Origin of the sequence: Paraburkholderia sp. BCC1885 (assembly GCF_900996235.1) — a bacterium.
Lineage (GTDB): Bacteria > Pseudomonadota > Gammaproteobacteria > Burkholderiales > Burkholderiaceae > Paraburkholderia.
The window spans coordinates 56,637-171,979 of record NZ_CAAJGM010000263.1; the positions used below are offsets into that span (position 1 = coordinate 56,637).

General features: G+C 62.7%; 77 protein-coding genes and 1 pseudogene (2 of these 78 cut by a window edge). 25 read left to right on the forward strand and 53 right to left on the reverse strand.

Annotated elements, in window-relative coordinates; genetic code table 11:
* The 5 genes from FQ755_RS33890 to FQ755_RS33910 all read right to left on the reverse strand — a co-directional run.
* Positions 1 to 527 carry the 5' portion of an ABC transporter permease gene (locus FQ755_RS33890; RefSeq protein WP_144161767.1) on the reverse strand. 292 nt of this gene lie to the left of the window's left edge, so only the first 527 of its 819 coding nucleotides appear in the window; its start codon is at positions 525 to 527; its stop codon lies beyond the left edge, outside the window.
* Positions 524 to 1,345 carry an ABC transporter ATP-binding protein gene (locus FQ755_RS33895; protein ID WP_144161770.1) on the reverse strand — a complete coding sequence of 274 codons (822 nt, stop codon included), beginning with the start codon at positions 1,343 to 1,345 and terminating at the stop codon, positions 524 to 526. Before FQ755_RS33895 ends, FQ755_RS33890 begins: the two co-directional genes overlap by 4 nt.
* 318 nt (positions 1,346 to 1,663) lie before the next feature.
* The gene (locus FQ755_RS33900) at positions 1,664 to 2,536 is read right to left on the reverse strand and encodes a LysR family transcriptional regulator (protein WP_144161773.1); all 873 of its coding nucleotides are present in this window, start codon (positions 2,534 to 2,536) and stop codon (positions 1,664 to 1,666) included.
* Positions 2,533 to 3,486 (reverse strand): SMP-30/gluconolactonase/LRE family protein, encoded by a 954-nt coding sequence (locus tag FQ755_RS33905; RefSeq protein ID WP_144161778.1) that lies wholly within the window; start codon positions 3,484 to 3,486, stop codon positions 2,533 to 2,535. The genes FQ755_RS33900 and FQ755_RS33905 overlap by 4 nt, the downstream gene beginning before the upstream one ends.
* A 117-nt stretch (positions 3,487 to 3,603) precedes the next feature.
* Positions 3,604 to 5,514: a glycoside hydrolase family 28 protein gene (locus FQ755_RS33910; protein WP_144162205.1), complete on the reverse strand. Its 1,911-nt coding sequence runs from the start codon at positions 5,512 to 5,514 to the stop codon at positions 3,604 to 3,606.
* Between the two features lie 653 nt (positions 5,515 to 6,167).
* Between FQ755_RS33910 and FQ755_RS33915 the strand changes: the two genes are divergently transcribed.
* Positions 6,168 to 6,992, forward strand: a complete 825-nt coding sequence (locus FQ755_RS33915) for an NAD-dependent epimerase/dehydratase family protein (protein WP_186308739.1) — start codon at positions 6,168 to 6,170, stop codon at positions 6,990 to 6,992.
* Between the two features lie 95 nt (positions 6,993 to 7,087).
* Here the strand turns inward: FQ755_RS33915 and FQ755_RS33920 are convergent, their stop codons facing one another.
* From FQ755_RS33920 to FQ755_RS34025, 23 genes are all read right to left on the reverse strand, one after another.
* Positions 7,088 to 7,270 carry a Tar ligand binding domain-containing protein gene (locus FQ755_RS33920; protein WP_144161784.1) on the reverse strand — a complete coding sequence of 61 codons (183 nt, stop codon included), beginning with the start codon at positions 7,268 to 7,270 and terminating at the stop codon, positions 7,088 to 7,090.
* Positions 7,271 to 7,306: 36 nt separating this feature from the next.
* The gene (locus FQ755_RS33925; RefSeq protein ID WP_144161787.1) at positions 7,307 to 8,659 is read right to left on the reverse strand and encodes a TRAP transporter large permease; all 1,353 of its coding nucleotides are present in this window, start codon (positions 8,657 to 8,659) and stop codon (positions 7,307 to 7,309) included.
* A 6-nt stretch (positions 8,660 to 8,665) separates the two neighbouring features.
* The gene (locus FQ755_RS33930; protein WP_144161789.1) at positions 8,666 to 9,145 is read right to left on the reverse strand and encodes a TRAP transporter small permease; all 480 of its coding nucleotides are present in this window, start codon (positions 9,143 to 9,145) and stop codon (positions 8,666 to 8,668) included.
* 158 nt (positions 9,146 to 9,303) lie between these two features.
* A complete protein-coding gene (locus FQ755_RS33935; protein WP_409937804.1) occupies positions 9,304 to 10,263 on the reverse strand; it encodes a TRAP transporter substrate-binding protein in 960 nt (319 codons plus the stop codon).
* Between the two features lie 452 nt (positions 10,264 to 10,715).
* Positions 10,716 to 11,924 (reverse strand): porin, encoded by a 1,209-nt coding sequence (locus FQ755_RS33940; protein WP_144161795.1) that lies wholly within the window; start codon positions 11,922 to 11,924, stop codon positions 10,716 to 10,718.
* Between the two features lie 273 nt (positions 11,925 to 12,197).
* Positions 12,198 to 13,952 (reverse strand): L-arabinonate dehydratase, encoded by a 1,755-nt coding sequence (araD, locus tag FQ755_RS33945; RefSeq protein WP_260859006.1) that lies wholly within the window; start codon positions 13,950 to 13,952, stop codon positions 12,198 to 12,200.
* Between the two features lie 19 nt (positions 13,953 to 13,971).
* On the reverse strand, positions 13,972 to 14,136 hold the full coding sequence (locus FQ755_RS37715) for a hypothetical protein (RefSeq protein ID WP_186308740.1): 165 nt from the start codon (positions 14,134 to 14,136) through the stop codon (positions 13,972 to 13,974).
* Between the two features lie 486 nt (positions 14,137 to 14,622).
* Positions 14,623 to 15,561 carry a dihydrodipicolinate synthase family protein gene (locus FQ755_RS33950; RefSeq protein WP_144161801.1) on the reverse strand — a complete coding sequence of 313 codons (939 nt, stop codon included), beginning with the start codon at positions 15,559 to 15,561 and terminating at the stop codon, positions 14,623 to 14,625.
* A gap of 211 nt (positions 15,562 to 15,772) precedes the next feature.
* Positions 15,773 to 16,462 carry a FadR/GntR family transcriptional regulator gene (locus tag FQ755_RS33955; protein ID WP_144161804.1) on the reverse strand — a complete coding sequence of 230 codons (690 nt, stop codon included), beginning with the start codon at positions 16,460 to 16,462 and terminating at the stop codon, positions 15,773 to 15,775.
* A gap of 135 nt (positions 16,463 to 16,597) precedes the next feature.
* Positions 16,598 to 18,250, reverse strand: coding sequence for a cyclic peptide export ABC transporter (locus FQ755_RS33960; RefSeq protein ID WP_144161807.1), 1,653 nt, complete (start codon positions 18,248 to 18,250; stop codon positions 16,598 to 16,600).
* 70 nt (positions 18,251 to 18,320) lie between these two features.
* Positions 18,321 to 26,375 carry a non-ribosomal peptide synthetase gene (locus tag FQ755_RS33965; RefSeq protein WP_144161810.1) on the reverse strand — a complete coding sequence of 2,685 codons (8,055 nt, stop codon included), beginning with the start codon at positions 26,373 to 26,375 and terminating at the stop codon, positions 18,321 to 18,323.
* Positions 26,376 to 26,383: 8 nt separating this feature from the next.
* On the reverse strand, positions 26,384 to 35,008 hold the full coding sequence (locus FQ755_RS33970; protein ID WP_144161813.1) for a non-ribosomal peptide synthetase: 8,625 nt from the start codon (positions 35,006 to 35,008) through the stop codon (positions 26,384 to 26,386).
* On the reverse strand, positions 35,001 to 35,840 hold the full coding sequence (locus FQ755_RS33975; protein WP_260859014.1) for a YqcI/YcgG family protein: 840 nt from the start codon (positions 35,838 to 35,840) through the stop codon (positions 35,001 to 35,003). Before FQ755_RS33975 ends, FQ755_RS33970 begins: the two co-directional genes overlap by 8 nt.
* A 226-nt stretch (positions 35,841 to 36,066) precedes the next feature.
* Complete coding sequence (locus FQ755_RS33980) at positions 36,067 to 37,497, reverse strand: peptide synthetase (protein ID WP_144161819.1); 1,431 nt, start codon at positions 37,495 to 37,497, stop codon at positions 36,067 to 36,069.
* Between the two features lie 267 nt (positions 37,498 to 37,764).
* On the reverse strand, positions 37,765 to 39,972 hold the full coding sequence (locus FQ755_RS33985) for a TonB-dependent siderophore receptor (RefSeq protein ID WP_260859007.1): 2,208 nt from the start codon (positions 39,970 to 39,972) through the stop codon (positions 37,765 to 37,767).
* Positions 39,973 to 40,303: 331 nt separating this feature from the next.
* Positions 40,304 to 42,328 carry a Fe(3+)-hydroxamate ABC transporter permease FhuB gene (gene fhuB, locus FQ755_RS33990; RefSeq protein WP_144161825.1) on the reverse strand — a complete coding sequence of 675 codons (2,025 nt, stop codon included), beginning with the start codon at positions 42,326 to 42,328 and terminating at the stop codon, positions 40,304 to 40,306.
* A complete protein-coding gene (locus tag FQ755_RS33995) occupies positions 42,321 to 43,343 on the reverse strand; it encodes an ABC transporter substrate-binding protein (RefSeq protein ID WP_144161828.1) in 1,023 nt (340 codons plus the stop codon). Before FQ755_RS33995 ends, fhuB begins: the two co-directional genes overlap by 8 nt.
* Positions 43,340 to 44,131 carry an ABC transporter ATP-binding protein gene (locus tag FQ755_RS34000; RefSeq protein WP_144161831.1) on the reverse strand — a complete coding sequence of 264 codons (792 nt, stop codon included), beginning with the start codon at positions 44,129 to 44,131 and terminating at the stop codon, positions 43,340 to 43,342. Before FQ755_RS34000 ends, FQ755_RS33995 begins: the two co-directional genes overlap by 4 nt.
* 38 nt (positions 44,132 to 44,169) lie before the next feature.
* Positions 44,170 to 49,761, reverse strand: coding sequence for a non-ribosomal peptide synthetase (locus tag FQ755_RS34005; protein WP_144161834.1), 5,592 nt, complete (start codon positions 49,759 to 49,761; stop codon positions 44,170 to 44,172).
* Between the two features lie 73 nt (positions 49,762 to 49,834).
* A complete protein-coding gene (locus FQ755_RS34010) occupies positions 49,835 to 61,024 on the reverse strand; it encodes a non-ribosomal peptide synthetase (protein WP_144161838.1) in 11,190 nt (3,729 codons plus the stop codon).
* A gap of 82 nt (positions 61,025 to 61,106) precedes the next feature.
* Positions 61,107 to 62,081, reverse strand: a complete 975-nt coding sequence (locus FQ755_RS34015) for a TauD/TfdA family dioxygenase (RefSeq protein ID WP_144161841.1) — start codon at positions 62,079 to 62,081, stop codon at positions 61,107 to 61,109.
* Positions 62,069 to 62,923 (reverse strand): thioesterase II family protein, encoded by an 855-nt coding sequence (locus FQ755_RS34020; RefSeq protein WP_144161844.1) that lies wholly within the window; start codon positions 62,921 to 62,923, stop codon positions 62,069 to 62,071. Before FQ755_RS34020 ends, FQ755_RS34015 begins: the two co-directional genes overlap by 13 nt.
* A 3-nt stretch (positions 62,924 to 62,926) precedes the next feature.
* Entirely contained in the window at positions 62,927 to 63,172 is a 246-nt protein-coding gene (locus FQ755_RS34025) for an MbtH family protein (RefSeq protein WP_144161847.1), read from the reverse strand.
* Between the two features lie 352 nt (positions 63,173 to 63,524).
* Between FQ755_RS34025 and FQ755_RS34030 the strand changes: the two genes are divergently transcribed.
* The 3 genes from FQ755_RS34030 to FQ755_RS34040 all read left to right on the forward strand — a co-directional run bounded on the left by FQ755_RS34030 (position 63,525) and on the right by FQ755_RS34040 (position 67,262).
* Positions 63,525 to 64,184, forward strand: coding sequence for a nitroreductase (locus tag FQ755_RS34030; RefSeq protein ID WP_144161850.1), 660 nt, complete (start codon positions 63,525 to 63,527; stop codon positions 64,182 to 64,184).
* Between the two features lie 60 nt (positions 64,185 to 64,244).
* On the forward strand, positions 64,245 to 64,724 hold the full coding sequence (locus FQ755_RS34035; protein WP_144161853.1) for a hypothetical protein: 480 nt from the start codon (positions 64,245 to 64,247) through the stop codon (positions 64,722 to 64,724).
* A 288-nt stretch (positions 64,725 to 65,012) separates the two neighbouring features.
* A complete protein-coding gene (locus tag FQ755_RS34040) occupies positions 65,013 to 67,262 on the forward strand; it encodes a TonB-dependent receptor (RefSeq protein WP_144161857.1) in 2,250 nt (749 codons plus the stop codon).
* A 93-nt stretch (positions 67,263 to 67,355) separates the two neighbouring features.
* On the opposite strand, the gene kdgD is transcribed toward FQ755_RS34040, so the two are convergent.
* The 5 genes from kdgD to FQ755_RS34065 all read right to left on the reverse strand — a co-directional run bounded on the left by kdgD (position 67,356) and on the right by FQ755_RS34065 (position 74,671).
* Positions 67,356 to 68,273 carry a 5-dehydro-4-deoxyglucarate dehydratase gene (gene kdgD / locus FQ755_RS34045; protein WP_144161861.1) on the reverse strand — a complete coding sequence of 306 codons (918 nt, stop codon included), beginning with the start codon at positions 68,271 to 68,273 and terminating at the stop codon, positions 67,356 to 67,358.
* A gap of 75 nt (positions 68,274 to 68,348) precedes the next feature.
* Entirely contained in the window at positions 68,349 to 69,698 is a 1,350-nt protein-coding gene (gene gudD / locus FQ755_RS34050) for a glucarate dehydratase (RefSeq protein ID WP_144161864.1), read from the reverse strand.
* A gap of 63 nt (positions 69,699 to 69,761) precedes the next feature.
* Positions 69,762 to 71,006, reverse strand: coding sequence for an MFS transporter (locus FQ755_RS34055; protein ID WP_260859015.1), 1,245 nt, complete (start codon positions 71,004 to 71,006; stop codon positions 69,762 to 69,764).
* A 513-nt stretch (positions 71,007 to 71,519) separates the two neighbouring features.
* Entirely contained in the window at positions 71,520 to 72,278 is a 759-nt protein-coding gene (locus FQ755_RS34060; RefSeq protein ID WP_186308741.1) for a FadR/GntR family transcriptional regulator, read from the reverse strand.
* A gap of 80 nt (positions 72,279 to 72,358) precedes the next feature.
* Positions 72,359 to 74,671: an NADP-dependent malic enzyme gene (locus FQ755_RS34065; protein WP_144161871.1), complete on the reverse strand. Its 2,313-nt coding sequence runs from the start codon at positions 74,669 to 74,671 to the stop codon at positions 72,359 to 72,361.
* 131 nt (positions 74,672 to 74,802) lie between these two features.
* Here FQ755_RS34065 and FQ755_RS34070 point away from each other — a divergent pair, with 131 nt between their 5' ends.
* Positions 74,803 to 75,771 (forward strand): LysR family transcriptional regulator, encoded by a 969-nt coding sequence (locus FQ755_RS34070; RefSeq protein ID WP_144161874.1) that lies wholly within the window; start codon positions 74,803 to 74,805, stop codon positions 75,769 to 75,771.
* A 48-nt stretch (positions 75,772 to 75,819) separates the two neighbouring features.
* A complete protein-coding gene (gene tet / locus FQ755_RS34075) occupies positions 75,820 to 77,022 on the forward strand; it encodes a Tet(A)/Tet(B)/Tet(C) family tetracycline efflux MFS transporter (protein WP_144161877.1) in 1,203 nt (400 codons plus the stop codon).
* Here the strand turns inward: tet and FQ755_RS34080 are convergent.
* Positions 76,973 to 77,806 carry a phytochelatin synthase family protein gene (locus tag FQ755_RS34080; RefSeq protein ID WP_260859009.1) on the reverse strand — a complete coding sequence of 278 codons (834 nt, stop codon included), beginning with the start codon at positions 77,804 to 77,806 and terminating at the stop codon, positions 76,973 to 76,975. The two genes, tet and FQ755_RS34080, sit on opposite strands and share 50 nt — an antisense overlap.
* A 289-nt stretch (positions 77,807 to 78,095) precedes the next feature.
* Here FQ755_RS34080 and FQ755_RS34085 point away from each other — a divergent pair, with 289 nt between their 5' ends.
* The 3 genes from FQ755_RS34085 to FQ755_RS34095 all read left to right on the forward strand — a co-directional run bounded on the left by FQ755_RS34085 (position 78,096) and on the right by FQ755_RS34095 (position 80,762).
* Entirely contained in the window at positions 78,096 to 78,797 is a 702-nt protein-coding gene (locus FQ755_RS34085) for a hypothetical protein (protein ID WP_144161880.1), read from the forward strand.
* A 48-nt stretch (positions 78,798 to 78,845) separates the two neighbouring features.
* Positions 78,846 to 79,334 carry an HrpB1 family type III secretion system apparatus protein gene (locus FQ755_RS34090; protein ID WP_144161883.1) on the forward strand — a complete coding sequence of 163 codons (489 nt, stop codon included), beginning with the start codon at positions 78,846 to 78,848 and terminating at the stop codon, positions 79,332 to 79,334.
* A gap of 261 nt (positions 79,335 to 79,595) precedes the next feature.
* Positions 79,596 to 80,762 carry a porin gene (locus tag FQ755_RS34095; protein WP_144161886.1) on the forward strand — a complete coding sequence of 389 codons (1,167 nt, stop codon included), beginning with the start codon at positions 79,596 to 79,598 and terminating at the stop codon, positions 80,760 to 80,762.
* A gap of 72 nt (positions 80,763 to 80,834) precedes the next feature.
* Here FQ755_RS34095 and mmsB read toward each other — a convergent pair whose 3' ends face one another.
* The 3 genes from mmsB to FQ755_RS34110 form a co-directional block, all read right to left on the reverse strand.
* Entirely contained in the window at positions 80,835 to 81,725 is an 891-nt protein-coding gene (mmsB, locus tag FQ755_RS34100) for a 3-hydroxyisobutyrate dehydrogenase (protein ID WP_144161889.1), read from the reverse strand.
* A gap of 66 nt (positions 81,726 to 81,791) precedes the next feature.
* Positions 81,792 to 83,318, reverse strand: coding sequence for a CoA-acylating methylmalonate-semialdehyde dehydrogenase (locus FQ755_RS34105; RefSeq protein WP_144161892.1), 1,527 nt, complete (start codon positions 83,316 to 83,318; stop codon positions 81,792 to 81,794).
* A 64-nt stretch (positions 83,319 to 83,382) separates the two neighbouring features.
* Positions 83,383 to 84,699, reverse strand: a complete 1,317-nt coding sequence (locus FQ755_RS34110; RefSeq protein ID WP_144161895.1) for an MFS transporter — start codon at positions 84,697 to 84,699, stop codon at positions 83,383 to 83,385.
* Positions 84,700 to 84,839: 140 nt separating this feature from the next.
* Here FQ755_RS34110 and FQ755_RS34115 point away from each other — a divergent pair, with 140 nt between their 5' ends.
* Positions 84,840 to 85,814 carry a LysR family transcriptional regulator gene (locus FQ755_RS34115; protein ID WP_144161898.1) on the forward strand — a complete coding sequence of 325 codons (975 nt, stop codon included), beginning with the start codon at positions 84,840 to 84,842 and terminating at the stop codon, positions 85,812 to 85,814.
* Between the two features lie 157 nt (positions 85,815 to 85,971).
* Here FQ755_RS34115 and FQ755_RS34120 read toward each other — a convergent pair whose 3' ends face one another.
* Positions 85,972 to 87,225: a serine hydrolase domain-containing protein gene (locus FQ755_RS34120; RefSeq protein ID WP_144161901.1), complete on the reverse strand. Its 1,254-nt coding sequence runs from the start codon at positions 87,223 to 87,225 to the stop codon at positions 85,972 to 85,974.
* Between the two features lie 177 nt (positions 87,226 to 87,402).
* Between FQ755_RS34120 and FQ755_RS34125 the strand changes: the two genes are divergently transcribed.
* Complete coding sequence (locus FQ755_RS34125) at positions 87,403 to 87,867, forward strand: hypothetical protein (protein ID WP_144161904.1); 465 nt, start codon at positions 87,403 to 87,405, stop codon at positions 87,865 to 87,867.
* Between the two features lie 105 nt (positions 87,868 to 87,972).
* On the opposite strand, the gene FQ755_RS34130 is transcribed toward FQ755_RS34125, so the two are convergent.
* From FQ755_RS34130 to FQ755_RS34140, 3 genes are all read right to left on the reverse strand, one after another.
* Positions 87,973 to 89,589, reverse strand: a complete 1,617-nt coding sequence (locus FQ755_RS34130) for a class I SAM-dependent methyltransferase (RefSeq protein WP_144161907.1) — start codon at positions 89,587 to 89,589, stop codon at positions 87,973 to 87,975.
* Between the two features lie 159 nt (positions 89,590 to 89,748).
* On the reverse strand, positions 89,749 to 90,222 hold the full coding sequence (locus FQ755_RS34135; RefSeq protein WP_144161913.1) for an OsmC family protein: 474 nt from the start codon (positions 90,220 to 90,222) through the stop codon (positions 89,749 to 89,751).
* A 16-nt stretch (positions 90,223 to 90,238) separates the two neighbouring features.
* Positions 90,239 to 91,048 (reverse strand): AraC family transcriptional regulator, encoded by an 810-nt coding sequence (locus FQ755_RS34140; RefSeq protein WP_144161916.1) that lies wholly within the window; start codon positions 91,046 to 91,048, stop codon positions 90,239 to 90,241.
* A 226-nt stretch (positions 91,049 to 91,274) separates the two neighbouring features.
* On the opposite strand from FQ755_RS34140, the gene FQ755_RS34145 reads away from it, so the two are divergent.
* The gene (locus tag FQ755_RS34145; RefSeq protein ID WP_144161919.1) at positions 91,275 to 91,871 is read left to right on the forward strand and encodes a LysE family translocator; all 597 of its coding nucleotides are present in this window, start codon (positions 91,275 to 91,277) and stop codon (positions 91,869 to 91,871) included.
* A 57-nt stretch (positions 91,872 to 91,928) separates the two neighbouring features.
* Here the strand turns inward: FQ755_RS34145 and FQ755_RS34150 are convergent.
* Positions 91,929 to 92,743: pseudogene (locus FQ755_RS34150) on the reverse strand (AraC family transcriptional regulator).
* A gap of 471 nt (positions 92,744 to 93,214) precedes the next feature.
* Between FQ755_RS34150 and FQ755_RS34155 the strand changes: the two are divergent.
* Both FQ755_RS34155 and FQ755_RS34160 read left to right on the forward strand, forming a co-directional pair.
* Entirely contained in the window at positions 93,215 to 93,454 is a 240-nt protein-coding gene (locus tag FQ755_RS34155; protein WP_144161921.1) for a hypothetical protein, read from the forward strand.
* Positions 93,455 to 93,495: 41 nt separating this feature from the next.
* Positions 93,496 to 93,759: an H-NS histone family protein gene (locus FQ755_RS34160; protein WP_144161924.1), complete on the forward strand. Its 264-nt coding sequence runs from the start codon at positions 93,496 to 93,498 to the stop codon at positions 93,757 to 93,759.
* Between the two features lie 79 nt (positions 93,760 to 93,838).
* On the opposite strand, the gene FQ755_RS34165 is transcribed toward FQ755_RS34160, so the two are convergent.
* Positions 93,839 to 94,141 carry an ArsR/SmtB family transcription factor gene (locus FQ755_RS34165; protein WP_144161926.1) on the reverse strand — a complete coding sequence of 101 codons (303 nt, stop codon included), beginning with the start codon at positions 94,139 to 94,141 and terminating at the stop codon, positions 93,839 to 93,841.
* Between the two features lie 85 nt (positions 94,142 to 94,226).
* Between FQ755_RS34165 and FQ755_RS34170 the strand changes: the two genes are divergently transcribed.
* Positions 94,227 to 95,324, forward strand: coding sequence for an NADH:flavin oxidoreductase/NADH oxidase (locus tag FQ755_RS34170; RefSeq protein ID WP_144161929.1), 1,098 nt, complete (start codon positions 94,227 to 94,229; stop codon positions 95,322 to 95,324).
* A 150-nt stretch (positions 95,325 to 95,474) separates the two neighbouring features.
* Here the strand turns inward: FQ755_RS34170 and FQ755_RS34175 are convergent, their stop codons facing one another.
* The 4 genes from FQ755_RS34175 to FQ755_RS34190 form a co-directional block, all read right to left on the reverse strand.
* Positions 95,475 to 96,023: a glutathione peroxidase gene (locus FQ755_RS34175; protein WP_144161932.1), complete on the reverse strand. Its 549-nt coding sequence runs from the start codon at positions 96,021 to 96,023 to the stop codon at positions 95,475 to 95,477.
* A gap of 160 nt (positions 96,024 to 96,183) precedes the next feature.
* Positions 96,184 to 97,644: an efflux transporter outer membrane subunit gene (locus FQ755_RS34180; RefSeq protein ID WP_144161934.1), complete on the reverse strand. Its 1,461-nt coding sequence runs from the start codon at positions 97,642 to 97,644 to the stop codon at positions 96,184 to 96,186.
* A gap of 7 nt (positions 97,645 to 97,651) precedes the next feature.
* Entirely contained in the window at positions 97,652 to 99,232 is a 1,581-nt protein-coding gene (locus tag FQ755_RS34185) for an MDR family MFS transporter (RefSeq protein WP_144162214.1), read from the reverse strand.
* A 43-nt stretch (positions 99,233 to 99,275) separates the two neighbouring features.
* Complete coding sequence (locus FQ755_RS34190) at positions 99,276 to 100,400, reverse strand: HlyD family secretion protein (protein ID WP_144161937.1); 1,125 nt, start codon at positions 100,398 to 100,400, stop codon at positions 99,276 to 99,278.
* A 105-nt stretch (positions 100,401 to 100,505) separates the two neighbouring features.
* On the opposite strand from FQ755_RS34190, the gene FQ755_RS34195 reads away from it, so the two are divergent.
* The 8 genes from FQ755_RS34195 (at position 100,506) to FQ755_RS34230 (ending at position 106,884) form a co-directional block, all read left to right on the forward strand.
* Positions 100,506 to 101,279, forward strand: a complete 774-nt coding sequence (locus FQ755_RS34195; protein ID WP_144161940.1) for a CerR family C-terminal domain-containing protein — start codon at positions 100,506 to 100,508, stop codon at positions 101,277 to 101,279.
* A 426-nt stretch (positions 101,280 to 101,705) separates the two neighbouring features.
* Positions 101,706 to 102,017: a DUF2282 domain-containing protein gene (locus FQ755_RS34200; protein WP_144161943.1), complete on the forward strand. Its 312-nt coding sequence runs from the start codon at positions 101,706 to 101,708 to the stop codon at positions 102,015 to 102,017.
* 32 nt (positions 102,018 to 102,049) lie between these two features.
* Positions 102,050 to 102,997: a DUF692 domain-containing protein gene (locus FQ755_RS34205; RefSeq protein WP_144161945.1), complete on the forward strand. Its 948-nt coding sequence runs from the start codon at positions 102,050 to 102,052 to the stop codon at positions 102,995 to 102,997.
* Positions 102,987 to 103,766, forward strand: a complete 780-nt coding sequence (locus FQ755_RS34210) for a DUF2063 domain-containing protein (RefSeq protein WP_144161948.1) — start codon at positions 102,987 to 102,989, stop codon at positions 103,764 to 103,766. The genes FQ755_RS34205 and FQ755_RS34210 overlap by 11 nt, the downstream gene beginning before the upstream one ends.
* Before the next feature lie 5 nt (positions 103,767 to 103,771).
* Positions 103,772 to 104,275, forward strand: a complete 504-nt coding sequence (locus tag FQ755_RS34215; protein ID WP_144161951.1) for a DoxX family protein — start codon at positions 103,772 to 103,774, stop codon at positions 104,273 to 104,275.
* 141 nt (positions 104,276 to 104,416) lie between these two features.
* A complete protein-coding gene (locus FQ755_RS34220) occupies positions 104,417 to 104,992 on the forward strand; it encodes a sigma-70 family RNA polymerase sigma factor (protein WP_144161954.1) in 576 nt (191 codons plus the stop codon).
* A gap of 128 nt (positions 104,993 to 105,120) precedes the next feature.
* On the forward strand, positions 105,121 to 106,275 hold the full coding sequence (locus FQ755_RS34225; RefSeq protein ID WP_144161957.1) for a Gfo/Idh/MocA family protein: 1,155 nt from the start codon (positions 105,121 to 105,123) through the stop codon (positions 106,273 to 106,275).
* A 48-nt stretch (positions 106,276 to 106,323) separates the two neighbouring features.
* The gene (locus FQ755_RS34230) at positions 106,324 to 106,884 is read left to right on the forward strand and encodes a flavin reductase family protein (RefSeq protein WP_144161960.1); all 561 of its coding nucleotides are present in this window, start codon (positions 106,324 to 106,326) and stop codon (positions 106,882 to 106,884) included.
* 410 nt (positions 106,885 to 107,294) lie between these two features.
* On the opposite strand, the gene FQ755_RS34235 is transcribed toward FQ755_RS34230, so the two are convergent.
* The gene (locus FQ755_RS34235) at positions 107,295 to 107,573 is read right to left on the reverse strand and encodes a GlsB/YeaQ/YmgE family stress response membrane protein (protein ID WP_144161963.1); all 279 of its coding nucleotides are present in this window, start codon (positions 107,571 to 107,573) and stop codon (positions 107,295 to 107,297) included.
* 191 nt (positions 107,574 to 107,764) lie between these two features.
* Here FQ755_RS34235 and FQ755_RS34240 point away from each other — a divergent pair, with 191 nt between their 5' ends.
* The gene (locus FQ755_RS34240) at positions 107,765 to 108,553 is read left to right on the forward strand and encodes a phytanoyl-CoA dioxygenase family protein (protein ID WP_222105822.1); all 789 of its coding nucleotides are present in this window, start codon (positions 107,765 to 107,767) and stop codon (positions 108,551 to 108,553) included.
* Between the two features lie 204 nt (positions 108,554 to 108,757).
* Here the strand turns inward: FQ755_RS34240 and FQ755_RS34250 are convergent, their stop codons facing one another.
* Positions 108,758 to 109,693 (reverse strand): hypothetical protein, encoded by a 936-nt coding sequence (locus FQ755_RS34250; protein ID WP_222105823.1) that lies wholly within the window; start codon positions 109,691 to 109,693, stop codon positions 108,758 to 108,760.
* A gap of 203 nt (positions 109,694 to 109,896) precedes the next feature.
* Here FQ755_RS34250 and FQ755_RS34255 point away from each other — a divergent pair, with 203 nt between their 5' ends.
* A complete protein-coding gene (locus FQ755_RS34255) occupies positions 109,897 to 110,484 on the forward strand; it encodes an IMPACT family protein (RefSeq protein ID WP_144161972.1) in 588 nt (195 codons plus the stop codon).
* 59 nt (positions 110,485 to 110,543) lie between these two features.
* Here FQ755_RS34255 and FQ755_RS34260 read toward each other — a convergent pair whose 3' ends face one another.
* The 4 genes from FQ755_RS34260 to aldA all read right to left on the reverse strand — a co-directional run.
* Positions 110,544 to 112,208, reverse strand: a complete 1,665-nt coding sequence (locus FQ755_RS34260) for a GMC family oxidoreductase (protein WP_144161975.1) — start codon at positions 112,206 to 112,208, stop codon at positions 110,544 to 110,546.
* 55 nt (positions 112,209 to 112,263) lie between these two features.
* The gene (locus tag FQ755_RS34265) at positions 112,264 to 113,481 is read right to left on the reverse strand and encodes a mandelate racemase/muconate lactonizing enzyme family protein (RefSeq protein ID WP_144161978.1); all 1,218 of its coding nucleotides are present in this window, start codon (positions 113,479 to 113,481) and stop codon (positions 112,264 to 112,266) included.
* On the reverse strand, positions 113,482 to 114,804 hold the full coding sequence (locus FQ755_RS34270) for an MFS transporter (RefSeq protein ID WP_144161981.1): 1,323 nt from the start codon (positions 114,802 to 114,804) through the stop codon (positions 113,482 to 113,484).
* 177 nt (positions 114,805 to 114,981) lie between these two features.
* Positions 114,982 to 115,343 carry the final stretch of an aldehyde dehydrogenase gene (aldA, locus tag FQ755_RS34275; protein WP_144161984.1) on the reverse strand. 1,063 nt of this gene lie beyond the right edge of the window, so 362 of the gene's 1,425 nt are visible here — the last part of the coding sequence; its start codon lies beyond the right edge, outside the window; the stop codon is at positions 114,982 to 114,984.

The following is a 115,343-nucleotide window of genomic DNA, read 5'->3' on the forward strand; positions in this document are numbered from 1 at the left end:
GAACGAAACAAATTCAGCAGGTCGACGTCGACCTCGCGCGCCGCCGCGCAGGAGGAAATCATCGCTACCGCAAACGTCGAGATGCCGGCCAGCCAGACCTTCGACGTCATGTCCGAGCCGAACCAGATCACGATCAACGGACCCAGCGCGATCTTCGGAATACTGTTCAGGATCACCGCGAAACCTTCGGTGACGCCGGCGATGCGCGGCACGAACCACAGCAGCAGCCCGAGGGCAATGCCGAGGCCACTGCCGATCACGAGCCCTAATACCGTTTCGGTCAGCGTCGTGAGGGTATCCGGCACCAGGGTCCCTTGCGTGAGCCCAATGTCGAAAGCCTTGTAGATACCAAGCGGCGAACCGAACAGCTGGCCGTTGATCCATGCATGCGCCGCCGCGACCTGCCAGAGCACGACGAGAGCAGCCATGATCAGCGTAACCACCCCGCTGGTGGCCGCCCGGCCCTTCAACCGTTTGGAGCGCGGCCGGCGGCGCGCGGTATTGGCCGGCATTGCGACGTCGCTCATATCGACGCTCCTGCATGATGAATGGTATTGCTGCGCAGGCCACCCCAGATGCGCTTGTGCAAGGTGCGAAATTCCGGCGCCTCGCGTGCCGAGACAGCCGTGCGCGGCCCCTGGGTCGAAAGCCGAACGTCGACGGAATCTTCGATGCGCGCGGGCCGTCCGCCCAACAGGATCACGCGATCGCTCATGGCAATCGCTTCCTCGATGTCGTGCGTCACCAGCACGACACTCGTCCCCGTACTTTGCCGCAGCGACATCACGTCGTCTTCGAGTGCGAGGCGTGTTTCATAGTCGAGAGCGGAGAAAGGTTCGTCGAGCAGCACCAGGGTGGGATCGACCAGCAAGGTACGCGTCAAGGCCACGCGCTGCCGCATCCCGCCTGACAGGGCCTGCGGATAGGCGTCGAGGACCGGGCCAAGGCCGTAGCGCGCCAGCATGTCGCGAGCGCGAGCGGTATCGGCCGGCGTGACCTTTCGGTACAGTTCGATGCCGAGCAAGGCGTTTTGCAGTACTGAACGCCACGGCATCAGCAAATCCTTCTGCAGCATGTAAGCGATGCGCCCCTTGCTGCCATCCGGACGCGCGCCGACTTCGATGCGCCCCGCCTGCGCGGTGAGCAAACCCGAAATGAGATTGAACAGCGTGCTCTTTCCTGCCCCGCTGCGGCCGACGATGGAAACGATCTCGCTCGCCCCAACGCTGAAATTGAGGCTCGAAAACAAGGCGGTTTGCACGCCGTCGTCGGTTTCGAAACCATGATTGAGTCCCGCTACGATCAGGCGTGCGCCTGCCTCGGGCTGACTCGAGGGTGCGGCCATTGCAGTGTCCACTGGCATCATCCTGTCCGTGTGTACGTTGACGTGTTCACAACCGGCGCGGCAGGTTTTGCGGACGAACGCTCCCCCTACGGGCTCGCCATCAGGGAGCCAGCAAGGTAATAGAAATGTCGCTTAACGAGCCGTGCCGGAATCGGTTGTGCACAATGCACAATGAGCGAAAAAAAAATGCTTCACAACTCGAAATTAAAAAAATTCGCGCCGGCAAGAGGGGATAACGCGTAGATAGCGATACTGGGGCACGCGCGGCGGCATTGGCCCCTTTCTGGTGCGCGGCGCACCTGAAGCAGCTAACCGCAGCTAACTTTGTGCGCCGGTCACGCGGCCAAGGCATTCGGCAAATTGGGCCGCCGCTGCCGGCTGGTTGAGGTTACTACGCTCGACAAGCCCGACCTCGCGCACGAACGTGTCTTCGCCAAGCGGCACCACGCTCACCGTCTTCGGCATATGCAGCGCCGCTGCCTGCGGCACGATCGCCACGCCGACACCCTGCGCCACCAGCCCAACGATGCCCTGCAGTTCATCGAGTTCGACGACGTCATTGACCGTCACGCGAATCCTGCGCAGAAAACGCTCCACCAGCCTGCCGCCGAATGAATTGCGATCGTAGCGAATGAACGGCTCCGTTTTGAGCAGCGAGCGCCACGGCTGATCCGCCAGTTTGCGCGGCGCCAGCAAAACGAACGGCTCGGAGATCAGCGTGCGCCACTTCAATTCGGCAGGCAACGCGAAAGGCGGCTTGATGATCACCGCAACATCCACCTCGCCCGAATCCACCTGCGCCAGCAAGTTAAGCGACACGCCCGGGATGACGCGAATGCGCCAGCCAGGCGAATCCTCGCGAAAGCGCTGAATTGCACTCACCAGAAACGAGCCTTGCGCCGATGCAATCGCGCCCACGCGCAACAGCCCCGATTGCTCCGCCGCGCCGCCGCGTTCAGCCAGCCGCGCATAGACCGCGAGCAATTCCTCCGCGACTTCGATGGTCCGCTTGCCGGCCGCATTGAGCGTCGCCGAGCGGCCGGTTCGATCGAACAACGCGAACCCAAGATCCTCCTCCAGACGCTGGATCTGCGCGCTCACCGCCGACTGCGTCAAGCCGATGCGCGAGCCGGCGCCCGCAAACGTGCCATAGCGGACCACGGCGAGAAAGGTCTTGAGTTCACGCATCATGGCAAAAGCGCCCCGCCGTAAGGCGTTTCTGCATATCCCGTCACGCCAGGCCGCACGGCGAACACATGCCCATCGCTTTCATTCGCGCCGGCATCCGGACGGATGGTGGTGATGAACAGCGTGTCGAGTTCGCGCCCGCCGAAGGCGCACATGGAGGGCTTCATGGCCGGCAATTCGATTTGCCGGTCCAGCTTGCCCTGCGGGGTGAAGCGCAGCACCCGGCCGGCATCGTTGGCGCAGATCCAGTAGCAACCGTCGGCATCCATCGCGGCACCATCGGGACGGCCCACGTAGTGATGCAGATCGGCGAAGATGCGCCGGTTGCGCGGCTCGCCGGTTTCGCCATCGTAGTCGAAGGTCCAGACGAGGCGCTGCGAGGTATGCGAATCGGAGAGGTACATGGTGGCGCCATCCGGCGACCATGCCAGGCCGTTCTGCACGATCAACCCGTCGATCACCGGGGCGGATAACGTTCCCGCCGTATCGAAGCGGAACAGTTCACCGGCGGCCCGCGCGGTGGGGTTGTCCTGCACCATCGTGCCGGCCCAGAAACGGCCCTGACGATCGCAGCGGCCGTCGTTAAAGCGCATGTCCGGCAGCGGGAATGAAGGCGCGGCCAGCTTGCGTATTTGCGCCGGCAGCGGCTGCGCGCTTGCGGCTTCGCTTATAGCCTCGCCTGCTGCGGACAGCGTCACGGCAAACAGACCCGTTTCGAGGCCGGCCAGCAAGCCGCCATCGTGACCGAAGGCGAGACATGCCACGCGCTGCGGCAATATCCATTCCGCTCTCACGCCGGACTCCAGATGCAGGCGGATGATTTTCCGCGCCACGATGTCGACCCAGTAGAAAGCCCCTTCCTGCGCGTGCCAGACCGGGCTTTCGCCCACCGTCGCCGGCGTCGCGCCCGCTGCCGCCACGCGCTCGGCGCGCGTCGCTCCATCCCTGCCCATCTGTTGCTCCTTCATAAAGTGCGGGACGGGACCGGCAAATCCGCGCAGAACAAAACACTGAGCGGTGGACCGGTCTCGTCCCTATGATGCCAAGCTGGTGTGCCAGCTACAAAGACGCTAGCGCTTATCGATCACCGTCGTGTTGTACGTCGTGCTGCCAATGATGACATTTTTCAGCGTAATGCCGTCGACGTTGTAGGCGTAAATCGGCCCTGGCGTGGTCGCGCTTGCGGTGCCGTTGTTGACCGGCGTGCCGAGGTTGCAGTTCGAGATCGTCACGCCGCTGATGGGCGGAATCGCCGGCACCGGTGCGGGGCCGTTGTAGTCGAAGCCCACCGGACCCTGCGCGACGATCGCCTGGAAGCACGAAGCCGTGACGCCGTTGAGCGCGACGTTGCTCACCTGCATGTTCGAAATATTCACGTTCTGCACGATCGGCGGGCTTTCGCGTACCGCGTCGCCTGCCGGATCATAGTCGCAATCGAAGGTGATCAGGCCGCCTTGCGACGCCGAGGGATTGCCCGCCGTGGCCGTCGCCACGCCCAACGGCACCGTGCTGTTGATCGGACTGCCTGCCAGCAGCGAACTGCCGTACCCAGCGCCACTAAGCGTCACGCCGTTAGGCAGCGTGACCGTATCCACATAGAAGTTCTTCACGAAGCCGCCGCGATTCATATTCGTCTTGATGCGGATGGCGATGTTGAGCGGATTGGTGGCCCAGTTCTGGTTCAGCATTTGCAGATTGCGCGCGTACACGTTCTGCACGCCGCCGCTCATTTCGCTGCCGAGCGTGATGCCGCCGTGGCCGCTGTTCATCGTGCAGTTCTGCACGACGATATTCTGCGAGGGACCGTATTCGATATCGAGCGCCTTGCCCGATTTGATTGCAATGCAGTCGTCGCCGGTATTGAACGTGACCGTGTCGCACAGCACGTTGCTGCAGGCATCGGGGTCGAAGCCGTCGTTGTTCGGCCCGATGCTGTCCGCGAATACGCCGCGAATCACGAGGTTCGTGCAATCGGTAGGATGGTGCTGCCAGAACGGCGTGTTTTGCGTGTGATAGTTCTCCATCAGCACATTGGTGCAGCCAATGAACTCCACCATGCAAGGGCGCAGATAATGTCCAAGACCAAAGATGCGCTGCACCACCGGCACGCCGGCTTCGGACAATGCCGGCAGGTAGTTCTGATCTTGCTGCCAGGGCGTCGTCGGACTGGTCAGAAGTGCGTAGAGTGCGTCGGAGATAGTGGGTGCGACGGTCCTTAGATCAACGTTGTTCGGATTGCTAAACGCCTGTGACGGCGTGCTCGAACCCGCACACCCGTATTCTCCCTTCGATCCCTTGTAGGTCCACCAGCAGGTGCTCGTGTTGCCGCTGCCGGCGAAGGGCGTCATCGCCTGGCCGTTCAGGACCGAAGTCGTGTCTTCGCCGGTAATCGCGATCTTCGTCTGATTGCGGGCGTAGACGGGCGCGCCGAAATTCAGGCAATCGTTTGCCTGCCAGCGGCTATAAAACAGGTTGCCGTTCGCGCCGCAATTGACCGGACCGTCCTTTGCATAGTCCGCGGGATTCGGGCTGAAGTAGATCGTGCAGTTGCTGCTCAGATGGAAATTGACGTTGCTCAGCAGCACGATGGGGCCGGCGCAATACCAGTTGCCCGACGGCACCACGACCCGTCCGCCGCTCGCCGCGTTGCAGGCCTGAATCGCGGCGAGAAAGGCCGGCCGCGAGTCGAACGCACCGGCGGCGTTGGTCAGGTTCGCGCCCGGGCTGGTGGGCGAAGTCGTGCCGGTGAACGGATTGGTGGCGGCCACTACCGAACAGGGCTGCGCGCCGTAGCTGGTCACGACGAAGTCCACGCTCCGGAACATCGACTGCGTGATGCCCTGCAGCGAACTGATGATCTGCGTGGCGGCGCCTGCCGTCCCCCAGATCGGATCGAAAGTCGCCGGACTATCCACCGTACCGCCGCAGCCCGGCAGCGTGCCGAGCAGTGTCGCCCCCGCCGAGGCGCCCGCCATTACCATGAATGCGCGGCGGCCGGGAGAACCCGGCGCGCCGTCATGATCCACGATGCCCAGCACATTACGTCCATCAACGTCTCTATTGCGCGTTGCCACGATGTCGCCTCCTGATGTTTTTCTGTTTTGCAGACCAGTTTTTAACCGTTGCGCTGAGCGGGCGGACGCTGGCAGTTAGAACCGCTTCGGACGCGGCCACCCGCTATTCAGACGGCTTTAGCCATGCCGCAAGGTCGAAAGCATTGTTGTTATACAACACAATAGATGTCAAGCCGAGAGATACGACAGTGCAGACGTTGCGCTGACCTCGAAATGGCAAAACGATGCAGACAGCGAAGCCGCATAGAACTAATTTTGGCGGCACTTTTCAGGCCAAACCCAGTATATGAGACACGAAAAAATCTCCGGACTAGACGAGCCTAAGCTAGGGAAACTCCTGACTCCCCGACCATTTGCTTGACAACTTTTCCGCAAGTCGACATGATTGACCGACACAATCGACGAAGCTGCGTCCGCCGTCGCGGCAGGCGCACAGCAAGCCGCATTCGCGCGCGCCAAACCGCCATCCATACAGGCGGATGACGCGCGACTCCTCCGAAGCACCGGGCGCCCCAATCGGCGGCCCTCGCTTTACTAACCTCTCGTTAAGGATCAGATCCGTGAAGAAAATTGCATTGAGCGGCGCAGGCGGCCAGCTTGGCCGCGTGTTACGCAAAGCCTTGCTCGAGCGCGGCGCCAACCTGCGCTCCGCTGCGGGCTCGCGCGCACTGGAGCCGATTGTCGAAGGCGAAGACGTCATGCATGGCGATCTGCGCGACCCGGCCGTGGTGGACCGCCTGCTGGAAGGCGTGGACGTGCTGATTCACATGGCGGGGACCAGCGTCGAGCGTCCGTTGCCCGAGATCATCGAGAACAATCTGCGCGGGCTCGTCGAAGTGTATGAAGGCGCGCGCCGTCACGGTGTAGGCCGCGTCATCTTTGCGAGTTCCAACCATGCGATTGGCATGCACCCCGTCGAAGAGAAACTCGCGCTCGACTGCGATTTTCGTCCCGACGGTTTTTACGGTCTGAGCAAGGTGTGGGGCGAAGCGCTGGGCCGTCTCTACTGGGACAAGCACGGCATCGAGACCGTGTCCATCCGTATTGGCAGCTGCATCGAAAAGCCGACCGAATTCCGCCATCTCAGCACCTGGCTCGGTTTCGAAGACCTGCTGCAATTGATCGACCTGTCGATCAACGTGCCGGATCTCGGCTATCAGGTGGTGTGGGGCGTATCGAACAACACGCGCAGCTATTGGGACAATTCGGGGACCAACTCTGGCGCCACGCGTCTCGGTTATCAGCCGCGTCAGAACGCCGAAGATTACGCCGCGGAGATTCTGGCGAAAGCCAATCCGCTCGATGCCACCGCCCAGCGGTATCAGGGCGGCAGCTTCGCCAGCTTCGACTTCACACCGCCAGAGCGTAGGAATCCGAAGCGTTGACGCATGGTGGGGAACCAGGCTCGTCATTCAACTCGGAGGACATGGGCTTGCCGGCATGAAACAGAATTCGAAGCTGCCTGGCGCCAGGAGCGCCTTCAGCAATTTCCGGAGCTTGCGTTGAGCGACGCCAGCGCGGCCGAACCGCGCTGAGCGTCCTGAAAGCCGTCAATCGACCGTTTCAGCGCGCCATAGCCCACAGCGATGACCGTCACAAGAAACGCAACAAATAGGCAAACGATCAGCGTCAGGCCAATACAAATCTTGACGTGACTGAGCATGCTGTCCCCACGAAGACTTCGGCGCGATCTTGCCGATCAGTAAACCGGATGGCCGTTGATCAGGCTAGGCAACCAGGTGGAAAACATCGGCACGTAGGTGACGATATTAATCGCGCTGAAAATGGCCAGGTAGTACGGCCAGGCGATTTTCGTGGTCTCGCCGATCGACACTTCGCCGATCGCGCAACCGATGAACTGCACCGAACCGATCGGCGGATGCACCAGACCCAGCGAACAGTTCAGCAGAATCATGATGCCGAACTGCACCGGGCCCACGCCGTAGTGCATCGCCATGGGCAGGAACAGCGGTGTCGTGATCAGGATGTGCGCCGCCATGTCGACGAAGGTGCCGAGAAACACCTGGAGGATGTTGATGTACAGCAGCATCAGCCAGGGAATGGTGGTCGCATGTTCAAGCAGATGCTGAATCGCGTCCGGAATCTCCAGGTAGGCCATCTGGAAACGCAGCATGTTCGACACGCCGATCAGCAGCAGCACTACCCCGGTGGTGCGCGTCGCACGCGCGAGCGCCATGGAGAGCTTCTTCAGCGTCATCGTGCGATACACGACGAAGGTCAGCACCAGCGAATACGCCACCGCGATGGCCGCCGCTTCGGTCGCCGTGGCGATCCCCTTGGCCACACAGGTCAGAATGATCAGGATAACCAACAGACCCGGCACGGCGCCTATGAAGGTGCGCGCCACCGTCAGCCAGCCCGGAAACTTCGGCAGCGTGGTGGAACCGTCGGCGCGGCGCGGGAATTTGTAGCGCACCGCTTGCCAGTAAGCGGCCAGCAACACGAAGCCCATCACCCACAGCACCGGAATCAGGCCCGAAAACAGCAGGTCGCCAATCGACACGCCGCTTACCGATTGTCCGGCCACGATCCCCGTAATGCCCTGCGCGGCGAGCGCGTAGATGATCATGTTGGTGGACGTGGGCATCAAGGCGCCCGCCAGCGAGGCGTGCGTCGTGACGTTGACCGCGTAGGCCGCGCTATAGCCTTCGCGCTTCATCAACGGAATGACCACGCCGCCCATTGCCGAGGTATCGGCAGTCGGCGAACCGGACACGCCGCCGAACAGCGTACAGGCGACGACATTGGCCATGCCGAGGCCACCGCGAAAATGCCCCACGGTGGCCTGCGCAAAACGCAGGATGCGGTCGGCGATCCCGCCATGCAGCATCAATTCGCCCGACAGAATAAAGAACGGCACCGCGAGAAACGAGAAGGCATTGATGCCCGACACCATCGACTGGATGGCCGTGGCCGCCGGCAGTCCTTCATGCAGATACGTCAGGATGCACGACAACCCCAGCGCAAAAGAAACCGGAACCCCAAGGACGAGGAAGACCAGAAAACTGATAGTTAGAATCGCAAGTTCCATGATTGCTTACGCCCGCTTCCGCGCGAAGAGGTCCATGAGATGTTCGATTGAAAAGAGAATGGTGCAGACGCTGGCAATGAACGGAATCGCGTAACGGACCGCTTCCGGCAGGCCCAGAATCGGGATCTGGTCGTCGATCGTCGTGGCCGCCATATTGCCCGCGCCGAAGCAGACCGCGATCGAGAACGCGATCACGCAAAGCTGCTGAAACACCGCCATCGCAATCTGACCTTTGAGCGGCAATTTCTTGACGAGCGAATCGAGCCCGATATGGCCACCGTCGCGCACTTTCAGCGCGGCGCCGAAGAACGCGATCACAAGGACCATCAACAAGCCGACCGGTTCGACGTAATCGGGCGCGTCGTTAAAGACGTAGCGCATCACCACGCTGTACATCACCAGCACCACCAGCACAGCGAGGCAGATGGACGCCACCACTGTCGCCACGCGGGCAAGAACCCTGATCGGGCATTTCACGAAGTTCATCTAACTCTTCCTCGTACAGAACGGCAAATCCGTGACTCCCGCACGCACCTGCCGCCAAGGCTCGCTGACCCGCCAGCACGCCCGGCACAAACGACGAACGCCGGAAACCTTGCGATTGCTCTGCAAGGATTTCCGGCCAGACTGGCGCTGCGAATGGCTTACTGGATGGCCTGGATCTCGGTGACGATCTGCTTCATTTCCGGCGTCTTCTCATACTTGGCCCATACCGGCTGCATGGCCTTCACGAAAGCCGCGCGGTCGATCTGCGCCGCGGGCGTGATCGTCACGCCGGCCTTGGTCACCGTCTGCACGCCGTCGGCTTCCTTGGCGGTCCACAGTTTGACGTAGTAAGGCACCGAATCGGCCGCGGCCTTGCGAATGGCCGTCTGTTCCTGTGGCGTCAACGTGTCCCAGATCTTCTTGGAGAACACCAGCACTTCCGGCGTCATGGAGTGTTCGGTTTCGGAGAATTGCGTCGCCACTTCGTAATGCTTGGTTTCGACATACGACGGCATGTTGTTCTCGGCGGCGTCGACCAGACCCGTCTTCAGGCCCGTATAGACTTCGGCGAAAGGCATCGGCGTCGGCGTGCCGCCCATCGCCTTGATTTCGTCGACCATCAGATCGGACGGCTGCACGCGCACCTTCAGGCCCTTCATGTCGGCGGGCGAGTGAATCGCCTTCTTGGCGTAGATCGAACGCGCGCCGCTCTCGTAGAACGTCAGCGCAATCATGCCCTTGGCCGCGAAGGCATTGAGGATCTTCTGACCTTCCGGGCCGTACATGACCTTGCGGAACTGGTCGACGTCGCGGAACAGGAACGGCAGCGAGGGGATCATCGATTCCGGCACGATGTCGTTAAACGCTGCGGCGTTGGCGCGCACCATGTCGATTGCGCCGATCCGCACCTGGTCGATCGTGTCGTTTTCCGAACCCAGCGCGCTGTTGCTGAAGACCTTCACGGTATCCGCGCCGTTGGTTTCCTTCGACAGCTCGTCGCCCATGTACTTCAGCGCCAGAACGGTCGGGAAGGTGTCGCTATGCACGTCCGCGACGCGGAAGGTGTGCGCCTGCGCTGCGCCTGCACTGAACGCGAGGACCGAGGCGGCAACCATCATCGAGATACCGGACAGGGCGATATTTTTTTTCATCTGTGATCTCCTCAAAAGAAATTCATCAAGCGACTGTGCGTGCGGCGTTTCGAACCTGCCCGGAACTCTGACGCTGGATCGGCCAACCCCTGCGCGATTTACAACTTATCACAAGCCGATATGTTGTAAGACAAGATGAGATTGTATAAAGAACTACCCCGGTTGCGGCCTAGGACATACCCGTAGGATGGACTCGCAGCAAGGCTCCGCGAAAACGGATTTTCAACGCTGCATGGCGAGTTTTGACGTGAACTGCAACGGGATTGACGGGCAAGGCGGGCATGCCTTATCGAGCTCGAAATCGCCCCGACGATGTCTTACACATCGGGACGAAAGCCAAGGAAGGCGAAGGAAGCCGACGTAAAGGGGCTGAGAGTAGCGACGCGACCGAGCGACGCCACTCTCCACTGCTAACGTATTTAGAACTGATGGTTGATGCCGATCGTCGCGCCGAACTGGCTGCGGCTCGAAGCAGCCGACTGCTCCGCGATCGCGGCCGTTGCGGTCACCACCTTGCCGCCGTTGATGGTCTGGCCGTTGGCGCGCTGATACGCTTCCAGCAGATAGATACGGGTGCGCTTCGACAGGTTATACAGCTCGGTCAGGTTGATCTGCTGATAGCTTGCCGCATCCTGCACGCCGTTTGCCTGGGTGGCGCGCGTGTAGCTGTAGCCTGCCGCAAAGTCCCACGACACCACCGGGCGGTAATGCAGCACGGCGCCGCCCGTGTTGAAGATCGCGTTGGTCGAGAAGCCGGAATTCGGGCCGGCGATGTATTCCACGTTCGAATACGACGCCGACACATCCCATTGCGAGTTGAACTGATAGCCGCCCGTGACGGCAAAACGCTGCTGGGCCGCGGCATTCTGATAGCCGTTCGTGATGCTCGATTCGCCCTGTTCGCCCGTGCCCGAATACGCCGTCGAACTGGAACTCCACGCGCCGCCGCCTTCCGTTGCATTGTTAAAGCGCGCGAAGCCGACGCCGATGCCTGCCGCGCCCGCCAGATACTGCGCGCCCACGCTCCACGAGGCGCCGGCATTGGTGCTGCCGGCCACGCCGCCGAGGGCGTACATGCCGCTCAGTTTCAGGCCGCCCAGCGACGGCGACGTGTACATCAGCGAGTTGTTGACGCGGTAGTCCGTATCGAGTGCGTCGAGGTCGCCCGGGTGAGCGCCGTATGCGCCGGTCAGCCACGGCGTCGGGCCGTACTGCGCGAGCATGTTGTAGTACGGCGTGTACTGGCGGCCCGCCGTGAACGAACCGTAGGTATCGTTGGCGAGGCCGACCCACGAAGCGCGGCTGAACATCAGGCCGGACTTGCTTTCCGCACCGGTGTCGATGTTAAAACCTTCTTCGAGCTGGAAGATCGCCCGGGTGCCGCCACCCAGATCTTCGACGCCTTTAAGGCCGAAGCGCTCGCCGCCCCACACGCCTTCGATCATCTTGAACGCCGATTGGCCGCCCTTGGTGGCGCCGGTCGTCGGCGCCTGGCTGCTCAAATAGCTGGGGCCGGTGTCCACCACGCCGTATAGCGTGACGCTGCTTTGCGCGAAGGCGCCGCCCGTAGCGAGCATGGCCGCCACGCCGGCGACGGCCAGCCCGGCTTCTTTATAACTTTTCTTCATCAGATCATCCTTTGTTGTCATTGGAGTTATGGCGGCGCGTTATGCCGCACGAAATTGCCTGGCCGCCATCGGGCATCCAGTAATCGCTCTCGTCGTCGCATATCTGCCGGCCCGCTCTCCGGTTCGATACGCAGTCCTTATCGTATGCATCGCCGCCTGGTCTCCTGCGCGCGGCCTGACTACTCAAATCGTTACGGCTGTTACCGTTGCCTTTGCCTTTTTCAGCTATGTAGCTGTCCGAAGCACCCGGCTCCGAAAAGCCACACGGCTCGATCAGTGAATTTCCGGCTCGCCGACGCTACCGGTGCTCGCCGCTCCGCCCGCCCCATCGCGCTGCAGGAAGTCGAAGTCACAACCCTTGTTGGCCTGCATCACGTGCACCTGATGCATCGCGCCATAGCCGCGCGTGAAGCGCGGCACCGGTTCCACCCACGCCGCCTTGCGCCGCGCCAGTTCCTCGTCCGATACCAGCACGTTCAGCTTGCGCTGCGGCACGTCCAGTTCGATCAGGTCGCCGTCCTGCACCAGCGCGAACGGTCCGCCAATGAAGGACTCCGGCGCCACGTGCAGCACGCACGCGCCGTAGCTCGTGCCGCTCATGCGCGCGTCCGAGATCCGCAGCATGTCGCGCACGCCCTTTTGCAGCAGCTTCTTCGGGATCGGCAACTGGCCCCACTCCGGCATCCCCGGCGCGCCCACCGGGCCCGCATGCTGCAGCACGATCACGCAGGTCTCGTCGATCTCCAGCGCGTCGTCGTCGATGCGCGCGGCCATGTCGTTGTAGTCCTTGAACACCACTGCGCGGCCGGTATGCACATGCAGCTTCGGGTCCGCCGCGCCCGGCTTGATGACCGCACCGTCCGGCGCGATGTTGCCGCGCAGGACCGCGAGGCCGTTGTTCGGCAGCAGCGGCGTGGCGCGGCGGCGGATCACGTCGTCGTTGAAGATCTTCGCGCCTTCGAGGTTCTCGCCCAGCGTGCGGCCGTTCACCGTCTTCTGCGAACCGTCGATCAGGTCACCCAGTTCCGCCAGCATCGCCTGCAGGCCGCCGGCGTAGTAAAAGTCCTCCATCAGGTACGAACCGGTCGGGCGGATGTTCGCCAGCACCGGCGTGTGACGCGAGATGTCGTCGTAGCGGTTCAGCGTCAGGTCGATACCGGCACGCCGCGCCAGCGCGATCATGTGCACGATCGCGTTGGTCGAACCCGACAGGGCCAGGCAGGTGGTCACCGCGTTATCAATGGAACCCGCCGTGATGATGTCCGACGGCTTCAGGTCTTCCCACACCATCTCCACGATGCGCATGCCGGTTTTCGCCGACATCTGCGCGTGGCGCGAATCCGGCGCCGGAATCGACGCAAAGCCCGGCAGCGTGAAGCCCAGCGCCTCGGCCGCGCTCGTCATGGTGGACGCCGTGCCCATCGTCATGCAGTGGCCCGGCGAGCGCGCGATGCCGCCTTCCACGCCCTGCCAGTCCTGCTCGGTGATCTTGCCCGCGCGCAGGTCCGCCCAGTATTTCCACGTGTCCGAGCCGGAACCGAGCGTCACGCCGTTCCAGTTGCCGTTGAGCATCGGGCCGGCCGGCAGGAAGATGGTCGGCAGGTCCATCGAGATGGCGCCCATCAGCAGCGCCGGGGTGGTCTTGTCGCAGCCGCCCATCAGCACCACGCCGTCTGCCGGATACGAGCGCAGCGTCTCTTCCGCTTCCATCGCGAGGAAGTTGCGGTACAGCATCGTGGTGGGCTTCTGGAACGGCTCCGAGAGCGTCTGCACCGGCAGTTCGATCGGGAAACCGCCCGCCTGCCAGATGCCGCGCTTCACTTCCTCCACGCGCTGCTTGAAGTGCGTGTGGCACGGATTCATCTCGCTCCACGTGTTCAGGATCGCGATCACCGGCTTGCCGGCATATTCCTCGCGGCTGTAGCCCATCTGCGACGTGCGCGAACGGTGGCCGAACGAACGCAGGTCGTTCACCCCGTACCAGCGGTGGCTGCGCAATTCTTCGGGGGTCTTTTTCTTGGTGCTCACTTCGTCGTGCTCCAAAAACTCAGTCGGTGAAACGCGCGCCGGGATGCGGGACGGCCAGCGGCAAGATCCGCATGGCTCGCGGCGCGGTCGATTCGACGCGGACGGCAATCGTGCCGAAAGCGTCGGCGTACATCGAGGCGGGATCGGGGCGACCTGCGACCGGCATGACGCTTCTCGTCGTCATGGGCCGTTGCGGCGTGGCTGTTTCTTCAGGGTGCGGAATGGCCGAGAGGCAGGACGGAGCCCGCAGGGCGCCGCTGAAAGGGCCGATGCCGGGTGCAAGCCACGCATCCGTAGATTTGACTGACAACCCATTCAAATCGAACATCTCGTCTCCTACCCATCTTTGTTTTTTGGACAATCCGTCCGCAAGATGCCTGACGAATTACCGCATGATGCGGTCCGGTGAGCGAAACATACCTAACCACCGGCAATGATGTCAAGCAACTACGCGAATCGCGTCGCAAGATATTTTTGCGTAAACATGCAACAAGACTTTGTTTTATTTGATTTTTTCTGATCGAATCAGGAAAACCCGCATGTGGCGGCGTTGCCGTCATCCCGGCATTCGTGATTTAAGCCGCTACTGGTAAGACAAATATGGCCACTGCAAACCCGCAGGGCCCCTCGACCGCCGGCGCATCGCCGGCAGCGTAAGCGGTCTAATCCTTTATGTGCGGGCGTTCGCGGCCAGATCGCGGTCGAAAGCGAGCAAGGCCTGCGTCGCGGCATCGACCGCGGCGTGGTGTTCCTTTGGCGTTGCGCTGAGCAGCGGCAGAATCGAGCCCATATCGGCGATTCCCGAAAACGTGACGGCGTCGTGCAGCACGCGGATCAGCGAAATGTCGTCGCGCAGCGTTTCGAGCGGCATGAAGGCGTCGTAGATGCGCTGCGCTTCGTCCATGCGACCGGCCTTGGCGGCCTTCAGCAAAGCCGTCACCGAGTACGAGGCGATGCAACCCGAGCCGGTGGTCCAGGCCGCGAGGCCGAAATCGCGCACGTGCACGAGCGCCGGGCGCTCGCCCATGCCCGAGACGACGCGCGCCGGGTTGACGCTTTCCAGCAGACGCCGCAGGTAAGGATCGTTCGTGGGATCGTCGCGCACGATGGCGTACTTGACCGCGATCAGCGTGCCGCGATCCACCAGACGAGCCAGCGTGTCGACATCCACATAGTTCTCGCTCTTGATATACAGCGTGAGCGGGATGCCAGCGGCGTCCACGATGCGCGTGAGCCCCGCCTCGACACCTGCGGACGTCGTGAAGCCGGCGAGCGGCAGCACCATGGCCGTGCGATACGAGGTTTGCGCGAGGATGCGCGCCTGATCGAGCATCTTGCCGTAGTCCGGGCCGATGGCCGGAATCACCCGCGTGCCCGGGCCGGCGCTCTGCGCGAGCACGTCCAGCAACTCGCGGTATTCGCTCACCGCGACGTGATAGAAGTTCGCGTTGCCACCGTACAGGAGCGTGCGCACGCCGCCCGCCTCGATGTGCTGGATCAGCTTCTGGTTTTCGTCGGCGTCGAGCGACAGGTCGGCACGGCGCGCCAACGGCGGCACAGCCATCACGGTCGAGGCGAATTCGCTCTCGACGATTGGGGACACGTTCATGGGGTCTCTTTCTTATGGGAATGGATTTCTGACGGACCGAACGGTAGCACCGCCGCGATTGTGTTGTCAAACAACATAACAAATCGGGAAACTCCTGGCTGCGGCCTGGCTGCGCGGCATGCTAACGCCGCTGACCAGGCTCAAGGGAGGGCGCGCGATTGCATGCCGCGGCCTGCCGGCGTTCAGGCACTGCGGACTGATTGCCGCAAGCCTAAGCGCCGACCATCCGCTCCATGGCGTTGGCCAGATGCTCGCGCATGGCCCGCTCCGCGCCGCGCGAATCGCGCCGCCGGATGGCTTCCAGCACGGCCAGATGTTCCGCCTGCACAAGCCGCTGCCGCTCGACCGATTTCGCCTGCGAGAGCTTGCGCGACAGGCTCATGCTGGATTCGACCTGCTCGTGAATAAAGGACAGCGCGGTAATGAAGAACTGGTTCTTCGAGGCGCGCGCCACGGCCAGATGGAAGGCGAAGTCGTCGCGCGCGCCAATGCCTTCGCTGCAAATGACCTGCTGAAGGTTGTCCCATGCCTGCTGGATCGCGTCGAGGTCGGCCTCGTCGGCCTTTTGCGCGGCGAGCGACGCGCCGCCCACCTCGGTCATCACCCGAAACTCGTAGCAACGGCGCACGTCCGACAAGGTTTCCAGCGGCGCGAAACGGCGCAGGTCTGGGTCGGGCCGGCGCCGCACGGTCGTGCCGGAACCTTGCCGGGTCGCGATGATGCCGTCCGCGCGCAGACGGGCCAGCGCTTCGCGCACGGTCGGCCGCGAGGTTTCGAAGCGCTCGGCCAGCATATGCTCGCTCGGCAACCGGTCGCCTGCCTGATATTCGCCATCGATGATGCGGTTCAGGATGTCGCTATAGACCCGTCCCGGCATGCCGGGAGCTTTATGTTCGATCATGGCCGAAGCTGTGTCGCGAGTTGTCACGTTGAGCAACAATTGTACGACCACTTTTGCCAAAAGCGGATAGTGGTAAACAACTTGTGGCGCAGCCGGACGTGAGCCTGGTTTCGTCCAAGCTGCATCAGCGTAGCTTCAGCGCACCGCCGCCGTGCCCGCCGGTTGATGCGCCAGATCGGCGCCCGCACCTTCCTCCACCACCCGGCCGTAGTCGAGTTTGATATAGCGGTCCGCGAGAGCGAAGTAGCGGTCGTCGTGGGTGATCACCAGCACCGTTTTGCCCTTCGCCTTCAGATCGGGCAGCAGACGCCGGTAGAACACCTCCTTGAAAGTCGGGTCCTGGTCGGCGGCCCATTCGTCGAACACGTAGAACGGGCGGTCCTCGAGATACGCGACCAGTAGCGCGAGACGCTTGCGCTGCCCCTGCGACAGATCGATCGTCGACAGACGGCCGTCGCGAATCGTGACCTTGTGTTCGAGATGCAGCAGTTCGAGCAGTTGCTGCGCCTGCGCGTCGAGACCCTCGACATGCAAGCCATGCAGTTGCTCGAACAGAAAGAAGTCATTGAAGACCACCGAAAAATGCTGGCGGTAGATGTCCCGCTCGGCTTCGCCGATCGGCTGGCCATCAAGCAGAATCTCACCGCCTTCCGGCGCATAGAGACCCACCAGCATTTTGGCGAGCGTCGTCTTGCCGCTGCCGTTGCCCCCGATCAAATACACCAGTTCGCCGGGTTTGAACGCGAGACTAATCGGGCCAAGCGTAAACACCTCGTTTTCCTTCTCACGGAAATAGCGGTGCGCGACATGCTTTAGCACAATGCTCTCAAACGCGTGCGCCGATTCGGCCGGCAAGACGTTTTCGCGCGGCAGGTCGCGGCTGACCTGATCGATACGCTCCAGCGCGACCTTCGCCGAACTGAGCGAGGGAATCGATGACAGCAGGCTTTCGATCGGCATGATCATGTAGAGGAAGATCACCGCATAGCCGGACAATACGTGCCCCTGCACCGGATAAACGCGAGTGAGCAGGAACAGCACGCAGCCGATGAACGCCAGAAAGATCATGCTGCCCCAGCTGGCCGCCGCCGTGTAGAGCACATAGCCGCGTGTACGCTGAACGCGCACCGCTTCGACACTGGCTGCGAGCGAGTCGTCGACGAATGCCTGGCGGCGGCGGCGATGCAGTTTCAGTTCCTTGGCGCCGTCGAACAGCGAGCGGAAATCGCCGACCAGATCGTCTTCACGCTTACGCGAGCTGCGCAGATGAAACATGGCGCGCGTATTGGCAAGATGAAATCCGAGCGAGCCGACGAGGATCGTCACCAGGGCAACCAGCAGAATCTGCCACGAGAGATAGCCGAGATACGCGAGACAGCCCACCACGATCGAGCCGTTCATGGCGAGCGTCGGCACGCTCAGAAAGAACACCACGATCGTATCGAGGTCCTGCGTCAACACGGTCATCGCTTTGGCGCCGCCGTGGCGCTCCAGATTTTGATAGGATGCCTCAGTAACGCTGCGGATGGTGCGCATACGCAGCGCCGCTTTCGTGCTTTGCCCCAGCCGCACGAAGAAGGTCTGCGAGAGAGTGCGCGTGACGAGCACGGCGAGTGCCAGCAGCAAAAATCGCCAGCCGAGTTCGGTCAGCTTGTCGGCCGACACGCCGAGCGCCTGATTGATGATCGCGACGAGTGCGGCATTGCTCAGACCGCCGACCACACTCGTGATCAGTGCAAGCAGCAGAATCCAGCGGGATTGCCGGACCAGGGTCATTAGCAGGGACATGAAAACCTTTGTTTGAAGTAATTGAAAACGTCCGGCGTGTGCACGTTGCGTATCGATTGTCGAGCCATAATCATAATTCCGCGAGAATGTCCTGCATTTCAGCGGCGATCGCCTCATCGTCCTGCCCCAGCCTTCCGGCCGACGCGAGTGTTTGCGCGAGGCGATGCAACGGCTGGTTGTTCATCAGATCCGCGAGCTGTGCATCGATGCCGAGCGTGCGCCGGATCAATGCCTGTACCTGCATCGCCGCCAGCGAGTGGCCACCGAGTTCGAAGAAGCGGTCGCCGCGCCGCACCAGCTGCACCTCCAGTACGGTTGCCCAGATCGCCGCAAGGGCTGTTTCCAGTTCGCCTTGCGGCGCGTCATCCACTCCGCCAACTTCGCGGACGTCATGCGCATTGGGTAACGGTAAAGCATGGCGGTCGATCTTGCCATTCGGATTCAGCGGTAACGTGTCGAGCACGAGCACCATTGCCGGCATCATATAGTCCGGCAGCGTGGCGGCAAGACTTGCGCGCAAGGCATGGCCGTCTTCCGGGTGTACGCCGGGTGACACGGTGACGTAGGCCAGCACGCGGGCACCGCTCGCGCTTTCGCGCACCACCGCGACCGCTTCGCGTACCTGCGGCAATCTCAGCAACTGCGCCTCGATCTCGCCCAGTTCGATGCGAAAACCGCGCACCTTCACCTGATGATCGAGACGCCCCAGGTAATCGAGCGTTCCATTGGCATTCCAGCGCACAAGGTCACCGGTTCGATACAACCGGTCGCCGGGCGATGCAGCATGCGGATCGGCAATGAAGCGCTCAGCCGTCAGAGCCGCGCGGCCATGATAACCACGGGCCAGCAGCGCCCCGCCGATGCACAACTCCCCCGCCACGCCGACTGGCACCGGATTGAGCCACGCATCGAGCACCTGTAACGAGCGGCCGGCGAGCGGGCCGCCGATCGAAATTCGCGGCGGCACTTCTTCTGCACGCAGATACGGCGAACAATCGAAGGCGCTTGCCGTGACCGTTGCCTCGCTTGGTCCATAGGTATTGGCGAGAGCCATGTCATCGAGGCCCGCTGCGCGCCATGCGAGGATGCCGTCCGCCGGCATCGCTTCGCCGCCTGCATGGACTCGCCGCAGGCTTCGACACGCGATGCGCGCGCGCGGGTGAGTGGCGAGGTCCTGTGCCAGTGCGTTCCAGTAGGCCGTGGTCAGATCGGCTACGGTGATGCGCTGCTGCTCGACCTCATCGAGAAAGCGCGCGCTACTCCACAATTGCGGACCACGCAGAATGAGCGCCGCGCCCACACTCAAAGTCGCAAAGACCTGTTCGACGAAACCGTCGAAATTGAAGGTGGAAAATTGCAGCACACGGTCTTCGGCGCTAAGGCCGAACATACCGATCGACACCTGGGTATGTTGCGCCAACGCTTCATGTGTAATCGCCACGCCTTTGGGGCGCCCTGTCGAGCCAGACGTGTAGATGATGTAGGCAAGATTGTCGCGTGACACGTTGATTGAAGGGGCCTCGTCTTCTTTCGGCGCTGGGCTGGGTCGCAATAGCGCCTGCCTGATATCCACGCTTTTTATGCCCAGGCGCGCCAATGCTTGCACGGATACACCAGCGGTCAACGCCAGTTCGATCCCACTGTCCTCGATCATGAACGCGAGCCGCTCGGCGGGATAGGCCAGATCCAACGGCACGTATGCTCCGCCCGCTTTCAGCACGGCCAGTACCGCGATGATCATTTCGAACGAACGATCAACCGCAATGCCCACTCGTGATTCCCGCCCCACACCCGCTTCGCGCAGACGATGCGCGAGGTGGTTTGCGCGACGCTCCAATGTGGCGTAATCCAGCGATTCGCCGTCGAGAACGAGCGCCTCAGCCGAGCCGCGAATTTTTGCCTGGTACGCGATGCGTTCGTGAACCAGCGCCGCTGGCTCGACTGCGGGTCCTGTACCCCATTGCAGGACTTGCGTCCGCTCGGTGTGCGACAGCATTGTCAGCGAACCGAGAGGCGCAGCCGGATTCGCAACAAACGCATCTATCAGGGCGGCTAGATGCGCAGCAATCTGTTCTATCTGCGCTGCATCGAAAGCGTCGCAAGCATAGGCGAATTCGATTCGCAGCACGTCCTCGCCATGCGACGCATCTGTGCGGTGCGCATGCTGTCCATGAGTGACGGACAGCGTCAGCGGATAACTCGTGCGGTCTTCGTTGCGCAGTCCCGAGAATTGCAGTTCGCGTGGCGTCGAGCCAGCAAGAATTTCGTCGACCGGATAGTTCTCGAACACGACAATGCTGTCGAACAGCGGCTGGCCACCTTCGAGTTTGGCCCAGCGCTGGATGTCGTAGAGCGCGACGTGCTCATGCTCTCGCGCCTCGAGGCCCAGTTGCTGGATCTGTTCGAGCCACTCAGCGACGCTCGACGACGGCTGCGGCACCGCAACGACGGGAATCGTGTTGATGAATAGCCCGAGTGTTCGTTCGATCCCCTCAATGGCTGCCGGACGGCCCGCGACAGTGGCGCCGAATGTCACCGTGCGCTGCCCAGTGTAGCGCTGCAACAGCATGAGCCAGGCCGCCTGTACCAGCGTGTTAAGCGTCACGCGCTGCGCCTTCGCAACGTTGCTTAGGAATGCTGTTTGTTCTGCATTCCAGATGCGACCTAGCGAAGCGTGCGAAGTTACGGGCCTCTGGCTTTCTGCCTTGGTCGCGGCAGGCTTGCTCAACGCGCTCGCCAGCAATGTTGGTCCTTCCAGACCGTCGATCTGTGCGCGCCACCATGCTTCGCTCGCAGCATGCCCGCGCGTTTGCAGCCAGGCGATGAATTGCCGGTAACGCACCGGCGGCTCCGCGAGCTGGCGGCCTTCGTATGCACCGAGCACCTCGGCGAGCAACTGCGCCGCGCTCCATCCGTCCAGCAGCGCGTGATGAAAAGTCCAGACCAGGTGATGGCGGGTCGCGGAAGTGCGAATCAGCGTAATACGCCATAAGGGCGGACGCGAAAGATCGAAACCGCGCTCGATCTGAGCCGCGGCGAACGTATCGAGTCGCGCCGCGAGACTCTGATCGCTTGCGTCGCGCCAGTCTTCGACGGTAAACGGCGCTGATACGCTTCGCGCGACCCATTGGCGTGGGGCGTCGTCGAATTGCAGAAAGCCTGTACGCAGGATGTCGTGACGCATGGCGGCCGCTTCCCATGCAGCCTGGAAGCGCGTGCAATCGAGTCGGTCGATGTCGACGCGCAACTGGTTTACATATGCGCCCGGCTGCTGCCCGAGCAAGCTGTGGAACACGATGCCCGTCTGCATCGGCGCGAGCGGATAGATATCGGCAATTTCGCTGGCGGGCATCGGCAAGTCGTCAAGACGTGCCTGATCCAGCGCGGCAAGCGGCAGGTCCGAGGGCGTCACGCCGGATGCGCCGCTTTCGCAATGTTCGAGGATGGTTAGCAGTTCGCGGCGAAAGTCCTGCGCGAGTGCTTCGATCGTTGCGGCATCGTAGCGGTCACCATTGGCATGCAGCCATGTCAACGACAGTTCGTCACCTCGTATCTGGCCTGTGATTTCAAGCGCATGCGTGCTGCGGTTGCGTTCGCTATGAGCGCGACCCGAGCGTTCGTTCGCCGGTTGCCAGCCGCCGGAGTGGTTGCTGTTATCGGCAACGACGGTATCGAATTGGCCCAGATAGTTGAACAGCACCTCCGCGTGGCCGACCCGCGACAGCGCGGCACGTTGCACGTCGCTTCCCAGATACTTCAGCATGCCGAAGCTCATGCCGCCGTGCGGCACGGCACGGCGCGCTTCCTTTACGCGCTTCAACGCCGTACCGATTGCACCTGTGGGCGCGAGCCGGAACGGATAGACCGCCGTGAACCATCCTGTGGTCCGGCTAAGGTCCGCAGCGCCGAAGTGAGTCTCTCGGCCGTGTCCTTCCAGATCGATGCGCAGCACGTCGCACCCGGCAAAACGGCATAGCGCGCGGCCGCTCGCAAGCAACAGCAGATCGGCGAGCTGCGATCGATAGGCCGACTGCGCGTCCCGCAGCAAACGGCTGGTTGTAACCGCATCGAAACGCACGGTCGCGCTAACGGGTGTGGATCGCACCTCGTGACTGCCGGAATGGTCCTCACCGCCCTCTTCGTTCCTAAACCCGCTACGTTCGCGATGCGTAACACGAGGCGGCAACGCGGCTGGCACGTCCGCAAGTGCCAGCCACCATTCGCCATGCCGTTCGACTTCCGGCCGACGCGCGGCCTGCTGCAATTGGCGTCCGAATGTCTGGTACGACGTTGTCCGCTCGGGCAACGACACGGGCTCGCCAGCCTGCAATTGCACGTAGGCCCGCCGCAGATCGTCGAGCAGGATACGCCACGACACGGTGTCGATGGCAAGATGATGCACCGCAATGAAGAGACGCGCACTACCGTCGTCGATCTGCATGACCAATGCTCGCAACAGCGGGCCTTGCGTCAAATCGAGCGTGCGCTGCGTCGCGTCGCACAGCGCTTCGATAGCGGCGACGCTCACGTCCGTTGCAATTTTCAGGCGCGTGGCGCCGGCACGCTCGCTGCGCGCGTAAGACTGACGCCAGCCGATGCCGTCGGACTGTGCCGGTTCGCAGGGCTCGAAACGCAAACGCAGCGAGTCATGATGCGCAACCACCTCGTTCAACGCTTTTTCCATGCAAGCGGTATCGATAGCCTGATCGACGCGCAACAGCACCGCCTGGTTCCAATGTTGACGCTCTTCTAGTGGCTCGGCAAAGAACCACGCCTGGATCGGCAGCAGCGGCACCGGCGCGTCCGGCTCGATGGTATTGGCCGCGCCGGCTTCATCTGCCTGCGCCTTGTCAATTGCGACTGCACATGCGGCAAGCTGTGCGATGGTCTGTTGCTCAAAAATCTGCCGGGCCGTCAGCGCCAATCCAGCCTGACGCGCCCGCGCGACGATTTGCAGGCCCATGATCGAATCGCCGCCCAGTTCGAAGAAATTCTCGTGACGTCCGATCCGCTCACGCCGTAGCGACTGCGCCCAGATGGCCGCAAGCTGCTCTTCGACTGCTCCTTGCGCAGCCTCACCGCTCTCCGGTTCCAACGCCACAGCAGCGGCGGGCAACGCGCGCCGGTCCACCTTGCCGTTTGGATTGAGCGGCAATGCGTCGAGCACGATCAATGCAGCCGGCACCATGTAATCGGGCAACTTTGCGGCCAGGCCAGCGCGCAGCGCGGCGGTATCGGGCGCGCAACCTGGCAGCAGACTCACATAGCCAACCAGCCGCATGCCACCCGGACCTTCCTGCGCATCGACCACGGCGTCGCGCACGCCTGGTTGGGCACGCAGTTGCGCCTCCACCTCCCCCAGTTCGATGCGAAAGCCGCGCACTTTCACCTGATGATCGATACGGCCGAGGTATTCCAGTTGTCCATCGTGACGCCAACGCACCAGATCGCCCGTGCGATACAGTCGCGCACCGGGCTTGTCCGCGAACGGATCGGGCACGAAGCGTTCAGCAGTCAGCGCTGGGCGATGCAGATAGCCGCGTGCCATACCGAGGCTGCCGAGGTACAACTCGCCAGGCAGCCCTGACGGTACCAGATTCATCCGCGCGTCGAGCACCCAGGCGCTGCGTTCACCGACCGGTCGTCCAATCGGAGCGTAGCTGCCGTCGAAACCGTCAGGAGCATCGTGCCTTACGTCGGGTTGCCAAAGCGTCGGGGTGATCACCGTCTCCGACGGTCCATAGGCGTTAAACACTCGTTGTGGCTTGAGGTGGCGGCGCACCGCGTCGAAACCCGCCTTCGACCACGCCTCGCCACCCGCGATGCAAACCCGCACGCCAACTGCATCCGCCTGCGCGGCCTGAGCGAAGGCGTCGAGATAGGCCGGTGGCAGGTTCACGACGGTGATGCCCTTCGAGCGAATCTCGCCGGCAAGACGATGTGCGGACCATACTTCATCGTCACGTAATACGATTGCCGCTCCTTTCATCAGCGGTACGAAGCATTGTTCGGCGGCCGCATCGAAGCTCACGGAAGCAAAATTCAGGTAGCGGTCCGCGGCGCTCACCTCGTACCGCTGCGCAACCGCGCGGCAATGCATCGCCAGCGCCCCGTGTGCGACTGCCACGCCCTTCGGCCGCCCAGTCGATCCCGATGTGTAGACGACGTAGGCGAGATTATCCGCGTGCGGCTCGCGCAGCAGCTTATCTGTGGATTCATCTGCGGGTTCGTTCGCGACATCAAGTACGTCGAGGTCCATTCTGCGAACCGTGGACGGAGGCAGACGCGACGCTGTGCTGGCTTGCACCAGCAGCAGCTGGATGCCGCTATCCTCGATCATGTAGGCGAGCCGCTCGGGTGGATACGCCGGATCGAGCGGCACATAAGCGCCGCCCGCTTTGAGAATGGCCAACTGCACGACCAGCATCTCTACCGAGCGCGCCATGGCGAAGCCGACCAGAACCTCCGGGCCCACGCCTTCACGAACCAGTCGCGCGGCGAGACGATTGGCTCGCTCATTGAGCTGGCGATAGCTTAGTCGTTCGTCTGCGAATATCACGGCCAGTTCGTCTGGATGGGTCGCTGCCTGCGCTTCGAACTGCCGGTGTACGAGCGACGACCCGGCTGGTCCATGCGTGCCGTTTGCCCAGGAATGCAACTGCTCCCACTCCATCTCGTCGAGCAACTCGACTTCACCTACGGCCCGCGCGGGATTCTCAAGCAGAGCACGTAGCAAACGAACATAGTGACGACAGAAGCGCTCGATCGTCGCTTCGTGAAACAGTTCACGAGCGTAAATCAGTTGTGCAGATAAACCTCCGTCGCCACTCTCGACAATGTTAAGCGTCAGCTCGAACAGCGCCTCGCCATCGCTAAACTCGTACCGCTCGACGGCCAACCCCGGCAGCGTATCGAGCATCCGATAGTCACTGAGCAGATGATTGAACATCACCTGGAACATGGGGTTGTGACTCAGACTGCGCTGCGTATGCAACGCATCGACCAGAACGTCGAAGGGCAGATCCTGATGGGCTTGCGCTTCGAGCATCGCCTGACGGGTTCGTTCGAGCAGTTCGCTCAAAGTATCGCGGGCGGTCACTTGCGCGCGCAATACCTGGGTGTTGACGAAGAAGCCGATCAGCGGTTCCGTCTCGACACGGTTGCGGTTCGCCACCGGCACGCCAACCCTGATGTCGCCTTCACCGGTGTAGCGATACAGCAGCGCCTGGAAGGCAGCCAGCAGTATCGTGGCCGGGGTTGTCGAACTGCGCTGCGCCCGCTCGCGTATGGCCCGCGCCAGTTCGGCCGGTAACGCCGTAGCGTGACGGCCCGCGCGATACGAGCCGTGTGCCTGACGCGGCGCATCCGTTGGCAGCGCGAGCACCGGGTGAGTCTCTCCGAGAGCTTCGCGCCAGTACGCCAGTTGCTTTTCCTGTTCGCCCGCTTCGAGCCATTCGCGTTGCCATGCTGCGTAGTCCGCGTATTGCACCGGTAGCGCCGGAGTCATCAATTGCTCGTTCAAAACGCGTGAGCGGTAGTGCGCCACCAGTTCTTTCAGCAGCACCTGCACCGACCAGCCATCCGAGACGATGTGATGCAGCGCCAGCGCCAGCAGACTGCGTCCGTTCTCGCTGCGATAAAACCCCGCTCGCAGCAATGGACCGTTTGTCAGATCGAACGGCTCGCTCGCCAGCACGCGCGCCGCCGCATCGATCTGCGTGGCGGGCAACGTCTGCTCGCGCCAGTCGAGGCACACCTGTGCGTCTATCCGTTGCTCGACACGGCCGGCTTCATCCGCGACGAAGCGCGTGCGCAACACTTCATGTCGCGCTACGATCGCTTCCAGGCTCGCGCGCAATGCGTTGGTATCAACCTCACCTATCAGCCACAGGCCACCCGCCACGTGATACGCGCGGCTCTCAGGCGCAAGCTGCCACATGAACCATTGACGCTGCTGCGCGTATGAAACCGGCAGCCTCTGTTGCTCGCCTCGATCACGCGCGAGAATCGGCAATTGCGCTGGCGTCACGCCCTGCTCGTTCATCTTCTGCCAAAACAGGCGGCGCTTGTCCGGCGTCAGTCTGATGAAACGCTCGGCGATACGTCGCGCGGTGTCTTTTTCCATGAATCGGCTCAAAGGGTATCGATAAAAAGATCCAGGCCGCGCAGTGCGTCGTCGTTGCCCTCGCCTTTGCTCACGCGCTCGATTGCCGCGGCCTGTTCATGCAACGTCGCCGCTTCGAACAACGTGGCGAGCGGCAGATTGGCCTTTAGTTCGAGCGCAATGCGCGCATTCAGACGTACTGCCAGCAGCGAATGACCTCCCAGCGCGAAGAAGTCATCGTGACGGCTAATGCGCCCGGCTCCCAGCAACGCCGCCCAGATGGCCGCCAACCGTGCTTCCATACCCGCGCGTGGCGGCTCCCATGACGCCTCGCTAGCCGTCTCTATCGATGGCTTCGGCAACGCCTGGCGGTCGACCTTGCCGTTCGCGTTCAGCGGCATCGCTGCAAGCGGCACAATTCGCCACGGCACCATGTAATCGGGCAGGCTCTTTGAGAGCCGCGATCGCAAAACCGCTGCATCGACCGATTCGCCCGCCACGTACCCGATCAACTTGCCGTCGTGCGCAATGACGACCGCTTCGCGCACACCCGCCTCGACCGTCAAGGCTGCTTCGATCTCGCCCAGTTCAATCCGGAATCCGCGGATTTTCACCTGATGGTCAAGCCGCCCCAGATAATCGAGCGCGCCATCCGCGCGCCAGCGCACCAGATCGCCAGTGCGATAGAGACGCGCAGCGGAATCGAACGGCGACGGCACGAAGGATTCGGCCGTCAGCGCCGGTCGCCCCAGATAACCGCGCGCAAGACCGGCGCCACCGAGATATAGCTCGCCTGGCACGCCCTGCGGAACCGGCTCCATCCGCTCATCCAGTACCCAGGTCTGGGTTGCGGCGATTGGCCGCCCGATCGGCACGGGACGGCCGCCTTCCTCTATACAGGTCCACTCGGTGACATCGATAGCGGCTTCTGTGGGTCCATACAGATTGTGCAAACTGACTTTCGGCAACGCTTCGGACACCCTGGCTTGCAAATCCGCCGATAGCGCCTCGCCGCTGCATATGACTCTCACCAACTCCTCGCCGCAACGCGATGCGTGTCCACTCGCGATGAACGCCTGCAACATCGAAGGCACGAAGTGCAACGTGCTCACCCGGTAGTCACAGATTGCGGCAGCAAGACGCTCAGGGTCGCGGTGCGCGCCGGGCGCGGCGATCGCGAGGCGCGCGCCTACCATCAATGGCCAGAAAAACTCCCACACGGAAACATCGAAGCTGAATGGCGTCTTTTGCAGAACGGTCTCGCCGCGCTTCAGTTCGTATGCCCGCTGCATCCACACCAGACGATTCCACAATGCATCGTGACGATTGCCCACGCCCTTGGGACGGCCGGTCGAGCCGGAGGTGTAGATGACATAGGCGAGATTGGCGCCGTGCAACAGCACGTCGTCGAGATTCGTGTCGGCATGGGAGGTAGCGTCGATGGATTCCAATTCCACGCGACGCACACCGCTTACCTCGGGCATGGCGACGTCCCGTTGGCTCAATAACAAATCGATGCCACTGTCGCCAGTCATGTAGGCAAGACGCTCGGACGGATACGAAGGGTCCAGCGGTACATAAGCCGCGCCCGCCTTCATGACGGCGTAGAGCGCAATCACCATCTCCAGCGAGCGGTTCGCTGCCACGCCGACGCGCGATTCGACCCCCACGCCTTGCGCACGCAACCAGCGGGCAAGCTGGTTGGCGCGACTGTTCAGTTGTCCATATCTTAATATTTGATTGTCGAACAGCAGCGCCTCGTCGTCAGGGTATGCTGCTGCACGACGCTCGAAAGCGCGAAATACTGGTTCATACCCTACGTAGCGGGTCGAATTTCGGCTCCAGCTCGCGAGCGTCGCGCGCTCCGCGTCGTCGGTGAGCGTAATGGCGTCGACAGCTTCGTCCATTGCACCGGTGGCAGTCGAAAACGCTTCAAGCAGGCGCTGATAATGGCGCGCCATGCGCTGTACTGTCGATTCGTGAAATAGCTCTTGCGCGTAGGTGAATTCGAGCGTCATGTTGCCGTTTTCCTCCTCGCGCGTATCGAGCATCAGTTCGAATTGCGCCATTGCGCCTGGCAACCGGTACGGCTCGATGGAGAGATCCGGCAATTGCTGGAGCACTCGCCAGTCGCGCCGCTGGTGATTGAACATCACCTGGAACAAAGGGGTATGGCTCAGGCTGCGTTCGGGACGCAATGCGTCCACCAGCACGTCGAACGGCAGCTCCTGATGAGCCTGCGCGCCTTCGGCCGCTTTGCGCACCCGAGACAGCAAGGCTTCCGGCGTGGTTGATCCATCTATCCGGCTGCGCAGCACCTGAGTGTTGACGAAGAAGCCGATCAGCGGTTCCGTTTCGACCCGGTTGCGATTCGCCACCGGCACGCCCACCCTGATGTCGCCTTCGCCGGTGTAGCGATACAGTAGTGTCTGGAACGCGGCCAGCAGCACCGTGAACGGTGTCGTCGAATCGCGCTGCGCGCGCTCGCGTATGGCCTGCGCGAGTTCGCGCGGCAACGTCATGGCGTAGCGGCCCGCACGATATGACGCATGCGCCTGACGTGGTGCATCCGTGGGCAGCGCCAGTACCGGTTGCGTCTCTCCAAGCGCTTCGCGCCAGTACTTCAGTTGCTTTTCCCGTTCCCCCGCTTCGAGCCATTCGCGCTGCCACGCTGCATAGTCGGCGTATTGCACTGGAAGCGCGGGATTTATCAACGGCTCGTTCAATACGCGAGCACGGTAATGCGCCACCAACTCTTCCAGCAATACCTGCACGGACCAGCCATCCGAGACAATGTGATGCAGCGCCAACACCAGCAGACTGCGTCCGTTCTGGCTGCGATAAAGCCCGGCTCGTAGCAGCGGACCGTTTGCCAGATCGAACGGCTCGCTCGCCAGCGCACGCGCCGCCGCATCGATCTGCGCGGCGGGCAATGCCTGCTCGCGCCAGTCGAGCCGTGCCTGTGCATCTATCCATTGCTCGACCCGGCCCGTTTCGTCATCCGCAGCGAAGCGCGTGCGCAGCACTTCATGCCGCGCCACGATCGCCTCCAGGCTCGCACGCAGCGCTGCCGCATCAACCGCACCGGTCAGCCACAGACCGCCCGCCACGTGATACGCGCTGCTTTGCGGCGCAAGCTGCCACATGAACCATTGACGCTGCTGCGCATAAGACGCCTCCGTGCGTGTGCGTGCCGCGTCGGGCAGGCGCCTGATCGAAGTCTGCCGCTGGTCTTCCCGCTCGCCCGTCGCGGCCTTCGCTTCCGCCTGACGCGCGAGCTCGGCCAATGTCTTGCGCTCGAACAATTGCTTGGGCGTAATCCACCAACCCGCTTTGCGCGCCTTCGCCACAACCTTGAGACCAAGAATCGAATCGCCGCCCACTTCGAAGAAATTTTGCCCGCGTTCAATCGTGCCTGCTTCGATGCCCAGCACGTTCGCCCAGATTTGGGCCAATGCGCTTTCGGCCGGGCTATGGGGTGCGTCGTCGTTATCGTTGCCGCTGGCGCCGACGTGATTGACGTTGTTAGCGCGCGCGGACTTTGCCGCAAGATATGCGGTCAATTCAACCCGCAATGCTGCGCGGTCGACTTTGCCGTTGGCGTTGAGCGGCAACGCGTCGAGCGCAATCGCTTCGGCCGGCGTCATATAGTCGGGCAAGGTGCGCGCCGCGTCCATGCATACCGCGTCCAGCGCACGGTTCGACACGACGAACGCGGCCAATCGCTTACCCGACGCAGAGTCATACGCCAGCACCGCCGCTTCCCGCACGCCGTCTACAGCGAGGAGGGCACGTTCGACCTCGCCTGGTTCGACACGATAGCCACGCACCTTGATTTGGTCGTCTACCCGCCCAAGGTATTCCAGCCAACCGTCAGCCGCGCGCCGTCCGCGATCGCCAGAGCGATAAAGACGGGCGCCCGCTACCAGCGGATCCGGCACGAAACGCGCCGCCGTGAGTCCCGCGCGACCGTGATAGCCGCGCGCGACGCCTGGGCCGCCGAGATACAGTTCGCCTTCGGCGCCCGGCGCGACCGGCTCCATGCACTCATCCAGCAGGTAGATGCGGGCATTGGGCAACGGTGCGCCTAGCGGAAGATCGCGCCCGGGTTCGCTAGCGTCTGCGAGCACGTGCATTGCGATGCCGACTGTCGTTTCCGTGGGACCGTAGTGGTTGAAAATGCGACACGGCGCATCGAGCGCGCGCAGACGTTCGAGCAGTGCAGCGGAAGTCGCCTCGCCGCCGACGATCAACGCCTGGCTCGGCAATACGTCACGAGGATCCGCTGCCGATAGCAACGCCGAAAGATGACTCGGCACGATCTTCAGTACACCTATTCTGTGTTCCGACACGTATCGTGCAAATCCATCCGGATTGAACGCCAGATCTTGCGCCAGCAAATGCAGCGTGCGTCCCGAGCATAGTGCTCCGAACAGCACCGTGTGACCGAGATCGGCCGCAGGTGTCGAAGCCATTGCAAACGACGCATCGTCGTCGACATTCAGCGTGGCAAGCATGCCTTGCACGTAATTCGCGAGTGCCCGATGCGTGATCACTACCCCTTTCGGCTCGCCAGTCGAGCCCGATGTGTAAATCGTATAGGCGGCGCTGTCGGCATGGATACCCGTGCGCGTGCGCAGTGCAGATATGCTCGGCGGCGAAGACTTTTCGGGCAATACATTTGGGTCATACCGCAACGTCAACGTATCGATGCGCAATTCGGCGAGACCCGCGGGCAATGCATCGACATGCAACAGCGCGACTGCACTGCTATCTGCGATTTGCGCGGCGATTCGCGCAACCGGTATCTGCGGATCGAACGGCACCCACGTCGCCCCTGCCTTGAAGGCGGCCAGCATGCCGAGCACCTGCTCGATCGAGCGTCCGGCCAACACGCCGACGCGCGCTTCGTTGCGCACGCCCAACACGTCGAGTTGCGCCGCCAGCGCATCCGCTGCCGCGTCCAGCGCGCTGAACGTCACGCTGCGCTCGCCATCGCGCAATGCGACACGCGTGGGGCAACGGGCGACGCTGGTATCCCACAACGCCAGCACATCGTGCGCATCATAGTCGCTTCGATTGCCAGATAGCGTAGATGCGTCGAGCAATTCTCGTGATATTTCCGAGACCAGAGACGGCTGAACGGCTTGCAGGTCTTCGAATGCATGCGACGCTGGCGCGACTTGCCAGCCATGCTGTTCCCACTCCACCTCAGGTGCGTCGACAAGCTGCGCCGCCAGCTTCACAAACATCTCTGCGAACCGCGCAGCAAACCCCGCATCGAAGATCCCATCGTCATACGCGAGCAAACAATCGAGCGCCGCCCCTGTATCCGTGAAGTCAAGCGCCAGATCAAAATGTGGCGCTTCGTTCAGCAACACGTGAAGCTGCGCATCGAGCGGTTCGAACGCGTGTTCGACGAAGGGTTGCTGTTCGGTCAGCTTGACCTGAAACAGCGCGGCGCCATTTTTTCCCCGATTCGGCTGCAACGCACTGACAAGCTGGTCAAACGGCACATCCTGATGGTCCTGCGCGGCCAGCACGGTCTCGCGCACAGCATCGACCAGCGCATCGAAGGTGCGATGCCGGCTCATGCGCGTGCGCAAAACCTGCAGATTGATGAAGTACCCCACCATCGACTGCGCTTCGGGACGTTTGCGCAGTGAGAGCGGAGCACCGACGCGGATATCATCTTTGCCGCTCAAACGCTGCAACACGACGTTCAGAATCGCAAGCATGGTCATGAAAAGCGTGGCGCGGCGTGGTCTGCCAAAGCGCTTTAGTTTTTCAGTGGTCTGTGCAGGCAGCGCGAACCCGAGACTCTGCTGACGACCCGCGAGACGCGAGACGCCTGCAATATCCCAGGCGGACGGCGTAAATAGCTGGGCGGAAGCAGCAGGATCTCCATCCGCTGCGAGTTGGTTGCGCCAGTAATCGAGCTGACGTGAAATCGCGTCACTGTCGAGTGATTCACGATCCCACGCCACGTAATCGGCATATTGCAACAATAGATTTGTTTCGGATTCCACTTCATCCGGTGAATCTCTTTGCAAGCGATAGGCCTCAGCCAGCGACGTAAGCAGCACATTCACCGACCAGCCATCGGCAATGATGTGATGCAACGCTAGCAGCAAGCGATACTCGCGACTCCCGGTGCAAACCAGATGAGCGCGCAGCAGCGGCCCGCGCTCCAGATCGAACGGCTGACGTGCCACCTGCTGGATCAAGCCGTCGAGCGCGGCCTCGCGTTGTTCCGAAGAGTCGGCATCGAGCCGCGTCAGAAGAAGAGGAATTCTTACGTTTTCCTCAATAATCTGCAGTGGTTCGCCGTCGTCACCGAGCGCGAAGTGCGCACGCAGAATCTCGTGACGACGCACGAGATCGGCAAACGCGCGCTGCAATGCCGGTACGTCGAGATCACCGCTCAGATGCAATTCGCCGCTCATGTTATAGGCAGCGCTTTCGGTGTCCTGGTGCCACGTCAGCCAGAGCCCGCGTTGCGCGTCGGATGCGCGCGTGACTCGGCGTTGGTCGTCAGGCAAACGCACCATTGCCGGTTGGTGCGCGACGATGCCGCGAGCGCGCTTATGCTCGATCAGCGCGGCGGCGTCCTTCAGAACAGGGGCGGCAAAAACGTCGCGTATTGCATAGTCCACATCCCAGCGCATTCGCGCTGAGGCCGCCACCTGTACAGCCGCGAGCGAGTTACCGCCAAGCGCGAAGAAGCTGTCTTCGCGCGTGAGCGGCTCTTGCTGCAAACGCAAGGCATTGCACCAAAGCGTCGCAAGTTCCTGTTCGATTCCCGCGCGCGGTGTGGCCCGTGCCATCGATGCAGAAGCCGTGGAAGACATCGAAAGCGACGAGGTGTCCAGTGGCATCGCGGCGTTTGAATCCAGCGCCGCCTCGTCAACGCGCCGCCCATTTGCAAAGCACGCATACGCATCCAGAGAACGCTGCTCCCAGCCTCTTGCACACGCCGCGCGCTGGACCTTGCCGCTTGAAGTCTTCGGCAAGCCGGCCGGATTCAGCAATACAACGGCGCTCGCCGGCTCGCCGCAAGCGAGCGCAATCGCTTCGCTCAGCGCCGCGGCAATCGCTTCGGCCGGCACGAGCTTTTGCACGTTGCGCGACACTTCTGCCGCAATGCCGATGCCTTCCTGTGCATCGAGTTCCACCGCGAACGCCGCGACACGCCCTCGGCGCACCAACTCGACCTCACGCTCGATCACCTGTTCGAGATCTTGCGGATACAGGTTGCGGCCACGCACGATCAGCAGATCCTTGATGCGTCCTGAGACATAGAGTTCGCCATTCCGCAGGAAACCCAGATCGCCAGTGCGTAGCCAACGCAGACCGCCGCGTTCGACAAACGCATTGGCCGTGTCCTCCGGCCGCCGCCAATAACCGGCCGCAACGCTTGGACCGCGGATCAGGATTTCGCCGATCTCCCCCGCATCGAGCGCAGCACCGCTCGTACGATCGACAATCGCCAACGCGTGCCCATTCGCAACCTTGCCGCAGGAGACGAGTGGCGTACCATCGTCACCCGGCTCGGCTCGCCCGTCTGCCAACGGCGCCACCGCGAACGACGACGCTCGCGCCCCGTTGCCCCGAGCGACACCGCTGACGTACAGCGTCGCCTCGGCCAATCCATAACAAGGAAACAGCGCCTGCGGATCGAATCCCACGGCCTCGAAACGCGCGGCAAACGCATCCAGCGTTGTTTTGCGAACCGGCTCGGATCCGGAAAACGCGACCCTCCATGTCGACAGATCGAGCGCGGCGCGTTGCTCGTCGCTGACGCGATCGGCACACAACCGGTAAGCGAAATCAGGACCGCCCGAGATCGTGCCGCGATGGCGCGCGATCGCTTCGAGCCAGCGCACTGGCCGTTCGAGAAAGTGCTGCGGCGACATCAGCACCAGCGGAATGCCGCTGAACACGGGCTGCGAGAGCGTGCCGATCAAACCCATGTCGTGATAAAGGGGCAACCAACTGACGAAGACATCGTCGTCGCGAACGCCGAGGCCTTCGCGGATCGCGAGTTCGTTGGCCCACAGGCTGCCGTGCGTGACCATCACGCCTTTAGGCGCCGAGGTCGAGCCCGATGTGTATTGCAGAAAGGCCACGTCTGCGGAATTCGCGCGATACGGCTCGAACGCTGGTACCTCGATGTCGTTAAAGCCGGCCGCATCCACCGCGATGACATCCGCGCGCGGCGCGATCGCTGCGAACGCGTCGTGAAGTTTGTCAACGAGAGACGCCGTCGTCAGGATGACGCTCGCGCCCGCATCGGCAGCAATCGACTCAAGACGCGACAGATGTTGCGCTCGCAACGATTCCGGCGGATAAGCCGGCACGGCAATCACGCCCGCATAAAGGCAACCGAAGAACGACGCGACATAATCGATTCCGCTGTCCATCAGCAACAACACGCGGGGTGGAGCGTCGGCATCGGCAAATGCAGTGCGAACGTCACGTCCGTCCAACTCATCAAGCGCCAGCCGTAAACGCGCCCCAACTACCCGAGCCCGCCGATCCAGTTCGGCATAGTCATAGCGCGTCTCGCCATTCGCATCGACCGTCACCAAAGCGGTGTCCCTCATCCGCGAAATGCTCAGCGCGCGCAGCCGTTCGATCATGTTCTCAGTCATTTCGCCGTCTCGCTTGAACCTGTCCGTCGGTCGAATGAGCCGCCCGCTTCTCCCGCTGTCGCTTCAAAAACGGGCAACGCTCGTCAGCCTGCAAATTGGCGTCGTCCAGAAAGTATTGCTTCCACTCCAGGTTGCCGGGGTCGCCGTAAAAGCCAAGATCGGGATGCGCGCCAATTTCATCCCATGTTTCAAGGCGTTTTCTCACCTGATTGCGCGCTTCACGCCCGATCACCTTATTCGTGATCGTGTCGACGAACACGCTGCGTGGCTGGAACAGCAGCACCATGCCGGGCCCCAGGTTGCGGCTATGCCGCAGACGAAACGACGGGCACGCGCAGACCACGAAGGTCTCCACGCCCGCGAACGAGAACTCCCAGTCCTCATGCGAAGGATCGGGCTGCGAGTCGGCTAGCGGATCAGGGTCCACGTCATGCAGATGCTGAAGAATGCTCCAGAACCACTCGTGGTACGCCTCGTGCGCGAGCGGTTGCGCATCGGGCTCGAAGAACACCGCGATGTTGTTTCGGCGATATTGCGGCAGCGAAACCAGCTCGGCGAACGTTTGCATCGTAGCGGCCAGATCGCGGATGTCCTTGCCGTTCACGTATGAATAGAACATCTCGCCGCGCTTTTCGGCGATTGTGCCGAAAAAGCACGGATAGGCCGGGTCCATCACCTGCGTGCGCAGCGTTTCGTAGGAAGCGTCGAGCCATGCGGGCGCCTTCGCCGCCGCGCCGGTCGCGCGGCCGGCGATGATCCGGCTCTTCCAGTCACCAGGATCGAAGCCATCGTTTGATACCTGCCGGTGCGGATTCGGCGCATGCGGCTCCACAAGCTGCACCCCATCATCCTCGATTCCCTCGTTTGATCGCATCTTCAAAGTCCTTGGTCGTCACACATCTGCGCCGTCCAGCAGCGAGTGGGTCGACACGCGTCCCTCGTAGACGCGTGTCGGTTGCGATATCGGTTTGCGGGGGAACCGGCTGCCTTGTACCAGGCGTTCCGGCATTCAATGAAAACGGCAACGATGCGGGTCACCACACGCCGCCGCGAGCGGCTCAAGCCTCGGTTTGCTCATCCAGTTCGGCGACGAGCGCGCGAACCCAGTCGTCCGGGATGATCGGCTGGTGATAGGTACATTCGCCCGACACGACGGTCGAGCCATGCAGGCGCCCATCAGGAATCAGGACCATGTCGCCTTCGTTCATCTTCAGTTGCATGCCGACATTGCCCCAGAACAGCATTTCGCCCTCCTGAATGGTCACGAGGCGATGATCGTTGTGCACGTGAGTGGTCGAACACATCTCATGCGGTTCGACGAACGTTTCCCGGTCGATGTCCGGACACTCCACATCGATACGCGCGCTGATGCGATGCGCGAAATCCACATAACGGCGAATCGACGAGAGCCACAGCAATTGTTCGCCCAGGTCCCAGCGAGCCCGTTCGGCGAGCCGCTCGGCCGCCGCCGCGCCCTGCACCGTCTGCGCGAAAGCCGCCGCGCCGAATTCACGTTCGATGCCCTGCAACGCTTCGCTGAAGCGCGACATCAATTCGGCTTTGCGTTCAGTCGCATCGCCACGGCGACGGCCTGCGGGCTGCAGATGCGCGCACGCGTGTTCCAGCGCGAGCCCAAACGCAAGCCATTCGGCTTGCGCCGCAAAGGCCGCTCCAACCAGAGCGAACGCGCGATCCGGCCGGCGGCCCAGCGCATACAGCAGATTGCATTTCGCCATGCTGGTAGGCAGATAGAACTGCCAGTACGCATGCTGCTGACGCGTCACGCCGCACGCACCCGACACCCGTTGCAAAAGCGCGTCATCCGGCATGTCGCCTTCGAGGGTTGGGCGCAATCCGGACGGCAGCATGTCGAAGAAACCACTTGCGCTCACACGCGCCAGCGCGCGACGCTTCGACGGCGCCAGCGCCCAACGCTGAACCATGATGAAACGCAGGCCTTCCTCGAGGTAGTCGTTGCGCATCAGGCGCTCGAACGTCTCGCTCCAGAACGCCGTTTCGTCATCGACGATGCGGATCAATCGCGCGCTTGCCGCTGTGGCATCCGTCTCGATGCTGTGATCCTGCGCGAGATACTCGAACGCATAAGCCTCAAGGAACGGTGCGAGCTGTGCGCCGCGCACCTGCACGTCGTCGCGGTAGAACTCGCTGAAATGCTGCCATTGCGTCGGATCCGCGCTGCGTGGCAGGCGCGCGATGCCCTGCTCGTAGATCGACAGCAAGGTGCGATTCGCGGCCAGCGAAGGCAGGCGGCTCACGTTGTGCTGGCGAACCGGTTTGGCGAACTTCAGAAACTCGAAGTCTTCAGGACGCAAGGGGCGACGATGATAATCGTCGTCGAGCAGCAGTTCGTCGACTGTGGCGCTCCGAAACGGTTGCGCGGCGGCGAATTGCTTGATCAGTTCTACATACTGTTCGCTCTTGCCGGAAAACGGTGCAAAGTCGAATAGCAAAGGCGTAGCTTGCGTCATAGCAATGGTTCCTGTGAACGACTCCAACATTTCAGTCACAAATGATAATGATTCTCATTTGTACAAAATTAGACACGATGCCCTGTCTTGTCAAGGTCTTTCCGGTCCTTCCAGGCCAACCCGCCAGCAAAGGCCGCCGCCTTCCTTTGCGCCACCGGCACAAAGCGGTGACAGCGACGCGCGACCCCGCCGTGAAGCGAAGTCGCGCGCCTTGCAACTCACATGCACCGCGCATCCACGGTGCATGTCAACAGCGGTTGCGCTCGATCAGAAATCGGTGCGCACCGTCAGCATCAGGTTGCGCCGGTCGCCGAATTCGCTAAAGAACGTGCCGGGCGGACGCACGTAATATTCGCGGTTGAAGATGTTGTTCAACGACAGCGAGGCATCCACATGCTTGTTGAAGCGATAACCCACCTGGGCGTTGAAGATGGCGTAGCCGCCCTGCTCGACACCGCGCGTGATCTGGCTCTGCGCCAGCATGCCGCCGCCGACCGTCACACCATTCAGGAATCCTTGCGAAAGGCGATAGGTCGTCCAGAGCTTGAACAGGTGCTTCGGATCGGTACCGTCTGAATAATTGGCGGTCTGATTCTCGAAGTCCTGATTCAGGTACGTGTAGCCTGCGTACAGATTCCAGTTCGGCAGCGGTTCGCCGGTGACTTCGACTTCGAAGCCCTCGTTGCGCGCCCCACCGCCCGCGATCGAACCGGTCGGATTGTTCGGATCGTCAATCGCAACGTTATTGGTGTTGATGCGGAACAGTGCTGCTGTCGCGCCGAGCCTGCCATTCAGGAAGCTCCCCTTCAGACCGGTTTCGAACTGCTCGCCGGTCGCGGGCGGCAAGGCACCGCCGCTAAAGGTGGTGGCCGTCTGCGGCGAAAACACCTTCGAATAGCTGGCGTAGGCGCTTAGCCACGGAACGATGTCATAGACGAGCGCGGCGGATGGAATGAAGCGGCCATTCATGCGGGTGTCGGTGGTCCAGTTGGACACGGTAGGCAAAACGTTCTGCGATTCTTCGTTGAAGAACGTTTCGCGCGCACCGAGCACGAGGGTAAGCGGCTTGGCGAGATGGATGCGCCCTTGCGCATATACGCCGTACTGCTCCGTGCGGATGTTGGAGGCGAACGTGAATGGAACGTTGACCTGCGGCACCGAGTCCGGATCGAATACGTTGTATGTGCCGCCGTCGAACGGTCCGTTGAGCGAGACGAAGCCGGACTCTTCCGTCTGCGTCAGCAACGAATAGTTCGCGCCGATGGTGAAGGTATGATCCTGCCCGAACAGATGAATCGGGCCCGATACGTTCGTATCCGCGCCAAACCAGTCGTAGGTATTGCGCTGTGCCTGGTCGCCATAGGAGGCAAGACCGTTCGCGCTCACGCCCGGCCCGGAATACGCGTAGTCCGATGACTGCAACTCGTGCCGGTAGAAAACCGTGGTCTGCGATTTCCAGTCGTTCTCGAACTTGTGCGTCAGGTTCAGGTTGGCTTCCGCCAGCGACGTGTAGCTGTAATTCCAGCTCGGGCTGAAGTTCTGCGAGTACGAACTCGGTAGCCGCGTACCCTCGGGCGTACCGCCGATGCCATAGTCGAAGCCCGAAACCGGATCGACTTCATAGGCGGCCGAGAAGGCCAGCGTCGTGCGCGGATTGATGTCGTAGTCGAGCGCACCATACGCCATAAAGGTCTTTTCGCGCACGCCATCCACCGACTTCAGGCCGTCGCTGCCGACGATCACCGCGCGCCCGCGCAACGAGCCATCCTGGTTGAGCGGCCCGGTCACATCCACCATCTGGCGCACGCTGCCGAACGTGTCCACCTGCGTTTCGGTCGAAATATGGAACGTGTCCAGCGGACGTTTGCGCACGAGGTTGACCGTGCCGCCCGGCGTGGTCGGGTCGGCCGCGCCGGTCATCACGCCCTCCGGACCACGAAACACTTCGACGCGGTCGTACATGGCCAGATCGAACTGAGTCTGATACTGCAGGCCACTCACCACCGAGACGCCGTCGAACTCGATACCCAGATAATTGCCGCGCGACTTGTAGTAAGCCGTGCCGTCGCCATAGTTCAGCGCCTCGACGCCCGTGACATATAGCAGCGCGTCCTGGATCCTCGTCATGTTCTGGTCGTCCATGCGCTGACGCGTCACCACGGAGACCGAATTCGGAATTTCCTTGAGCGGCTGCGCGGTCTGCCCGGCGATGGTCGCACTGCTGGCGGCGTAGGAACCGCTGCCCTCGGTGGTGGCGTCGGCCTGGCTCGTCACCGTGACGGCCGGCAAAACGTTGTCGCCGCCGGCGCTGCCTGTCGTGCTGGCGGCGCTGGACGTTCCACTCGGCGGCGTCGCAGACGGCGTAGTCTGGGCACGTGCGTGACCGGCCCAGATCGCCAGCAGCGAGATCGCCACCGGTGTCAGCCGGGCGTGGAGCGAGCGAGTTCGCGCTCGTCGTGTATGACTTAGGTCCATGGTTATTTTCATCGTGGCTGGCAAATTCTCGGCGTGAAGACACGCGCCCGCGTAGTCCATTTGAATTGGACTCCTAACGACGTGTGTCAGGATGATGTATTCGTGACGAAGCGGATGCGCGGCTTTGTACTTCCCCTGACGCCGCGACCGGCAACAACGCGCTTTCGCATCTCGATGCGCGGCGCATAGACACTCATATGCCCCTGGTTGGCCTATGTGCCGCGCATCGTGTTATTGCGAATAAGATGTTATTCGATAATGATTCTCATTTGCAACCAATTTCACGTTCGAGGCCTCAATTCGTTAGGAATAAGCCGCCTGAGGACGCTTGTCAGGTCGACGCAACCGTCTTGCGCAATGTCAGCGCAATCAGGTACGGGCCACCGATCAACGTCGCGACAAGACCCGCCGGCATTTCCAGCGGGAACAGGACCTGACGTCCGAGCCAATCCGCGAAGCCCATCAGCAGCGCGCCGAAGAGCGCCGCCACGAACATCTGCCCTGCGGGTCTGCGCGCGCCGGAATAGCGCGCGATATGCGGCGCAATCAGGCCCACAAAAGACAGCGGCCCTACCAGCAGTGTGGACGTAGCCGTAAGCAGCGCCGCCAGCAGCAGAATGGCGAACCGAGCCCGCACGACGGGCACACCGAGGCCGCTCGACATGGACGAACCCAGGCCTAGCGTTTCGAGCCAGCGCGCCATGAGCGGGCCAAGCACCAATGCCACGAGCGCGATCGCGCCCGCGGCATAAGCCGCTGCCGGTGCGACGTAGTAGGTTGAACCGACCACGAAATTCATTAGTAGACCTGCACGTGGGTCGTCGCTTGCAAGCAGCGCGCCGACGACCGCCTCGAACAGCGCGCTGATTCCCACGCCGATCAGCAGGAGCCGTTCGGGCGCGAACGAGGCGCGCCCGCCCAGCCACAATAGCAGCGCAAGCGTCGTTATAGCGCCGGCAAGACAGCCAGCGAACAGAAACCCCGGCGTCGGATCGAGTCCGGCAAACAACACGACGACGATACCGAGCGCCCCGCCCGAACTCACACCGAGCAGGTCGGGGCTCGCCATCGGATTGGCCGTGACGCGTTGAATCAGCGTGCCGGCGAGCGCCAGCAGCACGCCCGCGGACATTGCCGCCACCGTGTGCGGCAAGCGCCAGAACAGCAGCGCGTCAATCTGCGCGGGACTGGACACCCGCCAGCCGTCGACACCGCGCGACACCGCGAACGTCAGCAGTATTACCACGGCAAGTCCGGCGATCGCCCACGGCAAACGCCTTGCCAGCTTGCCGGGCGGCGCATGCGCCACCGCACTTGCATGCAGGTCAGGCTGACTGCGCAAACGCGGCAGCAACAGCAGGAGCAGCGGCACGCCGAGCAGCGAGGTCACCGTGCCGGTCGGCACCAGATGCGCGGAAAACAGTTCTGTGGCCGATAGTGCCTGAACGATTTCGTCGGTTGCCCACAGCAGCGCGGCGCCCACACACGGCGCCCAGATCAGCCGCTGCCGCAGACGCCGCGCACCCGCGAGCCGCGCGAGCGTGGGCGCGGCGAGGCCCACAAAGCCAATCACACCCACCGCCGAAACGACGCAACCCGTCAGCACAACCGCAATCAACAGTGCGGCAAAGCGCGTGCGTTGCAGAGAGATGCCGAGGCTCTGCACGGTCGAGTCGCCCGCTTCAAATACACCAAGCGGCCGGCGCAGCAGACCGGTGGCGATAAGGCAGGCGAGCACGCTCCACAGAAGCTGACGGCTTTCCTGCCAGCCGCTTTGATCGAGCGCCCCGCCGCCCCAGATCAACAGGCCGCGCAACAGGTCGAAATTCGACATGGCGATGGCGAGGCTGATGGCGCCGCAATACAGGTTCACGATCATCCCCGACAGGATCACCGAGAGCGACGACATGCGTTGCCGCCACGCCAGCGCGAACACCAGCAGCATCGCCAGTCCGCCGCCGGCCAGCGCCACGGCCGTGCGGCCGCCGGCGATCCACGACGGCGCCCATAGTTCGGCAATGGTCAGCGCGAGGTAGGCACCCGGGAAAATACCGAGCGTCATCGGTTCGGCGAGCGGATTGCGCAGCACCTGTTGCGCCAGCGTGCCCGCCAGCGCGAGTGCGCCGCCGCATAGCAGCGTCATGGCGATACGCGGCAACATGCTATCGCGCACCAGCACCTGATGCAGGTCGGCGCGGTTCGGTGCGATGAGCGTGGACCAGAACGACGCACCGTTCAGTTGCGCGTGAATCTGCAGGACTGCCAGGATTAACGCGACGATTCCAAGGCCGCCGACGAGCGCCGCGCGGAAATCACGTGCCGTATCCGGCGTGGAAGAAGCGACGAGATTACGCAAGGCCGCCTCCGCCGTTGTCGATGGTCGCGAGCGCCGTGGCGACCGCCTGCGCGAAACGCTGCATCGAAATCAGGCCACCGTATGGTGCGATCACGGGCAATAGCGTCACGCGACGTTCACGCACCACCGGTAGTGCCTGCCAGATGGCGTTGCGCGCGATCCCCGCGCGCGCGGAAGGCGCCACCGGCCCCACCAGCAGCAGGCTTGCCTGCTGAACCTCGACGAGACGCTGCACCGGCACCAGCGCGAAGCCGGACCCGGTATTCCAGCGACGGCCTCCGGTCGCCGGATTGGTCGCATTGGCCGCGTTGCCGACTCCGATCTTCTGCAGCATGGTGTCGAACAGGCTGCCTTGTGCATAGACACGCAGATGGCGGTCGTCGACCAGTTCGGCAACCAGCACCGGCGCGCGCCGCAGCGCCGCATGCGTGGCGAGTTGCGCGCGCACGTCGGCGACGACGCGATCCGTTGCGGCGATCAACGCCGTGGCATTTTGCGGACGCTGCAGGCGTGCAGCCAGTTCGCGGGTTTCGCCGAGCAAAGCCGGGTACGGCGTGTCGCTCGACATATAGGCACCGAGTGTGATGGTCGGTGCGAGGCGTTCGAGCCAGGGTCTGGCAGGTGCATGCCCCGGCGTAATGACCAGCAGATCCGGGGCGAGCGCCTGTAGCATTTCGAAGTTCGGCTGATAGAGCAACCCGATATTGGCCACGCCCGCCGACAACGGCGGCTCGACGATCGTGCTGCGATACCAGTCGGGCAGCGACGTGCCGATGGGCGTCACGCCCAGTGCGAGCAGCGTTTCGGTCAACTCCCAGTTGAGGGTGACAATGCGATGCGGCGCGGGAGCGGTGCTTGCCGCGCTTGCCGTGCTCGCGGCATTTTCTGCGGCGAATGCGTCAAACGGGCTAAGCGCGCTTAGCGTCCCGAGCGCGCCGATCCCGGCCAGCAGCTTTCGGCGCAACGGATCCGGCGCGAGGACGCTGCGCATCGATGCATGAGAGGACTTCTTCATCGCGGGAATCCCACCGCGTAGCCCGTTTCGGGATCTGTCAGCACGCCCATCGGCACACCGTAAATCGACTCCAGGCTCGCGGGCCGCATGATCTGCGCCGGACTCGCCTGCATCAGCACCTTGCCGCTGCGCAGTGCAATCAGTTCGCTGCAAAAGCGCGTCGCCATATTGACGTCGTGCAGTACGACGATCGCGGTCATGCCGCGCTTTTCGCACAACGAACGGATCAGGCCAAGAACCTCGATCTGATGGCTGATGTCGAGCGCCGAAGTCGGCTCGTCGAGAAGAACACAACGGCTATTTTGCGCAATCAGCATGGCCAGCCAGACGCGTTGACGCTCGCCGCCGGATAGATTGTCGACAGCGCGGTCTGCGTAGCGTGCGACATCGGTCCACACCATCGCCTCCTCGACGCGCGCGCGATCGTCGTCGGTGACGCGGCCGAGCGCGCCATGCCACGGATAGCGTCCTAGCGCGACCAGTTCACGCACCAGCAGAGCGTCGGTGGACGGCGTGTATTGCGGCAGATGCGCGACCTGCTGCGCGAAACGACGATGCGGCCAGCTTGCCAACGGCTCACCGTCGAAATGGATGCTGCCGCGCGTCGGTTGGTGCAGGCGCGCGAGCAGGCGCATCAACGAGGTCTTGCCCGAGCCGTTGTGGCCGATCAGGCCGACGACCTGGCCCGGCGCGATATCGAGCGAAATAGATTGCAACAGCAACTTGTCGCCGATCGAAAAATCGACGCCGGAAAGCCGGTAAAGCGGAGAATCGCCTGATGACTGCATGACTAATGCCGTAGCTCTTTTAAATTGAGTAGGATGACTTAGCGGTTACCAATTGCGTCGCCACTATCTGGTATGTTTGCTTGCTCGTGCTGGCTCGCGTAGACAGTAGGCGCCGTCAGCAGTCTTTTCAGGCGGTCCCTCACACTGTCGTGCAACGCCGGGTGGTGCACGATCCCGGTGTGGCTCGCATCGATCAGCACTTCTTCGACCGCCGCACTCGTGTAGGCGCGCCAGTCGCGTCTGCGACCGGCTGCGGTATCGCGGCCGGCGCGCCAGAATGCGATTGGCACATCAACGGTGGGCAGCGTATGCGCGACGCGCAGACGATAGTGCAGTGCATCCAGTTCGCTTGCGCGCTCGAACAGGACGCGCAATTGCGCACCGTCCGCCTGCTGATCGAGCCACGTGGGCAAATCCGCTTGCTCGCTGCTTTCAACCAGCGGCGCTTCTGCGGTATGTGTCGCCGTATCGAGCAGCCCGAGAAAATCCACGGCATGACCGCGTGCGCGCAGCAGCGCGGCAACCGCCACCGCGAGGCGACCGCCAAACGACCAGCCGAGCAATCGGAACGGCCCTTCAGGCTGAACCGTCAGTACGCGCTCGACGCAAGCCTCAGCAAGTGCCTCGAAAGTAGCTGGGAAATCATCAGCAGATTCCTTCTCGTCGCGCATGAAACCTGGCGAGCGCAACGCGAGCACGCTGGCGACGCCTTGCAACGCAGCGGCGAGAAAGCGATATTCGCCCACGAGCCCGAAACCCGGATAGAAGCAGAAGAGTGTCAGAGGTGCGCCGCCCGCGTTGAGCGGCTGCAGCCCGGCGTCGCTCACCGCGTCATATGACGGGCATAACAACGACTCGCTGTGAAAGCGCTCGCGCCACAACTCGAACGCGCCCTGCTGCGCCGGATCATCGTCTGTCGAAACATGCGGATGTGCGGGTGTGCTGAGCCCATCGAAGAGGCGCTGGCGTAGTACGGCTCGCGCGTCGATATTCGCGTGGCGATCTGCAGAACACACCAGCGCACGCAGGTGTTCTTCGAACGTGGCGATCAACCGCTCTAGCTGCGGCGCATCGAGCACGTCTTGCGCCGCGCTCCACTCGACCTTAAGGCAGCCGTTCGCGATCAGTCCGTTCAGGTCCAGCACGTGACGCGCGGCGGTGGCCACATTCGCATCCATGCCGTTGCCGCTGTCCTCCGTTGCGAACGTGAAGCGCCCTTCGCTCAGTCGCTCTTCGAAACGGCCGAGGTAGTTGAAACCAATCGTCGAACGCGGCAGCGCCTCCAGCACGGCCCGCGTAGGAGCACGCCCCGCGTAGCGGAACAGATTGAAATGCATGCCTTCTGCCGGCACTGTTTGCAGCAGCGCTGCGATCTCGCGGTAGGTCGTCTCCACTTGCGATGCAGCAATCAGGCGTAATGGGTACTGCGTGGTGAACCAGCCCACGGTCCGGCTTAGATCGAGGCCGGGCGCACACTCGCGGCGGCCGTGTCCTTCCAGTTCGACGATGGGCGGAACCTGCGGCACGTGATCGGCCAATGCCTGCGACAGCGCGGCCAGCAGAACCTCGTCGACACGTCGGCCGCTGTCGGTCAGGCGGCGCGTCGTCGGGGCATCGAGCGTCCAGTTGCGATCCAGGGTGCGACGCGGGGTGCTTTGTGCGAACGTCACCGGTTGTGCACCGCCCGGCGCTTCGAGTTGCTTCTGCCACCAGGCGAGTTCGCTCAGATGCTCGGGCAAACTCGCGTATTCGGCGAGACGCTGGCTCCATTCTCTCCATGTGGTGCCGGGGCGCGGCAGCATCGGTCGCATGCCGCACGCGCGGGCTGATTCGTAGGCGCTCAGCAGATCGTCGAGCAGGATACGCCACGACACGCCATCTACAACCAGATGGTGAATCACGATCAGCAGCCGCGCGCCATCGGGCGTCATCATGTAAGCCGCGTGCAGCAGCTTGCCGGCGGCCAGATCGAGGCTATCGTGCATACGGTCCGCTTGCGACTCGATGGCGGCGGCCGGATCAGTGGCCTCTCGTAGATCGACGAAGCTCAACGTATCGCGCGCAGCCGTCGTGGATAGCGGCGGCAAGATCGTCTGCGTCCATTCGTCCGTTCGCGGGTCGCGCCGGAAACTCGCGCGTAACGCATCGTGTGCCACAAGTAGCGCGTCAAACGCGGCGCGCAGTGCGTTCGCGTCTAGCGCGTCAGCACTGCGCAGCAACACTGACTGATTCCAGCGCGCGGGGGCGTGCGGATACCGCTCGAAAAACCAGCGCTGCATTGGCGCCAAGGGCACCTCGAGCGGCTCGCTCACGGCCGCTTCACTCTCAGCCGCTGCGACGACGGCCCGCGCCACGATTGCCAAACCGCGCACCGTCGGATGCTCGAACACTTGACGCGCAGACACTGTCCAGCCAATCGCACGCGCCTGGGCAATCACGCGCAGACTGGAAATCGAATCGCCGCCAAGCGTGAAGAAGTTATCGGTTACGCCAAAGTCGTCGCGCCCCAACACGGTCTGCCATACCGCGAGCAGCGCTGTTTCGACGTCCCCGTCTGGTTCCTCTGCCCTCTGCAATACGTCATCCGGCTCCGGCAATGCGCGCCGATCGAGTTTGCCGTTAGGCAAGGTGGGCAATGCCTCCAGCGCCACGCAGATCGAGGGCACATGCGACGCGGGCAGCGTGCGCGCCAGTTCTTCGCGCACGGCATCAGGATTCGCCGGACCGGTGAAATAGGCGACAAGTCGCTTACGCTCCCCATCTCCGCGCAGATCGACCACGGCTTCACGGATTTTGTCGATGCGCCGCAGCGCCACCTCGATCTCGCCCAGCTCGATGCGATGCCCTCGCAACTTCACCTGCTGATCGATGCGGCCAAGAAAATCGATAATGCCGTCGACGCGCGCGCGGCACAGGTCACCGCTGCGATAGACGCGCGAACCCGGTGCGCCATACGGGTCGGGTACAAAGCGCTCGGCCGTCAATGCGGGCCGAGCGAAATAACCTTGCGCAAGCGTCGGGCCGCCGATGCACAACTCCCCCAACGCACCGTCAGGCGCGCGATTGCCGTCGAGGTCCGCGACATAGGCATGTCGCGCTGGATAGCAGCGGCCAATTGCAACAATCGCCTGCTGTGCGTCGGCGTGGCTAACCGGATGATGCAGCGCTGCCACCGTGGTTTCGGTGGGCCCATACAGATTGTCGATGGCGACGTGCGCAAGCGGGCCTTCGTACCAGCGCTGCAAGGCGTCGCCCGGCAAGGCTTCGCCGCCCACCGTGATCTGCCGCAACGCGATACGGTTCGCCGGCGGCAACGCAATACGCCATTGCTGCCAGAGCGCGGTGGGAATCCGCGCGAACGTCACCTGTTCATCGCATAGCGTGCGGTTCAGCGACGCCAGTTCCCATTGCTGCGGGCCGCGCATCACGACACGGCCGCCCATCATCAGCGCGGGCAAGAATTCGTGCAAGGCGACATCGAAGTTAATCGTTGAGGACTGCAATACGATGCCGGATTCGGTGATGCGATGCTCGTGGAGAAAGTCTTCCAGATGCAGGGCAAGCGAGCGATGCGAAATCGCCACGCCTTTCGGCGTGCCAGTCGATCCGGACGTGTAGATCACATAGGCAAGCGAGTCGGGATGCACATCCCACGATGTGAGCGCATCGATTTTCGATTCACCCTCCGAGGATGCGAGCACCGTCCGCAGCGGCTTCAGCAAGTCGCGGCACTCGACCCGCGTCGTGTCGTCGACCACCACTCGCGCTACACCGGCGTCGACGATCATCGCCTGCAAACGCGCACGCGGATACTCGGGATCGAGCGGAACGAACGCGCCGCCCGCCTTGAATACGCCCAGAAGCGCCGCCGGTAGCGCCAGCGAGCGTTCCAGCAGCAAACCCACGCGCTCGCCCGCGACGAGGCCATCCGCACGCAGCGCGAGCGCGATGCGCTCCGCCCAGGCATCCAGCTTCGCATAGGTCAACGCTGCGCCCTCACACCGCAACGCCACGCGCGCAGGATATTGCCGCGCACGCTCAGCGATTCGCTCGTGCACAGCGCTGAACGGCTCTCGCGTGATGTTTGGCCTCGCATCGCTTCGCTCGTGCCGCACCGCCAGGTCACCCACTTTTCGGGCCGGCTGCACAGCGATCTGTTCGAGCAGCTCCGCATAATCGTCCAGCAGACGCCGTGCCGTGGTCTCGACAAAGCGGTCACGCGAATAGGTCAACGCCAATTGCAATGTGTCTCCTGCGCCGCGATCACGCCCATTCAGCGCCAGGTCGAAGCGCGCAGTGGGCGCGACGTCGAGCAGGGACTCGACGATAAGACCGTCGCTGCCAACCCGGGTGGCACGTTGCGCCTGCGTGCTGTCGGCGGCGAGATCGAACATCACCTGAAACAGCGGTGAGCTGTCCAGATTGCGTTCGATCGAGAGCGCCTCGACAAGGCGCGCGAATGGCACGTCCCGATGAGCCTGTGCTTCGAGCACGCGCTCATGCAGATTTCGCAGCAATGCATCGAACGGCTGCGCGCCGTCCAGATCGGCTCGCACGATCAGCGTGTTGACGAAGAATCCGACCAGCCCCTCCAGTTCGGTGCGTTCGCGCCCCGCAGTGGGGACACCGACCACCACCGTGCGCTGCCCCGAATACCGGCACAGCAGCACGTCGAACACCGCCAGGAGCAGCGTAAATAATGTCGTGCGCTGATTGCGCGCAATTGCGCGCAGCGAATCGGCGAGCGCGGCAGAAATCGACAACCGTGCCAGGCCGCCGTCGTGCGAACGCATCGCGCGCGGCGGCAGGTCGCGCGGTAACGTCAGCTCGGCTGGCGCGCCGGCCAGCCGTTCGCGCCAGTATGCAATCTGCTCTTCGAGCAGCGCATTGCCTGCCCATTCGCGCTGCCATAGCGCGACATCCGCCAATTGCACCGGCAGCGCCGGGAAATTCCGCTCACCGTGATATAGCGCGAGCAGGTCGCGAAACAGGACATCCATCGACCACGCGTCCGCAACGATGTGGTGTACCACGAACTGCAAGACGCGCTGTGCGTCACCGGTTTCAAACAGTCCGACGCGTAGCACCGGTCCATTGACCAGATCGAACGGCTCGCAGGCGAAATCGCGCAGAACTTCTTCAAGCGCTACGCCATCGTCCGTAATGGTCCGCTGCGTGAAGCCATAGCTGGCGTCGGCGTGCGGATATTGCATCGGCACGCCATTGTCGGCGTCGAAGCGCAGACGTAGCGCTTCATGGCGCAGCACCAATTGCGTCAAGGCACGATGCAGCGCCGCGACATCGAACGTGCCGGAAAGACGCAGCGTGTGCGTGATGTGATAACCGGCGTGCTGCGGATCGAGGCACCAAAGAAACCACAGGCGTTCCTGCGCAAACAGCAACGGAAAGCGCGCCGGACGCGGCACGAGCGGCACCACAGGTATTGCATCCGCATCAAGCCCTTGAGCGCGAACACGTGTACGAAACAGCGAACGCTTGTCTTCGGCCAGCGTCGCGTATTGCTGCGCGAGCTTTAGTGCATCTGGACGGCGAGCTGTCGTAAGCACGGGTGCGGGCGCAGTGCTCGTAGCAGACTCGGCAAGCGCTTCGTCAAACGATTGGCCCGTCATGTTCGCCGTTTCCCATTTATCTGCGACGCGAATCGCACACGGCAGCAAGTCGCGGCGCCAATAAGCGAATCGTTCATAAGGAATCCATTAGATCTTGCAACGCATCCAGCGTGTCCGCAGCGCCGCTTTGGGTAGGGCTCACACGATCTAGCTGCCCGGCCAGATCGGCGAGCAGCGGATGAGCGAACAGCAACGCGAGTTCAACCTTGCAGCCCAGCGCTTCGCCGACGCGCGCCGCCACCCGCACCGCCAGCAGCGAGTGGCCGCCGAGCGCAAAGAAATCGTCATCGAGCCCGACTCGCGCCGTGCCAAGCACCTCCATCCAGACGCGGCACAACAACATCTGCGTGGCTGTAACAGGCGGACGATACGCGTCCGCGACGCCCAATGTGAGCAACGGTAGCGCCTTGCGATTCAGTTTGCCGTTCGAGGTCAGCGGCAATGCTTCGAGCTTCGCGATCTGCGCCGGAACCTGCTGCTGCGGCAAGCGGCTTGCGAGCAATGCACGCAGCGCAGCCGGGTCGGCAGTACCCGTCACGAATGCCACGAGCCGACGCGCCGTGCCTTCGCCCTGAATCTGGCACACCGCGTCGGCGACACCGTCGAGCGCGCGTAACGCCGCCTCGGTTTCGCCTGGCTCGATCCGGAAGCCGCGCAGCTTGACCTGCTGGTCGGCGCGGCCGAGATAGTCGAGCTGGCCGTTTTTACGAACCCGGCACAGGTCGCCAGTGCGATAGAGGCGCGCGCCCGGCATGCCATGCGGATCCGGCACGAAGCGCTCCGCAGTAAGTCCTGCGCGCCGCGTATAGCCGCGTGCCAAATTGTCTCCGCCGATGCAGAGTTCACCGATACCATTGTCCGGCACAGCGTTACCGTCCGCGTCGAGCACCATCAAGGTGGTGTGTTCGAGGGGCACGCCAAGCGTGATGGGTGCGTTCTTGTCATCGAGACGCGCCGCGCTCGACCAGATCGTGGTTTCCGTCGGGCCGTACATATTCCACAACTGCACGCCGCGCGACTGCAGCGCCTCGGCGAGATCTGCGGGCAGTGCCTCGCCGCCGCACAATGCGCGCAACGGCGTACCTGTGCTCCTGCATCCTCGCCAGCCACCGTCAAGCAGGATGCGCCAGCCCATCGGCGTCGCTTGCATGACACTCGCTTGCGACGCTTCCAGCAACGTCGCGAGACGTCGGCCATCTGCGATCGTCTCGCGCGTCGCGAGTTCGACGGTTGCGCCCGCAAGCAATGGCAGATAAAGCTCCAACGCGGCGATATCGAAGGACAGTGTGGTCACGGCGAGCCAGACATCGTCTGCGTCGAGCCTCAGACGCGACTGCATGCTGTTGAGAAAGCGGCTTAACGCGCCATGCGATACGGCGACGCCCTTAGGTTTGCCGGTCGATCCCGATGTGTAGATCACATAGGCGAGTTGACTGGCGTGGGCGGGCGTCGGCAACGGCTGGTGCGCGTAAGCGTCTGCTCCTGTGTTGCGTTCTGCATGTACGGTATCAGTAACGTGAATACCGTTAGCCTCGATATCGACATCGACGAACGTATGCTCTCCGACGACTTCCGCCAGACGATCACGTCCTGTCGCATCGACCAGCGTACAAACCGGCATCGCATCGTCGATCATGCCGGCGAGATGCGCCGCCGGATAACCCGGATCGAGCGGCACGTATGCCCCACCCGCCTTCATTACCGCGAGCACCGCTACCACCATCTGTACCGAACGCGTGACGCAAACGCCTACGCGTGCTTCCGCGTTCACGCCATGCAGAAGCAGGCGCCGCGCGAGATGGGTAGCGCGTTGCTCCAGTTGTCGATAGCTGAGTGTCTCGCCATCACAGCGCACGGCGATCGTGTCGGGCGAGCGGCGCGCCTGCTCCGCGATACGTGCATGCAGCGGAACAAACGGCGTGCATGACGTAGTCTCCGCTAACGGCTCGCGCCCGCCACGCTGCGCAACCGGCCGCGCTTCCAGGCTGAAGTCACGCAGACGCGGCGTCTTGGTTGCGGCGTCCTCGTGCACCAGTTGCGTCAACATGGCGACATAGTCACGCAAGATACGCTCGACCGTCACGCGCTCGAAGATGTCCGTTGCGTAACTGAACGACAAGCTGAGCCGCTCTGCAATCGTCACGCCAAGCGTCAAGTCGAACTGCGCGGCGGTACGGCGACCGCCCAAGGGTTGCAAACGCAGTCCCGCACCGGCGTGCCGCTCAAGCGAACCTGCGGGAACCTCCAGATTGAACATCGCCTGGAACAGCGGTGTGTGATTGGCCGCGCGCGCGGGTTGCAGAGCATCGACGATCTGTGCGAACGGCACGTCCTGATTCGCCTGCGCCTCCAGCACGCGCTGCTTCACTTGCATCAGCAAGGCGTCGAACGGCAATGCCCCCGACAGATCCGCGCGAATCACCGCCGTGTTGACGAAAAAGCCGATCAGCGACTCGACTTCCAGCGGCTCGCGACCCGCCAGCGGAATCCCCACACGTATGTCGTTCTGGCCGCAATATCGGTGCAACAGGGCATGGAATGCCGCCAGCAGCGTCATGAATACCGTTGCGTCGCGACGTCGCGCGAAGCCTTGCAGCGCGTCAGCCAGCGATTGATCCAGCACGGCTTCGACCTGCTCGCCGCGTGCGCTGCGCTGCGCGGGCCGCGGGCGATCCGCCGGCAATTCGAGCACCGGCTGTTCGTCGCCGAGACAGGTGCGCCAGTAATCCAGTTGGCGCTTGAGCACAGAGGTGTCGAACGTCTCGCGTTGCCATACAGCGAAGTCCGCGTACTGCACCGGCAACGGCGCGAGTGCCGGCGTCTGGCCGCTGCGATGCGCGGCATAGGTGGTCAACAGTTCATCGATCAACACATTCATCGACCAGCCGTCGGCGGCTATGTGATGCAGCGCGAGGCCAAACACGTGCGAACCATCACCGAGGCGGGCTAGTTGCGCGCGCACCATCGGGCCGCGCGCCAGATCGAACGGCTGCGCCGCACCATCGCGCAGCCACGCGGCAAGTTGAGGATGCTGCGCGTCGGCGATGTCCGCAAAAAATGTCTCCGACCAATCGTAAGCAGCTTGCTCGTCGACGATCAGCCAGGGCGCACCGTCACGTTCCTCAAAGTGGCTGCGCAGCATTTCGTGACGGCATACGATGCTCGTCAGCGCCGAGCGCAACGCGGCCACGTCAAGCGCGCCGTGGAGCTTGACCGCCAGCGACAGATGGTAGGCCGGGTTACCAGGCTCGAGACGCCATAGAAACCACAGCCGCTCTTGCCCGTGGGCGGGTTGCACGTCGCGTCGGCGAAGGCGGCGGATCGGTTTCAGGCTGCGTCCGGCAGGTTTTGCGACAGCAGCCATGCTTTCATCGAGCGCGGCGGCGAGGGCATTCAGCACCGGGTAATCGAACAGCATGCGTAGCGCGATCTCGCAGCCGAGCGCGCGTTGCAACCGCGCTGCTACCTGGAGCGCGAGCAGCGAATGACCGCCGAGCGCGAAGAAATCGTCACGCGCACCGGCCCGCTCGATGCCGAGCACGGATTGCCATATGTCCGCGAGCAGTGCTTCCGTTCCATCGCGCGGTTCCAGGTAGTCCGTACTATCTCCGACAAGGTCTGGGAGCGCCTTGCGATCAAGTTTTCCGTTCGGCAGCGTAGGCAGCGCGTCAAGCAGGACGATCGCCGATGGCACCATATACGCGGGCAGCGTGCGCGCCAGCGCCTTGCGCAGCGCAGGCCCGGAATTCGCTTCTTCGGCATCCGTTGTGAGCACGACATAAGCAAGCAAACGCTTCGCTTCCTGGTCGCCGCGCGTGATCACCACGGCCTCGGCCACGCCAGGCTGCGCGCAAAGCGCGCGTTCTATTTCGCCCAGCTCGATGCGATAGCCACGCACCTTGACCTGGTCGTCGAGTCGTCCCAGATACGCGACGCTGCCGTCCGCCAGCCAGCGGCACAGGTCACCAGTGCGATACAGACGCGCACCCGCTGGCCCGAATGGATCGGGTACGAAGCGCTCGGCAGTCTGCGCGGCACGTCCCAGATAGCCACGTGCCAGCGTCGCACCGCCGATGCACAATTCGCCCAAACCGCCTTCGGGCACGGGTTCGCCGTCCACATCGAGAATGCAGTAGGCTCGCGACGCCCACGGTCGTCCAATCGCGACGGCGACACTCGCGGCATGTTCGGCGCTCACGTCCTGTCCCGAGGTGGTCACGGTCGCCTCAGTGGGGCCATATGTATTCACCAGCGCAATGTCCGCGAGCGGCCCGGCGAGCCATTGCGCAACGGCATTGCCCGGCAACGCTTCGCCGCCCACGGTGACGCGGCGTAGCGCGAAGCCGGTGCTGTCATCGGGAAGCTGCTGCGTCCATTGCTTCCAGTAACCCGTCGGCAAGTCCGCAATCGTGACACCGCGTTCTCGCAGTACATGGTTGAATTCAGCAGCGGTCCACAGCGTCGGACCGCGCAATTCGAGTGACGCCCCCACGGCTAACGTAGCAAAGATATGCTCCACGGCGCCGTCGAAATTGATGGTGGAAAACTGCAGCGCGCGATCAGTCGCACGCAATGCGTTCTCGGCAATGAAATCATCCAGATGCAAACTCAGCGCGCCGTGACTGATGCCCACGCCTTTCGGCTTGCCGGTGGAGCCCGACGTATAGATGACGTAAGCAAGTTGTGCGGAATGCACAGCGCATTCGAGGTCGTGGTCCAGCTCGTTGAACACGTCTCGATCCACACGAATCTCGTGATGCGCAGCCGATTCGATCAATTCCGTGTGCGCCGCGTGAGTCGTCGCGTCAGTCAGAAGAACCGCAAGCTGCGCATCTTCGATCATGTCGTGCAGGCGCTCGCGCGGGTAGGCTGAATCGAGCGGTACGTATGCCGCGCCCGCCTTCAGCACGCCCAGCAACGCGGCAATCAACCCAGGCGAACGTTCAACGCAGACCCCCACGCGCGTTTCGCGACACATGCCCTTCCCAACGAGCCGGTGTGCGATGCGATTGGCCCACCGGTTCAGTTCGCCATAAGTCAGCGTCGCGCCGTCGCAATGTACCGCGAGCGCGTCTGGGCGCCCGCGTACCACCGCTTCGAAGCGCTCAACGACTGAGCGATATGCATGAGCGGCAGCACCGTGCGCTGCACCGCTGAGTGAATCCCGTCCAGCCAGGCGCAACTTGCCGAGCGCAACGGTTCGCGTTTCGACGTGCGCCAACTGAATCAGCAGGTCGACATAGGCACGCTGCAAAGCGTCGAGCGTCGTCTCAGGCACGCGCTGCGTATCCCAACTCCACTCGAGCGCAATGCGCTCACCCGGCACCACGCCCAACGTCAACGGATAATGCGTGCGCTCGAATGACTCGGACGACGTCACACTTAATCCGAGCGACCCGTCGCTCAATGAGGAATCGACCGGGAAATTTTCGAAGACCAGCAGGGAATCGAACAGCACACCAAAACCTGCTCCCGCCCACTGCTGAATGGAAGACAACGGCGCGTGCCCCGCCTGGCGCAATTCGACGTTATACGACTGCAGGTCGCGTAACCAATCGGCAACCGGTCGATGCGCCGGCACGTCGACCCACAACGGCAAGCTGTTGATGAACAGGCCCTGAATCGCGGCCGAACCCGGCAGATCCGCTGGCCGCCCTGCAACGGTCACGCCAAACGCCACCTGGCGGCGATTGCCGTAACGCGCCAGCACCAGCGCCCAAGCCGCCTGAATCAGGGTGTTGAGCGTCACGCCGAATGCCTGACCGGTCCGCGCGAGCGCGGCTCCGATGTCCGCTTCAAGCGTCTGCGTGCGATGCAGGAACACGGCACCCGTCGGCGCGGCGCGCGCCGCTTTCGCTGGCCACGACGGCACGCTGTCGAGCAGTAACGCTGGACGGTCGACGCGAGAAAGCTGCGCTCGCCACCAAGCACCCGTATCCGGCTGTTCACGCAACCATTCGAGGTACGAACGATACGGAACGACAGGGTCGAGCACAGGCGCCTCGCCGAGACTCGCAGCCCGATACGCGCGACCGAGTTCGCTGAGCAATTGTGCGTTGCTCCAACCGTCCGACAGCGCATGGTGATTGATCCAGGCCAGATCGTGCGCACCATCGGGCCGCTTGAACAGCGCGACATGCATCAGCGAGGCTGCGTCGAGATCGATCAGATGCGGCGCGTCGAGTTCGAACCACTCGGCAAATGTTGCTTCGTAGTCCGATCGGTCACTCCAGTCGTGCACTGCGAACGGATCCGGCACGTCGCTATAGACCGCTTGCAGCATCGCCCCGCCGTGCGCTCGTACAAATCGTGTCCGCAGCACGGCATGTCGAGCGACAACGGTACGCCACGCCGCGCGCATCGCGTCCACCTCAACCGTGCCGCGCAGCGTCAGGCGCTTGCGGTTCAGGTATGCGCCCGGCTCCATCAGGCTATGGAAAATCAGGCCCGTTTGCAGTGGTGCCGCGGGGTAGATGTCTTCGACCGTTTCGAGCGGCAAGCCGAGTGCATCGAGTTCATGCTGACTCAGACCGGCGAGCGGAAAATCCGCGGCGCTTGCACGTGGCGTTGCGTTCGAACAGTGGTCGACCAATCGTGCGACTTCCTGATCGAAGGCGGCCACCAGCGCTTCGACATCGGCTTGCGCGAGCACCGCCGGGTCGTAACGCCAACCGAGCGACAGACAGTCGTCCACGATCATCCCGTTCAGATCGAGCGTGTAGACGAGCTTTTCGTCGTCCGGTTGCGGGTTGCCTGCGGCCTCGCTCGCGAAGCCAAAAGGGCCGTCTGCAGCAAGACTTTGATCGAATTGCCCCAGATAGTTGAAGCTGATACGAGGCGCGGGTAACTGCGCGAGCGTCTCGCGCTGGGCGGCAGTGCCGTATGCGAACAGCCAGCCCCACGACAGACCGTCGTCCGGGAGTGAACGCAGACGCTCTTTGGTTGCGAGCAGCGCTTGCGCGTCGTCTGCTTGAGCTTGCAACCAGACCGGGTAGCGCGACGTAAACCAGCCTACTGTACGGCTTAGATCCAGAGCAGGTCTTCTGACGGAAGCGTTTGTATCGGTCGCCTGCATCAATGCTTGCGGTTCGCGGCCATGCCCTTCCAACGCCAGCAATGCGCCGCCGCCGCCGAATGCAGTCGCAAGCACGCGTGTGAGCGCGCTCAGCAGTAACTCGTCAATGCCGAGCCGATACGCGCGCGGCGCGGCGCGGCGCAGCGCGGCGGTTGCCGTAGCGTCAAGACGCCAATGAACAAGGCGGCTCGATGCCGTCGTGCCGACTGGCGCGGATATCGCCGGTGTCGAGCCGCTCAGCACGCGCTGCCACGCGTTTAATGCAGTCGTCAGCCGCGCCTGGCTCATCGCGGCACGCTGCACGCCGGCCCACGCGCTCCACGGCGTATTTGCACCGAGCGTGGGCGTTTTTCTCGCCAGCGTCTCTGCGTAGGCATCCTGAAGATCGGCCCACAGGATTCGCCACGACACACCGTCCACCGCGAGATGATGGATCACCAACAGCAGGCGACCTGACGTCGCGGCCTGCGCGGTTCCGTCTGTCGGCACAGGCACCTTGAAGTACACCGCCTTTACAAGGCGCCCTGCCTGCGGATCAAGACTTTGCTGTGCGAGTTGCCCTTGCTCTGCCAGAGCTGCACGCCAGTCTTTCGACCCGTCGCTCACATTGCGCAGATCCACCACGCTCAGCATCCCCGGAGGCGCATCGCTCAGAACACGTTGCGTCCACCCCTCGGGATGACGCTCGAAACGCAAACGCAATGCGTCATGACGCGCAACGACTGCAACCAGCGCGCGCTCCAGCGCATCGGTCTCCAGTTCGCCGCGCACCTCCAGCAACACCGATTGATTCCAATGCGACTCGCCGTCCGGATAGCGTTTGAAGAACCATGCCTGAATCGGCGTCAGCGGCAGCGCCTCGCGTACCTCCGCGTTTGCTACGACCCCGTCCTCGTCGAGCGGACGCATCACCGCAGCGAGACGAGCCACCGTGGGATGCTCGAACACCTGACGCGGCGTGAGCAACCAACCCTGCGAACGCGCACGAGAAATCAGTTGCAAGCTCAGGATCGAATCGCCGCCCGCCGCAAAGAAATCGTCGTCGACGCCAAGACCGTTACGCCCGAGCACCGACTCCCAAAGCGCCAGCATCACGCGTTCGGCATCGTTGCGCGGTGCTGTTTTTAATTCGTTATCCGATGCATCGATCGCCGGTAATGCGGCCCGATCGACCTTGCCATTGCGCATCAGCGGCAGAGCGTCGAGTCGTGCAATTGCCGAGGGCACCATGTGCGCCGGCAATTGCTGCGCGAGCGCGTTCTGAAGCGTGGCGCCCTGCACGGATTCGCCCTGTTTCGCAACCACGTAAGCCACGAGACGCGCAGCACCAAGGTCGCTGGCAAGCACCACCACCGCATCGGCGACGCCGGGCTGGCGACGCAGCGCCGCTTCGATCTCGCCCGGTTCGATGCGCAAGCCGCGCAGCTTGATCTGCTGATCGAGTCGTCCGAGGAAATCAAATGCGCCATCCGCACGGCGGCGGCACAGGTCACCGGTGCGATACAGGCGCGCACCACGATGCGCCGGATCGGGAACGAAACGCTCGGCAGTCAGCGACGGCCGGTCGAGATAGCTTCGTGCAAGCGTATGGCCGCCAATGCATAGTTCGCCGAGCGCGCCGACCGGCGCCTCGTTGCCGTCAAGATCCAGCACGCGGGCCGTGCGCGAAGCATAGGGCATACCAATCGAAACGATGGCTTGAGACGCGTCGTCGGCGGTGGTAGCGCGGAACATGCACGCCACGGTGGTTTCGGTTGGACCGTAAAGATTCGCGAGTCCGATATGCCCGAGCGGCCCATTGCGCCACTGTGCGAGCGCGTCGCCAGGCAAGCCTTCGCCGCCCACTGTGATCTGTCGCAGTGCCGCCAGTGCGTCTGCGGGTGGTGGCGTGCGCAGCCATTGTTGCCAATATGCAGTGGGCAGACGCGAGAAGGTCACTCGCGCGTCGATCAGATGCCGGCTCGTTGCTGCGATGTCCCACGGCTCGTCACCGCGCATTTCGACCTTGCCGCCACACAGCAACGCGGGCAGCAACTCATGCAGCGCGACGTCGAAATTGATCGTCGACGATTGCAGGACCGTATCGCTCGCATCGATCCGATGCGCGGTCATGAAGTCGTCGAGATGAGCTGCGAACGCGGCGTGGGTGATGGCGACGCCTTTCGGCCGGCCAGTCGAACCCGACGTGTAGATCACGTAGGCCAGTTGTTCGGGATGCGGCACGTGCGATGCCGGCGCGTCCCCGCCTCTTGCTTCGTACACCTTGTCATCTAACACGTGAATATCGATCACCGTCCGGCCGTCGAATAACGCACCGCAATGCTCGCGCGTCGCATCATCGGTCAGCAGCACACGCACGCCGGCATCGTCCATCATCAGCGCGAGACGCTCCGCGGGATACGCGGGATCGAGCGGCACGAATGCACCCGGCGATCTGAGTGTGCCGAGCAGCGATGCCACCATCCCGATGGAGCGCGTCATGCAGATGCCCACCCGCTCGTCCGTGCTCACGCCCGCTGTGACGAGTCGATGCGCGATTCGCCTCGCCCATGCAGCGAGTTCGGCATACGTGGCGCGTTCGCCTTCGCAATGCACGGCAAGCGCATCCGGTTGCCGTGCGGCGCTGAGTGCAAAGCGCTGCGGCACGGACTCAAAAGGTTTTTTCGGCGCTACAACGGCAATCTCGCGCACCAGTTCCAGGCAGCCTAGCGGCGCGGCGGCATCGCGTGCAATCTGTTCCAGCAGGACAACATAATGATCGAGCATCTGTGCGATGACTGCGGCGTCGAACAGATCCTCGGCATACGTCAGCGAAACTTCGAGACCGTGGGCACGGTCACGCGCGGCAAGCACCAGGTCGAAGCGCGCGGTCTGCGTATCGATCTCATGATGCGAGACGTCGAGCCCTGGCAACGGCGGTATCTCCCGATCCGCACCGAGGTAGTTGAACATCGCCTGGAAAAGCGGCGTGTGAGCCAGATTGCGCTGCGGATGCAGTGCGTCCACGATCTTGGCGAACGGCACATCGGCGCAGGCATGCGCTTCCAGTACGCGTTCGCGCACTTGTGCCAGCAGATCACCGAATGTCACGAGGCCCGCGAATTCCGTGCACACGACCAGCGTGTTGACGAAGAAGCCAATCGCGCGCGTCACCTCGGCCTTGTCGCGACCGGCCACCGGAACGCCGACGCGAATATCGCGCTGGCTACTGTAGCGCGCAAGCAGCACATCATAGGCTGCGAGCAACACCATGAAGAGCGTGGCATCGCCGGCCTCACCGACCTGCCCTAACGCCGCGCGCAGAGACGGCGGCAGCAGGCGTGTCACGCGTGCGCCCGCACCGCTACGCATGCCGCTGCGCGAGTGCGCATGCGGCAACTCCAGCACGGGATGTTCGGTGCCGAGGCGCTCGCGCCAGTATGCGAGTTGCCGTTCGAGTGCATCTTCATCGAACCATTCGCGTTGCCATTGCGCGTAATCGCCATACTGCACGGCTGCAACCGGTGCAGACGCGGGCGGATCTATCGACGCTGCGTCATGCGTTGCAACTGTGCCAGCCGAAACACCTGCGCGATACGCAGCGGTGAATTCAGCCACGAACACATCGATCGATACGCCATCCGCGACGATGTGATGCACCGCGATATGCAGCACATGGTCGTCCTCGGCGCGACGGATCAACGCAACGCGCAGCAGTGGGCCGCGCTCCAGATCGAACGGCAACGCGGATCGACTCGCCAGCAGGGCATCGAGCGCCGCCTCTGAATCGCGCCCTTCCTCAAGCTCGAATTCGTCCCAACCGTATTGATGCTCGCTGGCAATCTGGAACGGCACGCCGTCGATTTCCTCGAAGCGCAACCGCAGGCTTTCGTGTACGTCGACCACCCGGTCGAGCGCCATGCGCAGCACGCGCGTGTCGAGTCGGCCGCGCAGACGTACCGCGCCGGTGACGTTATACGCGGCGCTGGCCGGATCGAGGCGCCACAGAAACCACAGACGTTCCTGCGCATGCGAGAGTGCAAAGCGCCGCTCGGCGCCGGGAAACGGGACGATCGGCAAGCGTGACGGATCGATACCGCGCTGTTTCAGGCGCGCGCGAAATGCCGCACGCTTTTCCGGCGGCAACGCGACATACGCCGTCGAAATCGACAACAGGTCTTTCGGCACTTCGCTTGCGGTTTGACTCATGAAGGCTCTTGATTCGAGAAAGTTTCCGGCGGCTGGTGCATGGGTCGTCAGCTTCCTGGCGCGTGCCGCGATCAAAGCGGGTTCAGGCCGTCATCGCGACCAGCACACGGCGCTTGCCGGCGAATGGCGCGCGGCCATGCGACATCAGCAGGTTGTCGAGGACGAGCGTATCGGCGGCCTGCCAGTCGAATGACAACATCGTGTCGCGGTAAGCCGCGCGAATTTCGTCCAGCATGGCGGTTTCGATAGGCGTGCCATCGCCGAAAAACGTGTTGCGCGGCAGGCGATCGTCGTCGACGACTTCCAGCAATGCCTCGCGCACCGCGAGCGGCAGATTGGAAACATGGAACAGATGCGCCTGGTTGAACCAAACCGTCTCACCGGTCACCGGATGACGCAACTCCGATTGGCACACCTGGCGTGTGCGCAGCGCCTCGCCGTCGTCGAGCCATTCGTAGTCGATCTGGTTGGCGCGGCAATACTGTTCGACCTTGTCGCGTTCCTCGGTGCCGAACACCTGCTCCCACGGCAGATCGAGACCATTACCGTAGTTGCGCACATACATGATCCGGCGCTCGGCGAAGCGCCGCCGCAATGCCGGATCGAGCCGCTGATAGACAAGGCGGCTATCGGCGACCGGCGTCGCGCCGCCCTTTTCTGCGGCAATGTCGCAGTGAAACCAGATCGAAGCCGGCCACGATAATGTATAGGATTGCTCATTATGCTGATCGATCCATTGATCGGCTGGATATTCCGTCGACGAATACACACTCCTCTCAATCTTGCTGCGCGGCGTCGAGCCGAATTCGTAGCTCAACAACGGCTGCCCGAAACCGCTGACAAGGCGATCGAAACCGGCGACGCCGAGTGCAGCAAAACCGCGCAGCAGCACACCGCCGTAAGTCGTTTTGGCGCGCGCAATCCGTTCCCGTAGCTGCATCGCGCAAGCATCCACATTTAGTCCAACCAGCGGACTCAGCACCAGCACACGCGAACCGTTTTGCTCCAGCACGGATTCACTGAGTGCCTCATCAATACCGCCGACTAATACGTCCATGCTTCGTCCTCCGAAACACTTGATTCAGACAGCGGTGTTGCTATGGAATTGACCGTCTGCCCAAGCGCGCCCGCAAGAGAAGTCGCGACGCGCGTAAGAACCGGCTCGGGCGCATCGTCGAGAAAGAAGTGGCCGCCGTCGAAGCGATGCAGCGCGCAGACACCACGTGTTTCGTCTCGCCAGGCTTCGACGTCTTCGGCGCAGGCGGTCGCACTATCGTCGCGGCCGATGAAGACGTCGATCGGGCAGTCGAGCGGCGCCCGACCGAGCGCGCCGGCGCTCATCATCTCGCGCCGATAAGTCCCGCACAGATGAAAGTCGGCCCGCAACATGGGCAGCATGAAGTGGATAAAATCGCGGTCCTCGAGCAGTTCCTCAGGCGTGCCGCCAAGTTCGCGCAGCCTGTCGACCATCGCCTCGTGGGTGCAATCGTGCCAATGCGCCTCCCACTTGCGGCGCGTAGGCGCCACCGATGCGGAAGCGCCGAACCAGACCGGCGCCAGGCCATGCCGCTCGCGCAGTGCGTGGATCAGTTCGAGTCCGACCAGCGCGCCCATGCTATGGCCGAATACCGCAAACGGCATCGTGGGAACAAGCCGAGCCTCCACTTCGATCACCAGCGCATCTATCAACGCCTGCCATTCAGTATGCGCAGGCAGCGCACGACGCGCCCCATGCCCCGGCAATTCCAGCTGCTCGACCTGTACGCCGCGCGGCAAACTCCGCGCCCAGCGACGGTAAAGCGTGACACTGCCACCGGCGTGCGCCAGACAAAACAGACGCACCGGTTGCGGCATCGCCGATACGGCCGGTACAGCAGGCATCGGGGAGGATTCGCGCATCGATCAGTTCGCCGATCCCACCGACGCCGGGGCCTGTTTCGCCGCGTCCTCCGCCATCGCTTTGCGCAGGCTCAGCGGCCGCATGTCGGTCCAGACTTCATCGACCCAGGCCAGGCACTCGGCACGTTTGCCGGACTTGCCCGCTTCGCGCCAACCCGCAGGGATTGCCTTGTAATCCGGCCAGATCGAGTATTGCTCTTCGTCGTTGACTACCACGTGGAAGTTCGTGTCTTCGTCGCCCCAGCTCATTGAACGCTCCGCTGTCGATTGTTGGTCGGTAGATGCACACGGAAACCTCGGCGCCGGCAGATGATATCGCCTTGCAAATGAGAATCATTTCCGTTTGGATGGGTAAATTAGAGGGCGCGCTATCCTTTGTCAAGGAGTTTTGATGAGGACCCGCCCCGCGCCCGAGCGTCTGGGAAGCCGCGCCGCGCCTGCCCGTCAGCGCTTCAGGCGGCCTACGGCAAACAATGGCCCCGACCAAATTAGTACCAAACGGATGTCAAAACGCACATTGAATAGTAAATGCGAATCATTTGCATTAACGAACAATTTGTCGCATCATGGACTCCATGCCAACACTCCGATGCCGCCATCCATGAATTCGCCCACCGCCGTTGCCCCGCTCCATAGCTCACGCGAAAGCGCCAGAGAACCACTCACCCACTCAGAGGTCGTCTTGCAGACGTTGCTCTCGCGCCAGTCGCATTGGCCGCTGACGAGTCCCGGTCCCAACGACACCGCCCTCGCCGCGATCTTCGATGCCGCGTTGCGCGCTCCGGATCACGGGAATTTGCGCCCATGGCGTTTCGTCGTGGTACGCGGCGCGGCGCGAGCCGCGTTGGGCGAGGTGCTGGTGGATATCGCCTGCGCCCGCTCGCCGGACGAGCCGCGCTCAGCCCACGCGCATCGCGCCAGGAAAGCCCAGGCGGCGCCGGTGATCATTGCGCTGGGCGCGGCGATCGACGAGACTTCGACCGTACCCGAGGTCGAGCAGTTGCTAGCGGTCGGCGCAGCGGCAATGAACATGCTGAACGCCATCCACGCGCTCGGTTACGGAGGTTTCTGGGCCACCGGCCCCGACTCTTACGATACCGCCATGCACGCAGCACTAGATTTTCAGTTATCCGAACGATTGCTTGGTTTCATATTCGTCGGCACACCGCAACCGGATCAGCGTCCCGCAACGCGGCCGGAACGCAGCGCTTTCGTGCGCGAATGGACCGGCCCGTCAACGCGGACGCAGCCTGCGGATTGACGGCAAGCCAGGCGTGATAGCGCCGACGCCAGCGCAAAACCACGGTTGATTGGAGGTCCTATGCATTTTCTAAGCCTGTCGGAGCAGCCGTTCTCGCTGCTCGACGAATCGCTCGCGCAACACCCGGATATGGCCGAGCAGACCGTCCTCGATGCGATGAGGACATGGTTGCGGCCGCAGTGCGACGCGGTCCGCAAGCGTGCGAGCTGGCGCGAGTCGCTATCCGAAGCGGGCCTGACAACGGACGGCCTGATCTCCTTCGACATGCTCATGCGGTCATTCAGCGGCATAGCGCGCCGCCCGATCGATACGCGCTGCCGCTGTGCCAGCGAACTCGCCAAAGACGAGGCCATGCTGCTGCAATCCCTCGCGCTGATGCAAGGAATGCGCGGCGACGAAACCAGCGCATTGCTCGAAGAATGCTTTGCAAAAGAGGCGATTAATGTCGTGCGGAAAGTGGTCCACTGGTTCGCATTTTCGCTGCTCGAGGCGGGGCTCGAACTTCGCGTCCGCGAACGGCGTGTGACTTACATGCACTGAAACATGGGCCGAAGACGTATTGGTGACGAGCATCACCGCGCCCCGCCGCGATAGTGTGTGCTCACAACCGAGGCGCGGCACTTCCTCGCAGCCCGTTAAGAAGCGCTTCAATAATTTTCCTTTCAAACAATACTGATTCTCATTTACAATGCGCATGCATTGCGCATTGATAACAGTTTCGCCGGGCCGCAGCCGTCGAGGATGGTTGCCCGAACGAAGCGATAAATGCCGCCCGGATTCCGCACGCGCTCCGGTGCGGAAGACCGACCACTCCGTTTTCGCCATTTCATGTCCGCCTCTCATTCGAACCGACCGCAGGCCGCACCTGCGAGCGCCGTGGCTCACCGAGCCGCCATTCTTGCCGCCATCGCCGTTGCCTTCAGCTTCCCTGTCCTAGCCTCCGCGCAGTCGTCCGACGCCACCGCCAATCCGAATGCCGGCACGAATACCAGCACGAACGCGGGCACGAACACCAGCACGTCCACCGACAGCAAGCTCCCCGCCATCAAGGTCCAGGCCACCAGCGAAACCTTGCCTGGCGACCTCGCGCCAACCTTTCGCGGCGGCCAGGTCGCCCGCGGCGCCGACTTTGGCGTGCTCGGCCAGCAGAAGAATATCGACGTGCCGTTCAGCATGACCACCTACACGTCGAAGCTGATCGAAGACCAGCAAGCGCGCACACTCGCCGACGTGCTCGATAACGACCCGGCGGTACGCACAGCCTACGGCTTCGGCAACTTCTCGCAGGTTTTCGTGATTCGCGGCTTCCAGCTCGACGGCGACGACGTCTCGCTAAACGGCCTTTACGGCATCACGCCGCGTCAGTTGGTGGCAACGGACGCGCTCGAACGCGTCGACGTCTTCAAGGGTGCGAATGCCTTTTTGAGCGGCGCGTCGCCGGCGGGTTCGGCGATCGGCGGCGGCCTGAATCTGCAACTGAAGCGCGCCGACGACAAGCCGCTCACGCGCGTCACCATGGACGCGACCGGTTCGGGGGAGATCGGCGAGCACATCGATATCGGCCGTCGCTTCGGTAGCGAAGACCAGTTCGGCATCCGTGTGAATCAGGCGAATCACGACGGTGAGACCAGCGTCGACGGCGAGCATCGTCGTGACAATACGACAGCCGTCTCGCTCGACTGGCGCGGCGAAAAGCTGCGTCTGTATGGCGATTTCCTGTATCAACGTCAACGCGTCGACGACGGCCGTCCCACGGTCAACGTCGATGGCGACTTCGTGCCAGCACCACCCGCGGCCACCTACAACTATGCACAGACGTGGAGTTTCAGCTCGCTCGAAGACACGCTCGGCATCCTGCGCGCCGAATATGATTTCGCGCCCGGCTGGACCGCGTATGTGACCGGCGGCTCCCGTCACACGAACGAACACGGCGATTATTCGTCGCCGACCGTTGCCGACACGGGTACCACGGCATATCGTCTCGGCGTTCCGCACAAGGAAGACGCCACTTCCGCCGAAACCGGCGTGCGCGGCCACTTCACGACGGGACCGGTCACGCATTTCGTGACGGCGGGCGCGTCGATCGTGCGCATCAATTCGCAATCGGCCTACACGTTTAGCGGCACCTTCGACACCAGCCTGTACGACACCCCGCAGGTGGCATATCCGGCCACCACCCTGGCCGGCGGCGATCTCGGCGATCCGCAGACGGTCGCGCTTACCTTGATGCGCAGCGTCTCGGTATCCGATACATTAGGTTTCCTTAATGATCGCGTGTTGTTCACGGTCGGTGCACGACATCAGTCGATTCATTCGAACAGCTTCGACTACACCGGCGCCCAGACCGAGGCTTATAACGACTCCATCACGACACCGCTGTTCGGCCTCGTTATCAAGCCCTGGAATAATGTCTCGATCTTCGCGAACCGCAGCGAGGCGCTCGCCATTGGCGAACAGGCGCCGTCCACCGCGTTGAATTCCGGCGCGCTGCTGGCGCCGGAGCGCTCGAAGCAATATGAAGTGGGCGTGAAATACGACAACCAGAACTACGGCGCGTCGCTCGCGGCGTTCCAGATCGAAAAGCCTTCGGCGTACACCAATGCCGCCGACCTCTTCGTCGCCGACGGCAACGAACGCCACCGCGGCGTGGAGGCCTCGATCTACGGCGAGCCGTACAAGGGCGTGCGGCTGATTGCGGGCGCGACGTATATCAACGCCACCTTGCTCGACACGGCCGGTGGCACGACCGACGGCAACCGCCCGATCGGCGTGCCGAGTTTCCTGTTCAACCTGGGCGCAGAGTATGACGTGCCGCAGGTGAATGGCCTGACGCTGACGGCGCGCTGGATTCACACCGGCCCGCAGTATCTGAATACGACCAACACGTTGTCGATCCCGTCGTGGGACCGCTTCGACCTTGGTACGCGCTACTCGACCGTGCTGTTCGGCAAGCCGACCACCTTCCGCGCCAGCGTGCTCAACGTGGCCAACAAGTCGTATTGGTCGTCGACGATCGGCGGCTATCTGACGCAAGGGGCGCCGCGCACGTTACTGCTTTCGATGACAACGGACTTCTGATTTTGCGCGGCGCTCAAGCGCCCTTCAGGCAACTCAGAAACCACGCGCCGTGATACGCCTTTTGCAGCGTCTCACGGCGCGCTTCGTTGGCGCTTACTGTGCGCCGAGCTTCTTGATCAGCACATCGAGTTGCGCCAGTTCATCCGCTGTCAGATCGGTGAGCGGGGCGCGCACCGGACCGGCATCGCGTCCCACCAGCTTCGCACCGGCCTTGACGATGCTCACAGCGTAACCCGCACGGCGATTGCGGATCGCCAGATACGGCAGGAAAAACTCGTCGAGCAGTTTGCCGACGGTGGCGTGATCGTCCGCGGCAATCGCGCGGTAAAACTGCATGGCCGTCCTGGGGATGAAGTTGAACACCGCCGACGAGTACACCGGCACGCCCAGCGCCTTATAAGCCGCCGCATAAACTTCCGCGGTGGGCAGGCCGCCGAGGTACGAAAAACGCTCGCCAAGGCGACGGCGGATCATCACCATGGCTTCGATCTCGCCCACGCCGTCCTTGAAACCGATCAGGTTCGGGCAGGTATCCGCCAGACGTTCGAGCATGTCCGCGTTGAGCTTCGAATTGGCGCGGTTATAGACGATCACGCCAAGATTCTTCACCGACTTGCAGACCTGTTCGACGTGCGCGGCAATGCCTTCCTGCGATGCTTCGGTCAGGTAATGCGGCATCAGCAGCACGCCCTTGGCGCCGAGACGCTCGGCTTCCTGGGCATATTCGATTGCGACGCGCGTCGGGCCGCCCGCGCCGGCGAGAATCGGCACCTTGCCCTTGCAGGTTTCAGTAGCAGTACGAATCACATTGCTGTAGTCGCTCTTCGTCAGCGAGAAAAATTCGCCGGTGCCGCCCGCCGCGAAGAGAGCCGTCGCGCCATACGGCGCCAGCCATTCTAGACGCGCCGCGTAGGTGTCGGCACGGAAGTCGCCGTTGGCGTCGAAGTCGGTAACGGGGAAGGACAGCAGGCCTTCGGAAACAATCGCTTTGAGTTCTTGAGGGGTCGTCATGGTCCGATGAGTGTCGAGTTTGAGAAAAGTGGGCGGCCACATGAGCCGCTGAAATTCGGGTCGCTGAAATTCGGTTTAGCGCACGAGGCACGGGCGCTTGTGATCGAACTTCCAGTTCGGAATCAGGTACTGCATGGCCACGCCGTCGTCACGCGCTCCCAGACCGTGCTGCTGATAAAGCGCATGCGCCTTTTCCAGCGCGTCCAGATCGAGTTCGATGCCAAGGCCCGCTGCTTGCGGAACCTTGACCTTGCCGCCGACGATCTGCAGTGGATCGCGCGTCAGATACTGGCCGTCCTGCCAGATCCAGTGCGTGTCGATGGCCGTGATCTTGCCAGGCGCGGCCGCCGCGACATGCGTGAACATCGCCAGCGAAATGTCGAAATGGTTGTTCGAGTGCGAGCCCCACGTCAGGCCCCAGTCGTTGCACATCTGCGCAACGCGCACCGAGCCTTGCATGGTCCAGAAGTGCGGATCGGCCAGCGGGATATCCACCGACTGCAATTGAATCGCGTGGCCCATCTGGCGCCAGTCGGTTGCAATCATGTTGGTCGCCGTGGGCAAGCCGGTGGCGCGGCGGAATTCGGCCATCACTTCGCGGCCCGAATAGCCGTTCTCCGCACCGCACGGATCTTCGGCATATGCGAGCACGCCGTGCTGGTCGCGGCACAGACGCACCGCTTCCGCAAGTGACCACGCACCGTTCGGGTCGAGCGTCACGCGTGCGTCGGGAAAGCGCTCGGCCAACGCGGTGACGGCTTCGATTTCGGCGTCGCCTGCCAGCACGCCGCCCTTCAGCTTGAAATCGTTGAAGCCGTAGCGCGCCTGAGCGGCTTCGGCGAGCCGCACGACGGCTTCGGGCGTCATCGCTTCTTCGGTGCGCAGCCGCTCCCAGGCATCATGGCCATCCGCGCCGCCGGCATAGGGCAGATCGGTTTTCTTGCGCTCGCCAATGTAGAACAGGTAGCCGAGCATTTCGACTTCGTCGCGCTGCTGGCCTTCTCCGAGCAGCGCGGCAACCGGCACGCCCAGATGCTGTCCGAGCAGATCGAGCAGCGCCGCTTCGAGCGCGGTGACCGCGTGGATCGTGGTGCGCAGATCGAAGGTCTGCAGGCCGCGCCCGCCCGCGTCGCGGTCGGCGAACTGCGTGCGCACCTTGTTGAGCACGGCTTGCAGATTGCCGATCGACTGACCAACCACCAGCGTGCGCGCGTCGTCGATTGTCTTGCGGATGTTCTCGCCGCCGGGTACTTCGCCGACGCCGGTATTGCCGGCACTGTCGCGCAGAATCACGACATTGCGCGTGAAGAACGGACCGTGCGCGCCGCTCAGATTCAGCAGCATGCTGTCACGGCCGGCGACCGGCACGACGCGCAGCTCGGTCACGGTCGGCGTAGCGTTCGATTGAATGGGTTTCGTAGACATGAAGTAAGACCTGTTAAGTAAAATAGCCGGCAAATCTTTTCGGTTGCCTGGCAGTCCGTATTGTCAGTGTGCTTTGCTATGAACCGGCGGCGCCATGATGTCGTGATTCACGCGGCGATTGCGGGTGAGGAAACCTGCCGCGGCGGCGACCAGCGATGCCACGCCCAGACCATACAGGCCGCCGGTAATCGACCCCGTATGCTGTTGCAGATAGCCAAACGCGGCGGGCGCAAAGAAGCCACCAAGATTGCCGACCGAGTTGATCAGCGCGATCACCGCCGCCGCCACGCGCGCATCCAGATAGCCCTGCGGAATCGGCCAGAAAAGCGACGCTGCCGCCTTGAAACCGATGGCCGAAAAACAGATCGCCACGAACGAGAAGACCGGATTGCCGGAGGTGGACGCAAACAGCCCGCACGCGGCAATTACCAGCGCGCCGGCGAGCCATGCCTGCTGGAAACGCCATTTCGCCGACAGCACCGCGAAGCAGTACATCGCCACCATCGCAATCAGCCACGGGATGGTGTTGAACATGCCCACCTCGAAATCCGAAAGGCCGCCCATCTTGCGAATGATGGTGGGCAGCCAGAACGTGGCGGCGTAAATGGTCAACTGGATCGCGAAGTACAGGAAACAGAACAGGAAGATCTGCGGGTCTTTCAGCAGCTTCAACGCGGGCAGATGCGCGCTGCCGAGGGCGTCGCGTTCGGCCTGTTCGGTAGCGATCGAGGTCTGCAGGACACGCCGTTCTTCCGGGGTCAGCCAGGCCGCGTCGCGAATGTGCGATTTCAGCAGCAGCCAGCTCACGCCGCACAGCAGAATCGAAAATGCGCCTTCGATCAGAAACATCCATTGCCAGCCGCGCAGGCCGAGTCCGCTGATGGAAAGCAGGCTGCCGGTGATCGGCCCGGACAGCACCGAAGCGAGCGCCGAGCCGCCGAGAAACACCGCGACGGCTTTACCGCGCTCCTTCTGCGGCAGCCATTGCGTAAAGTAAAACACCACGCCCGGGAAAAAGCCGGCCTCCGCCACGCCGAGCAGAAACCGCAGGACGTAGAACGAGGTGTCGTTCCAGACAAAAGCCATCGCGCCGGCGACGAGACCCCACGTCCCCATGATGCGGGTGAGCCACGCACGCGCGCCGTACTTTTGCATCAGGACGTTCGACGGTACTTCAAACAGGGCGTAGCCGACGAAGAACAGGCCGCTGCCCAGCCCGTAGGCCGCCGCGCCGATACCCAGATCCGCCTGCATATGCGAATTGACGAAGCCGATGTTCACCCGGTCGATGTAGTTCGCGATGAACATGACAAGGAACAGCGGCAGGATATGCCGCTTGACCTTCGCGACCGCGGAATCCAGCGGATTGAGCGGCGCGAGCGGCTTAGGGGGAACGGATGTCAAGCGTGTCTCCTTGGATTGGCCGGCTCGGTGGCCTGATCAAACCGGCCCGATCAAACGCCACGAACCGCTACGAACGCAACGCGACCGGTTAATGCCGTGACGAAGGCTCGAGATACGTTGTCTGACGACAGTCTACTTGATTTTATTCTGTGATTCCAACGAGGTGTTTACCCTGGCATAGACTCGTTTCAGGCTTGATGCACAAGGATTTTTCGCAACAAATCCGGTAGAGAAGGCCAGCAAGCCGAGTACTAATTGTCTGTCAGAGGTGTGCGTCAGAACATCATTTCGACTCGTTGTACGATGACCTCATGATTAACGGCCAGAGATCGCCGCACACGAGCGCGCCCGGCCGTCGCACCAAACAAAAAAGCGGCCATCTGGCCGCTTTCGCAACAACACCAACCCGCAACGTCCTCAAACCGGCCGCTCGCCCCTCGCGTCCACCGCGCTGCTCAAGCGGCGCAACCGTTCCCGGCTGCCCGACAGATGCATGCGCATGGCCGCCCGCGCGCCTTCGGGATCGCGCCGGACGATGGCGTCGAGAATGCTCTCGTGTTCCATATTGACGCGCGCCATGTACGCGACGGGGTCGCTTTGCGCGAGGCTGGGCGAATCGACGCGATGCCGCGGAATCAGGGCCGTGCCCATCTGCGTGAGAATGTCGACGAAATAACGGTTGCCGGTCGCCCCCGCCACGGCAATGTGAAAACGCAAGTCGGCTGCGGCGCTGTCCCCGCCGGCACGGCTCGTCTCTTCAATCGCATCGAGTGCGGCGCGGATATTGGTCAGATCGCGCTCGCTGGCGCGCTGGGCGGCGAGCCCGGCGCACTCGGTTTCGAGGCTGATGCGCAACTCCATCACGGAGAGCAGATCGGCTAGCGTCGTCGCCGGCACCATCTCCAGACCGAGCGGCTCGCGCCGCGGCTCAAGCACAAAACTGCCGATGCCATGACGCGTCTCGATCACCGCATTCGCCTGCAGCCGCGAAATGGCCTCGCGCACCACCGTGCGGCTGACGCCGAGCAGCGTCATCAAGGTGGTCTCGGTGGGCAGCTTGTCGCCCGGCCGCAGCGCGTGCGAGGCGACCTGTTCGTTGACGTAGTTCACCACCCGGTCAGCAAGACTCCCGCGCGCGCGCATGGTCGGCGCAGTAAGGGTCGGGGACGCGGTCATCGAGGACCTCCTGGGTTATTTGCTGACGCGTCCATTATACGTTGTCCTACAACGCGCAATCCCCGCCACCAAGGCTCACTTCAGCGCGTTGCGGCGGCGCTGGCTTCCACTCCACGATTTGCGTCGATCACGGTGAGCGCCGCCATGTTGATGATCCGGCGCACCGTCGAACTCGACGTGAGAATGTGCACCGGGGCATTGGCGCCCAGCAGGAACGGACCCACCGCCACATTGCTGCCCGCCGCGGTCTTCAGCAGGTTGTAGGCGATGTTGCCCGAGTCGACGTTCGGGCACACCAGCAGATTCGCTGCGCCCTTCAGGCGGGACATCGGCAGGATGCGTGAGCGCAGGGCTTCGTCGAGCGCGCAGTCGCCGTGCATTTCACCGTCCACTTCGAGGGCCGGCGCCTGCGCTCTCACCAGTTCCAGCGCGCGGCGCATTTTCGCGCCGGAGGCCGAACTGCCCGAGCCGAAGTTCGAACGCGACAGCAGCGCCACCTTCGGCACCAGGTTCAGGCCGGTCATGCTGTCGGCGGCGGCCACCGTGAATTCGGCGATCTGCTCGGCGCTCGGGTCGTCGTTGACGTGGGTATCGACCAGCGCCACCGTGCGATTGTCGAGCAGCAGAATGTTCATCGCCGCATAGGTCTGCGCGCCGGCCTTCTTGCCGATCACCTGATCGACGAAACGCAGGTGATCGTGATACGCGCCCACGGTGCCGCACACCATCCCATCGGCGTCGCCGAGCTTCACCATCATGGCGCCGATCAGCGTCAGGCGGCGGCGCATCTCAACGCGCGCCATTTCCTTGGTGATGCCGTCGCGGCACATCAATTCCCAATACGTGGTCCAGTATTGATGGAATCGTTCGTCGTACTCAGGATTGGTCACTTCCACGTCGTGACCGAGGCGCAGACGCAGGCCGTATTTTTCGATCCGCGCCATCAGCACTTCGGGACGCCCCACCAGGATCGGCCGCGCGAGCTTGTCATCGACGATCACCTGCACCGCGCGCAGCACCCGCTCTTCCTCGCCCTCGGTGAACACGATGCGCGACTTGCCGCCTTCGCGCACGATCTGGCGCGCCGCCGCGAACAACGGCTTCATGAATGCACCCGAGCGATAGACGAATTGCTCGAGCTGCTCGGTGTACGCGTCCAGATCCTGCAGCGGCCGCGTGGCGACGCCGCTTTCCATCGCCGCCTTGGCCACGGCCGGCGCGATGCGCACGATCAGGCGCGGATCGAATGGCTTCGGAATGAAATACTCGGGACCGAATTCGACGCCATACGCGCCATAGGCCGCAGCCACGACCTCGTTCTGCTCTTCTTCGGCCAGCGCGGCGATCGCGTAGACGGCGGCCTTTTCCATTTCAGGCGTGATGGTGGTTGCGCCCACATCCAATGCGCCGCGGAAGATATACGGGAAACACAGGACGTTGTTGACCTGGTTCGGATAGTCGGAGCGCCCGGTTGCAATGACCGCGTCGTCGCGCACGGCTTTCACCTCGTCCGGCAGGATTTCCGGCGTGGGGTTGGCGAGCGCCAGAATCAGCGGACGGGCCGCCATGCGCGCCACCATCGCAGGCTTCAGCACGCCGCCGGCGGACAGACCGAGGAACACGTCTGCGCCTTCGATGACTTCTTCCAGCTTGCGCGCCGACGTCTCTTTGGCAAAACGTTCTTTCTGCGGATCCATCAGCGTCGTGCGGCCTCGATAGACCACGCCTTCGATATCCGTGGCCCACACGTTTTCGATAGGCAAGCCGAGTTCCACCATCAATTCGAGGCAAGCCAGCGCCGCCGCGCCCGCACCGGAGGTGACCACCTTGACCTCCTTGATGCTCTTGCCCACCACCTTCAACCCGTTGATAAACGCCGCGCACACGGTAATCGCCGTGCCGTGCTGGTCGTCATGGAACACGGGGATCTTCATGCGCTCGCGCAGCTTGCGCTCCACGGCAAAGCATTCCGGCGCCTTGATGTCCTCGAGGTTGATACCGCCGAAGGTCGGTTCGAGGCCGGCGATGATGTCGACCAGCTTGTCGGGATCGGTCTCGTTGATCTCAATGTCGAACACGTCGATGCCGGCGAACTTCTTGAACAGCACCGCCTTGCCTTCCATCACTGGCTTGGACGCCAGCGCGCCGATATTGCCCAGGCCCAGCACCGCCGTGCCGTTGGTGATCACGCCCACCAGGTTGCCACGGCCGGTAAAGCGAAACGCGTTGATCGGATCGGCAGCAATTTCCTCGCAGGCCGCGGCCACGCCCGGCGTGTAGGCCAGCGCGAGATCGCGCTGGGTGACCAGCGGCTTGGTGGCGGTGACCGCCGTTTTGCCGGGAATCGGGAATTCGTGGTAATCGAGTGCTGCCTGGCGATCCGATGCGTTCATGTTGTAAGCCCTGTCTGTGGCGGGCGCCCTTGCGGCGCGAATCAAACGATGACTCATTCTAGGGACGGGCCATAAGAACAATATTCAGAGTTAATATGCCCCCATCATCTTTTTCTAATGACATGGCCCCTATGGCGGCATTCGACCCTAACTCGGTGGTACGCAAGCTGGCCTCGCGCCTGAAAATGCGTCACCTGACGCTGCTGCTGCAGATCCAGCAGCACGGCTCGCTGACGCGCGCCGCCGAGCATATGGCGAGCAGCCAGCCCGCCGTGACCAATGCGCTGGCGGAACTGGAGGACATGTTCGGGGCGCCGCTCTTCGAGCGCTCGGCGCGCGGCATGGCGCCGACCGCGCTGGGCAAGGTCGTGCTGGCGCGTGCGCGCGCCATGACCGAGGACCTCGACCACCTGGTGCGCGAAATGGAGGCGGTATCGTCCGGACACGCCGCGCATCTGCATATCGGCGTGATTCCGTTCATTCCCTGCCAGATGCTGTCGAGCGCGATCGAACGCACCCGTCCCGAGGGCGAGCGGCGCCTGACCGTGACCATCCACGAGGGCACCAGCGAGCATCTGCTCGCGCAGTTGCGCGACCATACGGTAGACATCGTGATCGGGCGTGCTTCGTCGTCGCTCGATCTGCAACAGGTCGGCGTCGAGATTCTGTATCGACAGCAACCCCGGCTGATCGCCAGCCGCCGGCTGGCCGCCCGGCTCGCGCGCGGCCGGCTGGACTGGCAGAAGCTGGCCGAGCTGGACTGGATCCTCGGCGCGCCGAATACCCCCATGCGCGAGCAGGTCGCGGATATTTTTCTCGGCACGGGCCTGACTCCGCCGACACCGATTGTCGAAAGCTACTCGTCCAAGCTGATCGGCGAGATGATCGTCGCGGGCGAGCAATCGGTGTCCATCGTCCCGGCGGATATCGCCGAGGAACTCGTGCGCATCGCGGGCGTCGCCATCGTGCCGTACTCGTTCGAGTGGACCTTGTCGCCCATTGCGCTGTTCACCCGCATGAACGAAGCGCAGCGCATGCCGGGCCGGTTATTCGCCGACGCGCTTCATCAGGTCTGCCAGGCGATTTATGCGCGACCTTGACGGCCGGCTATGAAATAATCCGCTCTCCCATCCTCATAGAGCGGCGTTTTGAAAAAGCCCCACATCGTCATACTGTTTACCGTGCTGCTGGACGCGATCGGCTTCGGGCTCATCATGCCCATTCTGCCGGGACTGCTGCATAGCCTCGCCGGCTCCGATACCGCCGTCAGCAAAAACTATGGCGCGCTGCTCGCGGTCTACGCGTTGATGCAATTCCTGTTCGCTCCCGTGCTGGGCGCACTGAGCGACCGCTTCGGGCGCTGCCCGGTGCTGCTGGCGTCGCTTGCAGGAGCGGCCGTCGATTATCTGGTGATGGCCGCGGCGCCCACTCTATCGTGGCTCTATGTGGGCCGCGTGCTGGCCGGCATCACCGGGGCCAACATGGCCGTGGCAACCGCTTACATTACCGACGTCACGCCGGAAGCGGAACGCGCCGGGCGCTTCGGTCAGATGGGCGCGGCGTTGGGGATCGGCTTCATTGCCGGACCGGCGCTGGGCGGCTTGCTAGGCGGCTTGCATCTGCGCGCGCCCTTTCTCATGGCCGCGACAATGAACGGCCTCAATCTGTTGATGGCGTATTTCGTCTTGCCCGAATCGCGCGAGCGCCAAAGCGGCCCGCGCGAGAAGCGCAGCATCAATGCATTCGCCGCCTTGCATCGTCTGCGCAGCATGCCGGATGCGCTGCCGCTCGTGGGCGTCTATGCCGTCATCATGCTCGCGTCGCAGGCACCCGCGACGCTGTGGATCATCTACGGAGAGAACCATTTAGGGTGGAGCACGACGATTGCGGGGGTTTCGCTGGCGGCGTTCGGCGCATGTCATGCCGTGTCGCAAGCCTTTGCCATTGGGCCGCTGGTGGCGCGCCTGGGCGAGCGCATCGCGTTGCTGCTCGGACTCGCGGCGGACGGCCTGGGTTTGCTGCTGATGGCGATTGCGACCCGCGCGTGGATGCCTTTCGCCGTCCTGCCGCTGTTCGCGGTGGGCGGCATCACGTTACCGGCGCTGCAGGCCATGCTCGCGCGCCAGGTGGACGACAGCCGCCAGGGCGAATTGCAAGGCACGCTCACCAGCATTGCGAGTCTGATTGGGGTGGGCGGTCCTTTGGCGACCACCTGGCTCTACGCGGCCAGCCAGCACACGTGGCCGGGTCTGGTGTGGGCGATCGGCGCCGCGCTTTATCTGCTGGCGCTGCCGCTGCTGTTCAATTCGCGCGCCGGCTCACAATCAGCAGGCCGCGAGAAAGCCCACTGACGTTATCGACCGCCTGCGATGCCGCATACAACTGCGTCACCGGCACCCATACGGCCGGATACTTGTAGCGCGCCACATCGAGCAGAAGCGCGCTGTCGCTCGCGGCGTCGAAAGCCGCCAGCGGCGACCAATGACCGCCGCCCTCTTCGCCAATCTCCACGCGCCTGAAATTGAGCAGCACAAAGCGGTCGCTGTGGCCGGTCGTCTCACGGATCAGATCGCGAAACTGCGCGAGCGTGAGGTCGCCGGAATGGAATTTCTTGACCTCGACCGGGAATTCGCCCAGCACCGCGCCCAGTTGATCGAGCGTCATGCCTTCGTGTGACACGCGCGCCGCGTTGGCGATCTGCGGGTCGACGCTGCGAAAAAAATCTTCTTGCGAGAAGTACGGGAAGTCGGGGTACTGGCTCGACTCGGGACGTTTGATGCCGAGCGCATTGAGCGTCATCACCGAACTGGCCACCGAACAGTAGGCCTCGTTTCGCTGCGTTTCGAAGTACTGCGAGAGCGGCCAGTAGGACTGGTTATCGACGCCGGCCGTGAGCCGCTTCTGGCCTTCGGGCTGCGTCAGCGCGACCAGGTTCGGCGGAACGGGTAACGGGCCGTCGGCGCGTTGGGTTGCCGTTGCTGAGGCTGGAGCGTCCGCATGGCTCTGAAACGGCGGCGAAGCGCAGCCCGCCAATGCAACCAGCATGGCGGCGGCAGCACTCGCGCGCAGGCGGTTGAATCTGACCGAGCGGGCAAATGAGCGGAAGAGCGAGCGGAAGAACGAATAGTTGGACATCGAACCCTTCTCATGCGGAGGATTTCCGCGCGATGGCTGGCTGCATCACGTGTCAGCACCCTGCGCGCGAACCCCGGTTTTTTAACACGAAACCCGCGAGCGCGTGAGATTGGCGCCCACGTGGGCCTCTTTTCTGCGTCCTCGCATCTGCTTCGCATCGCGCTACGGTGGTTCGTATCAGCGCCGTTTTGACTGCGTGCCCGGTCGTAACCTCCGTCAAGGTCCCATGACGCCACTGTGCAGTCAGTTCCCGAGACCGTCCCAAACTCTATCCCGCGAGGAGGTAACGATGAACACCATATCGTCGGCTTATTTGAATTCCACGACGCCCAGTGCGCCGCCCACATCCACCGAAGGCAGCGGCAACGCCGATCAGGCTGTCGAGCAACTGCTGCAGGACATCGAGACCCTGCTCGAAGATGTCAGCGGTGACAGTTCGGGCAGCGGTTCGGGCTCCGGCTCGGGCAGCGGCATGGATCTCGGCGGCGCAGGCGCGGGGGCAGGTACGCTGCCGTCGACGGGCGCCACGCCGGCTGCTGGCGCTGGCGCTGGCGCAACTCCGGCAGCAACGCCGGCCGCAGGTGCAGGCACAGGCGCCGCACCGGCCACGGGTGCCGCCACTACGCCGGACGCAAGCGCCAGCACGGGCGCAGGCACGAGCGCCACTTCCGGCGCGGCCGGCCAGGACCTGCACGACGTGAAGATCAACTCCACGGCGGGCGGCGAGGCGCTGCATCTGCAGGAAGACAGCCAAGGCAATCTGTACAACGGCAGCGGCGACGACGTGGGCCACGTCGGCGCGGACGGCTCGATTTCGCTGAATTCCGGCGCCACGCAGGAAATCCAGCGTCTCGAGACGGGCGGCAATCCGCTCGAAGCCCTCACCGGCAAGGAAGCCAAACCGGACACGGAAGACGGCGGCAATGCCGTGTTCTCGTCGTCGGAAGTCACGATCTCGGCTGGCGACCTGGACCAGAAGAACGACTTCTAACCGGCGTGGATTCAGGACGCCGTTCGTCAGGCCAACCGGAGGGCGGCGATGCAGGCAAATCACGGTGCGGCCTATCTCTCATGCCGTGACGATGTGATCGCACTGCTATTGAAGATCTTCACGCTCGGCTTGAAGGATGCCCCGCGTGAAGATCTCGAAGACATGCTGCTCGCGTTGCGGGTCTTGCGCCGCGACGCGCTGCCGATCGACCTCGGCGAAGTACGCCTCCATATCCGCGGCGCGGACTGGATCGGCGCCGTGCGCCTTCTCAAGCGGCTCGAATGGGCCGAGAAGGCCAACACGGCGTCGATCGCCTTGCTGGCCGGATGCCTCTTCAAGCTCAACGACAGCGAATGGCGCCGCTACGCCTCAAAAGTGCTGCGCGATGGGGGCAATCCGGCAGCCCTCGCGCTGGTCGGCAAATTCATGCAGCTCGACGAAACCGCGCGGCCCGTGCACGAAGTGGGCGGCGGCGACGAACTGCGCACGCGGATCGCCGACGTCGTGCATCGCGGCGGCGGACCTTCGGCGTTTTAGCCACACTCCTGTGTTACTGCTGCAGGCGTAACCACGCCTCACGATTTTTTCCGCTCTATCATCGGTACAGCGCCTGCTTGTCGGCCACGCTTGTCGGCCATGCTTATTGGCCGCGCTCTCCAGTCACATTTACTGTGGTTTTTATGGCATACACATTTGAACTTTGCGTAGCCTTGGACTAGCATGCGCGCCTTGGACATTCGCAGCGAGTGCATCGCAGCCATTCGCCCGGTTCCCTGCTAATTCCCGGAGCTTACAAGTATGAAAAAGTCTTTGCTGGCACTCGCGCTATCAGGAGCATTCGCCATCACGGCGCACGCGCAAAGCAGCGTGACCCTGTACGGCCTGATCGATACGGGCCTCGTCTACAGCAACAACCAGACGGGTCACAAGAGCTGGCAGGAAGTCAGCAGCGCCACGCAGAATACGGTGTTCGGCCTCAAGGGCTCGGAAGACCTGGGCGGCGGCTTGCACGCCACCTTCAAGCTCGAACAGGGGTTCAACCTGAATAACGGCAGCGAAGCGTTCCCCGGCGACGGCTTCGGCTCGCAAGCCTGGGTCGGCCTGCAAAGCGACCAGTACGGCACGCTGAGCCTGGGCCGCCAGTTCGACGTGCTCAACGACCTGCTCGGTCCGCTCAGCGCCGAAAGCAACACATGGGGCGGCAATCTCGCGGCGCATCCGTTCGAAAACGACAACCTCGCGGCCGATTCCGTCGTGATCAACAATGCTGTCAAGTACACGAGCCCGACGTATCACGGCATCACCGTCGAAAGCATGTATGCCTTCAGCAACAAGGCAGGCGGTTTCTCGAACAACCGCGTGTACGGCTTTAGCGCGGGCTATTCGCAAGGCCCGGTGAACCTTGCGGCCGGCTATCTGCAGTTCAACAACGCGGGCGGCGGCGTGGCCGGCACCAATGCGAACGGCGCCATTGCACAGAACGACGGCAGCGCGGACTTCGTCGCGCAGCGTCAGCGCATCTGGGGCGCGGGCGGCAACTACACGTTCGGCCCGGCGACCATTGGTCTCGTATGGAGCCACACGCAACTCGACAACCTGGCAAGCGTGTTCTCGTTCGGCCTCGGTGACTACATCCCGCTTGGCGGCAGCCTGCGTCTGGACAACTACGAAGTCAATGCACGCTACGCGCTGACGCCGGCCTTGAGCGTCTCGGGTTCATATACGTTCACGGACGGGGCGTTCGGCGATGGCGCGACGAGCGCCACTCCGGCGTGGAATTCGGTGATGTTGCAGACGGATTACTCGCTGAGCAAGCGCACCGACTTCTATCTGGAAGGCGTGTACCAGCACGTGCATGGCGCACCTGCCGGCTCGGTGCTAAGCGATGCGATGATCAATACGCTGTCGCCGTCGTCGAGCGGCACGCAAGTAGCGGTGACCGTAGGCTTGCGTCACACGTTCTGATGGTGTGACCTGAGGAGATCAAGCGGCACGCTGTGCTTCGCGGTGCCGCTTGATCACCCCACCGCCTGCGTATCAAACTTCCTTCGCCTGATACAGCTTGATCACAGCCGAAAAATCCAGGCGCCCTGCTCCCTTCGTGCTCATCGTCTGATACAACTGCTGCGCCAGCGCGCCCAGATACACCGGTTGACGCGCGTGTTTCGCGGCATCCGTGGCGAGGCCCAGGTCCTTCAGCATCAGATCCGTACCGAAGCCGCCGGTATAGCCACGCGTCGACGGCGCCGTTTCGATCACACCCGGGAACGGGTTGTACGTGTCGGAACTCCAGCAACGGCCGGTCGAAGTGTTGATGATCCCGCCCAGCACCTTCGGATCGATGCCGAGCGCCGCACCCAGCGACATGGCTTCGGCGACCCCCGCCATCGTGATGCCCAGCACCAGGTTATTGCAGATCTTCGCCACCTGCCCGGTGCCGGTATCGCCGCAATGCACGATGTTCTTGCCCATTGCCGACAGCACCGGTTTGACCTGCTCGTACACCGTCGCGTGGCCGCCCACCATGAAGGTGAGCGTGCCTGCCGCCGCGCCGCCCGTGCCGCCCGAAACCGGCGCGTCGACGAATGCATTGCCGTGCTGCGCCGCAAGCTCCGCGAAGGCCTTCACGCTCGCCGGGTCGATCGTGCTCGAATCGATGATGGTCACGCCTTTGGCGATGCCGGCCAATACGCCGTCGGCGGCGGTGAGCACGCTGCGCACGTGAGCCGCCGCGGGCAGCATCGTAATGACATATTCGACGTCCGTCACCGCGGCCTTCGGCGAGGCCGCCGCTTTGGCGCCCGCGTCGACCAACGCCTGCACGGCCTGGGCGTTCAGATCGAACACGTTCACCGCATGGCCGGCTTTCAGCAGGTTGTGCGCCATCGGCGCGCCCATATTGCCGAGTCCGATAAAACCGATCTTCATGATTGCGTCTCCCCTTGCTGATTCAGAATGCTGCGCGCCCCGGGCGTGCTGCCAGGGGCTCATCGGCTAGCGCAGGCTGATGGTGGTATTGACGCCATCGTTGACGGTCGCGTCGTCGAACCAGCGCGCGGTGACCGTTTTGGTCTGCGTGTAGAACTGCACGACCTGCTTGCCATAGGGACCGAGATCGCCTAGCTTCGAACCGCGCGAACCCGTGAAGCTGAAATACGGCACCGGCACCGGAATCGGAATATTGATGCCCACCTGGCCCACGTCGATATCGCTCTGGAATTTGCGTGCCGCCGCGCCGCTCTGCGTGAAGAGGCCGACACCGTTGCCCATCGGATTGCGGTTGACAAGCGCGATCGCGTCGTCGAGTGTCGGCACGCTCAGTACCACCAGCACTGGCCCAAAAATTTCGGTGCGGTAGATTTCCATTTCAGGGGTGACGTCGGTGAAGATCGTCGGGCCGATGAAATTGCCTTCTTCGTAGCCCTTTACCTTGACGCCGCGGCCATCGAGAGCCAGCGTCGCGCCCTCTTTCACGCCGGCTTCGATCAGGCCAAGAATGCGTTGCTTCGCCGCGCGCGACACCACCGGGCCGATGTCCGTGCCCGCTTCGTTACCCGCGTTGACCTTCAGCGTTTTGGCTTTTTCGACCAGATCCGGCAACCACTGTTGCGAGGCGCCCACCAGCACGACCACCGACGTCGCCATGCAACGCTGGCCCGCTGCGCCAAAGCCGGCGCCTGCGAGCGCGTTCAAGGTCTGTTCGCGGTTCGCATCGGGCAACACGACGGCGTGATTCTTCGCGCCCATCATCGACTGCACGCGCTTGCCGTGTTCACTGCCGAGGCGATATACGTGCGTGCCTACCGCCGTCGAACCGACGAACGAGATCGCCTTGATCAGCTCATGCGTGCACAGCGCATCCACGACTTCCTTGCCGCCATGCACGACATTCAGCACGCCCTTCGGAATGCCGGCCTCGATGGCCAGTTCGACCAGCTGCATGGTCGACAGCGGATCCTGTTCCGAGGGCTTCAGCACGAACGTATTGCCGCAAACGATCGCCATGGGGAACATCCAAAGCGGGATCATCGCCGGGAAGTTGAAGGGTGTGATGCCGGCGCATACGCCGAGCGGCTGACGCAACGTGTACGTGTCCACGCTGCCCGCGACATTCTCGGCGAACTCGCCCTGCTGCAGCGTGCCGATCGAGCAGGCATGTTCGACCACTTCGAGGCCGCGGAAGATATCGCCTTCGGCATCGGGAATCGTCTTGCCCTGCTCCGCCGACAAGGTCTTCGCAATCCGCGGCATGTGCTCACGAATCAGCGCCTGATACTTCAGCATGATGCGCATACGCGCGCCGATCGGTGTGTTTTTCCACGTGGCAAAGGCGGCGTGGGCGCAACGGATAGCCGCATCCACCTCTTCGGCCGTCGCAAACGGCACACGTGCCAGCACTTCCTGAGTCGCCGGGTTGACGATATCGCGCCATTCGCGCGTGTTCGATTCGACGAACTCTCCGTTGATCAGCAGCTTGACGGTGCTGACATTCACGTTCGACGCCTGGGTAACAGCATTCATGATCGGCTCTCTTGGTTGGATTCGAATAGATCAGGTCAGGATTGACGGGGATGCAAGGCGCGGGCTAGGCATCGGCACGCGCGCGCATCAGCAGCGTGCAGAGCACCGCGATGACGCCCAGCGTCACCATATAAGCCACCACGTATTGCGGACGGCCGGCGCCTACTGCAAGCAGGGCGGTTGCGATCATCGGCGCGATGCCGCCGCCCAGCACGCCCGCAATCTGCACCGACAGCGAGATGCCGCTATAGCGGATCTCGGCCGGAAACTGCGAGGCAAACAATTGCGACTCCGGTGCATACAGAATCGGGAATACGACACCCACGCCCAGCACCATCGCCCACCAGACAGTCAGAGGATCGCGCGTGCCGAGCATCGCAAAGAACGGCGCCGCGAACAGGCACATGACGACGAGGCCGATCAGAAACAGACGCTTCTGGCCGATGCGGTCACTCAGATAACCGCAGAAGGGCATGGTGAACAGCGACAGCACAGCGCCCGCAGTAATCGCATGCAGGATCGCGGCCTTGGGAATCTTCAACTGGTTGGCGGCATACGCCAGTGCGAAAGCAACTACCAGGTAGAACCAGGTATTTTCCGCGCTGCGTGCGCCAATGATGATCAGCAGTTCACGCGGGTGACGCCGCATGGCTTCGAGGATCGGCGCCTTGACCGGTTCGCCGCGCGCTTTCACCCGCTCGAAGTCCGGCGATTCCGGCACCCGCACCCGGATGACCCAGCCGATCACCACCAGCGCGATGCTGGCGAGAAATGGAATGCGCCAGCCCCACGCCAGCAGATCGGCTTCCGGCAGCGCGGTAACGGCGGCCATCGCCAGCGAAGACAGGATCAGCCCAAAACCCACGCCGGTTTGCGGCAAGCTGCCAAAGAAGCCTTTGCGGCCCGGCGGCGCGTGTTCCACCGCCATCAACACGGCACCGCCCCATTCGCCGCCCACCGCCATGCCTTGCAGAAACCGCATCGCCACCAGCAAACCGGCGGCCCAGTAGCCGATGCTCTGATACGACGGAATCAGCCCGATCACCATGCTCGGAATGCCCATCAGCAGCAGGGTGACGAGCAGCATCGACTTACGGCCGATGCGGTCGCCGAAGTGGCCGAACACGATGCCGCCCATCGGCCGGCCGATAAACCCCACGCCATAAGTTGCAAACGCGGCCAGCGTGCCGAGGATGGGATCGAGCGTGGGAAAGAAGATCTTGTTGAAGACCAGCGCGGCAGCCGTGCCGTAGAGGAAGAAGTCATACCATTCGATGGTGGTGCCGGCCATGCTGGCCCACCCGGCGAGCAGGTAGTCCCGCGCGCGCCTGGGAAGCGGCGCGGCAACTGCCGCCCGCTCGGGGGTCGATTGCATCTGCATGCTGTTGTCTCCGGTTTTTTTGTGGGCTTGCCCGCTGTATAAATGGCGCGGGCCGCCTTGGCCGTGGTTGTTCCAGCGGCTTGCATCCGAGTATAGTTATTCGAATATCCACGGCATAGAGATGAAAAAGCCCATCTGATATGCAAAAAAACACAAGTGCCGACAGGCATGGAATCGGAGACCGGATGCAAAACGTGAACTGGGACGATCTGCGCTATTTTCTCGAAGTGGCGCGGACCCAACGGGCAAGTGGCGCCGCGAAACGTCTGGGGGTCGATCACACCACCGTGGCGCGCCGCATCAGAGAACTGGAGGCCGCGCTCGGCACCGTGCTGTTCGACAAGTCGCGCGCGGACGGCTTCGTGCTGACTTCCGACGGCCAGCGTCTGCTCGCTTATGCCGACACCGTCGAAACCACCGTGCAATCCGCCGCGGAACAATTCACCGGCGGAGCCCATTCGCTTTCGGGACATGTGCGGGTCGGTTCGACCGAAGGTTTCGGGTGTTTCTTTCTCTCGCCACAACTCGCGCGTTTCGCGGGCAAGCATCGCGACATCTCAATCGACCTGTTGCCGGTGCCGCATTTCGTGAGTCTTTCCAAACGCGAAGCGGACCTGGCCATCATGCTCGAGCGGCCCGAACGCGGCCAGTATGTCTACACGAAGCTCTGCGACTACCGGCTCAAGCTCTATGGCACTCGCGAGTATCTTGATCGCCACGCGCCGATCAAAACCGTCGCCGACTTACGCGACCATGCCTTCATTAGCTACGTTGCCGATCTCGCCTTCAGCCGCGAACTGCTCTATCTCGATCGCACGATCCCTAACGCCACCGCCAATCTATGCAGCACCAGCGTGATTGCGCAATATCACGCCGCGCTGCAAGGCAATGCACTTGCCATCCTGCCTTGCTTCATGGGCGAGCCCAATCCTTTGCTCGAATCCGTATTGCCGGATGAAGTGGTCGTCACGCGGCACTTCTGGATCTGCTGCCGCGAAGACCTGCGCAAGCTGCGCCGCGTCACCTCGTTGTGGGATTATCTGCGCGCCGCCGCCGACGAGAACCGCGAACTGTTGATGGGTGAATCGGCGCAGATGCGTTATGTCGAAGCGTGAACGAAAAAATGCCAGGCGTGTGAAGAGTTCTCGTCCGCGGCCATCGGCTGGATTCTGCACGTCGCCAATGCGGGCGGCCCCGCGCACAGATCGCGGCGGTGCTGATTTGCCCTCGCCCCCGCCCTCGCCTGCTCCTGCGCGCATGCGTTGCTGCACGTTAGCCATATTCCGCGACGAGCGCGCCCCATAGCGCGAAAACTTCGAGCATGTCGGGATCGTGGTCGCTGGTCCAGGCCGCCGTTTGCACCAGCACGAGCTTCGAGCGCGGATCGACGATGATGCGCTGGCCGTCCATGCCCATCAACGCGAACATGCGGTGCTCGCCCGGCAGTATCCACACCTGATAGCCATAGCCGAACACCGGCGTCGCCCGCCCAGGCGCGAGAAAGCTGCCCGGCGAAGAGACCGTGGTGGCCTGCACAATCCAGTCGCGCGGCACGATCTGCTTGCCATTCCATTCGCCGTCATGCGCCAGCATCAGGCCGAGCCGGGCCCAGTCGCGCAAGGTGGCGCTCACGCAGCAAAAGGTAATGTCCTGGCCAGTCGGGTCGTGCACCCATGAGGCATCCGACTCCATGCCCATCTTCTTCCAGATGCGCTCGCTGGCATATTGCGCCACCGGCATATGGGCGGCATGGCTCAGCACGAGGCCCAGCACTTCCGTTTCGATGCTGGCGTAGCTGAAATGCGTGCCGGGCGGCCGCACGCGCGTGTTGAAACGCTTAACGCCTTCGATCGCGCCCACGCTGTTCGGCGCGAACAGATCGGCGCCCAGTTTGTCGCGGTCGTCGCCGGGGTTACTGTCCTCGTGGAATTGGACGCCGGAGGACATATGCAGCAGGTCGCGGATCGACGTTTCGCCGTAAGCCGTGCCGGCCAGTTCGGGTACGTAGACGTCGGCGAGATCGTCGATCGAATGAATGGTCCCTTCCGATATGGCAATCCCAATCAGCATACCCACCAGCGTTTTCGCCATGGATTGCGACATGAAGCGGTCGCTGTCCTTGCGGGCGTACTGGTAGTGCTCATAGAGAATCGTGTCGTCGCGCGCGATCAATAATGCGGTGACTGGATTGCGGTCGAGGTAACTGTCGATGCTGCGTATCCGCCCGTCATAGGGGTAATCGAGCGTTAGTTCGCCAGCCGAGCTTTTGAGTATCGACGGCGTGCCGGCTTTCGCAATCGTATGAGCCGGATAAATCTGGTCGAAATGGGTGTAATAGCCGACGAACTGCTTTTGCGTTTTGCCGTGCGCCCGTTCGGGCAGCGGATAGTGTTCCGCGGCGCCATAGGCATCCGCGGCGTATCCGGTGTCGGAGAAGACCGGGTCCGACTGCGCCACTACGCACGATAAAGCTAACGCACCCCCTGCCACCCACCTTACAGCGACCGCCTTGACGCTATGCAGCATGGTTGAACGCCTCCGTTCGCCGGGATTGAAATTGTCCGTTGCCGGTTTTGATGAACCACGCGGATTGTATTCGTTGCAGGGAGCGCGCGGGCATTCCAGAGGCAACCCCACCGAAGGCCCTTCAGCTTTTTCCAGAAGGGCCGTTAATGCATCTGCCTACCCTTCACGTCCCCGCTCATGGCCAAGACTATTCCGTTTTCCGGCAACACCCAGGCCGCCCGCGCACGGGCAGCAAAGGCTATGTTGCTGCCGCTTCCGCGAGCGACCGCGGAAGAACTCGCGCTCCAGGTCCACATCGCGCTCGACAGCCTGCGACGGGGGCAAGGAAGCGTCAACGCCGCCCAGACCGTGACGCAGGCGATGCTGCTGGTGGCCTTCATTGTCGAAGCAGGTTACGGCATGCTGACGCCGGAGGCGCTGCGCAGCGCGGACGCTGCGAGCGCCGCCTGCTTCGAACGGGGCCGTACTTCGGGCGAATGGGTGCTCGATCGCGCGGCCTACGAAATTTTCGCCGCGATTGCGACGGTGTACGACCATCAATTGCAGAAAGCGCCGCTGTGGGCGATCACCGAAGCCAGCGACCGGCTCGACCGCTTTAGCGCCGGCGAGCCCTATCAGGCGGTTAATCGTAAGCGGGCGTAAGGCGGCTTGAGCCTGGCATGGTCCAGTCCGGTCCGGTATGTCGGCAAGCAACGCGTTTTATGTGTCACGCTGACGTCATATAGACGGCCCGCGAGACGGCCCGCGCTAAGCAATGCCCAATGCTTCCAGAATCGGCAAATGCAGTTGGGCAAAGCGGTTGGCTTTTGCAGTCAGCTCGGCGAGCGTGTTCGTGGTTGACGCCGCAGCCTTCATTTCACGAGTCGCCTGCGAGTTTGCGCCTGATTCCGCGCTTAATATGGCTTCCGCAAACTCAGCCCATTGCGCCGGCTCGTGAATTCCATTGCGTCTCGCCAGCAGAAAAAGTTGCGGCAGGCGCGGCGCAAAGACACCCGAACCGGAAACAGGGCTCACCAGAAACTGCACGTCGTCACGCTGACGAGCCTGCTCACAGATCGCCGCATTCAGTTTTTCCGCCGTGGGTCGTGCCGCGCTGATTTGCACATCGTCCTGAGCATTCAGCAACACGCCCATGCCGATTAGCAGCATGACCGCCTCGACGATCTGCTTCAACGTGATGCCTCTAGCTAGAACGCCACGCTCGATATCCGACAAAGCCACCGGACGATAATTCGCCAAAGCATCGAGAATCGGGCCGTAAAGCGCTTCCGGCAACGTCGTCTCGCCTAGCGCGCCACGCACCTTCAGCGAGACCAGGGTTCGAGGCAGCGCGAGAATCACCCGATGCGCACGCAGCGCGTTGTCACGCTCGTCGCCGGACAGCATGCGTGGTTCCTTGACCCAGTAATCGCGTCTTAGCGAGCGGTTCACGCAAAAATCACGCGTCGCTTCGCGCAGTCCGGTATCCGCGATGCCATTTAGCAGGGCAGATTGCGCGGGCGTGAGATTGATCGCATCGACGTGATCGCGATAGTCGGCCGATCCGCCATACGTCAACCCAGCGGCCTGCAGCGACGCGGCGACCTGCAAGAACGACAACGGATGCCAGTCGCGATTGAAGTATTCATGCGCGAGATACCTCGCACTCTCGCCGGATAGCGCATCGACACGTTCGGCCAGCAGCGGATTGACGACGGCATAACCTGGTTGCGTCGCAAACACGGCCTGGGCGAAATCGACGGCGGCTTTGATGCGCCCTTCCATTTGCGCTTCAGCTTGCACTTCGTCGCGCGGCGCGGCTGACTCACCGATCTGGAAATGCTGACGCATCAATTCGCGCACGGGCAGCATCGGCGTCCAGCCGGGCTGCGTGTTGTAGCCCAGATAAACCACGCCGCCGGGCTTCAGCTTGCGCTGAATAAACGCGGCAAGCAGCGCGCGATTTTCGTCGGAGACCCAACTCCACACGCCATGCATACCGATGAAATCGAAATCGGGCAAATCATCGCGGCAGCAGAAGTCGGAAAATCGTTCAGCGGAGAGTTGTGCCTGCGATCCGGCGCTGTCCGCGAATTGCCGGGCGAAATTTGCGTGAGGCGGATGAAAGTCGGTGCCGTACCAGCGCGCATTCGACCCGGCCGCGTGGATGTTAACGCTTACGCCGTGGCCGAAACCGAGTTCGCATGCCGTGCCAACCGATGGCGCCGCCAGCCCGGCATGCAGTAGCGCGAGCCGCAGGCGCACGGGATTCAGTTCGTCGCAATAGCCGAACGTGTAGACGATTTCGTCGACGTAGCCCGTGTCGTGCACAGTCTTTTGCTCACTTTTCTGCGCAGACGCCCCTTCACTTTCCCGGTTGCTCACGGCTTCACTCTCATTTGTTGCGCGGATGCCCGCTTGTGCGACGCTGCGCAGATTGCCGCAACCGTTGTCCGGCGCGGTGGCCCGACACAATAGCTGGGCCACGCAGCGAATGCAAAAAGTATCTTGCCCCGCATCTCAGCCGGCATCTCAGTCGGTACATCACCCCTCGGCCTCGATGGTCGGCTCGCAGACAATCGGAAAATTGACCGAGTTCGCGACGTAACACTTTTCATGGGCCGCATGATGCAGCCGCGCGGCCAGTTCGAGGTCGTCCCCGGCGCGGATCGTCACGTGAGGACGCAGCACGATTTGCGTGAACTTGCCCTGCTGCGGGCTATCGAGCATCGTCCCTTCGGCCTCGTCGCGGTAGCCCAGCACTGCGATGCCGGCGTCGGCGCATAGATGCAGATACCACAGCTTGTGACACGCGGAGGCGGAGGCGACCAGCAGGTCTTCGGGATTCCAGCGCGCCGCGTCGCCGAGAAATGCGGCGTCCGACGACCCCGGAATGTCGGGCTTGTTAGCAGAGCGAATCGTGTGGTCGCGTCCATAGTCGCGATAGCTCGAGGTGCCGGTGCCGCGATTGCCCGTCCATAACACCGAGACCCGGTATTTATGCTCGCCGTAGGCCATGCCATTCTCCTTCAGGTTAACCACGATGCGGTGCGGTGGCCGCCGCCCATTTCGCGGGCGTCATGCCATAAGCCCGTTTGAACTGGCGCGACATATGGCTTTGGTCGGCGAAGCCGGCGTCGAGCGCGGACTCGATCAGGCTCGCGCCATTCGCGACCGAGCGGCGCAGCCGGTCCAGTTGCCGATGCATCCGAAAGCGGCTCGGACTAGTTCCAAACGCAGCGCGAAACTGCCGTGCGAGAGACCAGCGATCGAGACCGGCCAGCCGTTCGAGTTCGTCCATCGAATGACGCACGGCCGGCGCGCTGATGAGCAGGTCACGCACCTGCGTCAGACGGTCGAGTGCCAACGGCGCCGACTTCTTCCGTGGCGCGGACGAAGCATTGATCAGCAGATTGGCGATAGCGGCCACGAGGTCGACGCGCGCGAGATCGTCGATTGTCTCATCGATGTCCCACACGTCCAGCACGCCCCACGCGGCAAGCCGGTCCGCCTGCACGACCGGATTGGCCACGAACGGCAGCGGCTTGCCGCGTAGTGCCTCCTGAACGAGCGCAGGGTCGACGTACACCATCCGGTAGCTAAAGCCTTCGTCGGTGCCGGCGCTGCCGTCGTGCGTTTCGTCGGGATGGAGGATGTGGCATTGGCCGGGCAGGCAGTGCCAGCGTTGTCCGCGAAAATTGAAGCTCTGCACGCCGGACTGCGTCACGCCGATTGCATACGTATCGTGACGATGCGGCGCAAATGGCCGGCCGTGGAAGCTCGCTTCCATGCGCTCGATACCTTCAGCGCCGGCGCCATTCCTGATGCGGTCTCCACCAGCCATGCCGTCTCGTCCTGGTTTTGCGGGTTTGCGGGCGCAATCTGATTTCAGCAGACAACTTCACGGACAATCTTAGCATCGAGGTTTAACGGGCGTGTGAAGCAACACTGATGTCGCCAGGCTGCATCGTTCAAAAACCCGCCAAGGGTAATTTTCTTCAATACGCATCGCGCTGCTGCGGATACCTTCGGAACTCACCCATCCGGAACGTATCGATCAAAGGCAAGCGATGAGCATTTTTCTTTCCATGGCAGCATTTGCGCTGGCGGCGTCCATTTCACCGGGACCGGTCAATATCGTCGCGCTCAGCAGTAGCGCCCAATACGGACTCGCCGTCAGCATGCGGCACGTGACCGGCGCGACCATCGGCTTTACGGTGCTGCTCCTGCTCACAGGCCTCGGCCTGCGCGAAGTCCTCAATCAGTGGCCTTGGCTCACGCGCGCGATTCAATGGTCCGGCGTGGCGTTTCTGCTGTACATGGCGTACAAACTGGCCGTCGACGATGGACGCCTGGGCGCCGATCGGGCTCAAGCGGGCCACGGCCCGTCTGCGATGTCCGGCGCCGCGATGCAATGGCTCAATCCGAAGGCGTGGCTGGCGTCGGTGGCCGGCATGGGAGCTTATGCGGCGAATGGCGACCGAACTCTGGTCTGGCAATTCACCGCCCTTTACTTCCTGATCTGCTACGGATCGATTGCATGCTGGGCGTTCGCAGGATCGTTTCTGCGTCAGCATCTGCGCGATTCCGCCAGAGTGCGGCTGTTCAATCGCGTGATGGCGTTGCTGCTGGTGGCGAGCGCCCTGTATCTGCTATTCGAAGTGTGAAGCTTGAAACCTGTGGCTTGCGGCCTGATAAAAAGTCCCGGCCAGCCCACCGTATCTTCAGCGGCGATATTGCCCCGGCGTCGCCGCAACAAACTTCCTGAAAGCCCGCTGCAAATGAGCCTGATCGGCAAAGCCAGCTTCCGCGGCCACTTCAGCGATCGCGCGTCCTCGCTTGAGTTGCGCGCGGCTATATTCGATGCGGCAATTCACCAGGTAAGCATGCGGCGTCATGCCGTACCGATCCTTGAACGCGCGAATTAGATAGGATGCCGATAGATCTGCCGCGGCGCAGATCTCCTCCAGACGCAACGCTTGCGCGCAGTTCTCGCGGATGTAGTGCGCGGCGCGCGCGAGCTTGAGGTTGTCGCCGCGCGCCGGAAACGGCGCGGAGCTTAACGTTCGGCACAGGCCGGAAAAGAAATCGACCGCCGCGCCGTGTTTTTGCAGCATGTCTGCATGTTCGTCGACCAGCGTGGCGTGCAAACGGTTCAGCCCATCATACAGACCGGCCTGGGTAGTCAGCGTGGTCGAGAACGGACGAAATCCGCCAACTTGCCCAACGCCCAGTTCGCGCTGCAGATTGCTTAGCCATTCGACATCCACGTACAGCATGCGATATGACCAAGGCTGGTCGTTCTCGGGATTGCAGGCATGCACCACGTCAGGATTGACACCACCACCGAACCGGGTCCGGCACGCTCCAGAACCTTGCCGTTCACATAGGTACTGCGCCCACCCGTGACCGCACCAATTGAAAACGCTGCATGCGCATGCTTGCCATAGCAGACCTCGCGGCCGTCGTCGACCGAGCGGGCGTCGATAAACGGCAACGCCTCATCGCGCCAGAAACTCTGGACGGTGGTCTCCTGCATCGATGAATTCGCGCTGGGTTTCATAACCGGCAAGCATAACCGAGATGCGCGCGGAACGCAGGACGCGAGACGCGGCGCGCTTGCTGGAGCCTGGAACAAATCCGCGTGAGCCGGGCCTAACAAGTTAACATCAATCGGCCGCGCGGTTATCAGCCGCCGTAGCCCCCGCGTGATATTTCACAACACACCCTGGCGCTTGCATGCAGTTCCTGGCAAGCTACGGAAACAGATCGCTGTGCGTGGTTTTTCTCCTGGCGCGGCGCCGGCTAAAGTGGTGTAATCGGCATCGTCAGTCAGTTGCCTGGGAGTGCCACACTATTTCGCCCGGTTTCAAGGTGTGGGCTCCTGCAAGCTGTCGGGCTGTCACGCTGTCATCAGCGGCACGCGATTTGCGAACCAGACAATATTCAGCCGTTAAACGGCAACCCTGCAATCAATCGTCTTTCGTGATTTAAAGAGTGGAGGTTCATCATGTCGACCCATGCGCACTCACGGGAAGCCAATGCTGCCGAACGATTCGTTCGGGCAACCAGGCAAGTAGATATTGCCTTTCGCGTGGTCAGAGGCGAGGATGTGCCGCAAAACCGGCACGTCGAGCACTCGCTGGCGGTTCGCCAGCTTGAACAGGCTTTGGACGAACTCGCTGAGGCTCAGGATTTTTTCGACTCGGCCGTCGGCACCATCGCACCGAAAGCCAAGCGGGCCAATTGAGCACGTTGTCGCCTGTTTTCGTTTTGCGGTTATCAGAAACCATGTCTACGACGATTGAACGACTTGAGGGAGAAGCGCGCGAACGTCTGATCTGCTGGATTCGCCATCGCATGGACGAGTTTGGCATCACGCTCGCGGCGCTCGCGCAGTCTCTCGATTCCGATTTCAAGGAACAGCAGGCCGTCGCCTACCGGGATGCATGGGGCAACACCTGGAACGGCCGTGGCGATCTGCCGGAATGGCTCCAGCGCGCGGTCGCGGCCGGGCAAAGCATCGAACACTTCCGCTGCAGCGAGAGCACCTAGGCAACTGTCAGCCTCGTGTGTCCCCGTGCGGCGTGCACGGCTAACACAGCACGCACAACGGGCGTGCATTGTTGCGCCGTCAAATCTTCTGCTTGATCACCGCCGCCATCAAACCCGGAAAGCGTGCGTCCAGCTCGGCGCGCCGCAGGGTGTTCTGATGCATCGTGCCTTCGACACGTGTTTGCACCAGACCCGCTTCGCGCAAAATCCGGAAATGATGCGACACGCTCGACTTGGGCCGGCCGCCGTCCAGCTCGCCGCAGGTGGCCTCTTTGACCCGCGCGAGATGAAGCACGATGCCAAGCCGCACCGGGTCGCTCAGTGCATGGAAGACCCGCTCAAGGGCAAAGTCCTCAGGGTCGGGGTGGTTATAGGTACGCATCCGGCAAATGATAGCTGTTTCTGCGATACTCCGTAGTTCGATATTTATCGAATTATCGAACGAGATTTTCAAGGGAGCATTGCCGATGTCCGCACTATTTCAACCCTTCAAGCTGAAGGACGTGTCTTTGCGCAACCGCATCGCGATTCCGCCGATGTGCCAGTACACCGCGGTCGACGGCCTGGTCAACGACTGGCATCGCGTGCATCTGGCCGGGCTCGCGCGCGGCGGCGCGGGGCTCGTCATCGTCGAGGCGACGGCGGTGTCGCCGGAAGGGCGCATCACACCGGGCTGCACCGGAATCTGGAACGACGAGCAGGCCCAGGCCTTCGCGCCAATTGTCGCTTCGATCAAGGCCGCGGGCGCCGTGCCGGGCATCCAGATCGGCCACGCCGGCCGCAAGGCCAGCTCCAACCGGCCGTGGGAAGGCGACGACCATATCGCCGCGGACGATCCGCGCGGCTGGCCGACTATCGCGCCCTCGGCAATCGCATTCGGCGCCCAACTGCCCAAAGTCCCGAAGGCCATGACGCTCGACGACATCGCCCGGGTTCGCGAAGACTTTGTCGCCGCCGCGAAGCGCGCCCGCGAAGCCGGTTTCGAATGGCTGGAACTTCACTTCGCCCACGGCTATCTCGGCCAGAGCTTCTTCTCCCGACATTCCAATCAGCGCGACGATGCCTACGGCGGCAGTCTCGACAATCGCAGCCGCTTCCTGCTGGAAACGCTCGCGGCGGTGCGCAAGGTATGGCCGGAGAATTTGCCGTTGACAGCGCGCTTCGGTGTGATCGAGTACGACGGACGCGATGAAGAAACGCTCGCGGAATCGATCGAACTGGCGAAGAACTTCAAGCGCGAAGGGCTCGACATGCTGAGCGTGAGCGTCGGATTTTCGACGCCGAACGCGAATATCCCGTGGGCGCCGGCGTTCCTCGCGCCGATCGCCGAGCGCGTCAAGAAGGAAGCGGGATTGCCGGTCTCGTCGGCATGGGGCATCGATACGCCGGAACTCGCGAATCACGCCGTCGGCAGCGGCCAGCTCGATCTGGTGATGGTGGGCCGCGCGCACCTGGCCGATCCGCATTGGCCGTATCACGCGGCGCGCAAGCTCGGTATCGAACGTCCGTCGTGGACCTTGCCGGCGCCCTATGCGCACTGGCTCGAGCGTTACGCGGTCAACTAAAAAAATGCGGGCGCCGCGGCGGCAAATCAGAAAGTGAAATCAGACCGCTGACCGCCGCCGCGGCGCCGAACTCAATGACGCATCAGGCATGCGGCCAGCAGACTTACGCTGGCCGCCCCGCCTTAAAGCGCATCGGGCCTCAAAACCCGCTTAATGCTTTGCCAGCTCCGCATCGATCGCCTCGACCAGACGCGGATCATCCGCCGTGACGTCCGGCGCAAAGCGCCCCACCACTTCGCCGTTGCGGCCGATCAAAAACTTTTCGAAATTCCACAGCACGTCCGCCTGATTCTCCGGGTTGACGCCATACGCCTTCAGCTTTTCGCGGAACGGACCGTCGCCGGTCGCCGTCGGCTGCTTTGCCGTCAGCGCCGCATACAGCGGATGCTGGTCTTCGCCAAGCACCGAAATCTTCGAAAACAGCGGGAAGTGGACGTCGTATTCGGTGGAGCAGAACGAGGCAATCTCGGCGTCGCTGCCGGGCTCCTGTCCCTTGAAGTTGTTGGCCGGAAAGCCGAGCACTTCGAGGCCTTCGGCGCGCTTGTCCTGGTACAGGGTTTCCAGCGCGCTGTACTGAGGCGTGAGGCCGCATTTGGAGGCCACGTTGACCACCAGCAGAACCTTGCCGCGATACTGCGCGAGGCTGCTGTCCTGACCGTCGATCGCCTTGAGGGGAATGTCTTGTAACGCGAGTGCCATAAAGTCTCCAGTGCCGCCGATGGGCGAATAATGTGGGCCAACCTGAAGACTAACGGAGTTCGGCGTTTGCTGCCGGGCCTCACGCAGACGCCTCGTGACGGCGATCTGCATGAGGTCCGCGCAGCCAGTGCATTACGACGGCTTGCTCAAGCTCAAAAGCTCAATCAGCGGTTTGCCACCCCAAACCCAGACTCTTTTGCAGCGCGACGTAATCCTTGATCAACTGCGCGTCGCTCTGGATGCGGTTTTGCTCCGCGGAATAACGCGTGCGCTCCGTATCGAGCCAGTCGAGCGCGGTAGTCGTGCCCGCGCGATAACGCTGCTCCGTCAGCACCGCGGCGTGCGTGGCGGAATCCTCCACCTCGCGCAGGCTCACGGCGTTCTGCCGCTCGTGTCCATAACGCGAGAGCGCCACGTCCGCGTCTTTCAGCGCGCCCAGCACCGTGCTCTCGTACTTGGCTTCGGCTTCGTCGCGGCCCGCTTTGGCCTGGTCGACCGCTGCTCTGGTGCGGCCAAAATCGAGGATATTCCATTGCAGATACGGCGCGCCGAGCCACGTGTAGTTGCTCTTGCGCAGCAGATGCCCCGGGTCGGACGCGCTAAAGCTCAGATCGCCGAACAGCGTGACCTTGGGAAACCAGTCTGCAATGTGCTCGCCGATCTGCGCGTTCTGCGACGCCAGCCGTCTCTCTGCCGCGCGGATGTCGGGGCGCTGGCGCAGCAGGTGGGCCGGGTCGCCCACCGCCACCGTGGCCGGCAACGACGGCAGCGCTTTCGGTGCGGACAGTTCGCTATCCAGCGCGCCGGGTTCGCGGCCCGTCAGAACGGCCAGTTCGTCGAGCGACTCGGCCACCTGGGCGTCGAGCGGAATGATGCTCGCCCGCGTGTTTTCGACCTGCGAGCGGATCCGTTCGACATCGAGATCGGAGGCCACGCCGCGCGAACGGCGCTGCTCGGTCAGCGTCAGGATGCGCGCTTCCAGATCCGCGGATTCCTGGCCGATCGCCACGCGCTGCTGTTCGTCGCGCAGACTCACATAGTCCTGCGCGATCTCGGCGGCGAGCTGCACGTGCGCGTCGGCGAGATCGGCCTGCGAGGCGTCCGCCTCCGCCGAAGCCGCCTCGATGGCCCGCCGCGTGCCGCCGAAGATATCCACCTCCCAGCTGGCATCGAAGCCCGCGAGGTACACCCCGATCGGGCCGCCGCCACTCGACAGCGAATTCGACGAGCCCCCTTCGAACGACGAAAGATCAGGCGAACGGCTGCGCAGATACCCCACGTCGGCCGTGCTCTTGGGCAATTCGTTGCTCTGCTGTCCCGCGAGGCCCGCGCGCGCCTCGCGCAAGCGCGCTTCGGCGGCGTGCAGGTCGGGGCTGTTCTTCAGCGCGGCGTCGATCAGCGCGTTGAGTTGCGAATCGTTGAGCGCCAGCCACCATGAAGCGGCCACCGGCGCGGTGGATACGGTGCCCTGCGGCGCGCGGTTGAACGCGCTGGCCTGAGCGGCCACCGGGGCGGCTTGCGGCGCGCCGTGATAATCGGGCCCGACGGTGCAGCCGGCCAGCGCCAGCGCGGCGGCCACGGGAAGCAGGCCAAGGCAACGAGCAGTGTTGAATGACGTCATGTGTTTTTCAATGTCCTGCCGACGGCGCACCGGCAGCCGGTCTCTTCAGAAATAGCGCAAGTGGAATGCACAGCAGCAGCGCGACGCCAAGCACGTAAAAAGTTTCGGAGTAAGTCATGACGAGTGCCTGCAACTGCATCGTCGCAGTCAGTTGGCCGATAGCCTGGAGCTTGGCGTAGGCCATATCGCCGCCCTGCGCGAAAAAGCTGGCCGCGCTCGACGTGATGTGTTCCTGGCCGATCAGCGAATTGCCGGACACCGACTCGCGGATCACGTCTTCGTGAAACGTATTGCGGCGGTCGATGAAGGTGCCAAGCAGCGCGAGCCCCACCGACCCGCCGAGGTTGCGCGCCATGTTGTAGAGACCGGCGGCGTCGCCCGCTTCTTCGCGCGGCACGGCCGCCATCGACGCCTGATTGAGCGGCATCATCGCCATCACCTGGCCCACGCCGCGCAGCAGTTGCGACCACGTGAAGTCGTGGCCGACACTTTGCGCGGTAAGCGAGATGTCGAGCATGCAGCTCGCCGCGAAGCAACACAGCCCGCCAATCACCATCAGGCGCGTATCCACGCGACCCATCAGGCGCGGCAGCACCGGCATCAACAGAAACGCGGGCACGCCGGAGATCAGCATGACGCCGCCGGACTGTTCGGCGTTGTAGCCCGACACGTTGCTCAGGAACTGCGGCAGCAGATAGGAGACGCAATAAAGCCCCGCCCCCACCGTGAAGACAATAAAGATGACGCTGGCGTAGCGCGTGTTTTTCAGCAGCTTCAGACGCACGATAGGCGCCTTCGACACGAACTGCGCGATCAGCAGGAGCAGGATGCCCGTCGCGGAAAGAATGCTCAGCCAGACGATCATCGACGATTCGAACCAGCGTTCGCGCTGCCCCTCTTCGAGCACGACGGTCAACGAACTGAGCCCCGCAGCCAGTCCGACGATGCCGAGCCAGTCGGCCTTGACGAACTGCGACCAGTCGGTGCGTCCCTTGTGCAGCCCGACGAACAGCAGCGTCACCAGGGCGACGCCCACCGGAATGTTGAGAAAGAAGCACCAGCTCCAGTCGATATTTTCCGCGAGCCAGCCGCCCACCACCGGACCCAGCAGCGGCCCGAGCAGCACGATCAGGCCGAACATGGTCATGCCGATCGGCATCTGGTGACGCGGCAGGCGCGTCGCCACGATGGTCTGCGCGGTGGGGATCATCGCGCCGCCCACGAAGCCCTGGCCGATGCGCCCCGCGATCATCTGCGGCAGGCTGTGCGACACGCCGCACATGATCGAAAACAGGGTGAACAGCGTGGCGTTGCCGAGCAGGAAATTGCGCAGCCCGAACACGCGCGTGAGCCACGCGGCGAGCGGGATCATCACGATCTCGGACATCAGGTAGCCGGTCGAAATCCACGTGCCCTCGGTGCCGGTGGCGCCGATTTGCCCCTGGATCTGCGGCAAGGCCGAGTTGGTAATGGAGATGTCGAGCGTGGCCATCAGCGCGCCGAGCGCGCCCGCGGCCACGGCGATCCAGTCGGAGGCGGCGGCATTGGGCGGCAGCGCGGGTTTCGCCGCGGACGGCGTGCCGGACATGGCGGCAGTCGAACCTGCCGGATTTGCAGACGGGTTGCCCGGATTAGCCACGTCCGTTTTCCCGTTCGATGCGTTGCGCCGTATCGCGCGCGCTGCGCGTATCCACGTCGACGTTCACCGAGAGGCCCGGCAGCAAGACCTTGCGCGTTTCCGGCCCCGCGTCGATGTGGATCTTCACCGGCACGCGCTGGACGATCTTGGTGAAGTTGCCGGTCGCGTTCTGCGCGGGCAGCAGCGCGAACTGCGAGCCGGTGCCGGGCGAGAAGCTATCCACCGTGCCGTGCAGGTCGGCGCCCGGCAAGGCGTCGATGCGGATCGTCACCGGCTGGCCGACCCGCATCAAGCCGATCTGCGTTTCCTTGAAGTTCGCCGTCAGGTACACGTCCTGCACCGGCACGATGGTCATCAACCGCGTGCCCGGCTGCACATACTGGCCGACGCGCACCGTGCGGTCGCCGACGCGGCCGGCAATCGTGCTGCGCACCAGCGTATCGACGGTATCGAGTTTCGACTGGTCGGCGGCCGCGAGCGCCGCATCGAGTTGCGCGTGGGCCTGCTGGATCTGCGCCTGCAGATTCGCCACCTGGCGCTCGGCGACCTGCAGCGCCGCGGCGTCGGCCGAGCGCGTGGCGCTCGCCTGGCGGGCGGTGTTGCGCAGGTCGGCGACCCGCTCGTCGGTCTCGGCGCCGGTCGCGGCAAGCGGCTCGTAGCGCTTGACCTGAGCCAGCGCATGCGCCTCGTTCGAGACGGCGCCGTCAAGCTGCGCGCGCGCCTCGCCGATGCTCGCCTGCTGCTGCGCCAGTTCGGCCTCGCCGCGCAGGATATCCGCGCGGCGGGCCGCCACCGTGGCGTTCGACTGCTCCAGCGCCGCCGTGTACTGGCGGCTGTCGAGGCGTACCAACGGCTGTCCGACGGCGACCGTCTGATTGTCGCCAACCAGCACTTGCGCCACATAGCCGGAAATTTTTGGCGCAACCGTCATACTATCGGCTTGCAGGTAGGCGTCGTCAGTGCTTTGTATGAAACGTCCTACAGTCCACCAGCGCACGCCGTAGGCGACCGCGGCGATCAGGACGATCACGCCGCCCGCCAGCAGCAGCCGGCGCGCGGGAGAACGGCGAGCGGGGGTGGCTGCCCCGGTTTCGTTGACGGGAAGGGTGGCCGACATGACGACTCCAAAATTGTTCCAATTGATATAATTATTCCAGTTGGCAGATTTCTGTCAATTGATATATTTTTGACCGGCTTACCGAAACTTAGAAGGATCGAACGGATGTCCACCTCCCCGAGACATCGCCATGCCATCGACGGCGGCTATCCGCGCGGCGAAGAAACGCGTGCGCGGATCGTGACGGCGGCCCTCGCCCTGTTCGGCGAACGCGGCTTCGACGGCGCCTCCACACGCGACATCGCGGAGCGCGCGGGCGTCAACGCGCCGGCCATCGGTTACTACTTCGACAACAAGGAAGGGGTCTATCTCGCCTGCGTGGAGCACATCGTGGCGCGGGTCTGGGCGCAGATGTCGGCCACCATCGAGGCTGCCGAGGCCGTTCTGGCAGGCGAGGCGGACGACGACGCCCTGATCGACGCCTATTGCGCGATTCAGGCGCGGATTGCCGAATTCATGTTCACCTCCACCGAATCGAACGACTGGCGCCTCTTCATGGCGCGCGAGCAGGCGGGTCTCGGGCCGTTATCGGGGTTCGAGATGATCGATAAGCGCATCAGCCGGCACATGACCAGCGTCGCAGCAGGGCTCGTGGGGCGGCTGCTCGGACGTCCGGCAGACGACGAAGAAACGCTGATCCGCACGCTGACGCTGAACGGGCCGTTGCTGGTTTTCCACACCCACTGCCGCAAATCGCTGGGCGTGCTCAAGTGGGACGCCATCAACACCGAGCGTCTGGCGAAACTCATGGGCATCGTGCGGCAGCATACGGTGACGCTGTTGCGCGCCATGACGGAAATGAGGAGCGCGAACATCGCGAGCGGATCGAACCCGCCGGCCGCAGAAGCCGAGCTCCCGCCGGTTCGGCGCGTGAAGTGACGGGCGATTTTGGCGGCGGGTGACGCAGCGTGGCTCGCAGTAAGGAGCCACGTGGAGAAGGGGAAGCGTGACGAATCGCCAGATGAGGAGTCCGGCTTCGCCCCAGCCGGGAGCTAGATTCGCCACAGCCGCAATTCTGCGCCGCGCGCCCGTCGGCGTCATTGCCTCAGTCCGCAAATCACCTTTACGGGTAGTGCGACAATCGGCCGGCGGCACATTCAATCCCGGCATCAACCCTCCATCATGCAGGCGGTGACCCGCCTCGCGTCGGCGGTACATCACATCCCGTCATTCAGCCGCGGCTGTCAGCGCCGCCGCCTCAAGCAACAAAAAATTTCCTCCCTGCTGTAACCAATCCCGCGTGACCGGCGAATTAACTCCTGTATCCGCCACGGATACCTTCTATCCCAACCCTGGAGAAATTCAATGTCCGCAAAGACCACTGTCAGTTCCACGCTGCTCGCCGGCGTCGTCGCAAGCCTGCTCGCCTCGGTTGCGCACGCCGCGCCGCTCACGAAAGCCGAAGCAACCGCGGCCGTGGCTGCTCACAAGGAAAAGTGCTACGGCGTCGCCCTGAAGGGGCAAAACGATTGCGCCGCCGGCCCCGGCACGACCTGCCAGGGGACGTCCGCGATGGATTTCCAGGGTAACTCGTGGAAGTTCGTGCAAGGCGGCACCTGCACGAGCATCGAAGTGCCGGGCGGTGGTCACGGCTCGCTCACGCCGCTGAAGTCCTGATCCACGCAACGGCTTGAGGAACGGGAGCGGCCATGGACGATACCCCCAGCAAAACGGCGGCTGGCAAGCCTGGCCGCTCCCATGACCTGACGTATCCGTCCGGCGTCCAGGGGCGCACCGGAACCAGTTTCAAGCATGAACACCTGGCCGCGATTCTGGCGGACGGCTTGAAAGATGGCTTCTTCGAGGTACACGCCGAGAACTATATGGGCGCCGGCGGGCCGCCGCATCGGGCGCTTGCGGCGATCCGCGCGGAGTATCCGCTGTCGCTGCACGGCGTCTGCATGTCGATCGGCGGACCCGCTGCACTGGACCTCGCGCATCTCGCGCGCTTTCGTGATCTCGTGACGCGTTACGAGCCGATGCTGGTGTCCGAGCACCTCGCGTGGTCGTCACATGGCGGCACTTTCTTCAACGACCTGCTGCCTTTGCCCTACACCCAGGCGACGCTCGATCAGGTGTGCGGCCACATCGGCCAGGTGCAGGATGCGATCGGACGTCCCCTGCTTCTGGAGAATCCGTCGACCTATGTTGCCTTCGCCTCGTCGACTTTAAGCGAAACCGAATTCATTCGCGCCGTCGTGCGACGCACCGGTTGCGGCCTGCTGCTGGACGTCAACAACGTATTTGTTTCGGCGACCAATCACGGCTTCTCCGCCGCAGCCTACCTCGACGAATTACCGCTCGAACAGGTAGGCGAAATCCATCTGGCGGGACATAGCGAACAACGCGACGACGAGGACGAACCGCTGCTCATCGATAGCCACGACTGCGCGATTGCCGATTCCGTATGGCGTCTCTATCGACATCTCATCGCGCGGATCGGCGCGCGGCCGACGCTGATCGAATGGGACAGCAACCTGCCCGCCTGGTCTGTGCTGCGTGAGCAGGCTTTGTCCGCAAAGCAGATCATGACGGAAGAGAGCGTCTCGCTTGCACAGGCGCAAAAGCAGCCCCAGGAGCTCAGCCATGCGGCCTGAAAATCTTTCATCCGGACATGCTGCAATCTTTTCACCGGGCTTGATGGACCCTTCGATCACACCGCCCGAAGGCGTGATCGCCGCGCAAGGAAAGCGCGTGGTCAAGCGCTACAACGTCTACCGCAACAACGTCACGGTCAGCCTAATCGATGCGCTGGCAGCGGTCTATCCGGCTATCCAGCGCATTACCGGCGTCGAGTTCTTCAGGGCCATGGCGCGTTTCCATATCCGCGCTACCCCGCCCACTTCGCCTCTGCTGTTCGAGTACGGACGCGACTTTCCCGCCTTCATCGAAGCCTACGAATATGCCCGCGAGATGCCCTGGCTGGCGGATACCGCGCGCATCGAGCGGGCGTGGCTGGACGCGTATCACGCCGCGGACCTGCCCGTGCTGGCCGCCGAAGCATTGGCCGAAATCGACCCGGCCACGCTCGCCGACATTCGTTTTACCCCGCACCCCGCCGCTCGGATCGTGCGATCGCCGTATCCCGCCGTCGCCATCTTTGCGATGAACCGCAGCGACGGACCCGCCACACCGCTGCGTTCAAGCGACGCGGAAGACGCGCTCGTGACACGTCCCGGACATGAAGTGCTGGTATCCCGCCTGCCGGCCGGCGGCGCGATTTTCCTGACCGGCCTTCTCGACGGCGCGTCGCTCGGCGAGGCGGTCGCGGCGGCGTTTCACGAGACGCCCTCCTTCGATATCGAGGCCAATCTGGCCGGGATGCTTTCAGCCGGTGTTTTCACCGGCATTCAACATGGAGATTGACCAGGATGTCGGACCCACAGAACCTGAAACTGCCCGTTCCTGCCGTACTCGTAGCCGCGACCGGCGCGGCGAAGCGGCTGGTCCAGACGCTCGCGCAACCGTGGCTGGTTCAGCTCGTGCTGCGCGTTGCGCTGGCCGTGCCGTTCTGGAAATCGGGCATTCTGAAATGGCACGGCTTCTTCCAGCTCAGCGATACCGCAATCGACCTTTTCACGCAGGAGTTTCAATTGCATCTCCCCGGCGGCCCGTATCCGTTTCCCGCGCCGGTGCTCTTTGCATTTCTGTCGGGTTGCGGCGAGGTGACCTTTCCCGTGCTGCTCGTGCTCGGCCTCGCCACCCGCTTCGCCGCGGCCGGCCTGATCTTCATGACCTGCATCGTGGAATTGACCGTGCCTGACGGCTGGCCCATCCACCTTACCTGGGTGGCGATGGCGCTTGGCATCGCCGCGTGGGGACCGGGCCGAATCTCCATTGACTATCTGCTGGGCGACCGCTCGCCCAGATCCTGAAGCCGGGTTTGCCAGCAGACAGCCCAAGCAGCGAAAAGAGCAATCCAGCGAATTTTTTCCAGCGCGCTTGTAAGAACCCGTGACCGGCAGCGACTAAGGCGTATTCCCATCATCTCCGGGTGCGCCACACCTGCTGCCACGATGACACAGAGCCTCAACGCCACGGCGGCCGCTCAGGCCGAAGAGCGGCTAAGAACCCTGCTGGTGCGCTCGCTGAACGGCGACGAGCCGGCGTACCGTGCATTTCTCGAACACCTGAGCGCGCATCTACGCGCATTTCTGCGCAGACGGCTGAGCCACCTGCAGGACGACGTGGAAGATATCGTCCAGGAAATTCTGCTTGCCGTGCATACCGGACGCCACACCTACCGCCGCGACGAACCGCTCACCGCCTGGGTGCATGCGATTGCCCGCTACAAGCTGGCGGATTTCCTGCGCGCCCGCTCGCGGCGCGAGGCGTTGCAAGACCCGCTCGACGACGAACTGGAACTGTTTGCCGCGTCCGACGTTGAATCCGCCAACGCGAAACGCGATCTCGACAAGCTGCTCAAACATCTCCCTGACCGGCAGAGGCTGCCGATCGTGCACGTCAAGCTGATGGGTCTGTCGATTGCAGAAAGTGCCCGGCATACGGGGCTGTCGCAAGCGGCCATCAAAGTGGGAATCCATCGTGGACTGAAAGCGCTGGCGTTGAGAATCGCGCAGGTGCCGGCCTGAAGTTCGGAATTCGCGCGCCAAGGCAGGTCTGGAACGCCGTTTGCGCTCATGGCGATAGCTGCCTGTCGCCATGCATGCTGCCATGCGCGCCGGGCGAACCATCCAACCTTGCGAATACAGGGGTGAACATGAGCATTCTTTCAGTGATTGGCCTCGGCAAAGAGAAAATCCGCTACGCCATCGTCGGACTCGGCGACATCGCGCAGGAAGCGATGATGCCCGGCGTCGAGCACACCGGCAATTCCGTGATTACCGCGCTCGTCAGCGGCGACATGAAAAAAGCCCGCCAGGTGGCCGGGCAATACCATGTGGAAGATCTCTACACGTATGAACAGTTCGACCAGATGCTCGCATCGGGCAAGGTCGACGCTATTTACCTTGCCACACCAAACTGGCGGCACGCCGAATTCGTCATTCCCGCTTTGAAAGCAGGCATTCACGTGCTGGTGGAAAAGCCGCTGGAGGTATCGACGGAGCAATGCAAGGCCATTGCGGAGGCTGCGAAGGCGTCTACGGCGAAACTGATGGTCGCGTACCGGCTACATTTCGAACCCGCTACGCTGGCGACGATCGAGCGGATTCGTTCGGGAGAACTCGGTGACGTCATCCTGTTCTCATCGACCTTCGTCCAAAAAGTAGACCCTGCGAATCATCGCGCCCGCAACGGCGACGAGGCAGGCCCCATCTTCGACATGGGACCTTATCCGATCAACGCAGCGCGTTATGTGTTCGAAGACGAGCCGATCGAAGTCGTATCGGCCGTGGGCGTGCGGCATCCGGACGCCGGTCTTGGAGACTTCGACGACACGGTGGCCGTCACACTTAAATTCCCGCGCAACCGGCTGGCGCAGTTCGTCGTTTCTTATGCGGCCAATGCGCTGGACTCGTTCTTTGCCGTTGGCACGCGAGGCAGCATTGCCATGCAACCGTGCTACACATACGGTAAATCGCTGGGGCAAACTGTGACCATCGGTGAGGACGAGAGCAGCCGTTCTTTCAAGAACACCGATCAATTCGGCGGCGAGATGAAATACTTCTCCGCCTGCATCCTGAACGACACGCATCCGGAACCCGACGTCGAAGAGGGATACGCGGATGTGCGGGTGGTCGAAGGCATCGTCAAAGCCTTAAAGAGTGGCGGACCCGTCACGCTGCCTCCGTTCGCCCGCACCTTGCGAATCGATACCAACGCTCAGCTCGAAACGCTGCGGGCAGTCAAGTCGCCGGAACTGGTCGACGTCAGCAATCCTGCTGCGGGCGTCGATAAGGTGCCGAAGAATTGATGCATCATTTCGCGCCAGGAGCCACCCGTTGCGCAGGAGAAGCACTTGATGACTCATTGCATCGCCAAACGGAGCATCCCCGTCGAGCGGGTGCGCCGCTATCTCGAACCCGGGCCGATTGTGCTCGTGTCATCCCGCTGGCAGGACAAGACCAACATCATGACCATGGGCTGGCATACGGTCATGGAGTTTTCGCCGTCCCTGCTGGGATGTGTGATTGCCGCCGGAAATCATAGCTTCGAGATGATCCGGCAAAGCCGCGAGTGCGTCGTCAATCTGCCCACCACGCATTTGACCGACACGGTGGTGAAGATCGGCAATACGTCCGGCGCCGACACCGACAAATTCACCGCATTCGAGCTTACGCCCCTGCCCGCGGACGGCGTCGACGCGCCTCTCATTGCCGAGTGCTACGGCAATTTTGCGTGCCGGCTTTACGACGATGCGCTGATCGACAAATACAACTTCTTTATTTTCGAAGTGGTCAGCGCGCAGGTCGCAACGCGGCCGGACCTGCCGGAGACGCTCCATTACACCGGCGACGGCGTCTTCACGGTGTCCGGCAAAACGATTAGCCGCCGTCACCTGTTTCGCCCTGGGATGCTGTGACGAAGCGGATTGCCTGTCGTTGGCGTCCTCCGCTTCGCGACGAGTTTAGTCAGTGCTTTACAACCGCATCGCGATAGCGCGCAGCAGGTTCCGAACGCGAAAGTTTTTGCGCCAGCGCCTGGCGGGCCCGCTCGAAGGATTCCCAATCACCGAGTTCCTGCAGTGACGGCGCGGTTACGAACTGGCCTTGGCGTCCCGGCTAAAGAAGTTGGTCGAGGACGGCATTTTCACGCTCGAAGCGGATGAGCAGACGCGTTCGATCTCGCGCTATGTGGAACTCAGAGGTAAAGACGGGCGATTACGACGGGCGATTACTCGGACCGCACGAGGTGCGCACGGTGCTCGATCAAAAACGGCCTGCTTCGCGAAAGAAGCAGGCCGCCACGACCGTTACATAGACCCTGCAGGCTTTATATGGCTCCGCCGGATCGGCCCCGGCTGAAAAGACGCACGATCAGCAGAAGAATCACCGCACCAATTAGCGCCGTCAGCAGCGAACCGATGATGCCGCCACCCAGATGGAGGCCGAGCGCGCCGCCCAGCCAGCCGCCGATAAAGGCGCCCACAATGCCGACAATGATGTCGACGATGATGCCGAATCCGCCCCCGTCCACGAGCCGCCCAGCGAGCGCGCCGGCAATGCCGCCGATAATGAGCCAGAAGATGATGCCATGCGATACAGGTTCCATGATGTTGCTCCAAGGTGGACTACGATGCGTTATCCGGCGACGCCCTTCTCGCTGGCGAGTGAGTTCGCCAACCCGTGGTTGATATGCGCAACGCGCGTGCCTGGACCTGGCGAGGACGCCACGCAGTTGGATAGCATTGCTCAATCGAACCGCGCTTGTTAGCCTTACAAAAACCACCGGGGGACATGTCGATGCGTTACTCAAACGAGCAACTCGATACTTACGCGCGGACGTTCGAGCACGACGGCATGGTGCTGCTAAAGCAACACTTTCAAAAGGACACGCTGTCAGCCTGGCGCCAGGCCTTCGACGGCATTCTTGCTCATAAACTGCAGGCAAATGCCACCGCTGTGCGCGGCGCCAACCGGCACTACATCACCTTGCCGTTTGCCGGCGTGTTCGCAGACGAGCGCATCTTCTGCGACCCTGACGTGCTGGCGATTGTCGAACGCGTCGCGGGTGAAGATCCGGTGATGTGCCAACTCGCCACCGACACGCCCCTGCGCGGGTCGACCTATCAGGACGTGCACCGCGACACGCCCGCCCTGTTCGACAATCTGGCGGAAACACCGTCGTTTCAGCTCGCCGTCAACTTTCCGCTTTGCGATGTGACCGCAGACAACGGCCCGTTCGAAACCACCCTGGGCACTCACCGAATGAATGCGGCGGACGCGATGCAGGCTTATCTGGCAGGGGAAATTCCGCTGCACGCCATTCCCATGGAACTTGGCGACGTGATGATCCGCGACGTCCGGGCATTGCATCGCGGCACGCCCAACAATACCGACGCGCCGCGTCCGATGGTCGTCATCGGCTATAGCCGAAGCTGGTATTTCAGGCCGGAAGTACATATCGACGTGCCGCGCGATGTTTATGAGCGGCTCGGCCCACGAGCAAAGCGCCTGCTGCGCTATATGCCTCAGGTCGACGACGCGGGTGCCGTCCACGGTGGCGAAAGCTACCTCAAGTTCGCCTATTGATATTGATGGCACTTGGATCGCGAGCGCCGGAAGAAAACGCCGGGCGAAACGAAATGCCCGGCGCTCGTCCGTGCTGCACTGCATGATGCCAGGCTTAGTGCCAGAACAGCGCGATCAAAATGATGATGGGAATCGGCACGCCGAGCATATAAAGAAGAATCGAACGCATAATTACCTCCCTCGGTAAATGAATAGGTATCCGAATTACAATTGACGCACCCGCCCGCCATGGGTTGCCATCAGGCTTGCAGAGAAGGCGCCCATCAGAAGCGAGACAAACAGCCACAACGACGCGCCAATCGTGACCTTGCGCGCTTTATCGGCGGCGGCTTTCGCGGCTGCATCGAGCGCCGTGACTTTCTGCAAAAAGGTCGTATAGGTGGCGCTCACGCGAGCCTGCGCGGCGGCGGGCACGATGCCGGTACGTTGCGCGACGAGCTGGCCCAGATATGCCGCATCTTCGGCGGACAATTGATCGCCGGTGGCCGCGCTATTGAGGAAAATGCGCGCCGCTTCCTGACGCGCCGGCTCGTTGCCCCAAGCCCCGCCTGGGCCAGCGGCAGGCTGCGCGCCGGCCGGCAAGCGGAACAGCGAGTCGACAAAGTAGCCGAGCGGCCATGTATTCATCGCCGCCATGGCGTTGCCGCGCTGCATGGTCGCCATCGTGCCGAAGCCGCCCTCCGCGGCGGACGTCGCCACAGCCTGGGTGCCGCTGCGCACCACGCCGGTGACGGCCGACGCCAGTATGGCCGCCGTGAGCAGCGTCGCCACGGCCCAGCTCAGAAAGCCATGCGCGGTGTCGCGGAAGTGGATTTCATCGGTATCGATGGCTAGCCAGCGGCTGCGCAGTCGCCCGGCGAGATATCCGCCTAATCCCGAAGTGAGAATCGAGGTGACGCACACCCACACGACGGCGGCAAAGCCAAAGGCTTTGGCATTCGCCGCGCCCGAGGACCATGGCGAAATCGAGGTCAAGCCAAGACCCGTGCCTAAGGTCAACAGGATGAGGGCGAATGCAGCCGCTGCGACGCCGCCGGCAAACACAGCGCTCCATGAGACGGCGCCCTCGAGACGATGAGTGAACAGTGCAGGATCTTTTGCGGCCAGCGCAAGCTCCGCCGGGTTTTCGGTGTAATTCATTGTCGGCCTCCATGACCTTGTCGATACCGCCTCGCCGATATGCCGTGACCTTCGGCATAACCGCAGCTTCGGGCGGGGTGAAGCTCCTGCAACCGTCGCATTTTTCGTGCCGCAGCGCAGGAGACCGATACAATGCGCTGACGCCCCAAGCCCCCCAGGTACGCCAGGCACATGGCCTCATTGATTTAAACGAACCCTGCAACGTGAGTCATACCCTCTCAACCGCCGTATCGTCCGAGCTCGAAATCCGCAAGAGCCGCTTTATCGGGTACGCCATTCCGGTCGCCGACCGCGATGCGGCAATGGGCGAGCTGCGCCGTCTGCGCGAAGAACATCCCGCCGCCACCCACGTCTGCTGGGCCTTGTTGGCTGGCGGCCAGTCGGGCATGTCGGACGACGGCGAGCCGTCCGGCACTGCGGGCAGGCCGATCCTCGAAGTGTTGCGGCATCACGATCTGGATGGCGTGCTGGCCGCCGTGGTGCGCTATTACGGCGGCGTGAAGCTCGGCGCGGGCGGCCTCGTGCGCGCGTACACCGATGCGATCGCCCGCGTGTTGCAGGACGCGCCGCGCGTCGAACGCATCGCCAAGACCTTGTTGACTGTGGAAATCGCCTATCCCGACGAAGCGCGCGTGCGCCGCTGGATTGATCAGGAGGGCTACACGCTCGTCAAGAGCGGCTATGAAATGGAAGTGCGGCTGACGCTCAGCATGCCGGTGACCGCCGCAGAAAGCGCGCGCGAGGCGCTGCGAGACATGACGCAGGGACGCGCGGTGTTTCCCGAGCTCTAAAGAAGAAGGGCCGCCCGATCTGACACCGGCACGGCCCTGAAGCATTTACATCGCGGCGCTTAATGCGTTGCTGCCAGCTCCGCATCTTGGGTCCGCTGGTTAGCCGCATCCGCCAGCGCGTCTTTGAGGATCATCTCGGCGCCCTTCTCCGCCACCATCATCGTCGGCGCGTTGATATTGCCGGAGGTGATATTCGGGAAGATGGACGCGTCGACTACGCGCAGCCCGGTCAGACCATGCACACGCAATCGCGCGTCGACCACCGAGGTCCGCGCGTCCGCGCCCATCGCACACGATCCACACAGGTGATAGATCGACCCCGACTGCTCGCGGAAATACTGCAGAAAGCCTTCGCGCGTATTGACCTGCGGCCCCGGCGAAATCTCTTCGACCGTGATGCCCTTCAGCGCCGGCGTGGCCATCACCTTGCGCACCAGTTCGCAGCCCTGAATGACCTCGTCGATGTCCTTCTCCGTGGTCAGCGCGTTGATACGGATTTTCGCCGCATCTTCCACCTGGTTCGAAGCAATTTCGATCGAACCGCGGCTCGTCGGCCGGCACGGATTGAAGGCCAGCAGGAACCCCGAATACGGTTCCGGCTCGAGATTCGCCTTGTTGCTTTTCGGAATCCGGTACGAGAGCGGATTGAAATACAACTGCAGGTTAGGCTGCGTCTGCGCGTCGTTGCCCTTAAAGAAGCCACCCGACTGATTCACGCTCATCGCAAGCGGCCCCTTGCGCGTCAGCAGGTATTGCAAAGCCAGTTTGAGTTTGCCGAGCAACGGCCGCATTTCATCGTTCAACGTCTTCACGTTGGCACGGTAGTAGAAGCTCACGCACAGATGGTCCTGCAGATTCTGCCCGACCGCCGGCAATTCCTGCACGAGCGGAATGCCGTGCTGCGCGAGCAACGCCTTGTCGCCCACGCCGGACAGTTGCAACAGCTTTGGCGTATCCACTGCGCCCGCGGCCAGGATCACCTCGCGGTTCGCCGTGAAGGTCCGCGCCCCGCCATTCTGTTTGACCACCACGCCCGTCGCCCGCTTGTTGCTGTCGAATAGCACCTGGCTGACCAGCACGTCGCGTTCGACATGCAGATTCTTGCGGTTCAGTACCGGATGCAGATATTCGAAGCTGCTCGACGAGCGCTGTCCGTTGCGGGTATTCACATCGTAGATGCCCGAGCCTTCGAACTGCGCGCCGTTGAAGTCGTCCGTGCGTTTGTAGCCCGCCTGATCGCAGCCTTTGAGGAACACGTGGCAGATCGGATGAACCGCATCCTTCATCGGCGCAATGCCAATCGGGCCATCGGCGCCGTGATAGTCAGTATTGCCCAGCGGATGCGATTCGAGCTTGCGGAAATACGGCAGCACGTCCCTGAACGCCCAACCTTTGGCGCCGGCCGCCGCCCAATCGTCGAAATCGTGCGGTTGGCCGCGCACGTAAATCATTGCGTTGATCGAGCCCGAGCCGCCCTGTACCTTGCCGCGTGGGCAATAGATCGGCCGGTTGTCGAGTTCTTTCTCCGGCTCGCTGTAGTACATCCAATTATAGGTTTCGTTGTAGTACGTCTTGGTGAAACCCACGGGAATCTTGAACCAGAACGAGCTGTCTTTGCCGCCCGCTTCGAGCAGCAGCACGGAATGCTGGCCCGATGCCGTCAGCCGGTTAGCGAGGATGCAGCCCGCAGAGCCCGCGCCGACAATAATGTAGTCGTAGTTCATGGTGTATCGCGCCCGACGGCGCCCGCTCCAGTGAATGCGAATGTAAGTCCCGAACTCAGCCCTTGGCCGGCGCGAGATCCTTGACGTCTGCGGGTTGCGCGGCCATCTGCAGATGCAGGCGTTGACCCTTATACGGCGTGTGTTGCCGCACCACGTCCATATTCAACTCGACGCCAAGCCCCGGCTCCTGCGATGGAATGATGTAGCCCTCTTCCCAGCGAATCGGCGTCTTCAGCACTTCCGCGTGGAAACCGCCCCACGTGCCGATGCTTTCCTGAATCAGGAAATTCGGCGTGCATGCCGCGAGCTGAATGCTGGCTGCCGCGCCCACCGGACCGTTGTAGAGGTGCGGTGCGATCTGCGCGTAATACACCTCGGCGATGCTGGCCACCTTCTTTGCTTCGAGCAAACCGCCCACACGCGCCACATTCAGTTGCAGGATCGAGGCGGCGCCCGCTTCGAGCAGCTTGAAGAATTCATACTTCGTGGTGAGGCGCTCGCCCGCTGCGATGGGAATGCTGGTGTGCTTCGCCACCTGCGCCATCGCCCCTTCCTGTCCGGGCGGGACCGGCTCTTCGAACCACAAGGGATCGTATTTCTCAAGGCGTTTAGCCAGGCGAATCGCCGAGGACGGCACCATTTGCCCATGCGTGCCGAACAGCAGATCCGCCTTGCTGCCCACGGCTTCGCGCACACGCCGGCAGAATAGTTCGCAACGGTCCAGCACTTCCAGCGACAATTGGTGGCCCGAATAAGCCGTATACGGACCCGCCGGATCGAACTTGAGCGCCGTAAAACCGCGCTTGACGTTTTCCACCGCGCATTCGGCGGCGAGATCCGGGTCGTCGTAATCGTATTCGCCGCGGCTATTCTTCGGATACAGATAGGTGTACGAACGAAGCCGTTCATTGACCATGCCGCCCAGCAGCTCATAGACCGGTTTGCCCGCTGCCTTGCCGATGATGTCCCAGCACGCCATCTCCAGGCCGCTGACCACACCCATCATGGTCAGGTCTGGGCGTTGCGTGAAGCCGCTCGAATAGGCTTCGCGCCACAGACGCTCGACGTGATGCGGGTCCTTGTCCAGCAGATAGCGGCCGAACACGTCGTCGATGATATGGGTCATCGCATCCGGATGAAACGTGGCGGAATAGATTTCTCCCACGCCCTCGATACCGCAAGCCGTCTTCAGTTTGACGAAGATCCAGTACATGCCGCCCAGATGCGGCGGCGGTACAGCAACAATATGCGTTTCGAGCGAAACAACTTTCATTTACGCACCTTCTTTTCTGTTAAGCATGTTTCTCAGCGCCAGCGCGGCGAAGCCGCCCACTGCGGCCACCGCGGCCACATAGCCGAAGTAGAGTTGATAGCCAAAGACGCCGGGGTAGTTCTGCGTCAGGTAACCGTTGATAAGCGGCAGGAACACGTCCGGCGAATAGCCCAGAACGGAAATCAGCCCGATGGCGAGACCCATCGTTTCGACCGGCACATTGCAGCGATCGAGCAGCGACCAGTAAAGGCCGCGGATGGCATAGGTCAGGATGCCGATGAACAGCACGAGGAACACCAGCGCCACGTGATTGCCGATGCCGGGCGCCGCCACCAGGCCGAGCAGCGAGAGTGCCGCGAGAAACAGCGCAATCACCAGCACCGAAATCTTCGAATAGCGGTCACCCAGGAAGCCGCCGCCGATGCCGCCGATCGGCCGCATCCACAGTTTGAGCGTGGTGACCGTGCCGGCCATCACCACCGACAAACCGATCGTCCCTTCGTGCAGGTACGCGGAGAAGCTGTAGGTGGCCCAAAACACCTGATAGCCGCAAAACACGATCGCCGCCACCAGCCACAATTCCGGAATCGCCGCGAGCGTCTTCAGGTCGATCAGCACGTTGCTGCGTTTGCGCCCGGCGGCCTGGTCCGCGGCGGCTTTGCTGCCCTGCGGATCCTTGACGAGACCCAGCACCACGCCCAGCGCAATGCACAGGAACGCGTACATGTAGACCACCAGCCTGAAGCCGGTCGTTACGGCTTCACCGCGCGTCTGCGTGGCCCAGGCGAACAACGAGATGGCCGCAGTGGCGAGCAGCGCTTCGACAAGACCGCGGCCGCCATCGAGAAAGCCGAAGAAGCGGCCCTGTTCGTGCGTACCGGCGATCATCGTCACGCGCTTGATCACGGCGGCCCAGAAGGTCAATCCCGTCGATAGCCCCCAGCCGCCGAAAATCACCATCAGCAGATGAAACGACGGCGCCGTCGAATACCACAGGCCCAGCACACCGGTTGCGATCAGCGAAAAGCAGATCAGGAGACGCGGCGCGATGCGATCGGCCAGCCAGCCGCTCGGCAGATAGCTCAGCAGGAAGATCGTGCCGAGCGACGAATACAGATAACCCAGCTGGCTGTCGGTGATATGAAACACCTCTAGCATCGTCGGCTGGTACACCTGGCGCAAATAGAGAATCGGATAAATGGCGCCGGCGGCAATCACCAAAAGCAGCAATTGCACATAGCGCTGTGCTTTGGTTTCGCGCAAGAGCGCGGCGTCACTGGATGCGGCCAGCGGGGCCGTGGATTGGACAGGGCGAGATGACACGGAGGTGCTCCTAAGAAACACACAAAGCCTGCGATGCATGGCTGCATCCGCTTTGTCGAGTCTCCAATTTCTTTGTTATGGTTGCAGCGTGCTTACGCGAATCTGCAGGTTGAGAAATGGCGCGCCGCAGTCAGCGACGCGCCGGGTCTGAATGCAAGCCGGCTCGGTGCTTCGGGATCAGTACTTCATGACTACGAGGCGGGTTTGGGTGAATTCGAGCATGCCGTGCTTGCCGTCGTCGCCGCCCAGACCCGAACGTTTCCAGCCGGCATGGAAGCCCTGATATGGATCGGCAGGCGTGCGATTCACATACAGTTCGCCGGCTTCGATGTTGTTGGCCACCTTCATGGCAGTGCGATAGTTCTCGGTATAAAGCACCGAGGAAAGACCGAACTGGTGATCGTTAGCCATGCCAAGCGCTTCGTCGAGCGTGCTGTATTTGACGACCGGCATGATCGGCCCGAAGGTTTCTTCCTGGATGATCTCCATGTCCTGACGGCAGTTCGACAGCAAGGTCGCCGGATAGAAGAAACCCTTGC

What these genes read in the sequence shown, in the direction of transcription:
- FQ755_RS34040 (WP_144161857.1), top strand. Translation starts at nt 65,013, where the DNA reads ATGTCCGCCTCTCATTCGAACCGACCGCAGGCCGCACCTGCGAGCGCC.
- FQ755_RS34225 (WP_144161957.1), top strand. Translation starts at nt 105,121, where the DNA reads ATGAGCATTCTTTCAGTGATTGGCCTCGGCAAAGAGAAAATCCGCTAC.
- FQ755_RS34205 (WP_144161945.1), top strand. Translation starts at nt 102,050, where the DNA reads ATGGACGATACCCCCAGCAAAACGGCGGCTGGCAAGCCTGGCCGCTCC.
- FQ755_RS34085 (WP_144161880.1), top strand. Translation starts at nt 78,096, where the DNA reads ATGAACACCATATCGTCGGCTTATTTGAATTCCACGACGCCCAGTGCG.
- FQ755_RS34260 (WP_144161975.1), bottom strand. Translation starts at nt 112,208, where the DNA reads ATGAACTACGACTACATTATTGTCGGCGCGGGCTCTGCGGGCTGCATC.
- FQ755_RS33955 (WP_144161804.1), bottom strand. Translation starts at nt 16,462, where the DNA reads ATGATCGAACATAAAGCTCCCGGCATGCCGGGACGGGTCTATAGCGAC.
- FQ755_RS34080 (WP_260859009.1), bottom strand. Translation starts at nt 77,806, where the DNA reads ATGTCCAACTATTCGTTCTTCCGCTCGCTCTTCCGCTCATTTGCCCGC.
- FQ755_RS33995 (WP_144161828.1), bottom strand. Translation starts at nt 43,343, where the DNA reads ATGAAGAAGTCCTCTCATGCATCGATGCGCAGCGTCCTCGCGCCGGAT.
- FQ755_RS34210 (WP_144161948.1), top strand. Translation starts at nt 102,987, where the DNA reads ATGCGGCCTGAAAATCTTTCATCCGGACATGCTGCAATCTTTTCACCG.
- FQ755_RS34180 (WP_144161934.1), bottom strand. Translation starts at nt 97,644, where the DNA reads ATGACGTCATTCAACACTGCTCGTTGCCTTGGCCTGCTTCCCGTGGCC.
- FQ755_RS34265 (WP_144161978.1), bottom strand. Translation starts at nt 113,481, where the DNA reads ATGAAAGTTGTTTCGCTCGAAACGCATATTGTTGCTGTACCGCCGCCG.
- FQ755_RS34055 (WP_260859015.1), bottom strand. Translation starts at nt 71,006, where the DNA reads ATGTTCATCGCGAACTACATCGACCGGGTGAACATCGGCTTCGTCAAT.
- FQ755_RS34060 (WP_186308741.1), bottom strand. Translation starts at nt 72,278, where the DNA reads ATGACCGCGTCCCCGACCCTTACTGCGCCGACCATGCGCGCGCGCGGG.
- FQ755_RS33925 (WP_144161787.1), bottom strand. Translation starts at nt 8,659, where the DNA reads ATGGAACTTGCGATTCTAACTATCAGTTTTCTGGTCTTCCTCGTCCTT.
- FQ755_RS34165 (WP_144161926.1), bottom strand. Translation starts at nt 94,141, where the DNA reads ATGCGTACCTATAACCACCCCGACCCTGAGGACTTTGCCCTTGAGCGG.
- FQ755_RS34235 (WP_144161963.1), bottom strand. Translation starts at nt 107,573, where the DNA reads ATGGAACCTGTATCGCATGGCATCATCTTCTGGCTCATTATCGGCGGC.
- FQ755_RS33930 (WP_144161789.1), bottom strand. Translation starts at nt 9,145, where the DNA reads ATGAACTTCGTGAAATGCCCGATCAGGGTTCTTGCCCGCGTGGCGACA.
- FQ755_RS33935 (WP_409937804.1), bottom strand. Translation starts at nt 10,263, where the DNA reads ATGATGGTTGCCGCCTCGGTCCTCGCGTTCAGTGCAGGCGCAGCGCAG.
- FQ755_RS34035 (WP_144161853.1), top strand. Translation starts at nt 64,245, where the DNA reads ATGCATTTTCTAAGCCTGTCGGAGCAGCCGTTCTCGCTGCTCGACGAA.
- FQ755_RS34215 (WP_144161951.1), top strand. Translation starts at nt 103,772, where the DNA reads ATGTCGGACCCACAGAACCTGAAACTGCCCGTTCCTGCCGTACTCGTA.
- FQ755_RS34000 (WP_144161831.1), bottom strand. Translation starts at nt 44,131, where the DNA reads ATGCAGTCATCAGGCGATTCTCCGCTTTACCGGCTTTCCGGCGTCGAT.
- FQ755_RS34020 (WP_144161844.1), bottom strand. Translation starts at nt 62,923, where the DNA reads ATGCGCGAATCCTCCCCGATGCCTGCTGTACCGGCCGTATCGGCGATG.
- FQ755_RS33895 (WP_144161770.1), bottom strand. Translation starts at nt 1,345, where the DNA reads ATGGCCGCACCCTCGAGTCAGCCCGAGGCAGGCGCACGCCTGATCGTA.
- FQ755_RS34135 (WP_144161913.1), bottom strand. Translation starts at nt 90,222, where the DNA reads ATGGCCTACGGCGAGCATAAATACCGGGTCTCGGTGTTATGGACGGGC.
- FQ755_RS33960 (WP_144161807.1), bottom strand. Translation starts at nt 18,250, where the DNA reads ATGTCCCTGCTAATGACCCTGGTCCGGCAATCCCGCTGGATTCTGCTG.
- FQ755_RS34025 (WP_144161847.1), bottom strand. Translation starts at nt 63,172, where the DNA reads ATGAGCTGGGGCGACGAAGACACGAACTTCCACGTGGTAGTCAACGAC.
- FQ755_RS34005 (WP_144161834.1), bottom strand. Translation starts at nt 49,761, where the DNA reads ATGACGGGCCAATCGTTTGACGAAGCGCTTGCCGAGTCTGCTACGAGC.
- FQ755_RS33905 (WP_144161778.1), bottom strand. Translation starts at nt 3,486, where the DNA reads ATGGGCAGGGATGGAGCGACGCGCGCCGAGCGCGTGGCGGCAGCGGGC.
- FQ755_RS33910 (WP_144162205.1), bottom strand. Translation starts at nt 5,514, where the DNA reads ATGGTAATGGCGGGCGCCTCGGCGGGGGCGACACTGCTCGGCACGCTG.
- FQ755_RS34030 (WP_144161850.1), top strand. Translation starts at nt 63,525, where the DNA reads ATGAATTCGCCCACCGCCGTTGCCCCGCTCCATAGCTCACGCGAAAGC.
- FQ755_RS33950 (WP_144161801.1), bottom strand. Translation starts at nt 15,561, where the DNA reads ATGAACGTGTCCCCAATCGTCGAGAGCGAATTCGCCTCGACCGTGATG.
- FQ755_RS34175 (WP_144161932.1), bottom strand. Translation starts at nt 96,023, where the DNA reads ATGGCACTCGCGTTACAAGACATTCCCCTCAAGGCGATCGACGGTCAG.
- FQ755_RS33965 (WP_144161810.1), bottom strand. Translation starts at nt 26,375, where the DNA reads ATGGAAAAAGACACCGCGCGACGTATCGCCGAGCGTTTCATCAGACTG.
- FQ755_RS33970 (WP_144161813.1), bottom strand. Translation starts at nt 35,008, where the DNA reads ATGACTGAGAACATGATCGAACGGCTGCGCGCGCTGAGCATTTCGCGG.
- FQ755_RS34195 (WP_144161940.1), top strand. Translation starts at nt 100,506, where the DNA reads ATGTCCACCTCCCCGAGACATCGCCATGCCATCGACGGCGGCTATCCG.
- FQ755_RS34230 (WP_144161960.1), top strand. Translation starts at nt 106,324, where the DNA reads ATGACTCATTGCATCGCCAAACGGAGCATCCCCGTCGAGCGGGTGCGC.
- FQ755_RS34160 (WP_144161924.1), top strand. Translation starts at nt 93,496, where the DNA reads ATGTCTACGACGATTGAACGACTTGAGGGAGAAGCGCGCGAACGTCTG.
- kdgD (WP_144161861.1), bottom strand. Translation starts at nt 68,273, where the DNA reads ATGACGACCCCTCAAGAACTCAAAGCGATTGTTTCCGAAGGCCTGCTG.
- FQ755_RS34220 (WP_144161954.1), top strand. Translation starts at nt 104,417, where the DNA reads ATGACACAGAGCCTCAACGCCACGGCGGCCGCTCAGGCCGAAGAGCGG.
- FQ755_RS34240 (WP_222105822.1), top strand. Translation starts at nt 107,765, where the DNA reads ATGCGTTACTCAAACGAGCAACTCGATACTTACGCGCGGACGTTCGAG.
- FQ755_RS33920 (WP_144161784.1), bottom strand. Translation starts at nt 7,270, where the DNA reads ATGCTCAGTCACGTCAAGATTTGTATTGGCCTGACGCTGATCGTTTGC.
- FQ755_RS33985 (WP_260859007.1), bottom strand. Translation starts at nt 39,972, where the DNA reads ATGGACCTAAGTCATACACGACGAGCGCGAACTCGCTCGCTCCACGCC.
- FQ755_RS33900 (WP_144161773.1), bottom strand. Translation starts at nt 2,536, where the DNA reads ATGATGCGTGAACTCAAGACCTTTCTCGCCGTGGTCCGCTATGGCACG.
- FQ755_RS34155 (WP_144161921.1), top strand. Translation starts at nt 93,215, where the DNA reads ATGTCGACCCATGCGCACTCACGGGAAGCCAATGCTGCCGAACGATTC.
- FQ755_RS34110 (WP_144161895.1), bottom strand. Translation starts at nt 84,699, where the DNA reads ATGCAGATGCAATCGACCCCCGAGCGGGCGGCAGTTGCCGCGCCGCTT.
- FQ755_RS34015 (WP_144161841.1), bottom strand. Translation starts at nt 62,081, where the DNA reads ATGGACGTATTAGTCGGCGGTATTGATGAGGCACTCAGTGAATCCGTG.
- FQ755_RS37715 (WP_186308740.1), bottom strand. Translation starts at nt 14,136, where the DNA reads ATGACGACGAGAAGCGTCATGCCGGTCGCAGGTCGCCCCGATCCCGCC.
- FQ755_RS34105 (WP_144161892.1), bottom strand. Translation starts at nt 83,318, where the DNA reads ATGAATGCTGTTACCCAGGCGTCGAACGTGAATGTCAGCACCGTCAAG.
- FQ755_RS34185 (WP_144162214.1), bottom strand. Translation starts at nt 99,232, where the DNA reads ATGTCCGGCACGCCGTCCGCGGCGAAACCCGCGCTGCCGCCCAATGCC.
- FQ755_RS34115 (WP_144161898.1), top strand. Translation starts at nt 84,840, where the DNA reads ATGCAAAAAAACACAAGTGCCGACAGGCATGGAATCGGAGACCGGATG.
- FQ755_RS34120 (WP_144161901.1), bottom strand. Translation starts at nt 87,225, where the DNA reads ATGCTGCATAGCGTCAAGGCGGTCGCTGTAAGGTGGGTGGCAGGGGGT.
- FQ755_RS34170 (WP_144161929.1), top strand. Translation starts at nt 94,227, where the DNA reads ATGTCCGCACTATTTCAACCCTTCAAGCTGAAGGACGTGTCTTTGCGC.
- FQ755_RS34140 (WP_144161916.1), bottom strand. Translation starts at nt 91,048, where the DNA reads ATGGCTGGTGGAGACCGCATCAGGAATGGCGCCGGCGCTGAAGGTATC.
- FQ755_RS34145 (WP_144161919.1), top strand. Translation starts at nt 91,275, where the DNA reads ATGAGCATTTTTCTTTCCATGGCAGCATTTGCGCTGGCGGCGTCCATT.
- FQ755_RS33940 (WP_144161795.1), bottom strand. Translation starts at nt 11,924, where the DNA reads ATGAAGAAAAGTTATAAAGAAGCCGGGCTGGCCGTCGCCGGCGTGGCG.
- FQ755_RS34065 (WP_144161871.1), bottom strand. Translation starts at nt 74,671, where the DNA reads ATGAACGCATCGGATCGCCAGGCAGCACTCGATTACCACGAATTCCCG.
- FQ755_RS34125 (WP_144161904.1), top strand. Translation starts at nt 87,403, where the DNA reads ATGGCCAAGACTATTCCGTTTTCCGGCAACACCCAGGCCGCCCGCGCA.
- FQ755_RS34070 (WP_144161874.1), top strand. Translation starts at nt 74,803, where the DNA reads ATGGCGGCATTCGACCCTAACTCGGTGGTACGCAAGCTGGCCTCGCGC.
- FQ755_RS34250 (WP_222105823.1), bottom strand. Translation starts at nt 109,693, where the DNA reads ATGAATTACACCGAAAACCCGGCGGAGCTTGCGCTGGCCGCAAAAGAT.
- FQ755_RS34200 (WP_144161943.1), top strand. Translation starts at nt 101,706, where the DNA reads ATGTCCGCAAAGACCACTGTCAGTTCCACGCTGCTCGCCGGCGTCGTC.
- mmsB (WP_144161889.1), bottom strand. Translation starts at nt 81,725, where the DNA reads ATGAAGATCGGTTTTATCGGACTCGGCAATATGGGCGCGCCGATGGCG.
- FQ755_RS34090 (WP_144161883.1), top strand. Translation starts at nt 78,846, where the DNA reads ATGCAGGCAAATCACGGTGCGGCCTATCTCTCATGCCGTGACGATGTG.
- FQ755_RS34010 (WP_144161838.1), bottom strand. Translation starts at nt 61,024, where the DNA reads ATGAGTCAAACCGCAAGCGAAGTGCCGAAAGACCTGTTGTCGATTTCG.
- FQ755_RS34095 (WP_144161886.1), top strand. Translation starts at nt 79,596, where the DNA reads ATGAAAAAGTCTTTGCTGGCACTCGCGCTATCAGGAGCATTCGCCATC.
- FQ755_RS33980 (WP_144161819.1), bottom strand. Translation starts at nt 37,497, where the DNA reads ATGACGCAAGCTACGCCTTTGCTATTCGACTTTGCACCGTTTTCCGGC.
- gudD (WP_144161864.1), bottom strand. Translation starts at nt 69,698, where the DNA reads ATGTCTACGAAACCCATTCAATCGAACGCTACGCCGACCGTGACCGAG.
- FQ755_RS34190 (WP_144161937.1), bottom strand. Translation starts at nt 100,400, where the DNA reads ATGTCGGCCACCCTTCCCGTCAACGAAACCGGGGCAGCCACCCCCGCT.